Annotated in this window: 88 protein-coding genes and 3 tRNA genes (2 of these 91 only partly in view); 46 read left to right on the top strand and 45 right to left on the bottom strand. The window is 39.6% G+C overall.

The window, feature by feature from the left end; genetic code table 11:
- A protein-coding gene (locus KIH23_RS06105) for a hypothetical protein (RefSeq protein WP_213212040.1) crosses the window boundary here: on the top strand, nt 1-989 show its 3' portion. The gene continues 874 nt to the left of window position 1, outside the view; 989 of the gene's 1,863 nt are visible here — the last part of the coding sequence; its start codon lies beyond the left edge, outside the window; its stop codon occupies nt 987-989.
- Between the two features lie 29 nt (nt 990-1,018).
- Nucleotides 1,019-4,963: a DUF2194 domain-containing protein gene (locus KIH23_RS06100; protein ID WP_213212038.1), complete on the top strand. Its 3,945-nt coding sequence runs from the start codon at nt 1,019-1,021 to the stop codon at nt 4,961-4,963.
- A gap of 49 nt (nt 4,964-5,012) precedes the next feature.
- Here KIH23_RS06100 and KIH23_RS06095 read toward each other — a convergent pair whose 3' ends face one another.
- Complete coding sequence (locus tag KIH23_RS06095; RefSeq protein WP_213212036.1) at nt 5,013-6,656, bottom strand: DUF4832 domain-containing protein; 1,644 nt, start codon at nt 6,654-6,656, stop codon at nt 5,013-5,015.
- A 358-nt stretch (nt 6,657-7,014) separates the two neighbouring features.
- Complete coding sequence (locus tag KIH23_RS06090) at nt 7,015-8,652, bottom strand: DUF4832 domain-containing protein (RefSeq protein WP_213212034.1); 1,638 nt, start codon at nt 8,650-8,652, stop codon at nt 7,015-7,017.
- A 348-nt stretch (nt 8,653-9,000) separates the two neighbouring features.
- On the opposite strand from KIH23_RS06090, the gene KIH23_RS06085 reads away from it, so the two are divergent.
- Nucleotides 9,001-10,911, top strand: a complete 1,911-nt coding sequence (locus KIH23_RS06085; RefSeq protein WP_213212032.1) for a DUF294 nucleotidyltransferase-like domain-containing protein — start codon at nt 9,001-9,003, stop codon at nt 10,909-10,911.
- A gap of 1 nt (nt 10,912) precedes the next feature.
- Nucleotides 10,913-11,506 carry a PolC-type DNA polymerase III gene (locus KIH23_RS06080; RefSeq protein WP_213212030.1) on the top strand — a complete coding sequence of 198 codons (594 nt, stop codon included), beginning with the start codon at nt 10,913-10,915 and terminating at the stop codon, nt 11,504-11,506.
- Between the two features lie 40 nt (nt 11,507-11,546).
- On the opposite strand, the gene acs is transcribed toward KIH23_RS06080, so the two are convergent.
- From acs to KIH23_RS06015, 13 genes are all read right to left on the bottom strand, one after another.
- On the bottom strand, nt 11,547-13,454 hold the full coding sequence (acs, locus tag KIH23_RS06075; protein WP_213212029.1) for an acetate--CoA ligase: 1,908 nt from the start codon (nt 13,452-13,454) through the stop codon (nt 11,547-11,549).
- A 91-nt stretch (nt 13,455-13,545) separates the two neighbouring features.
- Complete coding sequence (locus KIH23_RS06070; protein WP_213212027.1) at nt 13,546-14,217, bottom strand: ABC transporter ATP-binding protein; 672 nt, start codon at nt 14,215-14,217, stop codon at nt 13,546-13,548.
- 1 nt (nt 14,218) lies between these two features.
- The gene (locus KIH23_RS06065; protein ID WP_213212025.1) at nt 14,219-15,442 is read right to left on the bottom strand and encodes an ABC transporter permease; all 1,224 of its coding nucleotides are present in this window, start codon (nt 15,440-15,442) and stop codon (nt 14,219-14,221) included.
- A 2-nt stretch (nt 15,443-15,444) separates the two neighbouring features.
- A complete protein-coding gene (locus KIH23_RS06060) occupies nt 15,445-16,530 on the bottom strand; it encodes an efflux RND transporter periplasmic adaptor subunit (protein ID WP_213212024.1) in 1,086 nt (361 codons plus the stop codon).
- Nucleotides 16,527-17,111, bottom strand: a complete 585-nt coding sequence (locus KIH23_RS06055; protein WP_213212022.1) for a TetR/AcrR family transcriptional regulator — start codon at nt 17,109-17,111, stop codon at nt 16,527-16,529. The genes KIH23_RS06060 and KIH23_RS06055 overlap by 4 nt, the downstream gene beginning before the upstream one ends.
- Nucleotides 17,112-17,183: 72 nt before the next feature.
- Nucleotides 17,184-19,079: an acetate--CoA ligase gene (locus tag KIH23_RS06050; RefSeq protein WP_213212020.1), complete on the bottom strand. Its 1,896-nt coding sequence runs from the start codon at nt 19,077-19,079 to the stop codon at nt 17,184-17,186.
- 7 nt (nt 19,080-19,086) lie between these two features.
- A complete protein-coding gene (locus KIH23_RS06045; protein WP_213212223.1) occupies nt 19,087-19,449 on the bottom strand; it encodes a response regulator transcription factor in 363 nt (120 codons plus the stop codon).
- On the bottom strand, nt 19,449-22,139 hold the full coding sequence (locus KIH23_RS06040) for a sensor histidine kinase (RefSeq protein WP_213212019.1): 2,691 nt from the start codon (nt 22,137-22,139) through the stop codon (nt 19,449-19,451). The genes KIH23_RS06045 and KIH23_RS06040 overlap by 1 nt, the downstream gene beginning before the upstream one ends.
- Nucleotides 22,132-22,326: a hypothetical protein gene (locus KIH23_RS06035; RefSeq protein ID WP_213212017.1), complete on the bottom strand. Its 195-nt coding sequence runs from the start codon at nt 22,324-22,326 to the stop codon at nt 22,132-22,134. Before KIH23_RS06035 ends, KIH23_RS06040 begins: the two co-directional genes overlap by 8 nt.
- Before the next feature lie 50 nt (nt 22,327-22,376).
- Entirely contained in the window at nt 22,377-22,604 is a 228-nt protein-coding gene (locus KIH23_RS06030) for a DUF6814 family protein (protein WP_213212015.1), read from the bottom strand.
- 10 nt (nt 22,605-22,614) lie between these two features.
- A complete protein-coding gene (locus KIH23_RS06025; protein WP_213212013.1) occupies nt 22,615-24,153 on the bottom strand; it encodes an MFS transporter in 1,539 nt (512 codons plus the stop codon).
- A gap of 24 nt (nt 24,154-24,177) precedes the next feature.
- Complete coding sequence (locus KIH23_RS06020) at nt 24,178-25,467, bottom strand: DcaP family trimeric outer membrane transporter (protein ID WP_213212011.1); 1,290 nt, start codon at nt 25,465-25,467, stop codon at nt 24,178-24,180.
- Nucleotides 25,468-25,569: 102 nt separating this feature from the next.
- Complete coding sequence (locus KIH23_RS06015; protein WP_213212008.1) at nt 25,570-25,989, bottom strand: helix-turn-helix domain-containing protein; 420 nt, start codon at nt 25,987-25,989, stop codon at nt 25,570-25,572.
- A 301-nt stretch (nt 25,990-26,290) separates the two neighbouring features.
- On the opposite strand from KIH23_RS06015, the gene KIH23_RS06010 reads away from it, so the two are divergent.
- From KIH23_RS06010 to KIH23_RS05965, 10 genes are all read left to right on the top strand, one after another.
- Complete coding sequence (locus KIH23_RS06010; RefSeq protein ID WP_213212006.1) at nt 26,291-26,896, top strand: flavin reductase family protein; 606 nt, start codon at nt 26,291-26,293, stop codon at nt 26,894-26,896.
- A 41-nt stretch (nt 26,897-26,937) separates the two neighbouring features.
- Nucleotides 26,938-29,238 carry an FAD-dependent monooxygenase gene (locus KIH23_RS06005; protein ID WP_213212005.1) on the top strand — a complete coding sequence of 767 codons (2,301 nt, stop codon included), beginning with the start codon at nt 26,938-26,940 and terminating at the stop codon, nt 29,236-29,238.
- Nucleotides 29,238-30,143, top strand: a complete 906-nt coding sequence (locus tag KIH23_RS06000; protein ID WP_213212003.1) for an alpha/beta fold hydrolase — start codon at nt 29,238-29,240, stop codon at nt 30,141-30,143. The genes KIH23_RS06005 and KIH23_RS06000 overlap by 1 nt, the downstream gene beginning before the upstream one ends.
- Nucleotides 30,140-31,750 (top strand): AMP-binding protein, encoded by a 1,611-nt coding sequence (locus KIH23_RS05995; RefSeq protein ID WP_213212001.1) that lies wholly within the window; start codon nt 30,140-30,142, stop codon nt 31,748-31,750. Before KIH23_RS06000 ends, KIH23_RS05995 begins: the two co-directional genes overlap by 4 nt.
- A gap of 136 nt (nt 31,751-31,886) precedes the next feature.
- Complete coding sequence (locus KIH23_RS05990) at nt 31,887-32,312, top strand: acyl-CoA thioesterase (protein ID WP_213211999.1); 426 nt, start codon at nt 31,887-31,889, stop codon at nt 32,310-32,312.
- A 1-nt stretch (nt 32,313) separates the two neighbouring features.
- Nucleotides 32,314-33,303: a carbon-nitrogen hydrolase family protein gene (locus KIH23_RS05985; RefSeq protein ID WP_213211997.1), complete on the top strand. Its 990-nt coding sequence runs from the start codon at nt 32,314-32,316 to the stop codon at nt 33,301-33,303.
- A 3-nt stretch (nt 33,304-33,306) separates the two neighbouring features.
- Nucleotides 33,307-34,410, top strand: coding sequence for a cupin domain-containing protein (locus KIH23_RS05980; RefSeq protein WP_213211994.1), 1,104 nt, complete (start codon nt 33,307-33,309; stop codon nt 34,408-34,410).
- Between the two features lie 72 nt (nt 34,411-34,482).
- A complete protein-coding gene (locus KIH23_RS05975) occupies nt 34,483-35,391 on the top strand; it encodes a fumarylacetoacetate hydrolase family protein (RefSeq protein WP_213211992.1) in 909 nt (302 codons plus the stop codon).
- A 258-nt stretch (nt 35,392-35,649) separates the two neighbouring features.
- Nucleotides 35,650-36,399, top strand: a complete 750-nt coding sequence (locus KIH23_RS05970; RefSeq protein ID WP_317197024.1) for an Asp/Glu racemase — start codon at nt 35,650-35,652, stop codon at nt 36,397-36,399.
- A 22-nt stretch (nt 36,400-36,421) separates the two neighbouring features.
- Nucleotides 36,422-36,832, top strand: a complete 411-nt coding sequence (locus KIH23_RS05965) for an OsmC family protein (protein WP_213211989.1) — start codon at nt 36,422-36,424, stop codon at nt 36,830-36,832.
- Nucleotides 36,833-36,884: 52 nt separating this feature from the next.
- Here KIH23_RS05965 and KIH23_RS05960 read toward each other — a convergent pair whose 3' ends face one another.
- On the bottom strand, nt 36,885-41,948 hold the full coding sequence (locus KIH23_RS05960; RefSeq protein ID WP_213211987.1) for a T9SS type B sorting domain-containing protein: 5,064 nt from the start codon (nt 41,946-41,948) through the stop codon (nt 36,885-36,887).
- A 147-nt stretch (nt 41,949-42,095) separates the two neighbouring features.
- Complete coding sequence (locus KIH23_RS05955) at nt 42,096-44,075, bottom strand: thiamine pyrophosphate-dependent enzyme (protein ID WP_213211985.1); 1,980 nt, start codon at nt 44,073-44,075, stop codon at nt 42,096-42,098.
- 182 nt (nt 44,076-44,257) lie between these two features.
- On the opposite strand from KIH23_RS05955, the gene KIH23_RS05950 reads away from it, so the two are divergent.
- From KIH23_RS05950 to KIH23_RS05915, 8 genes are all read left to right on the top strand, one after another.
- Nucleotides 44,258-45,208, top strand: coding sequence for an isopenicillin N synthase family dioxygenase (locus tag KIH23_RS05950; protein ID WP_213211983.1), 951 nt, complete (start codon nt 44,258-44,260; stop codon nt 45,206-45,208).
- A gap of 70 nt (nt 45,209-45,278) precedes the next feature.
- The gene (locus KIH23_RS05945) at nt 45,279-45,614 is read left to right on the top strand and encodes a translation initiation factor (protein WP_213211981.1); all 336 of its coding nucleotides are present in this window, start codon (nt 45,279-45,281) and stop codon (nt 45,612-45,614) included.
- 90 nt (nt 45,615-45,704) lie between these two features.
- Nucleotides 45,705-46,574 carry a nucleoside phosphorylase gene (locus tag KIH23_RS05940; protein ID WP_213211979.1) on the top strand — a complete coding sequence of 290 codons (870 nt, stop codon included), beginning with the start codon at nt 45,705-45,707 and terminating at the stop codon, nt 46,572-46,574.
- Between the two features lie 102 nt (nt 46,575-46,676).
- The gene (locus KIH23_RS05935) at nt 46,677-47,228 is read left to right on the top strand and encodes a GNAT family N-acetyltransferase (RefSeq protein WP_213211977.1); all 552 of its coding nucleotides are present in this window, start codon (nt 46,677-46,679) and stop codon (nt 47,226-47,228) included.
- Nucleotides 47,229-47,236: 8 nt separating this feature from the next.
- Complete coding sequence (locus tag KIH23_RS05930) at nt 47,237-48,088, top strand: substrate-binding domain-containing protein (protein ID WP_213211976.1); 852 nt, start codon at nt 47,237-47,239, stop codon at nt 48,086-48,088.
- 17 nt (nt 48,089-48,105) lie between these two features.
- A complete protein-coding gene (locus KIH23_RS05925; RefSeq protein ID WP_213211974.1) occupies nt 48,106-49,035 on the top strand; it encodes a transglutaminase in 930 nt (309 codons plus the stop codon).
- 50 nt (nt 49,036-49,085) lie between these two features.
- Nucleotides 49,086-49,649, top strand: coding sequence for a DUF3575 domain-containing protein (locus tag KIH23_RS05920; RefSeq protein ID WP_213211972.1), 564 nt, complete (start codon nt 49,086-49,088; stop codon nt 49,647-49,649).
- A gap of 9 nt (nt 49,650-49,658) precedes the next feature.
- Nucleotides 49,659-50,252, top strand: a complete 594-nt coding sequence (locus KIH23_RS05915) for a hypothetical protein (RefSeq protein WP_213211971.1) — start codon at nt 49,659-49,661, stop codon at nt 50,250-50,252.
- Nucleotides 50,253-50,256: 4 nt separating this feature from the next.
- Here KIH23_RS05915 and ung read toward each other — a convergent pair whose 3' ends face one another.
- Nucleotides 50,257-50,928, bottom strand: a complete 672-nt coding sequence (gene ung / locus KIH23_RS05910; protein ID WP_213211969.1) for a uracil-DNA glycosylase — start codon at nt 50,926-50,928, stop codon at nt 50,257-50,259.
- A gap of 101 nt (nt 50,929-51,029) precedes the next feature.
- Here ung and KIH23_RS05905 point away from each other — a divergent pair, with 101 nt between their 5' ends.
- Nucleotides 51,030-53,201: an endonuclease MutS2 gene (locus KIH23_RS05905; RefSeq protein ID WP_213211968.1), complete on the top strand. Its 2,172-nt coding sequence runs from the start codon at nt 51,030-51,032 to the stop codon at nt 53,199-53,201.
- A 2-nt stretch (nt 53,202-53,203) separates the two neighbouring features.
- Nucleotides 53,204-53,617, top strand: coding sequence for a thiol-disulfide oxidoreductase DCC family protein (locus tag KIH23_RS05900; RefSeq protein WP_213211966.1), 414 nt, complete (start codon nt 53,204-53,206; stop codon nt 53,615-53,617).
- A gap of 44 nt (nt 53,618-53,661) precedes the next feature.
- On the opposite strand, the gene KIH23_RS05895 is transcribed toward KIH23_RS05900, so the two are convergent.
- From KIH23_RS05895 to aroC, 3 genes are all read right to left on the bottom strand, one after another.
- Nucleotides 53,662-54,675, bottom strand: coding sequence for a T9SS type A sorting domain-containing protein (locus tag KIH23_RS05895; RefSeq protein ID WP_213211965.1), 1,014 nt, complete (start codon nt 54,673-54,675; stop codon nt 53,662-53,664).
- A 62-nt stretch (nt 54,676-54,737) separates the two neighbouring features.
- Complete coding sequence (locus tag KIH23_RS05890) at nt 54,738-55,994, bottom strand: dicarboxylate/amino acid:cation symporter (protein WP_213212219.1); 1,257 nt, start codon at nt 55,992-55,994, stop codon at nt 54,738-54,740.
- Nucleotides 55,995-56,004: 10 nt separating this feature from the next.
- Complete coding sequence (gene aroC, locus KIH23_RS05885) at nt 56,005-57,069, bottom strand: chorismate synthase (protein ID WP_213211964.1); 1,065 nt, start codon at nt 57,067-57,069, stop codon at nt 56,005-56,007.
- Nucleotides 57,070-57,241: 172 nt separating this feature from the next.
- Between aroC and KIH23_RS05880 the strand changes: the two genes are divergently transcribed.
- Entirely contained in the window at nt 57,242-57,724 is a 483-nt protein-coding gene (locus KIH23_RS05880; protein WP_213211962.1) for a hypothetical protein, read from the top strand.
- A gap of 45 nt (nt 57,725-57,769) precedes the next feature.
- On the opposite strand, the gene KIH23_RS05875 is transcribed toward KIH23_RS05880, so the two are convergent.
- From KIH23_RS05875 to KIH23_RS05835, 9 genes are all read right to left on the bottom strand, one after another.
- The gene (locus tag KIH23_RS05875) at nt 57,770-58,201 is read right to left on the bottom strand and encodes a protease complex subunit PrcB family protein (RefSeq protein ID WP_213211960.1); all 432 of its coding nucleotides are present in this window, start codon (nt 58,199-58,201) and stop codon (nt 57,770-57,772) included.
- Between the two features lie 10 nt (nt 58,202-58,211).
- Complete coding sequence (bshA, locus tag KIH23_RS05870) at nt 58,212-59,345, bottom strand: N-acetyl-alpha-D-glucosaminyl L-malate synthase BshA (protein ID WP_213211958.1); 1,134 nt, start codon at nt 59,343-59,345, stop codon at nt 58,212-58,214.
- Nucleotides 59,346-59,417: 72 nt separating this feature from the next.
- Nucleotides 59,418-62,399, bottom strand: coding sequence for a glycoside hydrolase family 3 N-terminal domain-containing protein (locus KIH23_RS05865; RefSeq protein ID WP_213211956.1), 2,982 nt, complete (start codon nt 62,397-62,399; stop codon nt 59,418-59,420).
- Nucleotides 62,400-62,409: 10 nt separating this feature from the next.
- Nucleotides 62,410-62,892 carry an ABC transporter ATPase gene (locus KIH23_RS05860; RefSeq protein WP_213211954.1) on the bottom strand — a complete coding sequence of 161 codons (483 nt, stop codon included), beginning with the start codon at nt 62,890-62,892 and terminating at the stop codon, nt 62,410-62,412.
- A 10-nt stretch (nt 62,893-62,902) separates the two neighbouring features.
- A complete protein-coding gene (locus tag KIH23_RS05855) occupies nt 62,903-63,691 on the bottom strand; it encodes a (Fe-S)-binding protein (RefSeq protein ID WP_213211952.1) in 789 nt (262 codons plus the stop codon).
- Nucleotides 63,692-63,767: 76 nt separating this feature from the next.
- The gene (locus KIH23_RS05850; protein ID WP_213211950.1) at nt 63,768-64,214 is read right to left on the bottom strand and encodes a phosphoheptose isomerase; all 447 of its coding nucleotides are present in this window, start codon (nt 64,212-64,214) and stop codon (nt 63,768-63,770) included.
- Between the two features lie 88 nt (nt 64,215-64,302).
- Nucleotides 64,303-65,637 (bottom strand): (Fe-S)-binding protein, encoded by a 1,335-nt coding sequence (locus KIH23_RS05845; protein WP_213211948.1) that lies wholly within the window; start codon nt 65,635-65,637, stop codon nt 64,303-64,305.
- A 5-nt stretch (nt 65,638-65,642) separates the two neighbouring features.
- Entirely contained in the window at nt 65,643-66,602 is a 960-nt protein-coding gene (locus KIH23_RS05840) for an MlaD family protein (RefSeq protein ID WP_213211946.1), read from the bottom strand.
- A 46-nt stretch (nt 66,603-66,648) separates the two neighbouring features.
- The gene (locus KIH23_RS05835) at nt 66,649-67,818 is read right to left on the bottom strand and encodes an N-acetylmuramoyl-L-alanine amidase (RefSeq protein ID WP_213211944.1); all 1,170 of its coding nucleotides are present in this window, start codon (nt 67,816-67,818) and stop codon (nt 66,649-66,651) included.
- A gap of 137 nt (nt 67,819-67,955) precedes the next feature.
- Between KIH23_RS05835 and KIH23_RS05830 the strand changes: the two genes are divergently transcribed.
- Both KIH23_RS05830 and KIH23_RS05825 read left to right on the top strand, forming a co-directional pair.
- Complete coding sequence (locus KIH23_RS05830; RefSeq protein ID WP_249684807.1) at nt 67,956-70,625, top strand: putative LPS assembly protein LptD; 2,670 nt, start codon at nt 67,956-67,958, stop codon at nt 70,623-70,625.
- A gap of 14 nt (nt 70,626-70,639) precedes the next feature.
- Nucleotides 70,640-71,023 carry a RidA family protein gene (locus tag KIH23_RS05825; RefSeq protein WP_213211940.1) on the top strand — a complete coding sequence of 128 codons (384 nt, stop codon included), beginning with the start codon at nt 70,640-70,642 and terminating at the stop codon, nt 71,021-71,023.
- 919 nt (nt 71,024-71,942) lie between these two features.
- On the opposite strand, the gene KIH23_RS05820 is transcribed toward KIH23_RS05825, so the two are convergent.
- The 5 genes from KIH23_RS05820 to KIH23_RS05800 all read right to left on the bottom strand — a co-directional run bounded on the left by KIH23_RS05820 (nt 71,943) and on the right by KIH23_RS05800 (nt 80,328).
- Nucleotides 71,943-72,314 carry a methylglyoxal synthase gene (locus KIH23_RS05820; protein WP_213211938.1) on the bottom strand — a complete coding sequence of 124 codons (372 nt, stop codon included), beginning with the start codon at nt 72,312-72,314 and terminating at the stop codon, nt 71,943-71,945.
- A 157-nt stretch (nt 72,315-72,471) separates the two neighbouring features.
- Nucleotides 72,472-73,323 carry a BadF/BadG/BcrA/BcrD ATPase family protein gene (locus KIH23_RS05815; RefSeq protein WP_213211935.1) on the bottom strand — a complete coding sequence of 284 codons (852 nt, stop codon included), beginning with the start codon at nt 73,321-73,323 and terminating at the stop codon, nt 72,472-72,474.
- A 351-nt stretch (nt 73,324-73,674) separates the two neighbouring features.
- Entirely contained in the window at nt 73,675-74,685 is a 1,011-nt protein-coding gene (gene gap / locus KIH23_RS05810; protein ID WP_213211933.1) for a type I glyceraldehyde-3-phosphate dehydrogenase, read from the bottom strand.
- Nucleotides 74,686-74,731: 46 nt separating this feature from the next.
- Nucleotides 74,732-75,718 (bottom strand): 6-phosphofructokinase, encoded by a 987-nt coding sequence (gene pfkA / locus KIH23_RS05805; RefSeq protein ID WP_213211932.1) that lies wholly within the window; start codon nt 75,716-75,718, stop codon nt 74,732-74,734.
- Between the two features lie 158 nt (nt 75,719-75,876).
- Complete coding sequence (locus tag KIH23_RS05800; protein WP_249684804.1) at nt 75,877-80,328, bottom strand: translocation/assembly module TamB domain-containing protein; 4,452 nt, start codon at nt 80,326-80,328, stop codon at nt 75,877-75,879.
- A 159-nt stretch (nt 80,329-80,487) separates the two neighbouring features.
- On the opposite strand from KIH23_RS05800, the gene tsaD reads away from it, so the two are divergent.
- The 7 genes from tsaD to KIH23_RS05765 are packed head-to-tail and all read left to right on the top strand — an operon-like array spanning nt 80,488 to nt 87,541.
- On the top strand, nt 80,488-81,510 hold the full coding sequence (tsaD, locus tag KIH23_RS05795; RefSeq protein WP_213211924.1) for a tRNA (adenosine(37)-N6)-threonylcarbamoyltransferase complex transferase subunit TsaD: 1,023 nt from the start codon (nt 80,488-80,490) through the stop codon (nt 81,508-81,510).
- A 1-nt stretch (nt 81,511) separates the two neighbouring features.
- A complete protein-coding gene (locus tag KIH23_RS05790; protein WP_213211922.1) occupies nt 81,512-82,225 on the top strand; it encodes a 16S rRNA (uracil(1498)-N(3))-methyltransferase in 714 nt (237 codons plus the stop codon).
- A gap of 4 nt (nt 82,226-82,229) precedes the next feature.
- Complete coding sequence (locus KIH23_RS05785) at nt 82,230-83,999, top strand: T9SS type A sorting domain-containing protein (RefSeq protein ID WP_213211920.1); 1,770 nt, start codon at nt 82,230-82,232, stop codon at nt 83,997-83,999.
- Between the two features lie 4 nt (nt 84,000-84,003).
- Nucleotides 84,004-84,642 (top strand): DUF4159 domain-containing protein, encoded by a 639-nt coding sequence (locus KIH23_RS05780; protein WP_213211919.1) that lies wholly within the window; start codon nt 84,004-84,006, stop codon nt 84,640-84,642.
- 45 nt (nt 84,643-84,687) lie between these two features.
- The gene (locus KIH23_RS05775) at nt 84,688-85,779 is read left to right on the top strand and encodes an AI-2E family transporter (RefSeq protein ID WP_213211917.1); all 1,092 of its coding nucleotides are present in this window, start codon (nt 84,688-84,690) and stop codon (nt 85,777-85,779) included.
- A 2-nt stretch (nt 85,780-85,781) separates the two neighbouring features.
- Entirely contained in the window at nt 85,782-86,957 is a 1,176-nt protein-coding gene (locus tag KIH23_RS05770; RefSeq protein WP_213211915.1) for a class I SAM-dependent methyltransferase, read from the top strand.
- A gap of 8 nt (nt 86,958-86,965) precedes the next feature.
- The gene (locus tag KIH23_RS05765; protein ID WP_213211913.1) at nt 86,966-87,541 is read left to right on the top strand and encodes a hypothetical protein; all 576 of its coding nucleotides are present in this window, start codon (nt 86,966-86,968) and stop codon (nt 87,539-87,541) included.
- Here KIH23_RS05765 and KIH23_RS05760 read toward each other — a convergent pair.
- Nucleotides 87,538-88,272 (bottom strand): M15 family metallopeptidase, encoded by a 735-nt coding sequence (locus KIH23_RS05760; RefSeq protein WP_213211906.1) that lies wholly within the window; start codon nt 88,270-88,272, stop codon nt 87,538-87,540. The two genes, KIH23_RS05765 and KIH23_RS05760, sit on opposite strands and share 4 nt — an antisense overlap.
- A gap of 224 nt (nt 88,273-88,496) precedes the next feature.
- Between KIH23_RS05760 and KIH23_RS05755 the strand changes: the two genes are divergently transcribed.
- Nucleotides 88,497-90,893, top strand: coding sequence for a DUF4397 domain-containing protein (locus KIH23_RS05755; RefSeq protein ID WP_213211897.1), 2,397 nt, complete (start codon nt 88,497-88,499; stop codon nt 90,891-90,893).
- 93 nt (nt 90,894-90,986) lie between these two features.
- Here KIH23_RS05755 and KIH23_RS05750 read toward each other — a convergent pair.
- The 3 genes from KIH23_RS05750 to KIH23_RS05740 all read right to left on the bottom strand — a co-directional run bounded on the left by KIH23_RS05750 (nt 90,987) and on the right by KIH23_RS05740 (nt 91,400).
- A tRNA-Arg gene (locus tag KIH23_RS05750) sits at nt 90,987-91,060 on the bottom strand.
- Nucleotides 91,061-91,234: 174 nt separating this feature from the next.
- Nucleotides 91,235-91,309: transfer RNA gene (locus KIH23_RS05745), tRNA-Pro, on the bottom strand.
- A 4-nt stretch (nt 91,310-91,313) separates the two neighbouring features.
- Nucleotides 91,314-91,400: transfer RNA gene (locus tag KIH23_RS05740), tRNA-Ser, on the bottom strand.
- A gap of 266 nt (nt 91,401-91,666) precedes the next feature.
- Here KIH23_RS05740 and KIH23_RS05735 point away from each other — a divergent pair.
- Together KIH23_RS05735 and KIH23_RS05730 are read left to right on the top strand one after the other, a co-directional pair.
- Nucleotides 91,667-92,845: an acetyl-CoA C-acyltransferase gene (locus KIH23_RS05735; protein WP_213211896.1), complete on the top strand. Its 1,179-nt coding sequence runs from the start codon at nt 91,667-91,669 to the stop codon at nt 92,843-92,845.
- 194 nt (nt 92,846-93,039) lie between these two features.
- Nucleotides 93,040-93,801 (top strand): C40 family peptidase, encoded by a 762-nt coding sequence (locus tag KIH23_RS05730; protein WP_213211895.1) that lies wholly within the window; start codon nt 93,040-93,042, stop codon nt 93,799-93,801.
- 53 nt (nt 93,802-93,854) lie between these two features.
- On the opposite strand, the gene KIH23_RS05725 is transcribed toward KIH23_RS05730, so the two are convergent.
- Nucleotides 93,855-95,138 (bottom strand): tetratricopeptide repeat protein, encoded by a 1,284-nt coding sequence (locus tag KIH23_RS05725; RefSeq protein ID WP_213211893.1) that lies wholly within the window; start codon nt 95,136-95,138, stop codon nt 93,855-93,857.
- A gap of 18 nt (nt 95,139-95,156) precedes the next feature.
- Entirely contained in the window at nt 95,157-97,706 is a 2,550-nt protein-coding gene (gene gyrA, locus KIH23_RS05720) for a DNA gyrase subunit A (RefSeq protein WP_213211891.1), read from the bottom strand.
- 260 nt (nt 97,707-97,966) lie between these two features.
- Between gyrA and KIH23_RS05715 the strand changes: the two genes are divergently transcribed.
- The 3 genes from KIH23_RS05715 to KIH23_RS05705 all read left to right on the top strand — a co-directional run bounded on the left by KIH23_RS05715 (nt 97,967) and on the right by KIH23_RS05705 (nt 101,981).
- Complete coding sequence (locus tag KIH23_RS05715) at nt 97,967-100,510, top strand: ATP-dependent Clp protease ATP-binding subunit (RefSeq protein WP_213211889.1); 2,544 nt, start codon at nt 97,967-97,969, stop codon at nt 100,508-100,510.
- A gap of 125 nt (nt 100,511-100,635) precedes the next feature.
- Entirely contained in the window at nt 100,636-101,451 is an 816-nt protein-coding gene (locus KIH23_RS05710) for a class I SAM-dependent methyltransferase (protein WP_213211888.1), read from the top strand.
- Nucleotides 101,451-101,981, top strand: coding sequence for a DUF421 domain-containing protein (locus KIH23_RS05705; protein WP_249684803.1), 531 nt, complete (start codon nt 101,451-101,453; stop codon nt 101,979-101,981). The genes KIH23_RS05710 and KIH23_RS05705 overlap by 1 nt, the downstream gene beginning before the upstream one ends.
- 103 nt (nt 101,982-102,084) lie before the next feature.
- Here KIH23_RS05705 and hutH read toward each other — a convergent pair whose 3' ends face one another.
- Entirely contained in the window at nt 102,085-103,593 is a 1,509-nt protein-coding gene (gene hutH, locus KIH23_RS05700) for a histidine ammonia-lyase (RefSeq protein WP_213211886.1), read from the bottom strand.
- A gap of 416 nt (nt 103,594-104,009) precedes the next feature.
- On the opposite strand from hutH, the gene thrA reads away from it, so the two are divergent.
- The 3 genes from thrA to thrC all read left to right on the top strand — a co-directional run bounded on the left by thrA (nt 104,010) and on the right by thrC (nt 108,794).
- Entirely contained in the window at nt 104,010-106,460 is a 2,451-nt protein-coding gene (thrA, locus tag KIH23_RS05695) for a bifunctional aspartate kinase/homoserine dehydrogenase I (RefSeq protein WP_213211884.1), read from the top strand.
- Nucleotides 106,461-106,581: 121 nt separating this feature from the next.
- Nucleotides 106,582-107,499: a homoserine kinase gene (locus KIH23_RS05690; protein WP_213211882.1), complete on the top strand. Its 918-nt coding sequence runs from the start codon at nt 106,582-106,584 to the stop codon at nt 107,497-107,499.
- A complete protein-coding gene (gene thrC, locus KIH23_RS05685) occupies nt 107,496-108,794 on the top strand; it encodes a threonine synthase (RefSeq protein WP_213211880.1) in 1,299 nt (432 codons plus the stop codon). The genes KIH23_RS05690 and thrC overlap by 4 nt, the downstream gene beginning before the upstream one ends.
- Here thrC and KIH23_RS05680 read toward each other — a convergent pair.
- Nucleotides 108,786-109,637, bottom strand: coding sequence for an NAD(P)H-hydrate dehydratase (locus KIH23_RS05680; RefSeq protein WP_213211878.1), 852 nt, complete (start codon nt 109,635-109,637; stop codon nt 108,786-108,788). The two genes, thrC and KIH23_RS05680, sit on opposite strands and share 9 nt — an antisense overlap.
- A gap of 227 nt (nt 109,638-109,864) precedes the next feature.
- On the opposite strand from KIH23_RS05680, the gene gcvT reads away from it, so the two are divergent.
- Nucleotides 109,865-110,947 (top strand): glycine cleavage system aminomethyltransferase GcvT, encoded by a 1,083-nt coding sequence (gcvT, locus tag KIH23_RS05675; protein ID WP_213211876.1) that lies wholly within the window; start codon nt 109,865-109,867, stop codon nt 110,945-110,947.
- An 80-nt stretch (nt 110,948-111,027) separates the two neighbouring features.
- Entirely contained in the window at nt 111,028-111,744 is a 717-nt protein-coding gene (locus KIH23_RS05670) for a YebC/PmpR family DNA-binding transcriptional regulator (protein WP_213211874.1), read from the top strand.
- Between the two features lie 67 nt (nt 111,745-111,811).
- Here KIH23_RS05670 and KIH23_RS05665 read toward each other — a convergent pair whose 3' ends face one another.
- Nucleotides 111,812-112,852 carry a PLP-dependent cysteine synthase family protein gene (locus tag KIH23_RS05665; RefSeq protein ID WP_213211872.1) on the bottom strand — a complete coding sequence of 347 codons (1,041 nt, stop codon included), beginning with the start codon at nt 112,850-112,852 and terminating at the stop codon, nt 111,812-111,814.
- A 73-nt stretch (nt 112,853-112,925) separates the two neighbouring features.
- Nucleotides 112,926-115,061: a S9 family peptidase gene (locus KIH23_RS05660; protein WP_410505123.1), complete on the bottom strand. Its 2,136-nt coding sequence runs from the start codon at nt 115,059-115,061 to the stop codon at nt 112,926-112,928.
- A 68-nt stretch (nt 115,062-115,129) separates the two neighbouring features.
- Here KIH23_RS05660 and KIH23_RS05655 point away from each other — a divergent pair, with 68 nt between their 5' ends.
- Nucleotides 115,130-115,343: the 5' portion of a YbaB/EbfC family nucleoid-associated protein gene (locus KIH23_RS05655; RefSeq protein WP_213211870.1), read on the top strand. The gene runs 110 nt beyond the window's last position; only the first 214 of its 324 coding nucleotides appear in the window; it begins with the start codon at nt 115,130-115,132; the stop codon falls past the right edge of the window.

The raw sequence follows: 115,343 nt of genomic DNA, 5'->3' as shown, positions 1-115,343 counted from the left end.
TCAAAAGTAAGCGCCACAATTTGATAGCTATCGGAGCCTATATTATGGCATTGCTTTCACTCGGTGCGGTGTATCAATATGCCTGTTATTATCAGCGAATTGAATTAGTTGATTATTTGCAAACAAATTTACTCTCGGTAAGTTCATATACCTATGTGCCTCAGCTTATTGTTCCATATAGTGAGATCATCAGAATAGCACAATGGAGTACAGTTTTCGGATTAGTTTTAGTTCTATTACTGGTTTTGATTAAGAAAGACAATTGGCGTGCAACTCTGGCTTTTTATGCCTATTTCAACTTCTTGATTGCCTTAACTTTTGTTAAGAGTGAATGGTTGGATATTGATATGCTCAACAATTCGCTTTCGGTTTTTATCCCGATTATTATTGGTTTAAACCTTGCCGTTTTGATGCGCATATTTAATCTGATTTTTGAACGATTCGAAAAATACAGCCCGTTGACCGTTGCGGTAATTTATGGATTGATGTTGTATGCAGCAGTGTTTTATCAGCAAAAAGGAATCAATGCGTTAACCGTGTCTGACCAAACTCCGAAACAAATTCTGAATGCTTACGATAAAATTTCTCAGACTTTTTTCAATCATTCATATTGTGTTGTTAATGACCCTTCGGCACAGGTAATCAGTAACAATTCGCATTTCTTTATGAACTATGATTTTTTTGTCAAAGATTATCCGAGCATAGATTCCATCAATACAAAAAACAAAAAAGATCCCATGTTTTTGGTCAGAAACCCTGAATATTCATTAGCCAAAAGCGTATTGGTTTTTGTACTCAGTGCGGATTGTATTGATGAAAAAAATGTCTTTGCCGAAAATAAACAATACCAAAACTTATTGATAAACAATATCAAATTGCTTCGCCGACGCGGAAGAACTGTGAATTTATTTTACAAAAGCAGAATCTTAAAAGTATATGAGATTGTCAATGAACCGAGACAAAGTAAAATTTCAGATTTAATTTTTTAAGCATGAAGTTAGTATGTAAACCTATATTAATGCGATACCTTTTATTGGTCTTTCTTGCACTGAGTTTTCTTGGCTGTGAAGGAATAGAAGATTGGTCTGAATTGCAAAAGATTGATTTATTCAACAACAAAGACGGACAAGAAAAAGGAAGCGGATTTAAACGCTACACAAAGCCAAGTTTGAGTGCCAGACCGGTGATACAGTCAATTTATGATCCGACAATGAAGTATAGTGTTTTATATAATTCTGAAGTTCGTAAAGCTTGTGATTATACCAAAATGCCTTTTTACTGTATACCTGTTGACAGCTGGAATGCCAGTCCTAAAATTGCTGCGACTACTCGTGTTATCATGTTATACAATACCAAAAAACTAAGCGATGCATCTATTCCGAAGTTACTTGATTTTGTGAGTGCCGGAGGTACATTATTTATACCTTTTGCTGATGAAGATCGGCGCATGGCTTATCTTCTGGGATTCAAGCCTGAAGCAGAATATGCAACAGATACCAAAGCGACCGGTTTTTATTTCAACAGCCCTATGTTGCCCGGTATGAAAGACAGAACCTATGCCAATAAGATGAAGTTGTTTGGTTTTGCAGCGCAGAATTTTTCAAGTAAAATAAAAGTTTTGGCCACTGCCATGAACAATCCAAAATATCCGGCAATAATAGAAAACTCTATTGGTGCCGGACGCGTTTTGTTTTTAAATACATCAGGTGATTTTGGTAAAATTGATCGCGGATTTTTGTTTGCAGGAGTATTGCGTGGGCTAGAGGGAATTCCGTATCCGATAGCCAATACAGCAACCATTTTCTTAGACGATTTTCCGGCACCGCAATACGATATCAAAGCCGAACCGGTTAAATCAGAAATGGATATGACAACAGCAGATTTTGTTTCTAAAATTTGGTGGCCTGATATGCGTGATTTAGGTAAAGAATACAAAATTCCTTACGCTGCGATGCTTACGTTTGACTACCGCAACAAAATTGTTCCTCCATTCACGCTTGATCAATGGAATTCCCGAAAAATAAAAACCAAAGAAAAATCAGAACCGTTGCCGGATTGGTTGGTTAATGATGTTAAAAAGAATGGGCATGAACTTGCTTTTCACGGTTATAACCACGTATCGCTCACCAAACATTTATGGAGAAATACCAAGTTTATTCCTACTGCCATGAATACGGTTAAGAAAAAATGGGAGCTTAGTGATTACGGGAAATTACCGGCAACCTATGTTCCGCCTTCAAATGAGATTGATGCCATGGGCGTTAAGACGCTCAAAGACGCCATGCCCTCTATAAAATATATGTGCAGCTTGTTTTTAGGACAAAAAGATGAAGGCGGAGACAGAGAGTTTGATTACGATCCATACGACAAACGCATGTTTGATTATCCGCGTATTTCAAGTGGGTTTTATTTTAGCGATACTGAGCGATATGCCATACATTCGATGTATTTATTTACCGGAATTTGGACCCATTTTGTACATCCGGACGATATTTATCAAATTCCTGCAACGGCTGATAAAAGGGCCGGTGGTTACAGTTTGCGCAACGGGTTAAATTTGGGATGGAGAAAGTCAAAAAACTCTGACAAAGCTATGTTTCCAGAGTTTAAAGTTTTTATGAAACAAATGACTAGTTTTTATCCGCAAATGCGCTTTGTAAATGGCGAAGTTGGTGGCGACATTGTTATGAATTGGCGCGCATCAAGATTTAGTCATGAAATCGAAAAAGGTTTTTACACGGTAAAACAAATCGGAGCTGGGAATCAAGACAAGGAATATTGGTTCATTTTTGTGAGCAACGAAAATGCTGATAAAATTGAAGGAAGTCTCAGAAGTCAATCGGTTTTGTACGGTAAAACACCGCTCATGGATGGTTGGTTGATTTCGGTTTATTCAAATAAATCTAAATTGACTTTACCGGATTTGTTGTATCGAAAACCAAAGGAAAGAACCAAAATAGCGGCTATCATGAATGCTATACGCGCTGATTTTGCACAGTATAAACTTGATGTCAAAAACTTTGCGTCAGGGTCATTTTATGCTGAATTGGCCGAGAAAAAACACAAGGATGAAATGGCAGCATTAAAAAACAAAATGTTGACCACGCCAGAAATTGATCCGATTGTTTGGAACAAGTATATGACTTATCTATCTTGGGATGATAAAGCTTTGGATATCTGGAAAATGTATGAAGAGCATGTGGCTAAATATCCATCCAAAAACAACGTAATGTATTCAAAAGAGTTAGATAAACAACTCGGATACAAAACCGATGTTGATAAAGAACGTTGGATGAGTGAGCAAATGAAAGTGTCACCTGAAGATAAATCTTTAATCAAAAATTATATCGTTAATTTTGATAGCGAAGAATATAATTTAAAAATAAAAGAAGCGCGCAAATCATTGTATAAGCTTGAGCCAACTCCACAGAACTACAAAGATTACATTAAACATTTATTGCAATTCAATCCGGACGAGGCATATAATGAACTAAAAGATAAAAAAGCCTTAGCAGAATGGAGTGATATAGCAACTCAGATTACTTGGTTATTTGCCGATAACGGTAACTATGAGAAAGCTATTGAATGGTCAGACTACAGCAATGAAATTGATTTTGTTCAAAAGATGAACTGGTATATTGAATCAGGTAAATCAAAAGAAATTGAGCCCTTGTATAAAGAATACATTGCTAAGCATCCTGAAGATGAAATTGCTTCTATTTTAATGGCTAATATTTATCATGAACAAGGCCGATTCAAAGATTCGTGGGTGTTGGCTAATTCATTGCATGACAGTTTTGAAAAAGAAGAACTTAGAAAGGTGCTCAATCGCGATGTTTTGTTTGAAAAAGCCAACTTGCAACAAGATTTGATTGCTCATCATGCAGCTCTGTTTTATCCTGATGTGCTCAAGAAATTAACCAAAGAAATAAGATTGGCTCATGGTAACTTCATCGATTTTAAAACATCGCTTGAAACCAATCAAAAAAATCCTCAAATTCAGAAAAATCTATTCAGTTATAATTTTTACAACCAGAAAAATCAAATTCACAGTGTAGGTATAACTTATTCTAAATACTACAAACTTGATTTTACTGATCGTGTCTACGAAGATAATTTTGATAATTATTTAGTTGGTATGGAGTATAAATTTACCACCGCACAGCGTGAATCTAAGCCGCAGTACTGGGCAAGAGGACGATTTGAGATTGATAAATTTGCCAGAGCATATCCGCAAGGAAGCATTGGTTTTAATCAAGCAAAAGACAAGCAATATCGTTCTGCTGAATTGAGTGCTTTACCGGTTGAAACTGCCGGTGGATTAAACCAAAAGATGTATCAAATTCATTTGATTGCCTATCAAGATATGTATATACTCAAACACTTTAATGTATCGTTTGCCTTTGAAGGACATTATTACACGGATGGCTTGTTGAGCAGAGATACCATTGGCCCGGTGATTAATCCTGAGCGTCATTTTATTCAAAGTGCAATGAGTAAATCTCTGCGGCAAATCAGAACACCTTTGCCTGATGGCAGTACAAGAGTTGATGAGTATGATCAATCTTATAATTTAGCTTTAACTACTCGTGTTTTGTGGGATAATGGCGAACCGAAAAAATCAAAACTTTTACCTTTCTTAGAGTCACAAGTTTCTTATGGCTCTCGTGATATGTCGTTGGGATATCCGTATTGGATGGTAAAAAACAGACTTTATGGTGGAGGAGGTCTTGGTTGGGAATACAAAACTGATACATTCCAGTCAAGAATTGAAGGTGGTTATTTCTTTGACAGTTTTGCTTCACATTTTGCTAGATTCAGCTCATCGGCATCATATCAGTTATTTGATTATACCGCATTGACTTTAGGTTTTGAAATATTTGAACAATCAAAATTTTACTCAAACAATATTCAATTCGGAATTAAGCACAACTTTAAGCCTAAATACAAAAAGGTTCGATAATAAAAAAGGGATTGTCTGATGATAATCCCTTTTTTTGGTTGGTGTAGGTTTAATGTCTGATAATGATTTTTCTGGTATCGTGATAATTCCCTAGGGCAAGGTCAATAAAATACATACCATCACTCAGATTTGCGGTGCTAAACTTTTGTATACCGGTTTGTGCCGAAAAAGATTCAAGATTTATTTTTTGACCTAATGCATTATAAAAGGTAATCTGATAATCTTCAAGCTGATCCATTTCAACAGTTAAAAACTCCGAAGCCGGATTTGGATATAGGGTAACATTTAATTTTGAAAAATCAGCGTTTGCTAATACAGCAGGACTAATATTAAGAGTAAAATTTAAATTATTAAAACCTGTTGTTGATTCCCACATGTTGTTATTGGCAAATCGAATAGCATATTCAGATCGTGAGGCCAGAGTAGGAGCACTATCGGGTAAACTCAAATACAACTTATAAGTGCCAGCGATAATATTTGAGGGTAAAGTTAGATTTTCAGAAATTGAAATCTCGTTTGGCCCCAACCACAGTCTAGGATCAGAACTTAATCGAATAGAGTAGGTAGTGTTGGTGGTTGTATTTTTTAAAATAAGATAAGCTTTTCGTTCATTAAAAGGTGCAGCATACCCCAGATTTTTTAGTTTTAGTGTAATAGGTAAAGAATTCCCAAGGTTAACTGCTTGTGGAAAAATACCTGAAATTAATTGAAATCTATAACCCAGATTTTTTTCGATCTCACTATAGCAATTTTGTGCAATAAACTCATCGATAACATCAGTATTGTAATCAGCATTTAAAAATGACCAGTGAAATTTTTTCATTTCGGAAATAGCTGTAGTACAATCTGTGCGCGGTGAGTTGAGTAAACAAGTTTCTCCACCCATTGGAGTGTATCTGGTATCTAATTCAAGATAAGGATATTCAACAGCTACATCATCATATGTACCATAATCAGTATCAGTAGCCAAGAAGCAATCGTTGTGGTGTCCGAGTCGAGCCAAAACTGAGCCCGCCAGCATGTGGTAATTAGCTACAGGATTTGTTGAATAGGCAGTCATTTTAAAAGCTGGATATCGCAGCTGAACAGCTCTGTTTGTTGGAATAGCATTGAGCAATGATGTGATAATGTCTTTGCGGTGCTGAATATTTGTTGAGGTTAAATCAGTGTGATTGTAGCCATAGCCTCCAAATTCGGCTTGACTGGTTGCGTACCATTCGCCCCAAGCGCCAATAAATCCGGCTTGAACGAGAGCAATAATATCTGAGTTGTTTTGTAGTAATGGCGCGAGTTGTCCGATATGAGTTTGAATCATTTGTTTGGTAGCATCACGTGGCTCTATACTATCATCATTTGAGTAAACAAATCTTATAATGCATTTTAAACCAGCATTTCTGATTTTATTAAAATCATTTTGAACATTGGTTAAGTAGCTCTCAGATATAGGCGAGTATAAAAAATCACGTAATCTGAACTCTCTGTGAATTAAAGTTATGTTGTTTGAAGTTCTAAAGCTTGTAATAAAACTTTGATCTAACGGATTGTATGCGCCGGTGTGTGCAGACGAATATCTGTAAAAACCTCTTTCAGGATTAGGAAAAACCGCATCGGATGCAATGTAATTTACAGTTGCATTTTGAGCGCTCATTGTCATGCAAAACAATAAGCCCAGAAAACTAAGTTTATTTTTCATAATGTTTGCAGGTTTAATTAAACCATTGTTTGGGTAAATGATTTAAATGATCGATGCAAACATAAAATAAGTTTAAATACAAAAAACATCGATGAAATCATATTGATGTCATATTTCATCGATGAATTGCTTAAATACTATGTTTTTGTAAGAATTATTCCTTTTAAATTAGTGTTTTTAACATAAAACACACATTTTTAGACAGCAAAAAAGTTTTTAACATTCTGCTTTTGAGCTGTTTATAACTTCAGCAAGGACTGTTTTTACATTGACAAAACAAGTTGTCTGAGTTTGTAGAGTAGTAGTAGTGTTAGCATAATTAGGATAAGTTTATGGTTAAAAATAGATTAGGGTAAGGTTAATGTTTGACGATGATTTTTCGAGTATCTCGATTTCCGTCCTTTATAAATTCAATAAAATACAACCCGTTGTCAATGTTGCTTACATCTATTGAAACAATGTTTGAATCTATTGACTTAGCTGTTTTGATTGATTGCCCAAGTGAATTATATAGATTTATCTCATAATCTTGGATGCCTTCAAAGTCAATGTTGATGATATTTTGTGCTGGAACCGGATAAATGCTCATATCAATTCTTTCATGCGTCGAAACTGATAAGGCATTGGTAATGTTAAGGGTATAATTTAGGTTATTGTATCCGGTGGTGTTTTCCCAAGTGTTTTCATTAGCTAAACGAATGGCATATTCTGGTCTTGTTGATAATGCGGTGTCTGCATCAGGTATACTTAAGTATAATTTATAACTTCCGTTGGTAATATTGGCCGGAAGATTAAGATTTTCAGAAATAGTTATTTGATTTGGACCAAGCCATTTTCTAGGATCGGTAGCCATAGGTATTGAATAGATTTGATTTGTAGTTTGATTTTTGAGGATCAAGTAAACTGTTCTTTGATTGTATGGAGTTGCATAACCTTGATTGGTTATTTTTAAAGTTACCGGAACAGTACTCCCAATAGTTGCCGATTGAGGAAAAGTTGCACTGTTAAGCTCAAATCTATAGCCAAGTTTTTTTTGAATATCAGCAAAGCAGTTGTTGGTTGTAAAACCATCAATCACTCCAGGAAAATAATCAATATTTAAGAATGACCAGTGAAATTTAGCCATCTCGTACATGGCTGTTGAGCAATCGGATCTTGGTGAGTTGAGTTTACACGTTTCACCACCCATAGGAACGAATTTAGTGTCTTGTTCTAAATAAGGATATTGTTGACTTACATTTTCATAAGTTCCGTAATCAGTAGCACTCGCTAAAAAGCAATCGTTGTGATGACCAATTCTAGCTAAATTGGTTTGTGAGAAAGCCTGGCTATCATTTAATGCTGATTGTGAATATGAACCTTGCTTGAATGAAGGGTATCTTACCTGAACCATTCTATTAGCAGGAAGTGCTGTCAGAATTGCATTCAAGATATCTTTTCTGTGGTTGTTATTTCCGGTAGTCAAATCAGTTTGATTATAACCCCAGCCGCCAAATTCCGGCTGACTAGTGTAATACCATTCGCCCCAAACGCCAATAAATCCGGCCTGCATAACGCTGATGACATCTGCATTGGCTTGAAGGATTGGTCGTAATTGTTGAATGTGTGCTAAAATTTGTGCTTTTGAGGCATCTTTTTGCGGAGCATCTTCATCAGAAGTATATGCAAATCGAATAACACACTTCAGACCTGCATTTCTAATTTTATTAAAATCACTTTGAACGTTAGCCAAAAAAGCATCAGATATCGGAGCATTTAAGAATTCCTCCATATAGAAATATCTGAATATTAAAGTAATGTTATTGTTTAAGCGATAATTGGTTAAAGTTGTTTGGTTCAGACTGTTATACGAACCTGAATGGGTTGCTGTATATCTGTAGAAACCTCTTTCTGGGTTTGAAAAAACAGCTGTCGACGGCGTGTAACTTACCGTATTTGTTTGCGCACTTCCAAAAATCCATAGAAGCAATACCAATAGAGATGTAAACTTCTTCATAAGTTAGTAGGTTAAGATTTATATAGCTTTTTGAGGCATCTTGAATGTTGGGGTTCATCAGATGCGTTACAAATATATCGACGAAAAGCAATTATTATCGATTAACGGTTAAAAATTAACTATTTTATCGATGAAATGCAGTAATATCATGAAAATGTAAGATATAACACACGTTTTAGTTGTTGTTTTCGAATAATCTATTTAAATTATAATTTATATTATGTAAAATAAAAAAACAAAGAACAAAACCTTTCAACAATCTGGAAAAGATATTCACATTCTATCAGGTCATACACTCTTAACCTCTTGAGGTTTATTATTTTTGTTGATGTTTTAACCATTATATGAATGAATGCTATTATTGACCGAATTGCAAGTTTTCTAAAGAATTATCCGCCATTTAATTATTTGTCGGCTGACGAACTAAAAATTGTTGCATCTAGTATTCATGTGATTAATTTAGAAAAAGACAAAACTCTTTTTAAAATTGATGATGTTTTACATGATAGTTTTTACACGGTAGCTTCGGGTATCATTAATTTATCAGTTATTGCTGATGCTGAAGAAACTTTTCTTAATAAATGTGTTTCTGGCGATGTATTTGGCTTGCGTCCTTTTTTTGCAAAAAACAATTACATGATGACAGCAAAAGCTCGTGAAGAATGTGTAATTTTTGCTATCCCCATAGCCGTTTTTAGACCATTTGTTGCCCAAAACGCCGATGTTTTAAACTTCTTGCTCGAGAGTTTTGCAACCAATTCTAATAATCCCTGCGATCAAAATAAAGGCAAGTTGTTATCTGATAATGTTATATTTCAAGGTCAACAGCCTGAAATACAGTATTTTCAATCTTTTTCATACAATAAGACACCACTTAAAACATCAGCCACAGCTTTTATCAAAGATGTAGCTCAACTCATGACCGATAATTTGGTCAATAGTGTTATCGTTTCTGAAAAAAATATCCCTATCGGAATCGTTACTGATACTGATATGCGTTCAAAAGTAGCCACGGGTAGATTTTCTTTTAGTGCTACTATTGATAAAATTATGTCATCGCCTGTATTAACAGTTCCTGAAAATGTGTCTTTGGCTGAAGCTCAATTGCTCATGCTACAAGGCAATGTTACGCATCTTTGTGTCACTCAAGACGGAACTGATAAATCTGAAATTAAAGGTGTTATAGCCGAGCACGATCTTATTGTAGCTCAAGCAAGTAATCCAGGTGTTTTAATTAAAGAGATAAAAAGATCTCAAGATGCAAAAGATCTCAAAAGGGTGCGCGCAAAACTCACCGAAATGATCCAAACTTCTTTGAATAAGAACATTCCACTAGCACACATCAACAACATAACCGGTGAAATTAATTTAGCTATTATTAAACGGTCAGTTGAATTATCAATTCTTGAAATCGGTTCCTCTCCTGCCCGTTTTGCTCTGTTGTCTATTGGCAGTCAAGGACGAAAAGAGCAATTACTGTTAACAGATCAAGATCATATTATTGTTTTTGAAGATGTTGCACCAGACAAATATCGAGATGTAAAAGATTACTTTTTGAAATTGTCAAAAAAAGTAGTCAGTATTCTTGAAAAAGTGGGTTATAGTCCTTGTCCGAATGGTCATATTTCAAGTAATATTTTATGGTGTAAATCATTGACAGATTGGATCAAGCAGTATGAAAATTGGATGAATACACCAGGCGAAATCAGCAATGAAATCAGCAGTATTTTTTTTGATTATGAGATTGCTTACGGAGAGCCTAAAATTGAAGAAGCCATTACCGAAGTCATTTTTAACAATGTTCGCAAAAAGAAGCTTTTCTTTGATTATTTAGGGAATGATGCCTTGCGCAAGCCTTCAGCACTCACTTTTTTTAAGAAATTTGCTTTGGAAGAAGATGGCCCGAATAAAGATAAATTTGATATAAAAACCCGCGGTTTGATGCCTCTAATTGATGGTGCGCGTTTATTTACGATGAGTTTACACATCAAAGGAATCAATAATACCTATTTAAGATTCAAGCAATTAGCGATGATTGATTCTAAAAACGCTGAAATATTTCTAAATTGTGCTGAAGCCTTTCAAGCTTTGTCCAAGATTAGAGTTACTGAAGGGATGAAGAATGATGATTCAGGACAGTATATAAATATTGAACAATTATCGAAAAACGATCGCGAAGTGCTTAAGAATGCCCTTTTACCAATGCGCGACCTTGAAGAATTAATCAAAGATTCATTTCAACTGACTCAATTCTCATAATATGTTTGATTGGATTAAGAATATCAACAAAGAATATCCCGAATTCTGGAAGCAATATATTTCAAAATTTGAGAAAAAATCTTCACGATTTGTAGTCATCAGCACAGAAACTTCGGGCTTGAATCCAACCAAAGATGTCATCCTATCTATAGCCGGAATTGGTGTTGAGCACAACAGCATCGTGATTCAAGACCATTTTGAAGTGATTCTACTGCAATATAAATTCTTGCATGACAACGAAATGTCTAATGAATTTATCATTGAAAGCCAACAAACCAAACTGCACGAACCTGAAGCTATGCAAGCATTTATAGAGTATATTGGCAATGCCGTTTTGGTAGGTCATCGCATTCATTTTGATGTTGATATGATCAACGAAGCTCTCTATAAAATGGGGTGTAGTCGCCTCAAAAATGAAGCTTTAGATGTTGAAATCATGCACAGAAAGCTTCATGATATTACCGATAAACCTTTTTCGGTAGACGAATTGTGCAAGCTGTATAAAATTGAAAAGGCCGAGCAATATTCAACCGCTGAAGAAGCTTATTCGTTGGCGTTATTATTCTTAAAACTCAAATCTCGTTTGGGTATCTAAATAAAAAAGCGGATTTTTAAGTCCGCTTTTCTTTTACATTTTAAACTCTACCGTTTTTGATTTCATCCACAATTTCCGGATTCAATAACGTGGTTGTGTCGCCAAAATTACTAAAGTCACCTTCGGCAATTTTTCTCAAAATTCGACGCATGATTTTGCCTGAGCGCGTTTTCGGTAAGCCAGAAACAAACTGAATTTTATCAAGTTTGGCAATTGGTCCAATCTGATCTGAAATAAGCTGATTGATTTCTTTGGCCACATTGTTTTTATCGCGGGTCTCGCCAATTTCTTTCAAGATGATGTATCCGTAAAGGGCATTTCCTTTGATATCATGCGGGAAGCCTACAATCGCGCTTTCAGCCACTGCCGGATGTTCGTTGATGGCATCTTCAATCGGAGCAGTTCCGAGGTTATGTCCTGAAACAATAATCACATCATCTACACGACCGGTTATTCTGTAATACCCTACTTCATCGCGTAAAGCGCCGTCACCGGTAAAATATTTCCCCGGAAAAGTCGAGAAATAAGTTTCTTTATATCGTTGGTGATCGCCCCAAATCGTTCTGGCAATCGATGGCCACGGAAACTTAATGCACAAACTTCCGGTAACTTGGTTGCCTTCAATTTCATTGCGTTTTTCATCCATCAAAACCGGTTGAATACCCGGTAAAGGCAATGAAGCATAGGTTGGTTTGGTGGGTGTTACAAAGGCCAAAGGCGAAATCATGATGCTTCCGGTTTCTGTTTGCCACCAAGTGTCTACGAGTGGGCAACGCTTCCCTCCTACATGGTCATTATACCAGTGCCAAGCTTCTTCATTGATAGGTTCGCCCACAGAGCCAATTACTTTGAGTGAACTCAGCGGATAAGGTTGTACATATTCTAAGCTTTCTTTAGCCAAGGCACGAATAGCAGTTGGAGCCGTATAAAACTGGGTCACACCATGTTTTTCAATCACTTCCCAAAATCTACTAAAATCCGGATACGAAGGAACGCCTTCAAAAATAACCGTGGTGGCTCCGTTTAATAGCGGTCCGTACAGAATATACGAATGCCCGGTAATCCAACCAATATCAGCGGTACACCAGTGAATATCGTTTTCTTCATAGTTAAAAACATTCTTAAACGAATAAGCCGTTTGCACCATATAACCCGCCGTGGTATGCACCATACCTTTAGGTTTTCCGGTAGAGCCTGAAGTGTATAAAATAAAGAGCGGATCTTCGGCATCCATAATCTCAGCAACATTGTTGTCAGAAGCGGCATCAACGAGCGGTTGAAGCCAAATATCGCGACCTTCTTTCATGGTAATGTTGATGTGCGTGCGTTTGGCTACCAAAACTTTTTCAACACTCGGACATTTCTCTATGGCTTCATCCACAATTGATTTGAGCTCGATAGATTTATTTCCGCGATAAGCACCGTCTGAAGTAATAACCATTTTGCATTGGCTGTCATCAATTCTTGAAGCCACAGCCGAGGCCGAAAAACCGGCAAAAACCACCGAGTGAATGGCTCCTATTCTTGCGCAAGCCAAAACTGTAATGGCTAGTTCAGGAATCATGGGCAAATAAATGCACACGCGATCACCTTTTTTGATGCCTTGCTCACGGAGCACATTAGCCATTTTGCAAACGCGTTGATGTAACTCGTTGTAGGTAATATGCTGCGCTTCTTCACTGGGATCATTGGGTTCAAAAATAATGGCTGTTTTGCTGCCGCGTTTTGATAAATGTCGGTCAATACAGTTTTTGACAATATTTACTTTGGCACCCAAAAACCATTTGATGTCGGCTTCGGCCATGTTGAATTCCATGACTTTCTCCCAGGTTTGATACCAAGTAAAGTTTTCTTCGGCTATTTTGCCCCAAAATTTTCTGGGTTCGCGAATAGATTTATTGTAATGTTTGAAGTATTGCTCAAGATTTTTTATGTGGTAATAACTCATGGTTGGTTTATTTTAATTTTTATAGCATAGTAAAAGTAAGCAATCTGAGGTTTGCTTGAACATTTTTATTGCTAAGTTGGTATAGCTGGAGTTAACTGATAATAATACCGTCTTTCATTTCAATAATTCGGTCGCTTTTACGCGCAAAATCATCATCATGAGTAACGGCAATAATGGTTTGGCCGAAGTTTTTGGTGAGTTCTTGAAAAATATCAAACACAATAGATGTGTTCTTACTGTCGAGATTTCCGGTAGGTTCGTCGCCCATAATAATCAGCGGGTCGTTGATCAGCGCCCGAGCAATAGCCACGCGTTGTTGTTGTCCACCCGAGAGTTTGCTGGCCGGTTTGAGCGCTTGATCTTTTAATCCTAAAATATCGAGTTTGTTATAGGCGCGTTGCTCGATTTCTTCTGAAGAATATTTGCCGAGTTTCAAAGCCGGAATCATGACATTCTGCAAACAAGTAAATTCCGGAAGCAAATAATGAAACTGAAAAACAAAGCCTATTTTTTCATTTCTGATTTCAGCCAATTGGTCTTGATTTAAACCAGTAACTATTTGGTTGTCAATAAGCAGTTTGCCTGAATAATCGGTATCCATGGTTGAAAGTATATACAGCAAAGTCGATTTTCCGCTGCCCGATTTTCCGATCATTGACAAAAACTCACCTTTTTTTACTTGAAAAGTAATGTGCTTCAACACCTCAAATTCAGTTGGTTGATAAAAGATTTTGCCAATATTTTGTGTTTCGAGTATGTTCATTTTATTTTCTGAAAATTTCAACCGGATCAACTCCTGCGGCTTTTTTGGCCGGAATATAACCCGCAAAAAAGGTAATGACCAATCCGATGACAATGCCTTGAATAAATTTAAGCGGTTCATAATCAATCGGAAAATAACCAATATCACCGCCCACATAAACGCGTTTGAGTAAAGTCACCAAAATAATCGCCAGCAGCATTCCGCCCAACACACCAATTACACCAATTGAAACCGCTTGCGTCACAAAAATGCTGATCACGTCTATTCCTTTAAAACCCATCGCTTTAAGAATGGCAATATCATTGATTTTTTGCGAAACGGTCATATTCAAAATGTTGTAAATCCCAAAACCGGCTACCAGCAAAATAGTCAATGATACAAACGTGATGATGATTTTCCGCATCTTGTTGGCCGCCATAAGCGTTTCGTTGCTTTGCTTCCAACCTTCGGCTTCATAGCGCGTTAGGTTTTTGATTTTCAATGCAATTTCTTCGGCTTTTTCCGGATCGATGACATTGACATTGATATCGGTGATATAACTGGATCCTTCTTGAAGCAATTGTTGCGCGCTGTTGATGTTGATGTACGATTTGGTTTTGTCGGTATTGGAGTTGTTGGTTTTAAAAATCCCGACAATTTTAAAGGTTTTGTTGACGCCGCGAGAAGACGTTAAATTGAGATTGTCGTTGATGGTTAAATTCATTTTTTGGGCAATTCCGCTGCCAATTACAATGCTGTTCGGATTTGATTTGAGTTGATCAAAATTTCCTTCAACCATAAATGATTTGATGTTGTACATCTGTTGCGCCTGGTCGGGTTTAATGCCTACAGCTAAGCCCGAAATTTGCGATTTTCCGTTGTTGTAAAAAACACTTGAATTTACCTGCGGTGTTACCACAGTTACTTCGGGAATTTCTAAAATCGAAGCAACCACCTGATTCGGATTGATGATGGTATTGTTGATAGGAACAACTTTCGGATTGATAATAATGGATTTTTTTCGGGCATTTTCAATCAGCGGTAAACTGATTTCGTCGTCTTTATAAACGCGAATGTGCGCCGTCGATTTAAAAATAGAGGCACTTGAACTTTTGTCAAATCCGGCCATCAAACTGTTCATGAAAATATAAATAGACATGCCCAAAACCACACCCAAAACCGCCACCGCTGTGAGTTTTTTGTTCGATAAAATATAGGTTTTGGCTATGACCGAATTGATGTTCATGGCTAAGGTTTTAAAGGCAATAAAACGCTTGAAGTGTCTAATCCTGAAAGCACTTCAACATATTCAGTAGAAACAATACCCGTTTTAATTTGAACCGGCTCGTCTTTTCCTTTGAGGTTAACTTTGTTTCCGTAACTCAAATAACTTCTCGGAATGAGCAATGCGTGTTTTTTCTCGGCCACCAAAACATTGGCTTCTAATTGGGTTCCGAACAAAGCTTGCGGTAAAACTTCATTAAAAGTTGCCTTGCAAATAAAGGATTGCGATGCGGTATCAAAAGCGCTCAGGATTTCAGAAATTTTGGCTTGGTAAACCTGATCTTTATGCGTGTTGAGTTTGACATATACCCTTTGCCCGATTTTGATTTTACCAATGCTGTTTTCATCAACATTCAAAACGGCTTCCACCTTTTGAGCATCGCCAATGCTGGCAATCACATCGCCTTTGCGCACATAATCGCCTTTGTTTTTGAATTTTTTAATAACTGTTCCGTTTTCGGCTACCGTAATTTTATTGTAATCTTCAAGAATTTGACTGTTCTTGAGTTGTCCGCGCGTTGTAATGAGTTGTCCGCGCGCTTGTTGTTGTAATTGTGCGTATTGTTTTTTAAGCGATTGCCAACTGGCCAACGAATTCTTAGCCGCCAATTGCGCGTTTTCATAATCTACGCGTGAACCAATGTTGTTTTGCTGTAAACGCTCATAACGTTCGGCTTGCTTTTGATCTTGAAGATATTTGCGTTCTGCCGATTGTATATTTTGTTCTAAAGCCAACAAAGCCGGCGCATTCACTGAAACATTTTCATCGGCAATTTCAGATTGAGCGCGTGCGGTTTGCGAATTGATTTGATTGGTCGGATTGTCAATCACGGCCAATACAGTTCCTTTTTGAACGATATCTCCGGCTTCAAATGACAATTGATTGAGCACGCCGTCGGTTTGGGCCGTCAGATGATAGGTGTCGTCCCATTCTAATTCACCTGAGGCAAACACCAATTCTTGTATATCTTGATATTGCGGATGAATTTCTTCTTTTTTACTGCATGAAACCAAAGCGCATAACAGCAAATAAAAACCTATTTTTTTCATTGTTTCAACAAATTAATATTGACTTGCATCAAAGCGCTTCCCTGCTCTAGCAGATTAAAACCAAACTGAGTCATTTTCCAGCGAAACATCATCAATCTAAAACTACCCAACAAAATATGCAAGATATCCGGCGTGAAAATTTGGGTGGTGATTTCACCGGCTTGTTTGGCTTGATCAATGAGTTGGCTAATCAATTGTGATTTAAACTGAAAAATACTCCAGATGCTTTGCGTGATTTTGGTATTATCTTCTATCAACCCTTCAGACAAAACCGCTACAATAAAATGTGGATTTTGACTAAAGTATGCAAACTGACTTTTGAAAACCTGTTCTAATTTATCACTCGGGCGAGCCGATGAATAAGCAATTTCGTTGAGTCTTTGCTCTATGTTTTGTTTGAGATAATCCAACAAAAAAACGATGATGTCTTCTTTATTCTTGAAATGGCGATACAAAGCGCTTTCTGAAAAACCCATCTCGGCGGCCAGATTTTTGGTGGTGAGGCCTTTGATTCCTTTTTCAATCAATAGCTTTCCGGCAGCTTGAATAATCTCGTATTGACGTTGTGAAGTTTGATCCATTTTTACGTGAGTGAATATTCACTCTGCAAATGTATTTAAAAAAAACCAACAGAAAATCTGCTGGTTAATATTTTATTTTGCTTTTAACAAAACGTAGCTTTCAAAGGCTTCTTGAATCTCGCCAATAATCGCTTCGTCATCAATGGTTGATGGTATTTGAAATTCGGTTTTATCAATGATGCTTCTGAGCAATTTGCGCAAGATTTTACCAGAACGCGTTTTGGGCAATCGCTGTACCACCATCACATTGCGCATTGAGGCCACTGCCCCTATTTGCTGACGAACCAGCTGAACTATTTCTTGTTCTAATTGAAAATGTTCTTTTTGCACACCTGATTTTGTCACCACCAGCGCAAACGGAACCTGACCTTTGAGTTCATCGTTGATACCAATCACGGCGCATTCAGCTACTGATTCGTGTTGGGCCACAATTTCTTCCATTTCGGCAGTTGATAATCGATGCCCGGCCACATTGATCACATCGTCAACCCTGCCGGTGATGTATAAATATCCGTCGGCATCTTTGTATCCGCCATCGCCCGAGAAATAATATCCGGGAAACTTACTCAAATACCCAGATTCAAATCGGTGTTGATCGTTCCATAAACCCATCAAAGTGCCCGGTGGTAGCGGTAATGCAATCACTACATAACCTTCTTCACCGGCCGGAAGTTCTTGCCCATTTTCGCCAAAAATTCGAATATCATAACCGGCCACGGCTTTTCCGGCTGAGCCCGGTTTTACGTCAGCATCTTCAATGCCTTTCATAATGGATATCATGGGCCAGCCCGACTCGGTTTGCCACCAATGATCTACAGCGGTTACCGGAATATGTTGTTGGTACCATTCTAAAGTAGCCACATCACAGCGTTCACCGGCTAAGAATTGGGTACGCAAACAACTCAAATCATATTGTTTGATAAAATCGCCATTGGGATCTTCTTTTTTAATGGCGCGAATAGCGGTGGGTGCTGTAAACATGATACTTACCTGATGCTCAGCAATCAATCGCCAAAAAGTAGAGGCATCGGGTGTTTTAATGGGTTTGCCTTCAAAAATGACGCTGGTGTTTCGGTTGATGAGTGGTCCGTACACGATAAAACTATGACCTACCACCCAGCCCACATCAGAGGCGGCCCAAAATACTTCGCCCGGATGAGCGCCGTAAATATATTTCATAGAATACTGTAAAGCAACGGCATAACCACCGTGGTCACGAACAATTCCTTTAGGTTTTCCGGTGGTTCCCGATGTATACAAAACATACAACGGATGCGTGGCTTCAACCGGAATGCAAACAGCTTCTTCTGAGCCATACACCAAGGCATCATAATCAATGTCGTATTTTTTAAACGGAATTTTAGCGCCGAGTTTTCTGTTGAGAATCACCACATTTTGCGGTTTGTGCTCAGCGAGTTCAATAGCTTCATCAACGAGCGGTTTGTAGGCAATCAATCGGTCAATCTCAATTCCTGACGATGCCGTGATGATAACTTTCGGATGACAATCATCAATGCGAATAGCGAGTTCATGAGGCGCAAATCCACCAAAAACAACCGAATGCGTTACGCCAATGCGTGCGCAAGCCAACATGGCAAAAGCGGCTTGCGGAATCATCGGCATATAAATAACCGCCGTATCGCCTTTTTCAAGTCCGAGTGATAAAAGCCCGCCGGCCAAGCGCGCAACTTCAGACTTAACTTCATTAAAACTGTATTTCTTGACGGTTTGCGTTACCGGAGAATCGTAGATAAAAGCCGTTTGGTCGCCAAATCCGTCTTGTATGTGTTTGTCTAAAGCTAAATAACAAACGTTGATTTGCCCGTCTGAAAACCACTGCGGATATCCGTCTTTATTTTTAGATAATATGTTGGATGGTTGCAAAAACCACTCAACGGACTGCGCTTGTTCAGCCCAGAAGGCTTCAGGGTTTTGTATGCTTTTTTGATAAAATTCTGAATAATTCATGGTTGTGTTATTGTAATAATTCTTGAACCTGTTCAATTAATTTTTTAATAGAAAAAGGTTTGGTCATGTAGGCGTTTGCACCCAATTGTAAGCCTTTTTCGATGTCGCTTTCTTTGTTTTTGGCCGACAAGAAAATCACTTTGCAATGTTTGAGTTGCGGTTGTTTTTTGACATATTCAATCGTCGCGTAACCATCAACATTGGGCATCATAACATCAAGGATGATCATGTCGGGTGTTTGTACTTCGAGGATATCAATGGCTTCTTTTCCGTCTCGGGCAATGAAAACCTCATAACCGCTTTTGCGAAAAGTATATTCTAATGACATGACAATGTTGGGTTCGTCGTCTACAATCAGGATCTTTTTCATCATTGAGTTTGTGTGTTTGTTTGTGGAATAATAACGATAAATAATACGCCGGTTTCAGTATTTTCTGCCCAAATCTTACCGTGGTGCGCTTCAACAATTTGTTTGGTAATGGCTAGGCCCAATCCGCTGCCGATGGGTTTTTTGACATTCTGATTTTGCGCTTGATAAAACTTGTCAAAAATAGCTTCGAGTTCGTCTTCGGCAATGGGTTTTCCGTTGTTGTAGATTTGAATTTTGAGCTGTTCATCAATTTCAGAAACGGTCAATTCAATTTGTCCGCCGCAAAATTTAATGGCATTCGAGATTAAATTATTGATTACTTGAATCAAGCGTTCTTCATCGTAAAAAGCCATTTCCGGGGCTAATTCGGTATTGAGATTGAATTGAATTTGGCTGTTCATCATTAGTTGCTGTAATGGATCAATGGCTTTACCCAGTGTTTGCAACAAGTTGTGTTCTGTCGGATGAATGTGTTGCTTGCCCGTTTCAAATTTTTCTAAATCGAGGATTTTGTCAATCAGGCGATTGAGTCGGTCTGATTCTGAAATAATGTTCTGCAAAAACTGTTTTTTGAGTGGTTCTGGAATCTCGTCATCGTCGTGCAAGATTTCACTCGCGGCTCTGATGGCGGTAATAGGCGTGCGCAATTCATGGGTAACCGTATCGAGAAATTCATCTTTTTGAAGATCTTTTTTGACTAATTGAGCGTTGGCATTTTTGAGTTGTTCAGAAATCTTTTCAAGCTCTTTTGAAGTAGCCACCAGTTGTTTGTTGACCGATATGTTTTCTTGTGATTCTTCAAGGATACGCAACACCTCGGGCAAACTGATTTTGTCTTCTTTGGTTACGCCCTCAATGAGAATTTTGGCCGAAGCCGTTCCGATGTGACCCGTGAGCAAATTCTCGGCAAACTTGATCAATCGCGCATCTGCCATAAGTGCATCGTTGGGAATGTTGTATTTAAGTCTGAAAATTTTGAGTGCGCGCTGGGTTCTATTTTCGCCCAAAAAGCGCAACAACACTTTTTCAATGTCTTTGATGTAGGCAGTTCCTCTCCAGACAAAGGCGTTTTCGTGGTGATTGATATATCGGTCAATATCTACATAAATTTCGGCATAATTGCGCTCGCGATAATTTCCTTTAAAACTCACAGAAACAATTAAATAAGCTAATGTATTTAAAAGTAAACTCCAGAACAATGCATGTGGAACAGGATCAAAAATATCCAAACCAAAAAGCGCAAAAGGCTTGAGCAAGCCATCTTTTGTAATTCCGTTCAAGATAAACGAGCTTCCGGTTTCAATCGAGCTAAAAAAATACGGCAACATCAGCGTGTAAAAGCACACCAACATTCCGATGGCTAATCCGGCCACAGTGCCTTTAAACGAGCCTCGTTTCCAGAAAATAGCCCCAAAAAAAGCCGGTCCAAGTTGGGCTATAATCACAAATGAAATCATACCGACAGAAACCAATGAAAACTTCACCAAGAAATATCGGTAGAACAAATAACCTAAAATAATCAAACAGAAAATGCCTATTTGACGAATGCGCAAAATTTGCTCGTTGTTTTTGGTTTGTGTTGTTTCGTTTAAGGAACCCAAAAATCCGTACGGAATGAGCAAGTTGTTGCTGAGCATGGTGGCCAAGGTGATAGACGATACGACAATCATTGAGATGGCTGCCGAGAATCCGCCCAAAAAGACCAAAACGGTCATGAATTGGTTGTTGAACAATTGCGGAATCAAAAGCGAATACATATCAGAATTGACTGTTTTGTGCTCAAATAGGATATTGCCGCCCCAAGCAATCGGAAATACAAAAACATTGAACAGCAACAAATACAACGGGAAAAACCAAATGGCTGTGCGCACGTGTTTTTCGCGGTGATTCTCAACCACCGACATATGAAATTGTCTGGGCAACAAGAAAATCGCCATGAATGATAAAACGCAGAACATCAGCCAATTCATCGCGCCTTCAAGCCCGTGAACCGTATTCTTTTCGCGAAAGCCCGGAAGAACGGATGCTTTTTGATAAATATCGTCAAAGCCGTCAAACACAAAATAAGTAACGTAAATTCCGAGAATCACAAAAAAGATCAGTTTAATAGCTGATTCTAGAGCAACTGCCGTGACTATTCCGCGGCGTTTTTCAGAAGCATCTACATAGCGCGTTCCGTAAAACGAAGCAAAAACGGCCAAAATGAGCGCCACATAAATAGAAGTATCAAAGATGATGTTGCCGCTGTCTTGGTGGTTGGTAACAATATAAAAGGTTTCAGAAATGGCTTTGATCTGTAAACCGATGTACGGCAAAATGGCAATAAGAACCAACAGTGTAATCATGGCTCCGAGCGCGCGACTGTTGCCATATCTGAGCGAAATAAAATCAGCAATACTTGAAATTTTATTGACTCGTGATATGCGGATGATTTTTTTGAGCAAGACAATCCAAGCCGGAAAAGCAATCACAGGTCCGAGATAAATCGGAATATAATTGAGCCCTGAATTGGCGGCTACACCAATGCTTCCGTAATAGGTCCAAGTGGTGCAATACACCGCTAGGGATAATGAATAAACAAAGGCGTTGCTTGTCCATTTGGAGTTTTCTTTTTTCTCGGCCCATTGCGCTGTAAAAAACAGCAAAGCCAAGTAAAGCAGCAATATGATGATGATGCCCAGATTAGTCATTGTATTTTTGAATGATGATCAGTGATACAATGGCTGAAGCGGCCCACAGTGAAAAAACATAAAACAGAATTTTAGGAATGCCAAAAATCGCCGCTTCTGAATTAAAAATCAGCAGCAGCGGCAAGTTGAAGGCCAGAGCCAAAATAAGGCTCGTGAGCATAAGTTTCTGAAGGTGTCTTTTCTTCATGGTTAAAAAAGATACACACCCTAAAAAGAGTGTGCATCTAAAATATAAAATTAATGTTTAGAATCGTCATATTCGCCCATCAAAGCATAATAACCAAAGGTTCCTAAGCCAGAAACGATGAGCGGAGTTAAGATGAATAATATGATGATGCCAAATACCAAGTCTTCTTGTTTGCCGGTTTCAAATTTGGGTAAACCGAATTTAAAAATACAGAAGTAAGCAGCGGCTACTGCACAGGCAATCCAAATCATGCCTAAGATACGTTTTAACTGATTCATGATGTGTGTATTAAATGTGAGCGTTTTTACTTTTGTTTTTGATGTAAATCATACCGATGACCAAACTAACAGCAGCGATGATGATCGGATACCACAATCCTTCAAGGTAGAACTCCGGATCTCCGGCTTCTTTTGAAGTGGTTACAAAATAAGTTGAGATGGCCGGAAGCAATCCGCCGAAGATTCCGTTTCCAACGTGATAAGGCAACGACATAGACGTGTATCTGATTTTGGTTGGGAACATTTCAACCAAGAAGGCAGCAATCGGTCCGTATACCATGGTTACAAAAATCACTTGAATAAAAACCAGAAAAACAAGAATCCATTTATCGCTGTCAACAATTTTTTTGGTGACTTTGGTTTCGATTTTTTCTTTGCCTTTATCGTCTAGTATTACTTTACCGTTGTCTAAGTGGATGGTTTTGATTTCTTCAACTGTGGTTCCGTCGGTAAATGATTTGTTGGTGGTGTAGATAGAATCGATTTTGGTTCCTTCTAAAGCTTTCATGGATGGAACTGTTTTGGTGTTCTCAACAATTTCAGTTTTGTTGGCCAAATCAGTAGTGGCATACATTTTTTTGTAGATCGGACGATACAATACAATCGCCAGCAACATACCGGCCATCATGATGTATTTGCGCCCGATTTTATCACTTAAACTACCAAAAACCACAAAGAAAGGCGTTCCTAAAATCAGGGCAATCCCGAGTAAAGTATCTACTTGAGTTGCATCAATGCTTTGAACCGTTTTTAAGAAATTCATGGCATAAAACTGACCGGTATACCAAACTACACCCTGCCCCATCGTTGCTCCAAATAAAGCCAACAATACAAATTTAAGGTTGTATCTGTTTCCAAAACTTTCTTTGAGCGGATTTGCACTGATGTTGCCTTCAGATTTAGCTTTGGCAAATACCGGAGATTCGTGCATTCCTTTACGGATGTAATATGAAACAACAACCATTAAAATGGATATCCAAAACGGAACTCTCCAACCCCAATCTTCAAAAGCTTCTTTGGTCATGGCTGATTTGGTCATCAAAATAACCATCAACGAAACGAACAAACCAACGGTAGCGGTAGTTTGAATCCATGAAGTCCAATAGCCACGTTCTCCTTTAGGTGCGTGTTCTGCCACATAAGTAGCTGCTCCACCGTATTCACCACCGAGGGCTAAACCTTGTAAAAGTCTGAGCACCAAAACCAGTAAAGGCGCCATAAAGCCAATGGTTTCATAACTCGGAATACAACCAATGAGAAACGTTGCTCCGCCCATGAGCATTAGCGTAACCATGAAGGTGTATTTACGCCCGATGAGATCGCCCAATCGTCCGAAAAATAAAGCACCAAACGGTCGAACCACGAAACCGGCCGCGAATGTGGCTAAGGTCGATAAGAAAGCTGCAGTTGGGTTGTCAGCCGGGAAGAATTTGGTTGAAATAACCACGGCTAAACTTCCGAAAATGTAAAAGTCATACCATTCGATCATGGTACCCATAGAGGAAGCAGAAATCACTTTCCAAATTCCTTTTGTAGATGTCTTGCTCATAAGATAAATATTGATGGTTTAAAGTTAAAAAGTATAAGCGCACGATACCATAATGCGCACATTGTTTACGTCTTTTGAATGTCCGTTGGCAGTGGCATCGGCTTTTGTGCTCATATCGCCCCAGCTGGCTCCAGTATATTCAATTTCAGGAGTTACTCTGAATTTATTTTGCTTGAAATCAACACGCCCTGATACGCGCATGACGTTGTCAACTACTCTGGTGAATGCTGTATTGGCTCCACGCATGTAGTATTTTACGGTTTCACCGGTGGCTAATCCGTTTTTGTCCGCTCCGTTGATTTGGGTATAACCCACAAACAAGCCCGGTGCGATGCTTTTGCCGTTGCTGGCAATATCCAACCAAAAGGCTGAGGTTTTGATGGCTTCGTATTTTTCTACACCGTTTAAGGTATAACCTGCATAACCACCCAGCATGACTTGACTGTACATGTTTCCGCCAGAAATTCCGTAGGCTTTGATACAAACTTTCTCGTTTGAGTATTTGAGATAGCCCATCAAAATGGTACTGTTGACTTTTTCTGTGGTTTGTTTTCCACCCAAATCAGTGAGTGGTTGAAGTGATTTGTATTCCAAGCCTAAACCGGCCAACCAGTTTTTGTGTTTGTACTGAAATTGTCCGTGAAAGGTAGGAATCGGCGAATTAATCGACGCAGCATTTTGTGATCCTGGCCCAGAGACGTTGAATTCTCTTTCTTTGTATGCGGTCAAGGCCAATGAGAAGTCTTTTCCAAGAGATTGTTTTAAACGAACTTGTGTGGCCCATCCAAACGGATTAAACATAATGCCGGTATTAAAGTTGGCAACACCTGGAAATACTTCAGGAATAAAAGTCGGATACCAAGTTTGTCCCATGGTTAAAGATGTTTTTGACCAATCCATATTGACATAAGCATGACGCAAACGCAGTAAACCGATTGAACTTCCGGTGGTGGCTGATTCTGAATTTCCGAAGAAATCGCCTTCGAGATTTCCGGTGATTTTGGCACCCCAAACATTTGGGCCTTTGGCTTTGATGCCAAATCTAGAAATAATGGCTAAAAAGTTTGAAGCGCTGGCCGCATTGATGTCATTTCCGTCAGCATCTTTAACTTCGTCAAGCGGATAAAGGTTGAGTTCATTTTCGCGAACATTGGCCGATTTGCGGGTGTCGTAAATATAATCTGTTCTGATAAATCCGTACATACTGACGTCCCATTCTTTTTCTCCGTTGGTAGGAGTGGTTGCTGCCGGTGTTGTTTGGGCATTTCCCCAAAAAGAAACACAGGCAAAGGTTAATAGAATTACTTTTTTCATAATTATTTAAAATTGGTTGGTTACTCATTGTTAGGCCAGACCAAATTCTAAATTTTTGTTAACGAGAAAAATTATGATATATATATATGTAAATCATATAGCTTAATCTTTGAAACGCTCCCATTTTATAAGCATAAATTTGTCACCGAGTTCGGTGATGATCATTCCAGCGCCTGATAATAATTCTTTGTTTTTTAAGAATTCTACTAATTCTAAGTGGTTAAAAATCTTATATGTTGGGTGATAATTGCCGTGGGTCGGTTTTTTGATTTTGTACTCTTTGACCCAATTGCTGATGGTGACATGTGAAACGCCTAAAATACGCTCAATTTCGCGGTAACTTAAGCCTTCAAGATAGAGTTGCAAAGCTTTGGTTACATAGTAATCGTCAATCTTTTTTCCGAGTTTGTTGACGGTAAAAAAATAGTTGCACTTTTTGCATAAATACCTCTGACGGCCTTTGATGACACCGCTTTTTACAATTATATCACTTTGGCATTTCGGGCAGCTAGAAACTTCCATATATAAAAAATTTGCATAAATATACTAATTTAGCAATTATATATAAATAAGATTCTAAAAATATTCTGTGTATTTTTTTTTATGAAGTAAAAAAATGCTTGATTTTATAGAATATTCTCATAGATTTTCTAAAATCATAAAATTTATAAAAACGTTTTTGCCTTTTAGACTTGATTCATTGAATATATTTTTAGATGCTGTTCTCAAGTTCGGCTTTTGCTTTTGTGTTGATTATTTTAGAACAAATACACTCTATTTTTAAATTCAGAAATTTGATTATCTTGGTTGAAATTTTTACCTAATGCAATTTGATCCCAATCATTTAGAACAATCTGCCATTTACAAGCTGCTCACGGGCTTGATTATCCCGCGCCCAATTGGTTGGATTTCGAGTGTTGATGCAAACGGTGTTGTCAATTTAGCACCGTTTTCATACTTCAACGCTGTAGGTGATGATCCGCCGCATGTTATGTTTTCAACTTCCAGAAGTAATCATATTATCAAAGACACGCTGCACAATGTGCTTCAAACCAAGCAGTTTGTAGTGAATATGGTGACTGAAGAATTGGCTGAAGCCATGAATCTAACGGCTCATCCCATTTCTGCTGATGAAAGTGAATTTGATTACGCACATCTAACTCCAATTGCCTCAGTTAAAGTAGCTCCTCCAAGAGTTCTTGAAAGCCCGGTGTCTATGGAATGTGAACTCGTACATCATTATACTCTAGAAGGAAGTCAAAACGGCGGTTCTACCATCATCATTGGGCGTATAGTTCAATTTCATATTGCCGAAGAATTGCTCATGGACGGATATAAAATCAATCTCGAACACTATCAACCAGTGGCTCGATTAGCGGGTTCTAATTATGCCAAACTGGGTGAAATTTTTACTATTAAACGAAATTAATAACAGCCTGTTTTTAAACAAACAGGTTTTTTTATAGATATATGAAAATAAAAGTAATTGGCGGCGGCCCGGGCGGATTATACTTTTCGATTTTGCTCAAAAAAGCCATTCCGTCTTGTGAAATTGATGTTTACGAACGCAACAAAGCTGATGATAGTTTTGGTTTTGGCGTTGTGTTTTCAGATGAAACGCTCAGCGAATTTCTCTCGCGTGATGTTCAATCTTATGAACTCATCCGCAGTAAATTTGCCTACTGGGATGATTTAGAGGTAGCTCGTGATGGTGAAGTGGTGCGCATTTCCGGTAATGGATTTTGCGGCTGTTCTCGAAAAACCTTACTTCAGTTATTGCAGCAGCGATGTATTGAAGAAGGCGTTCAATTACATTTTGAACATAATATTGATGATTTGTCACAATTTGCCGATGCAGATTACATCATTGCATGTGATGGTATCAATAGCCCGATTCGCGATGCGCGTCAAGAACAATTCGGAACAAACATTCAACTCAAAAGCAATCGATTTGTTTGGCTCGGCTCTACCCGACCGCTTGATGCTTTTACCTATTTTTTCAGAACTACAGAGCACGGAACTTTCGTTGCGCACACCTATCAATATGAACAAGGCATGAGTACTTGGATTTTTGAGTGTGCTGATCAAACCTGGAAAAATGCGGGTTTTGAAGTAGGCAATGAAGCCGATACCATGGCCAAATTGTCTGAGATTTTTGCCGAAGAATTACAAGGACATTCGCTCATTTCAAACAAATCACACTGGCGACAATTTCCACACGTAACCAATAATCAATGGCATTCCGGCAATATCGTTTTACTCGGCGATGCCAAAGCTACGGCCCACTACTCTATTGGTTCAGGAACCAAACTCGCTATGGAATGTGCCATTGCATTGGCCGATTCTATCATCGAACACAAACAAGACAAAGCGCAGGCTTTTGAAAAATATGAACAACTCCGACGCAGTCGCGTTGAAATGATTCAACACGCAGCCAATGTTTCACTTGATTGGTTTGAACACATGGATCGCCATATGCAACACGATTTTACACCGTTTGCTTTTGGCGTGATGACGCGTTCTAAAAAAGTAACGTTCGAGAACTTGGCCTTGCGCGATGATTCGTTTACTGAAAAAGTCTTGACTGATTTTAATTGCAGCATCGGAAATTTCAAAGTCAAAACTCCGGCTGCTTTTACACCTTTTAGCTTGCGCGATATGCAACTCAAAAACAGAATTGTGATGTCGCCCATGGGGCAATATGCCGCCGAAGACGGTTTGGTGTCCAATTGGCATTTGGTGCATTACGGAGCGCGCGCTACCGGAGGTGTTGGATTGATATTGACCGAGATGACTGCTGTTTCAAAAAAAGGCAGAATCACTTTAGGTTGTGCCGGAATTTGGACTGAAGAACAAATGCTTAAGTGGAAAAAAGTAGTTCGTTATGTACACAAATACAGCAAATCTAAAATCGGAATTCAACTCGGTCATTCCGGCCGAAAAGGTTCTGTTGAGGTTCCGTCCATCGGCGCCAATATTCCGCTTGCCAAACGCGGTTGGGATTTAATCTCAGCTTCGCCGATTGCTTTTACTGCTGATATGCCGATTCCGCGTGAAATGACCATTACCGATATGAACAATGTCATTTCTGAATTTGTCAATGCGACTATTTTTGCTGAAGAGGCCGGTTTTGATATGGTTGAATTACAAGCACATCATGGATTTTTGCTGGCTTCGTTTTTGTCTCCGCTCACCAATGTCCGAACTGATGAATTTGGCGGCTCTATTGAAAATCGACTTAAATTCCCATTGCAAGTTTTCCAAGCCATGCGCGAGGTTTTTCCAGAGAACAAACCCATGTCGGTGCGTATTTCGGCTTCAGATTGGGCTGAAAATGGCGTCACAGAAGTTGAGGTGGTCATCATTGCTGAAGCTTTTAAAAATGCCGGAGCCGACATCATCAACGTATCTACAGGAAATACTGTTTCTTATCAAAAACCACAAGTTGGTCGTATGTGGCAAACACCGTTTTCAGATTTGGTGCGCAATACGGTTCATATTCCAACCATTACCACCGGTTATATTCAAAACATTGATCAAATCAATACCTTATTGCTCAATGCACGTGCTGATTTGGTGGCTTTAGGTCGTCCGTTGTTGCTCGATCCGAATTTTGTTCGCCATGCGCAAGCGTATGAACAATTTAAACCCGATGATATTCCGAATCAATACGTGGCCGGAGTTTCGCATTTGTATCCGCTTCAATCTGCCGAGCGCAATGCCACTGAATCCATGAAAAAAGCTTTAAAACCCGAAAGTCATAAAAAGTAATGCGATTCATTGGTATTATTGGTTTATTGGTTTTTTCATCTATGATAGCTCAAGAAAGTCAACTCATCAAAAGCGGTTCATCGCAATTGCATTACCGCGTTTTCGGAAAAGGAAAACCGCTACTCATCATCAACGGAGGCCCGGGTATGAACAGTGAAGGTTTCGCACATTTGGCTGAAGAATTGTCAAAATTCGGCTATCAAACCATTACCTATGATCAGCGTGGCACCGGAAAATCTACAGTAGCGAAAGTCGATGCCCAAAACATCAATATGCAACTTATGGTTGAGGATATCGAAAATCTTCGTCAACATCTTCAACTCAAAACGTGGTCTATTTTTGGGCATTCTTTTGGCGGAATTTTGATGGCGCATTATGCATCGTTGCATCCCAATCAAATTGACCAACTCATTTTCTCAAATGCCGGCGGGCTGACCATGGAATTTACCAACTATTTGCAAGAGCGCATTCAAAATAATTTAACCCAAACACAGCGCGATAGTTTGGCTTATTATCAAAACAAACAGAACAATGGCGATACTTCAGAGCTTACCCGCAAAGCCCGAGCTAAATATTTGTCTTATGCTTATGTGCATCACTCAGAGCACGCGCCCTTAATTGCACAACGCTTATTACAGTTAAATTTGCCGGTAAATAATTTGGTCATTCAAGATTTGTTTAAAATCAAGTATGACGCCCGAGATAAATTCAAAAAATTCCAACGTCCGGTTCTGGTTTTACAAGGCAAAAACGACATCCTCAAAATTGAAACTGCCCAAGAAATTCAAAAAGCATTTCCGAATGCACAGTTGGTTTTAATAGATCATTGCGCCCACTACGGCTGGCTCGATGCACCCGAAGTTTTTTATCCCACCGTTCAAAAATTCCTAAACGAAAAAATATGAAGCATTACCACGACAATTTTGCTCATGATTATTTACCGCCTGTACACGAGCAAGCCGAATATATTTTTGAAAACCCCGAGTTTATCCAGCCCGAAATGCTCAATTGTGTCTGGCCTTTGCTCGATAAGCACATTGCCAATGGTCACGGTGATGAGGTTTGTTTGCGCAGTTTTTATTCGATTTGGACCTATCGCCAACTCATGGAGAAAGCCAATCAAATAGCACACGTGCTCACAGAAGATTTAGGTTTGCAATCGGGCAATCGCGTTTTGATTCGTTCGGCCAATAACCCGATGATGGTGGCGTGTTGGTTTGGCGTGCTCAAAGCCGGAGGAATAGTCGTTGCCACCATGCCGCTTTTGCGCAGCAAAGAACTTACTACTTTTATCGAATGTGCCGAAATATCACATGCTTTGTGTGATGAATCGTTGCGCGATGAAATGCAATTAGTTGAATCTTCGTTCTTAAAATCAGTATGTTATTTTGACGGTTCAGAACAAAATCCGGCAGAACTTGAAAAATTGATGAGTAGCAAATCAACTGATTGTGAAAATTATCCATCTCGGGCCGACAGCGTTGCTTTGATCGGATTCACCTCCGGAACCACCGGTTTGCCTAAAATGACAGCGCATTACCACCAAGACATTATTAATATTTGCGAAGCTTTCCCGAAATATTCACTGCAACCTACGCCAAATGATATTTTTACCGGAAGCCCACCACTAGGCTTTACTTTTGGTTTGGGCGGATTGGTTTTGTTCCCGATGTATTATGGCGCCTCAAGTTTTTTGATCGAAAAACCCGCACCCGATATTTTACTCGAGGCCATACAAAAATATAAAATCACCGTTTGCTTTACGGCGCCTACAGCTTGGCGTGTGATTACCACCAAAGTCAAAGATTTTGATATTTCAAGCTTGCGCAAATGCGTTTCTGCCGGCGAGACTCTGCCGCTCAAGGTTTGGCAAGATTGGTACGATGCTACCGGACTCAAAATCATAGACGGTATTGGCGCTACTGAAATGCTCCACATTTTTATTTCGTCGCACCACGATAACATGAAACCCGGCGCCACCGGCGTGGCCATTTCGGGCTATCAAGCTAAAATTGTCGATGAAGATTTTAATGAAGTTCCCGCCAATACCCCCGGACGTCTTATGGTGCGCGGTATCACGGGTTGTAAATACCTTAATCGACCCGAAAAACAACAAGAATACGTACAAAACGGCTGGAATTTTACCGGCGATATTTTCCGTCAAGACGAAGAGGGCTATTTCTGGTTTGTGGCGCGTGGCGACGATATGATTATTTCGTCGGGTTACAACATAGCGGCGATTGAAGTTGAAAGCGTGCTGATGACCCATGAAGACGTGGCCGAATGTGCGGTAGTGGGCTTGCCCGATGACGAGCGCGGCATGCTGGTCTGCGCTTATATTGTGCTTCATGAAAAATCTAAAGCATCCAATGATTTGATGGTTTCTATACAACAGTGGTTCAAAGAAGTAGCTGCGCCGTATAAATATCCACGCGTTATTTATTTTGTAGAACATTTACCCAAAACCGAAACCGGAAAAATCCAACGATTTAAACTCAAGCAAACACTTTGAAAAAATCCCATAAATAATCATTAATTTTAGAAGCTTTTTCCCGCTATTCGCTGCAATCTTTTCAGTCATCACCTGCGCTTTGCTCCGGTGTTCCTAAAAAGGATTTTCGCTGCTATCGGGGCTAAAAAATCCCTACATGAATCAACCATTTGTCACCACCGAAAAAGTCCGTTTTCAGCACGTAGATTATGCGGGCATTGTCTTTTACCCAAGATTTCTTGAAATGCTCAATGGCTTGGTTGAAGATTGGTTTGCCGAAGCTTTAGACCGTCCGTTTCATCAAATGCATCAAACCAACGGAATCCCCACGGTTGATTTAAAAATTCAGTTCAAAAATGCCGCGCGTTTAGGCCAAATACTCACCAAAAAACTATGGGTTAAAAACATCGGTTTTGCTTCGCTTTTGTGCGGTTTTGAATTTACCGATGACGAAGGTAAAACCACGCTTTCCGGTGAAATTACCTTGGTGAACGTAGCCTTTAATCAAGACAGAGACGGCATCAAAGCCGAACCTTTCAACGACGAAATCAAATCAAAAATTCAAAAATACCTTATAGAATAATATGCAGTTTCCTCAATTTAAAGCCGCTACGGTACAAACCGCACCCGTTTTTCTCAACGTGCCCAAAACCATTGAAAAAGCCATTGCGTTTATTCGTGAAGCCCATCAAAACGGCGCACAACTCATCGCTTTTCCGGAGGTTTTTGTAGCGGGTTACCCCTACTGGAACTGGGTGATGACGCCGGTACAAGGCAGCAAATGGTATGAGCAGTTATACAAAAACTCAGTGGCCGTAACTGATGCTGAGTTGCAACCTTTGTTTGCCGCTGCGCGCGAATATCAAATGAACATCGTAATCGGCATCAACGAGCGCGGTGATAGTTTTGGCGAAATTTACAACACCAATCTCATCATCAATCATTTAGGAGAACTCATCGGTCGTCACAGAAAACTCGTGCCAACTTGGGCCGAAAAACTCACCTGGACTTCAGGCGACGGATCATCCTTAAAAGTATATCCAACCAATGTGGGCCCACTCGGAACTTTGGCTTGCGGAGAGAACACCAATACTTTGGCGCGTTTTACTTTGCTGAGTCAAGGCGAACTTTTGCACGTGGCCAATTATATTTCACTTCCGGTGGCTCCGCCAGATTACGATATGGCCGAGGCAATTAAGATTCGCGCAGCGGCCCATTCGTTTGAAGGAAAATTGTTTACCCTAGTTTCTTGCTCAACTATTTCAGCTGAAATCAAAGACGCTTTGCGCTCAGATGTTCCGAATATTGATGCTTTGCTCGATCGCAAAAGTTCGGCATTTTCAGGGTTTATTGGTCCCAATGGCGCGGTCATCGGAACTCCGCTCATTGACAATGAAGGGATGGTTTATGCTGATATTGATTTGTCTAAATGCATTCAGCCCAAACAAATGCACGATATTTTGGGGCATTACAACCGCTTTGATATTTTTGATTTGCGCGTAAACGTGGCTCCTACGCGTAAGATTACTTTTGTTGACAACCACGACGATTTTAAAAACAACCACAACGCATAAATCATGGAAGAAAATCAATATTCAGACGATGTATACGGCCGCGCTCGCGTGCAAGATACCCCTGAGCTTGAAGCTTATTATAAAGAACTCGCATCGCTCGGTGCCGGCGCACTTTGGACGGTGGCCAACGATATTGAACCTTGGGAACCCAAATCAAATTCGGTGGCGATGCTTTGGCGTTATCAAGACCTGCGCGATTTAGTCCTGAAATCGAGCGAACTCGTTACGCCTGAACAAGCCGGACGTCGTGTAGTGTATTTGGTCAATGACCAACGCAAAGATGTTTCAGCAGCTGTGGGCTGGTTATATACCGGAATTCAGGTGACGCGCCCGGGTGAATCTACATCGGCACACCGCCACAAAGCCTCTGCCTTACGCTTTATTATGGAAGGCAGCAAAGGTTATACGGTGGTGGACGGAAACAAAATTATGCTCGAAGTCAATGATTTTGTGATTACACCCAACTCAACATGGCACGAACACGGTGTAGAAGCCGATGGTCAAACTTGTATTTGGCAAGACGGTTTAGATATCCCGCTCGTGAATGCCTTAGAGGCCAACGATTATGCGGTTTTTGACGGAAAGCAACCACTCGATTATCCGGTGAATTTTTCGCCTTTGACCTACAGCGGCAACGGACTCATTCCGGCTGATGTAACTTGGGATAAACCGTATTCGCCTTTGTTTAAATTTTCATGGAGTAAAGTTTATCCGGCTTTGCTCGAAGCCCAAAAAGTCAATGAGCCAGATGCTTTTGACGGCATTCATATGCGTTATGCCAATCCGCTTACCGGTGGCCATGTGATGCAAACCATGAGCGCCTCAATGCAATTGTTGCCGGCCGGTTTTAAAGGAAAAGCACACAAACACACCGGTTCATTTGTGTATCAATGCGCCAAAGGAAGCGGTTACTCAATCATCAATGGTCAGCGATTCGACTGGAAAGAGCGCGATATTTTTTGTGTTCCTTCGTGGGCTTGGCATGAACACCACAATGCTTCTGAAACCGAAGATGCTTGTTTGTTTCATTTTAATGATTTGCCGGTAATTGAAGGTTTGGGCTTGTTTCAAAGCCGCGTTTATACAGAGAATAATGGACATCAATAAAGTATAATTTTCAAAACAACCTGCGAGGTTTTCAAAACCTTGTAGGTTTAAAAAAATAAAAAAAGAACAAAAATGAAATTACTCACCTACACCCACAACGACCAAGCGCCGCGATTGGGTTTTTTATGGAATGATTTAGTGATTGATATGGAAGATTTTGGCGATGTTGTCAATTTTCCGTTGCCCGATGATATGCTCGATTTGATTGATATGGGCATTGAAGTGATTGATGAAATCAACGATTTACTGGCCGATACACCTCAGGAATACATTGCCAAAATTGGTCTGCCGCTTTCTGAAGTAACATTGCTCGCTCCGATTCAGCGTCCGCGTAAAAACATTATTGGTATTGGTTTGAATTATACGGAACATGTAGCCGAAAGCGCGAGAACTTTAGACACGACCGGAAAGCTTCCGCAAAAGCCGATTATTTTTTCAAAACCGCCTACCACAGTTACGGCTACAAATACACAAATCATCAAGAATACAAAGCTGACCGCTCAGTTGGATTGGGAAGTGGAATTGGCCGTGATTATTGGCAAAACCGGTAAATATGTTCCGAAAACCGAGGCCATGGATTATGTTTTTGGTTACACGGTGATCAATGATATTTCTGCGCGCGATTGCCGTCGTGAAGGCCAATGGATTGTATCTAAAGGGCAAGACACCTTTGCTCCGATGGGTCCGTATTTGGTAACGAGAGATGAAATTGCTGATCCGCACAATTTGAATTTGAGTTTAAAAGTAAACGGCGTTGAAAAACAAAATGCCAACACGAAATTCATGTTGTTTAATATTACTGATTTGATAGAAGATTTAAGCACAGTGTTTACCATTGAGCCCGGTGATATTATTGCTACCGGAACACCTTCTGGCGTTGGCGCCGGACATAATCCGCAAGAATGGTTATACGACGGAGACGTGGTTGAAGCGACTGTTGAAAAAATTGGAACAATCATTAATACTGTAAAAGAAATTTAGAATTCAAATGTTTCGCGTTAGATTTAGCTTCGCTCAGTTCGGCTAAAGCCTCGGGTGAAATAAAAGGAGCAAGTCCGGTGGACTTGAGGTATATCTTATGATTGCAACCAAATCTATTGTTTCAAGTTAGTACGAGTTGCGAGAGGGATAGCAGCAAGGTGCCGCGCACCGCGAATAGCCCGACGGCGGACCATAACATGAATAAGAAAAACAGGCTTGCAACCGCCGGCTCGCCCCAAAAAAATAAAATAGAATTACATGAAAAAATATAGAATTGGTCAAATTGTACCGTCGTCAAACGTAACGATGGAAACCGAAATTCCTGCTATTTTTAGAGCGCGCGAGACGATTTTGCCCGAGCGATTTACGTTTCACAGCAGCAGAATGCGCATGAAAAAAGTAACCCAAGAAGAGCTTGCGGCCATGGATGCCATGAGTTTGAAATGCGCCACAGAACTCTCGGATGCGCAGGTTGATGTGATGGGTTATGCGTGCTTGGTAGCGATTATGAGTATGGGACGCGGTTATCATTGTGTGTCTGAAGTAAACTTGCACCAAGAAACGATGGCCAACGGCTTCCCTACTCCGATTGTGACGTCGGCCGGTGCGCTGATTAATGGTTTAAAGGTTTTGGGTGCGAAACAGATTTCAATTATTACACCGTATATGCGACCGTTGACCGATAAGGTGGTTGATTATATTGAACACCAAGGTATCAAAGTCAAAGAGAGCATTGCGTTGGAGATTCCGGATAATTTAGAAGTGGCGGCGCAGAATCCGCTTAATTTGCTCCATATTTACAAACAACTTGATTTGACCGATGTGGATGTTTTGGTGGCTTCGGCTTGTGTGCAAATGCCATCGCTCGAAGCTATTGATTTGATGCAGGCAGAATGCGGGATTCCGGTTACATCAGCGGCCGTTTGTACTACGTATGAAATGATGAAAAAACTGGGTATTGAAGCCAAATCAACTATGGGTGGCGAGCTGCTGAGCGGGAAATATTAATCATCCTTAAAACAATCAAACTATGAAACGCAAAGCAACCGCTGTTTGGAATGGCTCAGGAAAAGACGGCAAAGGACATTTAACAACACAAAGTACAGTACTTAATCAAACTCAGTATTCATTTGGTTCTCGATTTGAAAGCGGTGTTGGAACCAACCCTGAAGAACTCATTGGCGCAGCTCATGCAGGCTGTTTCTCGATGAAATTGGCTTTTAATTTGCAAGCGGCCGGATTTACGGCAACTGAGCTCAAAACTGATTGCGAAATTGTTTTTGAAGATGGCAGCATTGTCGCTTCAAACTTAAATTTAACTGCGCAAGTAGACGGAATTGATTCAGCTAAGTTTGAGGAATTGGTCAAAGACGCCGAGGCCAATTGTCCGATTTCAAAATTGTTGAAAACGAAGATTTCGGTGCAATACCAGCTTAATTAATTTTTTGCTTTAACCTATAAAAAAAGCTTCCTGTTTTGGGAAGCTTTTTGTATTATCTCTTGAGTGAAAAATGTGATTTAAAGGTTTTTCTAGCGCCTTTTTCGGTATATTCAACCGTAAACCAATAATCAGTTCCCGGCATTCGTTCACCATTATAAGTTCCGTCCCAACCTTTTCCTTTTGGACTGATTTGTTTGAGTAGTTTGCCATATCTGTCAAAGATTGAAATCAAACATCCATCTTGGTCACTCAAACCATCAATGTTCCAGGTGTCGTTGTAATTGTCATCATTAGGCGTGAAGAATTTAGGGTAATTTACCACCAAAATTTCATCAGATATCGGGCTTGAGCATCCGTTGGCATCAATTACTTTGATAGTATGAATTCCGGGGCTTACATTCTGAAACACATTTTCTTCTTGCAATGGTCCGTAATCCAATTGATATAAATAATTTCCTGCATCTGTAGCCAAAATGGTGACAATTTGGTTTTCTTCAAAATAATTGGTTACAAAACCTTCGATTGAATTTAAAGTGTATTGATTGATGGTTACATTAATAAATTTATTGGTAGCGCATTGACCAGCATCAGGTGTAAACTCATAACTTCCGCTCAAAATATTATCAACTATTGCTGGATTCCAAGTTCCGGTAATTCCGTTGTTAGAAATAGGACTTAACAGCGGTGGTGTTGACCCGACACAAACGCCAAAATCACTAAAATCCGGAACGGTTGGTTCAGTAATAGTTACGGTCAAGGTTTGTGGGTTGGCACACTGCGTTCCATCAGGTGTAAAGACATAATCAAAATCGCCACTCACCGTATTGTCAATAGTTGTTGAAGGTTGCCAAGTTCCTGTAATTCCATTCGGAGAAACGGTACTCAAAGCAGGAGCCGGTGTGTCTTTACAAAACGCCGGGATGGCTGCAAAATCCGGATTTATTTTTCGAATAAGTGTCATACTCAAGGTTTGCGTATAGGCACATAACCCGGGTGTTGGTGTAAATGTATAGCTTTGATCCACAGTATTACTTACTGTAGCCGGTGACCAAGTTCCTGTGATTCCGTTGGGTGAAGTGTTTCCTAAAACCGGAGCAATATCGCCTTCACATATTGGGCTTAATGGTGGAAAATCAGGAGTATCAATGCTTTTGACATCAACAATTAATCTAGTTGGAGCAGTTGTTACAACACATTGACCAGGGTCAGGATTGAATGTGTAAATTGTCTGACCAACTGTTGCTGTGCTAACCGTTGCTGGCGACCAAGTTCCGGTAATGGGTGGTGTATTATTCGAAGATGTTGGTAAAACCGGCGGGGTTGCTCCCAAACACACAGGTTGCACCAAATCAAACAACGGAGTTACAGGAATATCAATGGTTATGGTATGTTGTGCAATCACGGCACATTGACCAGCGGTTGGTGTAAATGTGTAAGTGGTTGTACTCATATTGTTTGGCGCTAAATCCCAAGTTCCTGTAATACCGTTCAGAGATGTAGTTGGAAATGGCGGTATCGTCCCTCCCTGACAAACACTGTTGATGATATTAAAGGTTGGAACTATATTCGGATTTACGGTTAAAGTGCGTGTAGCTGAAACACTGCTACAACCTCCGGTTCCGGTTACTGTATACGTCATAGTAACAAAACCCGCTGATACTGCTCCAATCACTCCGGTATTGGCATCAATGGTTGCTACGGCCGGATTTGAAGATGACCAAGTTCCACCAGTAACACTTGATGTGAAAGTTGTAATTGTTCCCTGGCAAATGGTTTGGTTGCCAGATAAAATTCCCGGACTAGGATTAGCTGACACAATAACATTTCGAGTTGCTGTTCCGTTGGCGCAACCGTTGACTCCTGCTACGGTATAGGTAATGATGGCTGTACCTGCAGTTACTCCGATAACCACTCCAGAAGCGTTGACAGTTGCTACTGCGGTGTTGTTTGATGACCAGGTTCCGCCGGTTACGGTTGACGAAAAATTACTCGAAAGCCCAATACATATGCTTTGCGTTCCACTTAAAGTTCCTGCACTAGGAATTGCCGAAACCGAAACAGTTCTAGTAACAGTTGCATTTGGACAGCCTCCGGTACCGGCAATGGTATATGTAATTGTAGAATTTCCTGCAGAAACACCGGTAATTACTCCTAAATTATTTACAGTTGCAACAGCAGTATTCGAGGATGACCAAGTTCCGCCGGTAACGGTTGGGATAAAAGTAGTTGTATTGCTGACACAGATATTCTGATTTCCGCTTAAAGTTCCTGCGATTGCAGGATTTGTTACAGTTATTGATCTTGAAGCTGTAACAGATGAACAACCACCGGTTCCGGCCACAGTATAATTGATATTAACTGTTCCGCTACTAACGCCTGTTATTAATCCGGTTGTTGAATTGACAGTTGCTATTGCTGCATTGGCTGAAGACCATGTTCCACCGGTAACTGTAGGAACAAAATTTGTTGTTGTGCCCACACAGATGGTTTGGTTACCACTCAAAGAGCCTGCACTTGGTGGGTTGGCTACATTTATTGTTTTGGTATAAGTATTGGCACAAGGTGTAATAGTGTAGTTGGGTGTAAATGTATAAGTTGTATTTACAGTGTTGTTGATGGTGGCAGGGTTCCATGTGCCAACAATTCCATTATCTGAAGTTGTTGGTAAAGCAGGTGGTGGCATTATGTCGCTACATATACTGGATGGAAGTGTAAAGGTTGGGTTTGTTGTTGCCACGCAATTAGAGCAAGTGTTTACTACCGGAAAAGTTACGCAGGGATAGCCTATGGCTGATATAAGTGTTAAGGTACAACTTTGACCGGGCAAAACGCCCGTAACTTCTAAAGAAGATAAAGTTGTACTTCCGGTAACTGCGGGACCTCCATTGATGGTGTATGAATAATTATAAAGATCAGGGCGGTTACCAATATTGTTCCAATCAAACAAAACTGCATTTGGTGTTGTTGTGGCCCCACAAAAGATATTTATCGTTCCGCTTATTGAATTGATTCTTACAACTATTGCAATTCTTGGACTTTCACAGGTTCCAACCGTTTGACTAACATAATATGTTGTTGCACCGTCAACCGCTGTTGATGGAATTGGCGCAGTTGATGAGGCTGTTCCTCCTGTTGCATTGGTTCCGTACCAATTCAAAGTTGCTCCGGCTAAAGCTGTAGCAGTAAGTGGTGTTGCAGTTGATCCATTACAAAAATAAATCGGAGAAGTAACTGTTGGCGGAGGTACTGAACCTGTAGTAATAGTAACCGTTACAGGTTTAATGACTGAGCAGCCGCCTAGTGTGCTTTTGATATAATAGGTTCCTGAAGTAGTAATGTTTTGAGCAGCAGCTAACGTCATGGCATTGGTTCCGGCTGCATTGGTCCAATAGGTAAATGTTGTTCCTGTAGTGCTCCCTGCGCCAATTACTGTGGGCGAAGTAATATCAACCGAACCTGGAGCGCAAACGGCTGGTGGATTAACAATATTAAGTACCAGAGAATTGGTTACTGTTATAGTAATAGTTTTAGATAAATTACAGCTGTTTGTTCTTGAAAAGGTAATATCATCAATTGCAAAATCATTACCGGCAGCAGTTGTAGTTAAATCGTAAAAACATATTCTTGCAGTGTTGTTGGCACCAGAATTCCAATTAATTGAGGGTTGTGTCCAAGTGCAAGTAGTTCCTGAGGTACTGGCATTTGTACCTACCACTACTCCGTTAATTTTTACCTGAATACTAGCATTTGCTGGTGTAGCCAATGCTTGTAGATAATATGTCAGTGTGTAGTTTTGCCCCGGAGTCACGGGAATTGTCTGACACCAAAACGCATCATTGCCTGCATTTGATGTTGAGCCATCAACTACGAGCATCTTACTACCTGCAGAACCGGTGTGTTCTGAACAACTGGCAAATGCACTTTCCCACGTGTTTGAATTAGCTACAACGCCATATGCTTTTTGCACTAGTGCGGTATTGGTTGCATAATAAGTGTAGTCAGATGTAAAGCCCACATTGCCTAAGAAAAAATCTCCGTTATAAATTAAATTTTCAGAACGAACCGAAGTACTTGTTACTGTGTATGTTGTAGTTTGTGTTGGGCTTACAGTTTGTGGCGAACCTGTAGCAGCCATGGTTGGGTCGGCTATATCAGAGCTCCAGTTGTAGGTAGTCATTCCGCCACTAGCAGTAATAGTTGTGCTGCCTCCGGCACAAATAGTAGTTTGGGTAGCCGATAAATTCATATCGGGTGCATTGGGTATAGCAATACCGTTTTGGGTTTGTGTTCCGCCGTTGCTGTCGGTAACGGTAATACTATACGTTCCTGGTGCCAATCCGGTAAATTGTCCGTTGGCGCTTGTTGGAATATTCACCGGACCGCTTAAAGCATAGTTGGTATATGGCGGTGTTCCTCCTATTCCGTAACCAAACAAAGTTGCGTTTGTATTGGTTGGGCAAGTTGGATTGGTAATTGAATAAGTCAAAGATAAAGGAGATGGAGCTGCAGTAAGCGATATATCGTCTAATGCAAAATCATTACCTGCACTTGAAGTTTGTCTGTCAAACAACCAAATCTGAGCAAAACCTGAAGTGGCTACCCATGTGTAAGTTACTTGAGTCCATCCACACAGTGTGACTGGGCAAATACTACTCCCTGTAGTTGGTGAAATATCGACATTATTAATTTTTACTTGAATGTTTGCAGAATTTGCAACAGTGTTGGTGTTTGAAATTGATTGAATCCAATAACTAAAAGTATAGGTCGTTCCGCTAATTACAGGTATGCCGCCTCCACCACCGGTTGAAGTTAAAGCTTCCCATATTTTATCACTATTAGCACCCGAAGTAGCTCCGTCAACAACCATCATTTTATTTCCAGTTGATGAATGATCAGTACAAGCATTACTAAAGTTGCTGTTAATAGTCGAAGGGTCACTAACTATGGCATAATTTCTTGGGCCACTGTTTGAGCTAACTAAAAAGTAATTGGTCTGGAATCCGGTTCCAACACCTCCGCTTTCGAAGTCACCGTTGGTTATTAGATTTTGAGCAAATCCGGACACTGAAGCCAGAAGTATAAACAAAACAAACAGATTTTTAAACTGATGCGTCATTGCAAGCAATATTTTTCAATAAATAAGCCGTAAATATAGCAAATATTGACTAACTGAAAGTTTGTAAACTCAGTAATTTTTGAATTTAAATTAATAAAAAAAGAGCAGCTTTATTAAACTGCTCTTTTGCATAATTATAAGTCTTTCTTAGTATTTAATCAGTTTTAGTAAGGCATCTTCGAATCGTTCTTTGGGTAAGAACTGGTCTTCAAGTGCTTTGGTAAACGGAATCGGACTGTCTAAACTCGCCACACGTTTTACCGGGCCATCTAAATACTCGAAACAATCTTCCATAATCATTGAGCAAATATCGCTGGCAATTCCACCAAAAAGCGTGTCTTCTTGTAAGATGATGGCTTTGTTTGTTTTCTTGACGGATGCGTAAATGGTTTCTTTATCAAGCGGTTGTAGCGTTCTTAAATCAATCAAATCAGCTGAAACATCAGGGTATTTATCTAGCGTTTCCATAGCCCAATGAACTGAGGCGCCAAAAGCAATAACGGTGATGTCTTTTCCTTCGCGCAACACAGCGGCTTGCCCAAACGGAAGTGTGTAATAATCTTTCGGAACATCTTGATAAATGCTGCGATATAACATTTTGTGCTCAAAAAACAACACCGGATTCGGGTCATTGATGGCAGTAGCTAACAAACCTTTGGCATCATACGGAAAAGCAGGATAAACCACTTTTAATCCGGGTGTTTTGGTAAACCAAGCTTCATTGGTTTGTGAGTGAAACGGTCCAGCTTGTGTTCCGCCACCACAAGGCATACGCACTACAACATCAGCTTTTTCTTGCCAACGGTAGTGTACTTTAGCCAAGTAATTAACGATGGGATTAAATCCGGTCGATACAAAATCAGCAAATTGCATTTCAACAATCGCTTTGTAACCATTGATGGATAAGCCCATTCCGGCCGAAACCACTGCGCTTTCGCATATCGGAGTATTGATGATGCGATGCTTGCCGAATTCTTTGACAAACCCATCAGTAATTTTAAAAGCTCCGCCATATTCAGCAATGTCTTGACCCATAATCACCAACTCAGGATGACGTTCTAACGATTGCTTCAATCCTTGTGAAATGGCATCAATCAAACGGATGTTTTCAGTTTCATCATTTGAAGGATTAACTTCTTCAAAATCATAAGGTTTGTATACGTCGTTTAATTCACCTTCATAAGTAGGAACAATCTCTGGTTCAGTGTTGGCCATCAGCCAATGTTCGTCAATTTCTTTCTTGATTTCTTCTCTCCAAGCTTCATCTTGTGATTCAGATATAATGCTTTGTTTGATCAGATATCGCTTATAAGTTTCAATCGGATCTTTCTCAGCCCACAAATCCATGAGTTCTTTCGGTACATATTTAGTGCCGCTCGCCTCTTCGTGTCCGCGCATTCTGAACGTTTTAAATTCAATAAGAACCGGCCTTGGGTTGGTGCGCATGGAGGCAACAATTTCAGTAAGTTCTTCATAAACTTCTAGAATATTGTTTCCGTCAATAATGTGGCTTTCCATTCCGTAGCCAATACCTTTGTCTGCCAAGTTTTCACAGCGATATTGCTCATTGGTTGGTGTAGATAATCCGTAACCATTGTTTTCAATCACAAAAATTACAGGTAAATCCCAAACAGAGGCAATGTTTAATGCTTCGTGAAAATCACCTTCGCTGGTGGCACCTTCGCCGGTAAAAACAGCCGTTACTTTTCCGTTCTTTTTGAGTTTATTGGCCAAGGCAATTCCGTCAGCTACTCCAAGCTGCGGGCCTAGGTGCGAAATCATACCAATAATCTTGTATTCTTGGGTTCCGAAGTGAAAACTTCTGTCGCGACCTTTGGTAAATCCGTTGGCTTTTCCTTGCCATTGCGAGAATAAGCGATGTAAAGGAATATTTCGTCCGGTAAAAACGCCTAAGTTTCGGTGCATGGGTAATATGTATTCGTCTGGTTCTAGAACAGCAGTGATTCCTACTGAAATAGCTTCTTGCCCGATTCCCGAAAACCATTTAGAAACTTTTCCCTGACGAATCAGGATGAGCATTTTTTCTTCAATAAGACGAGGTTTAAGCAATCTCTTATAGAGGTCTATAAGCTGTTCGTCTGTGAGTTGTCTTCTTTCGAAATTCATTATAAAAGATTGGGTGAATTTTATATATGGGACCAAAAGTATAAAAAAATAACAGCTTCACCTTGAAATGCTGCGTTTTTTTGAATTGTTAATAACTTTTAAAATTTCGTTTTAATTTTATTATTTACATTTGTGTTGACAAGGGTTTACAAACTTTTAGTTATTAACAAAAAAATTTTAGTATGCAAAACATTCCAAGTGTGGACTTGCGTGATTTCCTATCGGGTGACCCGGTACGTAAACAAAAATTTGTAAATGAAATCGGAAAAGCATACGAAGATATTGGCTTCGTAGCATTAAAAGGTCATTTTCTCGATGACCAACTTGTAGACGAACTTTATAGTGAAGTTAGAAACTTTTTCAATCTTCCGTTAGAGGTTAAATCAAAATATGAAATACCCGGAATCGGTGGCCAACGCGGTTATGTTTCTTTTGGTAAAGAACACGCCAAAGGTCGTTCAGCCGGAGATTTAAAAGAATTCTGGCATTTTGGACAATACGTGTCTGAAGGTTCAAAATACGCCGGTGAATATCCGGACAATGTTACGGTTAACGAGTTGCCAAAATTCAATGAAGTGGGTCGCGAGGCTTATCAAATGCTCGAAAAAACGGGTGTTTATGTGCTCAGAGCTTTGGCTTTGTTTTTAGGATTAGACGAGTTTTATTTTGATAATTATATTAAAGACGGAAACAGTATTCTAAGACCTATCCACTACCCGCCTATTACTGATGAACCCAAAGATGGAGCTGTTCGCGCAGCTGCCCACGGCGACATCAATTTGATTACTTTATTGATGGGTGCACAAGGAAAAGGCCTTCAAGTACAAAACCACGACGGACAATGGATTGATGCTATGGCTCAGCCAGATGAATTGGTCATCAACGTCGGTGATATGTTGTCAAGACATACCAACAACAGACTCAAATCAACCATTCACCAAGTAGTGAATCCACCAAGAGAATTGTGGGGAACATCGCGTTTCTCGATTCCGTTTTTCATGCATCCGGTAAGTGATATGAAACTCAACTGTCTTGAGAATTGTATCGATGCTAACAATCCAAAATTATACGACGATATTACCGCAGGAGAATTCCTCGATGAAAGACTCGTAGAATTAGGCTTGAAAAAATAACCCTTTATTTCCTAATAACCCAAATTCCAAATTCCGCTCACCCGGGATTTGGAATTTATTTTTATTGAAAATGGATTTACAAGACCAACTCAAAAAGCTTTTCCCCGATCACGAGCCGCAACATCACACAGAGCCTAAAATCACTGAAGTTGATGACACGCTATGGGTTCAAAAAGACCCGATGATTTGCAAATATGAAAAGCGCAACGGAAAACCCACCACCATCATTGAAGGTTACACCGGTCATGCCGATGATTTCAAAAAACTCGCCAAGCTGCTCAAAACAAAACTCGGCGTGGGCGGAACTATTAAAGACGACGCCATTATCCTGCAAGGCGACTACCGCGACAAAATCATGAAAATCTTACAAGAAATTGGATTTAAAGTCAAACGTGTTGGCGGATAAATACCAAAATAAGCCGTAAATTAGCCGCCTTAAAATTTAAACAAACGCAGCAGCAAAGAATTTCAGTTGCTCAGCAATTCAAAAAAAGAAATGATACAATCTTCAGAACTCATACTCAATCCAGACGGAAGCGTCTACCATTTGAACCTCAAACCAGAACACATTGCGCACGACATTATTTTTGTCGGCGATCAAAACCGCGTTGAAAAAATCACTCAGTTTTTTGACAACATTGAATTTTCAACCCAAAAACGCGAATTCAAAACCCAAACCGGAACCTACAAAGGCAAACGCATGACCGTGATGTCAACCGGAATTGGCCCTGATAATATTGACATCGTCATGAACGAACTCGACGCCTTGGTCAATATCGATTTACAAACGCGTCAACCCAAAGAGCAATTAACGGCTTTAAACATTATCCGCATCGGAACTTCAGGTTCTTTGCAAGCTGATATTCCTGTGGATGGTTTTGTGATGTCAAAATACGGACTCGGACTCGACAATATGTTGCGTTCCTATTTAATTGACACCATTTCAGATCAAGCCATTGAAGATGCTTTCATCGCACATACCCAATGGGACAATAAAAAAGGCCGTCCTTATGTAATAGCTTGTAGTGAAAAACTCGAGAAAATCATTGAAAGCGATCAAATGCACAAAGGTATTACAGCCACCGCTGGAGGTTTTTATGGTCCACAAGGTCGAGTGCTCAGATTAGACATTCAAGACCAACAACTCAATGGCAAAATGGACAATTTTCAAACCCAAAATCAGCGCATCACCAACCTTGAAATGGAGACCGCTGCTATTTATGGATTGGGTAAATTGCTCGGACATAACTGTCTGTCTTTGAATGCTATTATCGCCAATCGTGCCAACGGAACTTTTAGCCAAGATCCGTACAAAGCTGTTGATCAACTCATCGCTTACACACTTGATAAATTAGCACAACAATAATATTTTTTTGAAGCCAATCCTGCTGTCCGCTTTTATCTTGGTCGGCGAACCCCGCCCGCCCAAGGATAACCGCTTCCATCAGGGCTAGTTAGATTCGTGTATATGAAGCCAACTTTGTTTACCCTTGAAACCGAGCGTTTGCTTTTGCGTCCGTTAGAAATGTCTGATGCCGAGGCCATGTTTGCTATGGATCACAATCCGAATGTGCATACCTATCTCTGGAAAAAACCTACCCAAACCATCGATGAAACCATCAAAATTATTGAGTACATCCACGAGCAATACAAACGCAATCAAATCGGACGTTATGCTACGATTCTTAAAGAAACCGGAACCTTCATTGGTTGGACAGGCATCAAATACATCGATGATCACGTCGAGAACGGCAACACCAATTTCTATGATTACGGTTATCGTTTGGCCGAAGAATATTGGGGCCAAGGTTATGCTACCGAAGCCACAAAAGCTTGGCTAGATCACGGTTTTAACCAAATGAACATTCAAAACATGAACGCCTATACGCACCACGAAAATGGCGCGTCCAATCATATATTGCGCAAAGCCGGTTTTGAGTTCATGCATGAATATACCGCCGATGATGGCATACGCTGGAACTGGTGGCAGTTTTTACAATCAAATTATCAAGCGCAATAATCAACCCTATGCAAACCATTAAAGTAGTTGGCGTTCCCGAGCATTTTAATTATCCGTGGCAACAAGCACTTGATAAAGATTTGTTTACAGCTTCCGGAATTGATTTGCAATGGACTGATGTTCCTGAAGGCACCGGAAAAATGTGTCAAATGTTGCGCGAAGGCTCAGCAGATGTTGCCATTATTCTCACCGAAGGCATTGTGCGTGATATTTTAGCCGGCAACCCGTCACGCATTGTACAAGAATATGTAGCTTCACCACTGCTTTGGGGAATTCATGTGGGAGCAGCTTCGAGATTTAAACAACTTTCAGATTTAAACGGTGCTAAAGTTGCCATTTCACGCATGGGCTCAGGCTCACACTTGATGGCTTGTGTACATGCAGAGCAGCAAGGTTGGGAAGCGCAAAATTTGTCGTTTGAAATGGTACATACCATTGACGGCGCGGTTGAAGCTCTGACCAAAGGCACCGCCGATTATTTTATGTGGGAGCATTTTATGACCAAACCACTGGTTGATCAAGGTGTTTTTAGACGATTGGCCGACTGTCCTACTCCGTGGCCTTGTTTTGTCATAGCGGTACGCGAAGAAATCTTACATCATAATCAACCACTGATTGCACAAATGCTTGAAATCATCAACGAGCAAACCCAAAGCTTCAAATTGCAATCAGGTATTGATGTGCTTTTGGCTGAAAAGTACCACCAACAAGTCGATGACATTCGTGTATGGTTATCAAGTACCGAATGGTCTCAAAAAGCTTTAAACCCTGAAGTGTTAAACCAAGTGCAAAATCAATTATGGGCACTTGGGCTTATCGATAAAAAAGGTACTTTTGCAGACATAACCGCCTCTGTGTAGTTGGCCGTTAGGTCATTATGATAAAAAGTACAGTTCAGTCAATACAAAAACTCAAGCAAAAGCTTCAAATCAGAAAGCCTTGGGATAATGTGATTATTTTTGCACTCAATGTACTGATTGCCATTCCGGTATTTATCATACTTCATCAGAATTTAGTTGACCCCAACTGGTATTTTCAACTCGATAGAGTTCTGCTGTTTATTGCGATTTTGATGGTTATCCAACTCATCTTGCGCTTGATGCGTACCGTCATTATTATTTGTATCGGCTTGTATTTAATCGCACTTATTTTCGGAAGCTTCTCTGGTAAATACGGCTTTAAAAGCGTCATTGAAGATTATCAATACATGATTTATTCCATGAGCGATAGTCCAAATCCGCAAGATGTCATCATCTCTAAACTGCTGCCTTTTCCGAATAAAGCCAAAATCATCAATGCCGTTGAATTCGAGAATCCGCGGGTTCGCGATTTTGCGCTTATGGCTACGACTAAAGATTTTAAAAACATTCGCGGATTTTCTAATTACCGAACCACCATTCAATGTTTTGCCGTTTTTAAAGAAATCAACGCGCGTTGGAACTATGTGAGCGATCCCAAAGGCAAAGATTATATTGCCAAAGCATCAGAATCGTTGCGTTATTTTTCTGGTGACTGCGATGATCATTCAATTCTGATGGCTGCTTGTGTCAAATCAATCGGTGGAACTCCGCGGCTTATTCACACCGGTGGGCATATTTATCCGGAAATGCTTATCGGCAACAAAAATGATTTAGAAACCGTCAATTTCTTGATTAAAAAAGTTCTTTTTCAAGAAGAAAGTAAAGGCAATCGCATTCATTACCATATTGATGAACGCGGACAAATTTGGCTCAATCTTGATTACACGGCAACTTATCCCGGCGGACCATTTATGTCTGAAGAAATTCTCGGCGCGCTCACACTTTAAGTAAATTGTATACAATCGTTTTGTATATTCGCTCATCAATCTAATTTTTTATGAAGAAATATATCTTCTTTTTCTTATTGGCTGCTCCATCGCTTTTGGCTCAGGCTGATTTAGAAAAAAAACACAATGAATTTCGTGTAGAATTAGTGACAGCTATTGTATCGTCAAAAGCTAACTTAACTTACGAACGTTTTTTAAGTAGGCGTTTCTCAACAGGTTTGACTTTGAGTTATGCCAACAGCAAAAAAGTAAACGACGATTTTGATGAAGGCAACCGAAACACGATTCCAAAATATGAAGTTGTTCCGTTCGCACGTTATAATTTATCAAACGGTCAGCGCAGTTTTTATTTTGCCGAAGTTTTTCTATCGGCCAATGGCGGTGATTTTCGCGAAACGGTTCTTAAAACCGATGCTTTAGGAAACGATTATTATGTCATTGAAAAAAGCAAATATTCTGATGTTGCGGCCGGTGCCGGTGTTGGTTACAAATATTATATAAAAGATAAAGTCGGGATTGAATTCTTGGTCGGATTTGGTTCAAATATGTTTAACAAAGACAAAAGCCCGGATATCATTTCTCGAGTTGGTCTTAGTTTTGGGTATCGTTTTTAATTATTGTTTATGAAAAAGACTCTACAATATTTTTTCTTTACGGCTTTGGGCACAGTGCTTATGGCAGCAGATTGTTCAAATAAAGACAGCGAATTCTACAACGATGTCTTTGTGAGTTCTCCTGAACTGGTAACGGTATACATGGATGACACTTTGCCGACAGATCAAAACATTACGGTTGAGGCCGATATTGATAGATTGCTTAGCGTTCCCGGTCACAGTCGTCCTTTAGATATATTCAAAACTACCGGTGGCGCCGGCAAACTTGAATTTTCATATGAAATTGAAAAACTCACAGATGGTGAATGGGTTGCAGTTTCTATTCAAGAATCTCAAATAACAGTTCATCGCGGTCAAGCTTATGGCGGAGATTTTATCTTGGGTAAATGCGTTTATAATTCTGTAAGCGACCAATATGAATTCAAAGCTAGTTTATCCGGATTTTCTGCCGGAAGTTATCGATTGAGTTTTGGTTACAACAGTTTGTCAACCACAGATGTAGAGTTTCGCTCAGAAAGTATTGGCAATAACTTATTCTTAAATTTGAATTCGCGCTATTCAGAGCTTGATGGCGGTGGTTATTATCCGTTTACGATTGAGTAAATGATTACCAGTCAATCTTTTTTTTACCTACAGAAGTCAAGAATTCATTGGCTTGACTAAAATGTTTGTTACCAAACCAATGTCCTTTGTTGGCGCTGAGAGGTGACGGATGCCCTGATTCTAAAACTAAGTGTTTGGTTCGGTCAATACCCGAACCTTTTTTCTTGGCAAAACCACCCCAAAGCATAAAAACCAGCTGCTCTTTCTGGGCTGACAATTCTTCAATTACCGCATCGGTAAATGTTTCCCAACCTTTGTTTTGATGGCTTCCTGCCTGCCCTTGCCTTACGGTTAATGTAGCATTGAGCAGCAAAACTCCTTGGTCAGCCCAACGTTCTAAGTTGCCCGAAATAGGAATTGGTTTTTGTAAATCAGTTTGAATTTCTTTGAAGATATTGACCAATGATGGCGGAAACGGAATTCCATCATAAACAGAAAAACACAAACCATTGGCTTGTCCGAGTCCGTGATACGGATCTTGACCGATGATAACAACTTGTGTTTTGTCAAAGGCACAATGGTCAAACGCCGAAAAAATTTGAGGCCCGGGCGGAAAACATTTGAATTCATTTGAACTATATTCAGCTTTTACAAATGAAATTAATTTACCAAAATACGGCTTTTCAAATTCATTGCTTAAAACTGATTTCCAACTCGGTTCAATTCTAATTTCCATACCTAAAAATTTGCTCAAATATAACAATTCAAGTTATTGTCAGCGCATCAAATAACATTGATTTTCGTTAAGTTTGCACTACAAGAATCCAATCCTGATTGATGATTTCAGTTACCGATAAAACCCTGCAAGATTTACAATTTTCGACTGTTCTAGAAGCAGTAGCCGAGAAATGTGTAACCGATTTAGGCAAAGAAAAAGCCCTAACCATTAAGCCATTTCCAGATCGAGAGCAGCTTATGAATGCTTTGTTGCAAACTTCTGAATATGTATCGTCATTTCAGAACAACAATGCTATTCCGAACCACGGTTTTGAAAACATAGCGCATGAACTCAAGTTTTTGGCTATTGAGGGCAGTTTTTTAGAAGTGAATGGATTTCGAAAAATCCGCGCCATTTCTGAAACGAGCAATACACTTATTCAGTTTTTAAAAAAGTTTGAAGAATATTACCCGAAGCTTCAAGAGCGATCATCATCGGTTGAATTAACCAAAGCCATTATTCTGGCTATTGATGCCGTTTTAGATAAATATGGTGAAGTCAAAGACAGCGCATCACCTGATTTAACTGATATCCGCCGTCGAATCAATACGGTTCGTGGTAAAGTCAATCAGAGTTTTGGCCAAGCGCTTACCCATTATAATTCGCTGGGCTATTTGGATGAAATTAGAGAAAGTTTTGTGCAAAATCGTCGTGTTTTAGCGGTTCTGGCTATGTATCGCCGCAAAGTTAAAGGTTCGGCTGTAGGCACATCAAAAACCGGAAGTATTGTTTTTATTGAGCCCGAGGCTACTTTTCAATACTCGCGTGAGTTGAGCAACTTAGAATTTGAAGAGCAAGAAGAAATTGTACGCATTCTCAAATTACTCACTCAGCAAATTCGTTTTTATGAACCTTTAATTTCGGCTTATCAAGAATTGCTGTCAGATGTTGATGTGATTGCGGCCAAAGCGCGTTATGGTTTTAAAATGAACGCCATATTGCCCAAAATTACCCAAGAGAGAAGATTGTATTTGCGCGATGCTTATCATCCTATTTTGCTTTTAACCAATAATCTGAAAAAAGAAGTTACACATCCGCAGACTTTTGAGTTGCTTCAAGAGCGTAGAATTGTGGTGATTTCAGGACCGAATGCCGGCGGAAAAACCATTTCATTAAAAACGGTTGGTTTGTTGCAATTGATGCTTCAATCGGGCATGCTGATTCCGGTGCACGAGCGCAGTGAAACCTTTTTGTTTGACCGAATTTTAACGGATATTGGCGATAATCAATCTATTGAAAATCATTTAAGTACTTATAGCTACCGTTTAAAAAACATGAATTACTTTTTAAAGAAATGTAATAACAAAACCATGTTTTTGATTGATGAATTTGGCACCGGTTCCGATCCGGAATTAGGCGGTGCTTTGGCCGAAGTTTTTTTAGAAGAATTCTATCATCGCGAAGCTTTTGGCATCATTACCACGCACTATTCTAACTTAAAAATACTAGCTAACGAATTGCCTCACGCAACCAACGCCAATATGCTTTTTGATGAAAAATCACTTGAACCGATTTACAAATTGGTTTTGGGCCAAGCCGGAAGCTCATTTACTTTTGAAGTTGCCCAGAAAAACGGTATTCCTTATGGTTTGATTAATCGTGCCAAAAAACGTGTAGAAGTTGGTAAAGTAAGATTTGACAAAACCATTGCCAATTTGCAAAAAGAGCGTTCCAAGCTAGAGAAAACCTCACAAACACTCAAAGAAGAAGAAATCAGAGCGCGTGAAGAAAGCAAGAAAATGGAGGCTATCAATCAGAAAATCAAACAAAAACTCGAAAGCTATCAAGAATTGTATGACAGCAACCAGCGTTTGATTTACATCGGACAAAAAATAGACGATATATCAAGCAAATACTTCAGCAATAAAGACAAAAAAGAACTCATTGGTGAGTTTTTAAAAATGGTTGAAATTGAGAATTCTAAACGAAAGAAAGCTTCTGCCAAAGAAGTCAAGGCACAAGAAGTCAAACAAAAAGAAATAGTTAAAGAAGTTCAAGTTCAGGTAGAGAAAATTCGCAAAGAGAAAAAAGAAAAGAAACGTATAGCCGCTATTGTTCCTGAAAAACCTAAGCGCGAACTTAAAGTGGGTGATCGCGCCCGTATGCAAGACGGTCAAGCCATCGGGACGATTGAAAAAATTGAAAAAAACAAAGCTATAGTTAATTATGGTCTGTTTACGTCAACGGTGCGTTTAGAAGTTTTAGAATATGTTGAACCGATTAAAAAATAGATATGGAATTTCCTCAAGGCAAAAAAATAATTCTTTTTGACGGTGTTTGCAACTTGTGCGATTCGCTGGTGCAGTTTGTTATCAAGCACGATGCGCAAGATCAGTTTCGATTCGTGGCTTTGCAATCTGAGATGGGTCAGCAGGTTCTTAATTATATCGGAATTTCTAACAAGAAAATTGACACGGTGGTTTTGTACATTCCCGGAAAAGCATATTACACGAAATCAACCGCTGCTATTCAAATTGCCAAAGGTCTCGGCGGATTTTTTCACTTAGGAACAGTTTTTAGAATACTGCCTACTCCTATCAGAAATTGGGTTTATGATTTAGTTGCGGCCAAACGCTATAAATGGTATGGTAAAAAAGTGGTTTGCATGATTCCAACCGCTGAATTAGCTTCAAAATTTTTGACATAAAAAAAACGCCCGATGGAGGGCGTTTTTTATGTATTTTCATTTTATTAATTTTTAATAATCTTGCGAATCATGGCGCCCTCGGTCGAAATAACCTTAATTAGATAAACACCAGAATTTAAATTTGAGATATCAATATTGGCTTCTGAAGTATTTTTAACTTTGATGTCTTTTATGATTCTTCCGTTGATATCTGAAACTTGAATTTGATTGATTTCAACGTTAGCGCTATTACTCACCATGATGTTATTGTTGGCTGGGATAGGATATATTTTAAAATCATTACTAGTAACTGGCATAAATACATCATTGGCTAAAAGTGTATCGGTTGCTGAAGCAGTAACATTATAGTTGTCAAATAAGGCAACGCTTGAAACTGTGTTTCCAGTACCAGCTGCAACAAGTATATTTAATTCATCCGGAGCTTCACCAGCTGCGGCTCCAGGAATTGTCATGTTTAACCCAGGTGCTTTACAAATAACTACACCAGTTGTTAAATTAAAGCTGAAACCCATTCGAACCCAAGTATTAGCTGCTAATGTCACGGCTCCAGATGTTGGGTTGAAAGAGTAGTTTCCGAGTGTTCCTGCGTTATTGTAATAGGATAAACCTGATATAATTTTGGTGTCTGCAGCAAACATTAACCCGCCTAAAAACTTTGATCTGTCTGCATTGAAAAGCATTACACGATGAGTGTTTTTACTAGTGGTTACTGGGCCTGTAAATAAATCAAACTCTACTTGTAAAATATCGTTTCCTGCATCTCTGAATGTCCATTGGTCAGGTAAGCCGTCATGCCACATAAAGCGTGTGCCGGTGGCAGTTGCTGATCCTGTGATTTGCAGAACGTTTTGATGTGTTGCATCGTTGGCAACAATCATGAAGTCCGTATTAGAACCTCCAGAAACACTAGTGATCCATGCATTTTGTCCCTCAGTAGCGCCAGTAATATCAGTTCCAACGTTTCCGATAGTCATTGAGTTAAAGTCTTCAGAATCTAGCAATTGGGCTTGTGCTAAACCTGATGCCAGGAAAAGACCAGAAAGTAATAGTTTTTTCATATTTATTTTATTGAATGGTTAATCTTTGGCAAATGTATAAACTAAATCTGTTTGATTCTAAATTAATCTTCTTTTTCCCACTTGCCCACTACTGATGTCGCCAAAGCATTTCCGAGCACATTGGTGGCGCTTCTAAACATATCACAAAAATGATCGATGGGCAGAATAAGCGCAATGCCTTCAACGGGAATTTTAAACATGCCGCAGGTAGCAGCAACCACCACCAAACTGGCTCTCGGTACGCCTGCAATTCCTTTACTGGTGAGCATCAAGACTAGAAGCATGGTTAGTTGTGTGCCTGTTTCAAGGTTGATTCCGTAGGCTTGTGCTATGAAAATACTGGCAAAAGTCATGTACATCATGCTTCCGTCCAAGTTAAAAGAATAACCCAGCGGCAGCATAAAGGATACAATTTTGTCTTTGATGCCAAAACGTTCTAATTCTTCGGTGAGTTTCGGGAAAACGGCTTCACTACTGGTGGTTCCAAAGGCAATAATCAATGGGCTTATAATGTGTTTAAGTAAAGTACTCATTTTATTTTTAAGAAACATAAACCCAACAAGCAACAAAATAACCCAAAGCGATGTAATTCCTACCAAGAATGACCCAAAAAACTTGGCATAAGTCAGTGCTAGTTCACCAAAATCTCGTACCGAAAAAACACCGGCAATAGCGCCAAAAACGCCAATCGGAGCAAATTTCATTACGTAATTAACCATTTTTAAAATGATGTGCGAAGTTTTGTCTAAAGCCGAGACAACCGGTTTTGCATAATCGCCAATAGAAGCTGCGGCTAACCCGAAGAAGATTGAGAAAATCACAATCTGCAGGATTTCATTGGTGGCCATGGCTTCAACAATACTTTTAGGAATAATGTGTTCGACAAAATTTTGAGCTGAAAAATTCTGCGTTTTTTCTGTGACTTCGCTTGCAGTAGTCAAATCAACAGAAGGTAAATTAAGTCCAACACCCGGTTGGAGTATGTTTACCCAAAACATCCCGATGAGCAACGAAATAAATGAAGCCGTAAAGAACCAACCGAGCGCCTTCCCTCCGATTCTACCCACAGCTTTGATATCTCCAAGTTTGGCAATCCCAACCACTAAAGTTGTAAAAACAAGTGGCGAAATAATCATTTGTACCAACCGAATAAAAATGGTTGCTAGCATTTTGATGTAACCGCTGAATTCTTTGGCGGCTTCTTCTGTCCAATTGTTGTGAATAAAAATTCCCAAAATAATACCCAACAGCATAGCGAGTAATATTTGGGTTGTGAGATTTGAAAAGATTGATTTTGATTGATTTTCGGGTGAATTCATCATGGTCATATTAAATGCGATTGGTTTTTTGCAGGAGATAAAAATCAGCTAAAACAATAGCTGCCATAGCTTCAACAATAGGAACTGCTCTGGGAACTACACAAGGATCATGTCGGCCTTTGCCTTGAACTTGTTCTATTTTTCCATTGTGATTAAGCATAGGTTGTGTTTGAATTAAAGTGGCAACAGGTTTAAAGGCTACTCTAAAATAAATATCCATACCATTGGATATGCCACCTTGAATACCACCCGACAAATTGCTTTTTGTTGATCCATCTGGGTTTTGTAAATCATTATGCTCACTTCCTTTCATACGAGCACCACAGAATCCGCTGCCATATTCAAAACCTTTGACCGCATTGATTGAAAGCATGGCTTTGCCTAATTGTGCGTGTAGTTTGTCAAAAACAGGTTCGCCCCAGCCCACAGGGACATTTTGTATTACACAGGTAATAGTTCCTCCAATGGTGTCGCCTTGTGCTCGTACTTCGCGAATGAGGGATTCCATTTTTTGCGCGCTTTCTTCGTCCGGACAGCGAACCGAATTGCTTTCGGTTTTTGAAAAATCTAAAGCTTGATAAGGTTTGTCCATAAAAATATCGCCAACAGATGATACAAAAGCGTTGATTTTAACTTCGGGAATAATCTGTTTGGCAATGGCACCGGCCACTACACGAGAAGCAGTTTCTCGAGCAGAACTTCTTCCGCCGCCCCGATAATCGCGCAAACCGTATTTTTGCTCATAAACATAATCTGCATGACTTGGTCTGAATACATCTTGAATATGACTATAATCATCTGATTTTTGATTGGAATTGGCTAGTGTAAAACCAATAGGCGTTCCGGTAGTTTTTCCTTCAAAAATACCTGATAAGAACTGAACCATGTCAGATTCTTTTCGTTGAGAAACAATCGCAGATTGTCCGGGTTTTCTTCGGTTTAAATCATTTTGAATAGCATCAAAGTCAAGTAATAATCCGGCAGGACAACCCTCGATAATGCCGCCAATTGCCTCACCGTGTGATTCTCCAAATGAAGTCAGTTTGAATATTGTTCCAAAGCTATTGCCAGCCATTTTTATATGTTTTAAACAAATGTAGGGTTTTTGCGCTAAGTTCAAAATAAAGTCAATTGCTATCAGAGTCTCTAATTTGGTTTGTACAATAAATTCTACACAATTAAGTTTTAACAATGACAAACTTTTGTGCAAATACGCTTATGTTTGCAACAAATAAATCAAACAGATTATGAAAAAACTTTTTTTTGCATCACTATTGGCAATTGGTTTTGCTGTGAGCGGTCAAGCTCAGAAAATTTCTGAAAATGCTTTGGGTCTTAGAATCGGTGACAATGACGGATTTGGTTCTGAGATTTCATACCAAAGAGCTTTAGGAAAATCTAATCGTCTTGAAGCTGACCTAGGTTGGCGCACCAGAGATCGTGTTAGTGCGATTAAGTTAGCAGGATTGTATCAATGGGTTTGGAACATTGATGGCGGATTTAATTGGTATGCCGGAGCCGGTGGAGGTTTAGGTTCATGGCGCTATAGCCATGACGGTGTTTCTGATAGCGGAAGTTTTTTCTTTGTGGCCGGTGATATTGGTATTGAGTATGATTTTGATGCCCCGGTGATGATTTCGCTAGATTTTCGTCCTGAGTTTGGTGGCGGAGATTACTACAAAGACCACTACGGTTCAGATATAGGATTGAGTGTTCGCTATCAGTTTTAATCAAAAAAATGACTTTATAAAATCCATCAATAACGATGGATTTTTTTATTCTACGACAATTTCTTTTTTTGAGTTAACCTTGACAATTGTGCACGGATAATAATAGACATCTTGTTCGGGAACATTTTGTGTTTTGGGCTCACGATCTTCAACAGTAATGATAATTTTATCAGGCATCTCAACTACTTTTTTAACAGTTATGTTGTAACCTAGTGTTTGCTTTTCGCCCATATTGAGGATCACAAAATTTGATTCGTTCAAATCAGAAGCCGATATTTTGTTTTTGAGTTCTTCGTCATTTTGAAGCATTTTTATTTCGCGCGTTTCTGATAAAATCTCAAAAAAACGAATGCTTGCACCACCGTCTTCACGAACAGACAAAACTTCATACAAAGGTTTTACTGCAGTAGTGTTTTTGCTTGGACCACAACTGTATATTGTAGTAAAAATAAGGACAACTCCGAGAATTCTTTTCATAAAATATAATTTAAGCGTAAGTACGCATTGCACGCTGATATAATTCTTCATACAAAGGAAGTATTTGATGAATATCAAACTTGCGCGCTGTTTCTAGTGCTTGTTTTTTGAATTCTGATAAAGTTTTTATATGACGAATAATTTTTAAAGCATTGTTGGCCATACTATCTACATCGCCTACATTACTCAAATAGCCTGAAACGCCATGTTCATTTACTTCAGGTAATCCACCGGAATTACTTGAAATCACCGGAACTCCCATTGCCATTGCCTCCAAGGCAGCCAAACCAAAACTTTCGGTCTCTGACGGAAGTAAAAACAAATCGGTATAACTCAAAATTCGATCAACTTCATTGCTGTTTCCGAAGAAGATAACCTTGTCTTGAATACCAAGTTCTTCGCACAAAATCTCGGCCTTTTCTTTTTCAGGGCCGTCGCCAACCATCATGAGTTTGGCCGGAATTTCTTGTTGAATTTTATAAAAAATTTTGACAACATCTTGTATTCGTTTTACACGTCTGAAGTTACTGATATGTGTAATAACACGCTCTTCTTTTTGTGCTAGGACCGAACGATAACATGGTGTGTTTTGTTCATTGACTTTTTTGTCAAGTTCAATAAAGTTTGGAATTACCTCTATATTATTGGTGATTTGAAAAAGTTTGAGCGTTTCATCTTTTAAACTTTGTGAAACCGAAGTTACTATGTCAGATTTGTTAATGCTAAAAGTTACGGCCGGTTTGTAAAAAGGATGATTGCCAACCAATGTGATGTCAGTACCGTGAAGTGTTGTAACCATTGGTAAATCAATGTTGTACTCTTTGAGCATTTGTTTAGCCATATAACCTGCATAAGCATGTGGAATGGCATAATGCACATGTAAAAGTTCAATTTTATGAAGTCTAACCATGTCAACCAATTTGCTTGACAAAGCCAATTCATAGGGTTGGTAATGAAATAGCGGATATTCGGGTACATTTACTTCATGGTAATGTACATTTGCGTTGAGTAATGCCAAGCGTACAGGCTGTCGGTACGTAATGAAATGAATTTCGTGCCCGCGGCGTGCGAGTTCAAGACCTAATTCTGTGGCTACAACACCGCTTCCTCCGAAGGTTGGATAGCAAACAATGGCAATTTTCATAGTTTGTTTTTAGTAAAACGAAAGTACTAAAAAGACCTTTAGATTTTTCTGAAGATTCGTTAAATAATCAGGCTATTTCTGAATAGCTTCGTAAATCACTTTCTGTATGTCTTCGCGAATGTTTTCTTTTGAAATTTGGTTTACTGTAGCATCCGGAAAAGTTCTGTTCGACAAGAAGATATAAATCAGTTCAGCATCCGGGTCAGCCCAAGCTATGGTTCCCGTAAATCCTGTATGCCCGAAACTATTCATAGAAGCACAACCACAAGTTGGTCCGCTGGTTCCAGGCAATTGAGGCTTGTCTAATCCAAGGCCGCGACGATTTCCTTCGGCACAAAAATGACACGTATTAAAGATATCAAAAGTGCTGGATGAAAAGTAATCGCGTCCGCCGTAAAAGCCTTTGTTCAGATACATTTGCATCATTTTGGCTAAGTCAATGGCGTTTGAGAACAATCCGGCATGACCGCCCAAACCGCCTTCCATGGCTGCTTCCATATCATGCACATAACCTTGAATGATTTGATGTCTGAAATAATGGTCATCTTCAGTAGGTGGAATGTCACGTTTATTATACTTATTGAGCGGATTATAAGTTGTGGTTGTCATTCCTAAAGGCGCAAAAAAGGCTTCATTAGCAAGTTGATCAATGCTTTTTCCAAACGCTTTTTCAAGATAATCACGCAAAATGATAAACGTAAAATCGCTGTATTTATATTCTTTTTTATCCAGCAACGGACTTTTGACAATTTGCTTCATGATGCTGTCATGGTAGTCATTGCGGATGAACAAACTATCGGCCACTTGCTTCGAAAATTCAGCTGTTTTGACTTTGCTGTAATATTTTGCCAATGGTTTTTGATTGGCATCTAATGTTGCTTTGTAAAACGGAATCCACGCCTGTAAACGCGCATAGTGCGACAACAAATCTTTAAGCGGAATATCTTGTTTGTCTGAGCCTTCAAAAATCGGCAATAAAGATTTTAAAGGCGTTTCTAAGTTGATTTTTTGGGTATCGTATTGTTGCATCACCAGCGGCAATGTGCCTATGATTTTGGTCAGCGATGCAATGTCATAAATCGTGTTGTTGTTGATTTTTGGCGCATCGGTTTCATAAGTCTGCGCACCGAATGATTTGTGATAAACAACTTTCCCTTTTCTAGCAACCAATATTTGCATGCCCGGAGCCATTTTTTTACCGATGGCATAGCGTGTAAAGTTTTCAATTTTGTTGAGCGTTGCTGAATTCATTCCAACATTTTCAGGCATCGCAAACCCAATTCGGTTGAGTTTTTCGGTATTCATGCCCACGCCGGCTTTGTATTGCTCGTTAATGCTTACCGGAAGTTTTCCTTGTGCAGCAATAGCTCCAAATATGAGTTCAGCTGAAACGGTTTGTGCAATTTCATTGTTTTGGTAGGATACAATAACCGCTTCAATATTGGTGAAATCCTGGATAGCACTCAAAGCATAAGGTCGTGTAAAAGCGTCTAAAATAACCGTGTTATCTTTGGCAATTTCACTAAGCCAAAGTAAATCTTTCTCAGACATATTGTGGCTTTTCCAGGCTTTGTCTGATTTGTGAAAACCGACAATTACTTTGGTAAATCCGCGCAATGAATCTTTGAGACATTCTAAATCATCGTCGTTGATTTCGGTAATATCCGTGTATTTTTTTAAGGAATTTACAAAGGAAATATTTTGATCATCACCCAATTTTACGTAGGCAATTTTTTCTTTTTCAAGCGCTCGAATCGGCAAGACACTTTCATGATTTTTAACAACAGTAATCGCATTTTCGTACAAGTCATATTGCAGTGCATCACTGGTAACCGTGTTTAAATCATTGTATAAGTTTTGGGTGTCAACCGCTTGATAATGATTCAGTCCGGTTTTGTATTTATACTTGAGAATCTTCTTGACCGAATAAGCCAAACGCTCTTCTGAAATCAAGCTGTCTTGCATGGCCATACAGATTTTATCCGCGGCTACCGGAACATTTTCGGCACAAAGCAAAATGTCATTTCCGGCCAAAAAGGCTTCTAAATCTATATCGCCGGGCTGACGAAAATTCTTGGCCGCTTTCATATTGAGCGCATCGGTAAATATAAGTCCTTTAAAGCCCAATTCATTTTTAAGAACGTCTGTAATAATGTTGTGCGAAACCGATGAAGGAACATCAGCACGCGGTTCCATACTCGGAACATTCAAGTGCGCCACCATTACTGAGGCCAAACCTTCTTTGAAGAGTTTTTTGTACGGATACATTTCTAGTGAATCCAATCGCGCCCGTGTAAAGTTAATCGTCGGTAAAGCGTTGTGCGAGTCAACTTCGGTATCGCCATGGCCCGGGAAGTGTTTTCCGGTTGAAATAAGCCCTTGACTTTGATATCCTTTCATTAAGGCGAGGGCGCTTTCGGTTACGTTTTCTTTGTTTTCACCAAAAGAACGAAAGCCAATGATTGGGTTTTTCGGGTTGGTATTGATATCCAAAACCGGAGCAAAATTAAAATGGACACCAACGCGTTTGTTCTGTTGGCCCATTTGTTCCCCTACTTTTTCGATGAGTTTTTTGTTTTCAATCGCGCCCAAAGTCATATTGAACGGATAGCGATAAGTAGAATCTAAACGCATGCTCAAGCCCCACTCTGCGTCAATTCCAATCAAAAGAGGAACCTTGGATTCTGCTTGATAACGATTGGTGAGTTTGGCTTGACGCACTGGTCCGCCTTGAAAGAAAATCAAACCGCCCACTTGATTCTCTTTGATGAGTTTATCAATTGATTTGACATGCAGCGAATCTTTGTTTGAATAGGCCGAAACCATGAACAGTTGTCCGATGCGCTCGTCAAATCCCATAGATTGATATACACTGTCGACCCATTTTTTTTCGGCTACAGAATCAAAATCTTCTTGAAGTTCGTTAAAGGCTTTGACGACTGGTTTTTCAACCACTACCGGCGTTGGCGTTACTACTGTTTTTTTGGTAGCACAACCTACACTCAATAAAAACATACTGCCCCAAAGGCCGATTTTTGAAAGCGGTTTATTCATGAATGTTGGTTTAAAAAAAGCGGCTGTGCCAACTCTCGCCAGCGGGAATTTCCCAGTCATAGTTCCATTCTTCAATGGTATTGACTAGATTGTTGAATACGATGGTTTTCTCAGAAACAGCCTTGTCTTTGACCATTTTTTTGAATTCCATCAATGGTTTGTAGGCAATGTGCTCTCCGAGTTTAAAAGTCACATTCATTTTATCGAGTAAATCAACTTGGTATTTTTCTTCAAGTGATTGGATGAATTGCACCGAACGATCAATAGAACAGCCCGTCGCTTGCTGGATTTCTGGGTTGACGGCCAAGATGATGAATCGATTGTATTTCAATACAAATGAAGCCTCAAGTGAGGTTCCGTGCGCTGCCCATGAATCAACAAAATCTTTAACTTCAGCTTCAATGGCTGCCCATTCTTCATCTGAAAACTTGCGGTTAGATTGATAAATCCAAATGCGTGATTCAGGTGGTAAATTTTCAAAAGGAACGTACATGTTTGTCTTTTTATAAATCTTGTGCGTTGGCAATGAGCTCAGCTACATCCAACACTTTTACTTGGCCTTCTTTTTCTTTGGCTTTCACGCCGTCGGTAAGCATGGTGTTGCAAAACGGACAACCCGCAGCAATGAGCTCAGATTGGGTTTCCAGAGCATCTTCGGTGCGTTCAACATTGATATCTTTGTTGCCATTCTCGGGCTCTTTAAACATCTGAGCGCCACCGGCACCACAGCATAAACCGTTGGCGCGCGAGCGTTTCATTTCAACCAATTCGGCATCGAGTTTTTCGATTAATTCGCGCGGAGCTTCATAAACATTATTGGCGCGTCCTAAATAACAAGGATCGTGGAAAGTGATTTTCTTTCCTTTGAATTGGCCGCCTTCAATAGTGAGTCTACCGGCATCAAGTAATTCTTTGAGGAATTCAGTATGGTGAACCACTTGATAATTTCCACCTAATTCAGGGTATTCATTCTTGAGCGTATTAAAACAATGCGGACAAGCCGTTACGATTTTTTTGGCTTCGTAAGCATTGAGCACTTCAATGTTCATGAGCGCTTGCATTTGAAACAAAAATTCGTTTCCGGCGCGTTTGGCCGGATCACCGGTACAGCTTTCTTCGGTTCCCAAAACGGCAAACTCTACTTGCGCGCGATTGAGAATTCGAACAAAAGCTTTGGTGATTTTCTTAGCTCTGTCGTCAAAACTTCCGGCACAACCCACCCAAAATAAAACTTCGGGTTGTTTTCCTTGCGCCAGCATTTCAGCCATGGTCGGCACGTTTAATTGCTCCATATCTTTAAATGTTGAATTATATTTATTACATAGTTGTCAAAGCTCAGGCACTCAGTCACTATGCAGCTCAGGCACTCTATTCGTGTTTTCCGTCGTCAAAAACCTGAATGGTCACTTCTTTTTCAATCAAGTCGGTGAATTTTCCGCGGTAGCGAGTGGCTTTTACCAAGTGATTGTCAATCCAGTGATAATTTCCGCCGCGCGGTTTTCCGAACAAAATTCCGTGGTATTTAAAACCGTGCTTTTTAAGCCAGATTTCAGTGTATTCACGGTGTGCTTCGGTTCTTGAGGTGAAGAAGAAAATAACATGTCCTTCGTCAAACCATTTGTTTAATGTGATCAATGCATCCGGATAAACCTCGGCTGTGAGCATTCTTTCTGGCTCTTCGTTGGGAATGTCGTCGCAGATGGTTCCGTCAATGTCAATGAGATAATTTTTAATGCCTTCTGGCAAAATCGGACTCAGATGTTGTCCGTTTTCGGTTACACTTTGCAGGTTCTTGTCAATGTCTTCCGCTTTCATTTGTTTCCTTTTTTAATGGTTTTTCAAGTTCATTTGACAAATCCTCAAGCCTCACAAATATGAGCATTCATCTTTATTGTGTATGTAATTATGATTCGTTTTTCCAGTTTAATCGGTCTTGTTGGTTGTATTGCCATGGCGCGCCGTTGTTCTCGATGTTGGTCATCATCGCATTGAGTGACATTGGAGCCGCGCTTTGTTCCATAACCAAATAACGACGCATGTCCATGATGATCGATAACGGGCTGATGTTCACCGGACATTCTTCAACACAAGCATTGCATGATGTACAAGCCCAAAGTTCTTCTGGGGTAATATAATCATTGAGCAAACTCTTGTTATCCGGAACAAAAACGCCTTGGTTGGCATCGATATTTTTACCCACTTCGGTCAAACGGTCGCGCGTGTCCATCATGATTTTACGCGGTGATAGTTTTTTACCGGTTTGGTTGGCCGGACACGATGAAGTACAGCGTCCGCATTCAGTACAAGTGTATGCGTTGAGCAATTGTACCCAATTCAAATCCATCACATCGCTGGCACCAAATTTTGCCGGAGCTTCGGCAGCATCAGCCGGTGGAGCCGCAAACGGATCGGCATTCGGATCCATCATGAGCTTAACTTCTTTAGTAACTGACTCAAGGTTGTCAATTTTTCCTTTGGCATTCAAATCAGCATAAAAAGTATTCGGAAACGCCAACAAAATGTGTAAATGCTTTGAATAATACAGATAGTTTAAGAAAACTAAAATACCTATAATATGAATCCACCAAAAGGTTCTTTCAAGCATGGCCACGGCTGCATGGTTCATTCCGTCAAAAATCGGAGCCAAAAATTGCGACACCGGAAATGCGCCTGCTTGATGATAATGTCCAAATCCGCCCGGAACGTTTTGTAAGTGAAAATCGGCAGCGTTCATAAGCAAGAACAATGACATGAGTACAATTTCAAAATACAAAATGTAATTAGCATCGCTAGCCGGCCATCCTTTCAAATCTGAACTGATGAATCGTTTGAGTTTGATGACATTTCTGCGGATGAGAAAAACGATTACGGCAAACAAAACCAAAACGGCTAGAATTTCAAATGAACCAATGAGCACATCGTATAATCCGCCCATAAATGAGAAAACGCGGTGGGTTCCAAGCAATCCATCAATGACAATTTCAAGAACTTCAATGTTGATGATGACAAAACCTACATACACCAAAATATGCAAGAAACCGGCCACGGGTCTTTTGACCATTTTAGATTGACCCAAAGCCACGCGGATCATATTGTTCCAGCGTTCATTTTTGCGGTCGGTTCGGTCAATGTCTTGTCCGAGGTTGATGTTTCTGATGAGTTTTTTGACATTCATGACAAAGTAACCAACACCGGCTACCAATATCAAGGCAAAAAATAGGTTTCCTAAAATGCTCATATCAGTTATTTATTAGGTTCGTTTTCTTTGGGCGCTACATAAGGTTTGTTCTTTTTGCCGAACAGTGAAACATTGATGTAACGCGTTGGGTTGAGTCGTAAATCTTGCAGCAACAATTCAAGTTCTTTGGTGCTTTTGGATAGGTTGTTATACAGAGCTTCGTCTTTGACCAGTTTTCCGGCGGTGCCTTTTCCTTGGTTGATTTCAGAAAGCATATCGTCGACTTTTTTCATGGTCAATTGTAAATTTTTAACCGTCTGACCTAAATTGGCTCGTTGCAGTGAATCAGATATTTTGGCAAAATTGCCCGATGTTTTTTTGAAGTCGGCGGCAATTCCGTTGAAGTTGGCTTTGTTTTGATCAACCATCTGATTGACGCTTTGCGAGGTTTTGTGAAACTCGGCAATGGTTTGGCTCAACTCAGAAAGTGATTTTTTCAAATCGGCTTGACCTTTCTCATCTAAAACGTTGTTGATGCCGGTGAGCATTTGATCAACTTGGGTAAGAATTTTATCAAGTTTCGCCTGAAGCGGAGCAACCTTCTCACCCACTACGTCGGTTAATCCTGGTTTAAGTCCTCCGGTTAAAAAACTACCTGAGGTAGCCATGGTTTTATCGGTTAAATTGGGCTCAATCATGATTTGTTTTCCGGCAATCAAGCCCGGCTCATACATCAAAGCTCTAGAGGATTTTGAAATCGGAAAATCTGATTTTACTTGTAATTCAACCACCAGCTTTTCGGGATGCTCATCAGAAAAATGAATGCCATTGACTTTACCAATCACCAATCCGTTTAAAGTAACCGGAGCACTTTTGCCCAATCCTTCAACAGAATCATATTCAACAAAAAAAGTTTGGTACGATTCGAATAAGTCTTTTCCTTTTAAAAAGCTGTAACCCCAAATGAATAAGGATATCGATGCAATAACCAATATGGCCGTTTTGATTTCGCGAGTAAGTTTCAAAGTATGATTTTTTTGGCAAATTTATGATAATTAATTCAATCGGGTTTTATTTTAAAGCTTCTTGAACGCTGATTTTCTGTCCGTCTTTAAAAGCAATTAAATAGGCAGAAGTGTAGCCTTTTTTCTTGGCTTCGTCCAAATTGCGCTTGGCTGTTTCATAATCTGAAGTTTCGCCATAAGTATATTTGTATAGATTTCCGCCATCGGTGGTCATTTGTACATTTTTTAAACCTTTGAAATTTGATGGCGCTGTTTCTATTTTTTTGTTGGCCGCAGCAATTTGTACTTTAAAAATGATACCTGCTTTTTCAGAAGGTTTAGGCTCTGATGGCTTCTCAGCTTTCGGTTCTTCTTTGGTTGGAACGTTTGTCGTTTCTTTATTGGTTACTGGTGTTGGCTCTTGCTCCATTTTTTTAGAAGGTCGATCAATCACATCACCTGAATTGGCTCCGAAATATTCTTTTTTATAGCTAACAATGGCGCGCGCAATAGCTTCAGCAACTTCTTGCTGACCTTCTTCGGAATCTAAAAAATCGCCTTCAGATGGATTAGAGATAAAACCGGTTTCAATGAGCACACGCGGCATGTAAGCTTTGTGTAAAACCATAAAAGGGGCTTGCTTAACTCCGCGAGTTTTACGGCTGATTTGTCCGAATTCGTCTTGAATTTTACTGGCCAATGAAATACTGTTGTCTAGATATTCTTCTTGCATCAGTGTGATACCAATCATTGAACTCGGATTGTTTGGATCAAAACCTTCGTATTTTTGTTTGTAGTCTTTCTCTAGCGTAATTACGGCATTTTCACTTTTTGCCACTGCTAAGTTAGAAGCATTTTTGTTGAGACCCATCACATAGGTTTCGCTTCCGCAAGCTGCCGGATTTTTATTGGCATTACAATGAATTGAAACAAAAATATTGGCGTCGGCTCGGTTGGCAATGCTTGAACGTTCAACGAGCTCGATAAACACATCGGTTTTACGGGTGTAATTAACAATAATATTGGGGTTTGACTCTAGTATTTTTCCTAGTTTGAGTACAACAGCTAGTGTAATATTTTTTTCAATGTGCCCGTTGTAAATAGCACCGTAATCGTGAGCGCCATGCCCGGCATCAAGGGTGACTTTGAATTTATTATTGGATTGACCTAAGGCCGAAATACAGAAAAAGGAAACAAGTAATAAGGTTAATAATTTGATTTTATGTAGCTTACGCATGATTAAAAAGGTCGTTAATTTTTATAAAAAGGCCCGGGTTTTAAATGCTATAAATAGTTATTTTTGCCCGAGCATGATTCGCTAAGTTTGGTTTGCCAAAAATAAGCCTAATTTTGACAAAAATAGTATTAAAACCTTTGCATACAAACATATTTCATATCGTTTTATCAGCATTTTTCCTAACAATCGGAATTGCTAAAACCAATGCTCAGGAATTAAATAATCGTTCTCTAAAAGCGCCCATTACAAAATCAGCTGACACTACGAAGATTAACCTCAAGGATATTGCTAAAATCGGCGATACCGTTAAAACCGACAGTGTCAAACCCAAGAAACCTATTCTTGAAAGCAAAATCAAGTATAAAGCTCAGAAATACGCCAAAATCGATCAGAAACGCAAACTAATAACGCTGTATGATAAGGCGGAATTGTATTATGACGATATAGAGTTAAAATCAGGAATCATCGTTTTCAATTATGACAAAAATGAAGTGTATGCCGGACGTATTAAAGATTCTACCGGATCATATACACAGTTCCCGATTTTTAAACAAGGCAGTAATGTAGTTGAGCCCGATTCGATTCGTTTTAACTACAAAACAAAAAAAGCATTAGTTTGGAATTCAAGAACTGAGCAAGGTGAGTTTAAAGTAAAAGCTGAAATATCCAAACGCGTCAATGATTCGGTTTACTTTTTAAAAGGTGCCCGATTTACTACCGCAACTGATATTGAAAATCCAGAATATTATTTCAGAACAAGCCGACTTAAATTTGTTCCGGGCAAAAAAGTCGTAACCGGACTGACCAATATGGTCATTGCTGATGTTCCTACTCCGTTGGCTTTACCATTTGCCTTTTTTCCGATGACCGAAGAAAGTCAGTCCGGATTAATTATTCCTACTTTTAATGATACCAATACCCGTGGTTATTCATTGCAAAACGGGGGATATTATTTGGCGCTCAGTAAATACTACGATTTGGCTATTTTGGGTGATTATTATACCAACGGAAGTTATGCGTTGCGTTTTGAATCTAGTTATGCCCAGCGATACAAATTTAGAGGTAACTTTAATTTCAGATTTGAAAATTTAATTTCAAGCGAACGCGGATTTCCGGATTATTCAAAAACCAATATTTACAATATTCAATGGTCACATTCGCAAGACGGAAAAGCCAACCCAAACGGACGATTTTCAGCATCAGTTAATTTTGGAAGTAGTCAGTATTTCAGGCAATCAGCTAGTCAACTCAACATTGGTTCTAGTTTGAACAACAACTTGAGTTCGTCTATTTCATATTCAAGAACTTTTAATTCGGTTCCTCAAGTTAATATGTCTATAGCGGCTACTCATTCGCAAAACACCAATAACGAATCTATCAACATGACTTTGCCGACCATGCAAGTCAACGTTGATCGAATTTTTCCATTTGCTCCTGAAGGCGACGGTTTAAAAAAAGGATTGATTAAAAACATCAATTTGCAATATACCTTAAGAGGCCAAAACAGTATAGCTACTACCGACTCGCTTTTCTTCAAACCGCAAATGTTTAAAGATGCCAAAGTTGGTTTTCAGCACTCAATTCCGTTGAGTACCAATTTTAAGTTGTTCAAATATTTTAGCGCAACTACTTCAGTTAATTACAATGAAGTTTGGTACCTTAAAACCATTCGCAAGAGTTTTGATGCACAAACCAATTCGCAAGTTGTTACTGATGTCAACAAGTTTGATGCATTTAGAACTTATTCATTCAGTTCAAGCTTAGGAACTACGATTTACGGTACGTTTAAATTTGGTGATAACAAGAAAGTTCAAGCCATACGTCATGTGATGCGACCTTCGGTATCTTATAGTTATACGCCTAGTTTTAAACAATACTATGATACTTATGCTTCTGATGGAAGCGGAAGAATGTCCGAGTACACCCGATTTGAGCAAGGAATATTTGGAGCTCCGGGCAAGAATATTTCAAATAATGTTGGTTTTAGTTTGAGCAATAATTTTGAAGCCAAAGTTCGAGACCGCGATACCACTAAGGTAGAACCCAAGAAAATCATTTTGCTCAACAATTTAAATTTTTCAACGGCCTACGATATTACTGCAGATTCCCTGAGATGGGCACCCTTGCGCGTGAGTGGCGGAACCAATTTGTTTAATCAAAAAATGAATGTCAACTTTGGCATGACGCTCAATCCTTATGCGCTCGATAATTCCGGACGTACCATTGACAAATTCAACATAGACAACGGAGGAAGTCTCTTTAGAATGACCAGCGCCAATATGACTTTGAACTATTCGCTTTCAAGCCAAGACGGACAACAAGCCAACAAAAAAGATAAAAACGAGCAAGGGGTTCGCAACGGAGGTCGTGATGATGATTTGTTCGGAACCAACACCGATTTCAGCGATAGGCGACAAACCCAATTTGGTAAAAATGATGAAGAAGATAATTTTAAAGGTTTTTACAAATATGATTTACCATGGGACATCAACTTTGCTTATCAGCTAACGTATACCAATATCAAACGTGAAAAGCAAATTTCAGGAAACTCAATTATGGTTTCGCTCAACGCCACACCGGCTCCAAAATGGAAAGTCGGCGTTTCGTCGGGTTATGATTTTGTGCAACAAGGTGTTACATTTACACAGTTCAGATTTGAGCGTGATTTATTAAGTTGGCGCATGGATTTTAGCTGGACACCTTTCGGAACCAATACTTTTTGGAGTTTCTTTATCGGAATCAAATCAAGCGTACTGAGTGACATCAAATGGGATAAACGTTCCATTCCTGATCGTGTACTGCGCTAATCAAATAATAAATTATGCAAAAGAAAATCATTTTTACTGAAAATGCTCCTGCCCCTATTGGCCCATATAACCAAGCCGTTTTGATCGGAAATACACTGTATACTTCCGGTCAAATTGCGTTGCATCCACAAACCGGTGAACTTATTCTAGACGATATCGAAACCGAAACGCGTCAAGTCATGGAAAACATGAAAGCAGTTTTGGCCGCCGCTGATATGACTTTTGAAAACGTGGTTAAAACTTCTATTTTCATCATGAACATGGGCGATTTTGCCCGAATCAACAGCGTTTACGGAAGCTATTTTGACGAAAAAACCGCCCCGGCGCGTGAAACCGTTCAAGTGGCTTGCTTGCCCAAGAACGTAAACGTTGAAATCTCCATGGTGGCTATTAAATAGAAACTGAGTTGCTGAGTGCCTGAGTTGCTGAGAAATTTTTGTTAGATTTTGGGCGTGCCACCGGCTCCGCTGCGCTGCACCGCTGTCAGGCTGTTCACTTGTAGTCCTCGCCTGGCGTTTTGCAAAAAATATTTCTGTATAAAATTAGCTTTATCGCTTCATTTAAATTTTTGGCTGCGGGCTACCGCTACCATCCTTCACGCAGATGAGCGATTAGTGATTGAAGATTAACGATTAACGATTGAAGATTAGTGATTTTTGAAGTTTTTGGCTCAAACAAAAAATCATTCATTTTCAAATTGTCTTTTTTGTCTAAAAGCGCAGCGGTCTACAGGCGTGCCTTGTCCTAAAGCGAAGCGATCGTAACAGTTTACAAAGTTTAAAAAGTGTAAAAGGTTTAAGAAGTTTAGCTGAAACATTCAGTCATACGAATGATTTCATTTTCAAATTATCTTTTTGTCTCACAGCGAAGCGGCCTTTTAAAGTTTAAAAAGTGTAAAAGGTTTAAGAGGTTTAGTCGAGACATTTAGTCATACGAATGATTTCATTTTCAAATTTCCAAATTACCTCATTTTCAAATTCTCTTTTTGTCTTACAGCGCAGCGGTCTTTTTAAGTTTAAAAAGTGTAAAAGGTTTAAGAAGTTCAGTTGATTCATTCTGCTATATGAATCATTCCATTTTCAAATTTCCAAATTGCCTCATTTCCAAATTATCTTTTTGTCTCACAGCGCAGCGGTCTTTTTAAGTTTAAAAAGTGTAAAAGGTTAAGAAGTTTAGTTGATTCATTCTGCTAAACGAATGATTTCATTTTCAAATTTCCAAATTGCCTCATTTTCAAATTCTCTTTTTGTCTTACAGCGCAGCGGTCTGTAGCGCAGCCGTGTCTAACAGCGAAGCGGTCTATAGGCGCAGCCGTGTCTATATCTCATCCATCCCCAACAAAAGCAGTTGCGCCGTGGCTTCATTAGTGGCCAGCGGAACATTGTGTACATCGCAAATTCTAATAAGCATGTTGATGTCGGGCTCGTGCGGATGGCTTGAGTTCGGATCTTTAAAAAACAACACCATTTGGGTTTTTCCTTCGGCTACGCGCGCCGCAATTTGCGCATCGCCGCCTTGCGGGCCAGAAAGCATTTTTTTGACTTTGATGCCTACGGCTTCTACTTTACCGCCGGTGGTTCCGGTGGCAATGAGTTTGATGTTGGCTTTTTCGAGAATATGTTTGTTTTTATTGACAAACTGAACCATATCGGCTTTTTTTCCATCGTGTGCTATAATGGCAATTTCCATAAAATGTAAGTTTTTGTATTTGAATTGACTACTTAGTTTACCTAACTGCCACCGGCAGTCCTCCTCTTAATATCAAACGTGGGCTATAATGGCAATTTCCATAAATTTTGTTTTGGGTAAAAATAAAAAAACCACGCTGTTTACGTGGCTTTTGGTTTTATTTATTCAAGATGTGATACGCAATCAATCCGTCAATCGGTCTGCGCAATACGTTGCCGATTTTGATTTTGTGTTTAGATAGGACTGCTTCTAGTTCATCTTTTAAGTAAAAAGCAATAGAGCCCACAAAATGCACTGGAAGTTCGTGGCATTGGTCAAATTGCTTGATGTAATTCTCCACAAAATCTTCCATTTCGGCCATGATGTATTGTTGGCAAAACGGATGGTCTTTGTGCTTGATGATGAATTTGGCAAACGTGGCCAAATACGCATTCGGGTTGGGCTCTTTGTATAAATTGTGCTTTACGTTGTCGGGCTCAATGTTGTATTCTTGCTCAAATTCTTTAGCAAGTTCAGCGGGCATTTTATTAAAGTAATAACCGCGCAACAAATGGCGACCAAAGCGGTTTCCGGAACAATCATCCATAGCAATATAGCCCAATGATTGCACTTTTTGATGCAATACTTTCCCGTCAAAATAGCTGCAGTTAGAGCCGGTTCCTAAAATACAAACAATGGCTTGCTCGTCTTTGGGCGTGGTGGCATATACCGCGGCATACGTGTCTTCATGTACCGTTACGGCCGCGTGGCTAAAATAGGCTTGAAAAACTTCGGTCAAGAAATTTTTCATGCGGTCGGTTCCGCAGCCCGCGCCGTAAAAAAACAAATGGCTGGCTTTGTCTTTGTTGTGCGAGATGTCAAAACGGTCGTCTAAGCGTTCGATGATTTCTTCGCGGGTGAGCACTTCAGGGTTGAGCCCGAGGCTTTGCGTGGTAAAAAGCACTTTTCCGGTGTCGTCAATGGCAATCCAATCTGCTTTGGTGGAGCCGCTGTCTACGAGTAATTTCATTTTTCTTGAGAAGCTGAGTTACTGAGTTTCTGAGTGCCTGAGCGACCGAGTTACTGAGTAAGTTGGTTAATTATTGGTTAAGTTTAGAAAGTTTAAGAAGTTTAAAATGTTTAAGAAGTTTAGTTGAAATATTCAGTTCAACACGATGCTTCTAGTTCAAAAATCGTTAATCTTCAATCGTTAATCGTTTGTTTTCGGTAAAGCTTCTGCCCTAGCCCTGATGGCAGTGATAGCTTTTGCAGCCCGGGTTGGGCTGTAAAACTAAAACGAACAGCAGGATAAAGCTTCTAAAAAATCAACGAACTAAATATAGAAAAGTCCCGCAAAAAAACATGCGAGACTTTACTTTTTTTATTTCAAACCGGCAATATGTACCGATAAATCAATGAGTTTGCTTGAATAGCCGTATTCGTTGTCGTACCAAGAAACCAATTTGAAGAAGGTTGAATTCAATCCGATTCCGGCTTTGGCATCAACGATTGACGTTCTTGAATCGCCCACGAAATCTTGTGAAACTACATCATCTTCGGTAAAACCTAGAATGCCTTTCATTTCGTTTTCAGAAGCATTTTTCAAAACGGCCATGATTTCGTCATAGGTAGTTTCTTTGGCTAATTTTACGGTTAAGTCAACTACAGAGACATCTACAGTAGGCACGCGGAACGACATTCCGGTGAGTTTTCCGTTGAGTGAAGGAATAACTTTTCCGACCGCTTTGGCCGCTCCGGTGGATGATGGAATGATGTTGACACTCGCTGCACGTCCGCCGCGCCAGTCTTTTCTTGAGGGTCCGTCGGCGGTCATTTGTGTAGAAGTGGTGGCGTGCACAGTGGTCATTAAACCTTCAACAATGCCGAAGTGGTCATTGATGACTTTGGCCAGTGGTGCCAAACAGTTGGTGGTGCAAGATGCGTTTGAAACTACGGTGTCAGTAGCTTTGGCCTGGGTGTGGTTTACGCCCATTACGAACATTGGCGCATCGGCTGAAGGTGCTGAAATCACTACTTTTTTAGCTCCGCCAGCAATGTGCGCTTGAGCGGTTTCTAAAGTGGTGAAAAACCCGGTACACTCGGCTACTACATCTACATCAACGTCTTTGTCGTCCCATTGAATGAGTTTGGGGTCGCGCTCGGCAGTCACGCGGATGTATTTGTCGTTGACGTATAACTTTCCGTCTTTGACTTCAACTTTTCCGTTGAAACGTCCGTGTACTGAATCATATTTTAAAAGATATGCCAAGTGATCTACATCGAGTAAATCATTGATGGCTACTACTTCTACATTATCTCTGTTAAAGGTTTCTCTGAAGACAATTCTTCCGATTCTTCCGAAACCGTTGATTCCTAATTTTACTTTTGACATTTTTTCTAGTTTTATTTTTCTTTCTTTCTTTCTTTCTTTCTTTCTTCTAAGTCGACATAATGTCTGAAACGCGCAACAATTCGCGATCAATTTCTGTATGTCCTTTGATGGCTTGCTCAAGCGGAGTCAGATTGACTTTATCGTTCATGAGCCCAACCATATAATTTGATTTTCCGTCTAGGAGTGATTCAACGGCTTTCACGCCCAATCGACTGGCCAAGACCCGATCAAAACACGAAGGTGCACCGCCGCGTTGCATGTGGCCTAGAACTGATACGCGCACGTCGTATTCCGGCATGTTTTCATCAACGTAATCTTTGAGTTCAAATACGTTTTTCCCGATTTTATCACCTTCGGCAATCACTACGATACTCGATGATTTTCCGGAAGCTTTACTTTTTTTGAGTGAATCCAGCAAACGATCCAGTCCTAAATCTTCTTCAGGAATAAGGATTTCTTCGGCTCCTGCTCCAATTCCGGCATTTAGTGCAATATGACCGGCATCGCGGCCCATCACTTCAACAAAAAACAATCGGTTGTGTGAGCTGGCCGTATCACGGATTTTGTCAATCACTTCTACCACTGTATTGAGCGCGGTGTCAAAACCTAAAGTGTGGCTGGTTCCGAAAATATCGTTGTCAATCGTGCCCGGAATGCCCATCACCGGAAAGCCATACTCGTTGTTGAACACTTCGGCACCGGTAAAACTTCCGTCACCGCCAATCACTACTAAAGCATCTACGCCGGCAGCGACCAAATGATCGTAGGCTTTTTTTCGGCCTTCAGCGGTCATGAATTCTTTTGAACGGGCAGATTTAAGGATGGTTCCGCCTTTGTTGACGATGTTGTTGACGCTGCGTGGCCCCATTTCTTTGAAATCGCCTTCAATCATGCCTTGGTAACCGCGGTAGATTCCGATGCATTCTACACCATGATAAGCGCAAGTTCTCACAACGGAACGAATAGCTGCATTCATACCCGGCGAATCTCCACCAGATGTTAATACACCAATTTTTTTAATGTTTTTGCTCATGATTTTGTCATTAGTCATGTAAAATTAACAATCCCAATCAATCAAAAATGAGCTTTGTGTATTTCTTTAGAATTATTGGTAAATTTCAAACGATTTCGTTGATAAGTTTTTATTTTGTGGTAAAAAAATCGTTCGGTTTTGAGCAGATTGATAATTAATTAATCATCAGTAGGAACCGCTTCTTGGTTGGTTTTTTCAGGTTCGGCTTTTTTCTCTTTTTTATCTTTAAAGTGAATATAATCAGGAACAACCTCAGAATCGTGTACTTCTTTTGAGCTGTTTTTGATGATTTCAAGTTTTTGGTTTTTGAAGATTTTGTACAATAATTGACGGAAAGTTGTAAAGTCTACCTGATAAGTCAAACCCAAACCTTGGGTGTAGCCAATTCCTTGACCGATATAATTGATGTCATTTTCTTTGTTAAACATGCGCAGGTTGAGTGTTCCGTCTTCATTAACTCTGTATTGCACTTCAACATCGCCGACGACAGTTGACTCGTTGACACCGCCTACCGGAACTCCAAATTTTCCGTTGATGCTGATGCGGTCACTAATTTTAGTGCTCACTGTCAGACCCACGCGCCCATCGGTTTCGCGCCCGGGGTTTTTATCAGCCGACACAAGCATTACATCAACATTAATTTTATCATCACTTTGATTGAGAATGGTTCCGAATAAATCTCCTACTTTTTCATAAATGTTGTTGGTCAATGAAGTTTGGCTCAAACCATCAACACTTAAGAAACTTCCGGTTGAAAGCAAGATGAGTGCTTGTTTTTGACGTACATCTTTGTCGTCGAGTTTGGTTTGAATTTCAGATTTAAGTACTGAGCTTACCGTCGGGAAGTTGATGGTAAAGTCAGGGCTTGGGTTGCTTAAGTTTCCTTTGATGCCAATCACGACTTCAACATCGACCTTTTTGTTAAACGAAGGATTTTCAACCAAAACCGCCGGATTAGCCGAGGTTTTATATACAGCTTCTAAATTAAGGTTGGCTTTCATAGGGTCACCCTCCCAAGTAACTGAACCGCCTTTTTTGATTTTGAATTGTTTGTTGATGATTCCGCCGTACTTAAAATTGTAGGTTCCTTCATAGGCTTGAAAATCGCCCCACATATTGAATTTGCCGAGTGTATTGATTTTGAATAACAACGATCCAAAACCTTTGCCTTTCATACCGTGACCTGAATTTCGATCAAGGATAATTTCAACTTCGGCATCTGGTGTTATGTCAAAATCAAATTCGAGTTCAACACCATCGTATTTTTTTTCTTTCTTTTCGCTATTACTTTGCGTATTGAATTTTTCTTTTTTGGTAACAAAGTGAATATAGTTGTTGTCGCTGACACTTTCGGCATCATTAATCGGAATTTTAATTTGGGTTCCTTTTTCAGATTTTCCGGACACATTGATAAAAAGCTTATTGATTGGGCCGGTAATGGTTGCTTCTCCGTCCATAAATGCGGTACCGAAATACGCGGCATCTTCGCTGTCTTTGGTGTCTAAAGCCAAAATTCGTCTGGAACTTAAATTTAAATCAAGATTCCAATCTGAAAAATTCGTGTGACCGATGCTGCCAAAAAGCTGCCCTTTGGTTTTGTATTTGGTATCGGTTACATCGGTATCGCGAATGATGAATTTCTTTTCGGTTACATCCACAATGGTTCCGTCTTCAACTTGATAATCAACATTTAAATAAGGAACTTTTAGTCCAGCTCCGTTAACAAAAAGTCGTCCATTGATGTCTAAATCATCAAAAGTTCCCGCTATGTTGGCACGGCCTGAGGCTTTTCCGCGCACGTCAGTGATGACATCTTTAGCAATATTACCCAAAACGGCTAAGTCAAATTGTTCGAAATTCAAATCAAGGTTGAGTTTTGTTTTTTGGTTAATGATATCCAGATATCCATCAGCGGTAAACGATTTGAGGTTTTCATTTTCAATAGATGAATTTAAATAGAATTTCTGGAGTGAATTATCGCCCGTAACATTGAGTTTCAGGGTTCCCAGCGCAATATCGTTGAGTTTAAGCGCATCAATTTTGACCGATGAAGTTGGTTGATAAACAGAATTAACTTGTTTGACATGAACCGTTCCGTTGAGATTTCCGGCCATTTTAAATTCATCAATGACAGGCAATAACCGATCGAGTTGCACTTCCTTAAAGATTAAATTCAAATCTTTGTTTTGATTTCCGTTGAGTGTTCCATTGAGGCGCACTTGCTGGTTGTCATGGCTTAGTGCTATATCGTCAATGTTGAAATTTTTGAATTTTTTGTCAAAAACGATTTTGTTGTTGGCCTCATCTTGTTGGTTGAGATACCACATAAAATCATTGTATTTCAATTCAGATTTTTGAATCCCCACCACATTATTTCTTTGGGCATCAATAGTATGATATAAATTTAGGCTGTAGGCGTCATCGCCCTTCTCACCACCTCTGAACTCTGAACGTAGGTAAAGCGTGTCTTTGGTTGTTACGTTGATTAAGCTAAAATCCCGAATTTTATACTTTTTGGTTTTGATTGTATCCAGTGAAACATAGGTATTAAACAATGGATTTTTGTTGTCGATATCAATGCGTATGTTGTCAAGTGTGTTTTCGTAAGCAATAATCTGCGGCGAAATAAAGTTAAATTTAAAATCATCTGTGTCTGAGTCAATGCTTCCGCGAATGTGTGTGTTTTTGCCAATTTCAATGCCCGGATAAAACACCTCAACTATTTTGTTGTAGATGGCAAAATCAAACTTGAGGTACTGCCCTTTTTTAACCTCGTTTCGGCTGTAGTTGGCGTATAAGCTTCCGGCTGAATTTTCGAGCATTTTGCGCAATGAAGCAATTTCAAATTTACCAACTACTTTTCCGTCAATGATGTCTGGCGATTTGAGTGAAATTGTTCGGGTATTATTTGCATCAAACTCGGAGTGTAGTGTAAAATCTTCAAAATAATATCGGTCTTTATTGTTTTGATAAGCCGTTTGCGAAAAATGAATGTCGCCTTTTAAATCATCAAGTGAATTGCCCAAAACATTAACTTTAATTCCGCCTTTGAATACTGCTATTGAATCATTTTTGACAAAATTGAGTTTTTTGAGATTTGCATAATCAATTTGAGTTTCAAAGTTGTATGCAATTTCTTTACGCCCAAGATTGGCCGAGCCGTTAAAATCTAAAAACAAATTTGGATCATTGATGTAAACTTGGCCCTTAAAAACCGGATTTTTGAAGTTACCGTCAACAATCACTTTACTGTAATTATAGCCATTGTATTGCAATCGATAAATGTCGCCAGAAAAAGTTGTATTGAGGTACTTCTGAATAAAGCCTTGTCCGTCAACATCAATGTTTAGGCTGACTTTTCCGAGGTCTTTTTTGCCTAAAAAACTCCCGATATCAAAGGTCTCTAATATGATATTTCCTTTGTATTTGGCATTGTCAATGTTGTCAATATCATACATTTGTAAGCTTGATTCAACGTTGCCCAAAGCTGTGGTCATATAAAAATCAGCTATCAATTTTTGTACAGTTACATCTACTTGTCCGTGCATGTTGAACAAACCTATTTTTTTAAGCGATGTTGGTAATTTTGAACCTAAAACATTCGGAAGTAACTTAACCAAATGCTGGTAATCCGACATCACTTTTCTGAAGGTTCCTTTCATTTCAAAAGGTTGATGTGCTTTACCAAAAAGATTTTTAAAATTGACATCACCGGCAATGTGCGTGCATTTGCTGTCGGTAAGATTGAGTTTGTGCGCTGTTAAGTTGTTGAGCGTACCGGTTACGTGAGATTTAAGGGTAAAGTTCTGCCCTTTGCCAATTTCTTTGTAAAAATACCAAACATCGCTGGTTGACAATGATGCTTGATCCACCAAGATGTTGAAGTTAACTTTGTTGTTAAAATCACTAAAATCCTCGCGTTTGTAGTTGAGTGCTACATTGCCTTTAAAGAGTGAATGTGCTGTAATCAAATCAACATTGCGCATCAAAATCTGTTTTTTGGTGTACGAAAACTTTGATTGCAGATTGCGAACATATAAACCGCGATGGTCTAAAAATGACATGCGGTCAATATCAGTTGTAACGTTAGGTCCGTGAATTTCAAAGTTTTCTAAAACGGCATTGAGTTTTGAAAAATCAGCGTCTTTTGGAATTTCTCGGTTGTAATCGGTTAGCCTAAAATGACTTTTGTTTACTGTAATTTCATGAGCGGTAAATAGAAATTTTCCCGATGAAGGTTTCCCGTCATCAAAAGCGGCAATAAAAGCATCCAGATTGGTGTCTTTTTCACCTTTGTAGGTTTTCATATCGAGCAACAAACCATCAACATTAATATTGCCAAAAAGTAAATCGCCGTCAATCAATCTTTTAATATCCAGAATATTAGTGTTGATGCGTTTAGCATAAATGAGCGTGTCTTTTTTGTGATCGCGCACCAAAACTTGTTTGAGTTTAACAACCCCAAATGATGTTACAGAAACTTGCCCAACCCGAATGTCGGTTTTGTAGGTTTCGTTAAGCCACTGCGTAAGCCTCTGCCCGATGCGGGTTTGAACCGATGGTAAAGTCAAAGCGATTCCCAATGCCAACAACAGCAAAAGCAGGAACAACAGGGTGCGAAAGATTATTTTCTTGGCTCTTTTGATAACAACGAGAATTTAATCAACCAAAGTTTTCATTGATAAAAAAACGCTAATTTTGGCATCGCTGTAAAAATAAAATATTTTACTGGATACAGCCCAAAATTACTCTGAAATTTAAAGCTATTTATGCAATCAAAAAGCGTGTACATTCTAGCGATTGAAAGTTCTTGCGACGATACTTCGGCGGCGGTTCTTTCAAACGATAAAGTTTTATCAAATGTTGTGGCTAATCAACTTGTTCACGAGCAATACGGCGGTGTGGTTCCCGAGTTGGCTTCACGCGCGCACCAACAAAATATAGTTCCGGTGGTGGATGCAGCCATCAAAAGAGCTGGGATTAGTCGTGAAGACCTCTCGGCAATTGGTTTTACCCAAGGCCCCGGATTGATGGGTTCACTGCTCGTGGGTGGTTCATTTGCCAAGTCATTGGCCTTGGCGCTCAACATTCCGCTGGTATCGGTGCATCATATGCAAGCGCATATTTTGGCACATTTTATTGATGAAGAAGGTTTTGATAAGCCTGAATTTCCGTTTTTGGCTTTGACCATTTCGGGCGGACATACGCAAATTGTTCGGGTGGATGATTTTTTTAAAATGGAAATCATTGGCGAAACCACTGATGATGCGGTGGGCGAAGCTTTTGATAAATCGGCCAAGATTCTGGGGTTACCTTATCCAGGTGGTCCGCTGGTTGATAAATTGGCACAAGAAGGAAATCCAAAAGCTTTTACGTTTAATAAGCCTAAAATTCCGGGATTGGATTTTAGTTTTTCGGGCTTGAAAACATCTATTTTGTATTTCATCCAGAAACAAGTGGCTGAAAACCCTGATTTTATTGAGCTGAATAAAGCTGATTTGTGTGCGTCAATCCAACAAACCATTATTGATATTATTATGGACAAACTTAAGTTGGCCGTTGCCGAAACCGGAATCAAACAAGTGGCCATTGGCGGCGGAGTTTCAGCCAATTCAGGCATTAGAAAAACACTCAAAGAAGCCGAAGGTTTGTACGGATGGAAAACGTTTGTTCCGAAATTTGAATATACAACCGACAATGCTGCCATGATTGGTATTACGGCTTATCAGAAATTTTTAACCGGAAACTTTGAAGACGCTTCGGTGGTTTCAAAAGCGAGATTTTCTTTTTAAGATGCAGTTGTTTTATAATCCGGCCATCGGTCAAGATCAAGAAGGTTTTTCTTTTGACAAAGAAGAAAGCCGGCATATAGTTAAAGTGCTCAGAAAAAAAGAAGGTGACAAACTATATGTAACCAATGGTTTAGGTGAATTATTTGAAACTGAAATTACATTGGCAACTGATCATAAATGTCAAGTAAAAATCATCCGCGTTGAGCATGTTCAGCCCAAAAAATATCAGTTGCATTTGGCCGTTGCGCCTACCAAAATGAATGATCGTTACGAATGGTTTTTAGAAAAAGCGACTGAAATTGGCATTGATCAAATTACCCCGATTTTTTGTGACCATTCTGAGCGTAAAAATTTCAATCATGAGCGTATGGAGAAGATTATCATTTCAGCGCTCAAACAATCTAATCAATATTCTTTACCTCGACTCAATCAAGCCATCACTTTTAAAGAATTTATTCAGCAAAAAAAAGAAGGTTTGAATTTGATTGCGCATTGTGAAGAAACACAACGAAAATCACTCAAAGAAATCTTGCAACCCAACACCGATGTTACTTTGCTCATTGGCCCTGAGGGTGACTTTTCATCGCAAGAAATTGAAATGGCCTTGAAAGCCGACTATATTCCGGTAACTTTGGGTCAAACCCGACTGCGCACAGAAACGGCTGCATTAGTAGGTTGTCACAGCGTGGTTTTTTGCAACGAACAAACAAACTAAACTTATGAAAAAGAAATTTTTATTAACCATTACTACATTTTGTGTTGCATTGATACAGGCGCAAAACGCTCCACTGGTTCTGGTAAATATCCAAGATGCTCAGATGGTTTGCAACCCCGGTGATTGCACGGTTTTGAATGTTGAAAATCAATTCATACCTAGAAATACCGATACTTATACGGTTGAAAGTATTGACTACAATCCGATATTTCCGTTTTCTGGTGGGGTTACTATTCCTCCTAATGGCGATGACTATTGGTCTCCGGTGTTTGATTTACCATTTGGATTCTGCTTTTACGGCAATACATATAATTCAGTTTTGGTTGGAACCAACGGCGTGATTACTTTTGATTTAGCCCATAACAATCCAATGGATTTTTGTGAATATTCATTTAATCAGACAATTCCGAATGTAGATTTTCCGATTAAAAATGCCATTTATGGGGTATATCAAGATACCGACATCAGGACTCCGCCTATTACAAATCCGAGCTTTCAAAACATCAATTATTATGTAGTTGATACCGGAGTATATGCTGCACCCAATCGAGCTTTTATAGTTAATTTTAATCAGTTACCTCAATATGATTGTGGCGTCAATGTTGGCTTTCAGACTTCGCAAATTGTCATCCATGAAGGAACCAATATTGTAGAAGTTTTTGTCAAAAACAGAACTTCTTGTACTTCTTGGAACAATGGCTCAGGCTTGATTGGTTTACAGAATCAAAGCGGTACTTCGGCAATTGCGCCTACGGATAGAAACACCGGAACCTGGAGCGCTATAGATGAAGCTTGGCGTTTTACACCCAACGGGGCTTCTTTGCCCATAACCTACCAATGGTATGTTGATGGTTTTGTGGTTCCTGGCGCTACTTCAGAAAGTTTTGTGGTTTGTCCAACAAGTAATCAAACGATGTACAGTATTCAAGCTACTTTTGAAAATTGCGGAAATTCATTCGTTTTAAATGATCAAAATGACTATGATTTGTTATCAGTTTATCCGCTAGCAAACCCGGTTGATATTTCAATTTGCTCAAATGATACCGGTTTTTATACGATTGATATTGATCAGGCTGCGTATGTTTTGAATGGTGCTAACCCCGCAGATTATGATTTTAAATATTATGAAAATCTAATCGATGCTGAATTAGGAACCAACAATTTTATAACTTCAGTGAACAATTTTAGTTTTACCCAAAACCAAACAATTTATTTGGTGGTTGAAGATTTAATGAGCTCGGGCTGTCGTTGGATTAAGCCATTTGCGCTCAACATCAATCCGGCTGTTGCGCCGCCTACCGGAGCTGCAAATCAAGGTTTCAATCCGGGGCAAACGTTGAATGATTTAGTGGTTGAAGGAGAAAATATTCAATGGTATGACGCGGCAATAGGCGGAAATTTACTACCGGGCAACACTTTGCTTCAAAATAATTTTACCTATTACGCATCACAAACGGTGAATAATTGTGAAAGTCGTATGTCAAATCCGGTGCGTTTGGCTGTTCATGTTTATGATGTAACAATGTCTAACAATAACTTTTTTAAAGGAAATTTTAAAGTTTACCCCAACCCAACACATCAGTTTTTAACTATCACGAATAGTTGTCAAATGGATCAAGTTATCGTGCGTAATTCGCTTGGGCAAAAAGTTTTAGAAGTTTATCCAAATCAAAAAGAATACACTCTAAATATGACTCAGTTGTTATCTGGAATTTATATGTTGGATGTTAAAAGTGAAAAACAATCTCAAACACTAAAAGTGGTTAAGAATTAAAGCAATGAAAAAGTTTTTTTGGATTTTGTTGTTTTCTGGTTTTGTGATGCAGTCACAAGAAATTGCCTTGCTCAAATACAGCGGTGGCGGTGATTGGTATGCCAACCCAACGGCACTCAGCAACTTGATTAAGTTTTGCAATCAGAACATCAACACGCGAATCAAACCCAAAGCTGCGGTTGTAGAACCTTCTAGTCCGGAGTTGTTTTCTTATCCGTTTGTACACATGACCGGACATGGGAATGTGGCTTTTAGCAACAACGATGCTACGAATCTTCGCGCTTATTTAACCTCTGGAGGTTTTTTGCATATTGATGATAATTACGGCATGGATCAATACATCCGTAAAGAGCTTAAAAAATTATTTCCTGAAAGTATTTTGGTTGAGATTCCGGCGAGTCACCCTATTTTTCAGAAGCCGTATTCTTTTCCGAGCGGAATTCCAAAAATTCATGAACACGACGGGAAACGACCTCAAGCATTTGGCATTTTCCTCGACGGAAGACTTGCGGTTTTGTATACCTATGAAACTGATTTAAGTGATGGTTGGGAAGATCCGGATGTACACAACGACCCTGTTGAAGTGCGTACCAAAGCGCTCAAAATGGGTGCTAACATCATCAATTATATTTTCAATAATTAATCTGAATCGGTTAAAATTGTATCTTTCGGCCTAAATCAAAACCTTATGGTCAATTCAAAAATCATCGCCGGTGGAATTTTGCGAGCCGTTGCCGCGCTTATTGGCATTGGGTTTCTTCTCTATTTTTTATACGCTATACAAACCGTTTTGCTGTATTTGGTGATTGCGCTTATTTTATCATTGATTGGCAGGCCTATTCAACGTTTTTTTAAAACCAAACTCAAGTTCAAACAAACATCGTCAAGCGCGATGGTTATTGTGTTTTATTTGTTGCTTATAGTTGGTTTTCTTTCAATGTTTGTTCCGCTGATCGCCAGTCAAGGTGAAAATTTATCACTGCTCAATACAGCAACCATCGAAAAAAACACCTTAGAATTGATTGAGCAATTGTCAGTTTGGCTTGAAAGCCACCATATTGATGCTCAAGCCATTTTTAAAAATCAGAAAATAGCCTCTAAGTTTGATTTTGATTTTATTCCCGATTTGCTCAATGCATTGGTTGGAGCCATTAGTGGTTTTGGTGTTGGATTAGTTTCGGTTTTATTCATTACTTTTTTCTTTCTCAACGATAGACAATCACTCATTACGGGCGCTAAATTACTTATTCCCGATAGCCACGAAGAACAAATTCTCAATTCGATTGAAAAAATCAATGAGTTACTTTCACGTTATTTTATCGGGCTTTTGATTCAATTGTTTATTGTATTTGTTTTGTATTTGATCGTTTTGTTGATTTTCGGGGTTGACAATGCCTTGGTGATTGCCTTTTTATGCGGATTATTGAATATAGTGCCGTACATCGGGCCGCTCATTGCCTCAGTAATGGCTGCTGTGTTAACCATGCTCGGCAATTTAGGCCAAGATTTTCAAACCGAAATTTTACCAACAACATTGTATGTGATGATTGGTTTTGCCGTGGTTCAGATGATTGACAACAATGTGTCGCAACCGCTTATTTTCTCTAAAAGCGTGAGTTCACACCCGCTGGAGATTTTCTTGGTGATTCTTTCAGCAGGTTTTTTGTTTGGCATTGCCGGTATGATCATTGCCGTTCCGCTGTATACTATTCTCAAAGTGATTGGCAAAGAATTTTTTCCGGATAATTCATTTATTCAGTTTCTCACCAAAAATATTTAGTCTTGTCAGCGATTGATTTTCCGGCAAAATTGCGCCATTTTGTGATTGAAAACACTTCGGCTGATGTTGTTCAACTCGCTTTGCAAAAAAATCCATTTCCGGAATTTTCATGGACGGAGATTTTAGAGCAAATTTCGGGTCGAAAAAAGGCACAAGAAAAATTGCCGACTTGGTTTAGTTGTGATAGAATCGTTTATCCTTCAAAAATTTCAGTTGAACAAACTTCTTCTGAAGCCACCGCTGAATATAAATCGTCGCTTATTTCAGGAAATACACTGATTGATTTAACCGGTGGTTTTGGTGTGGATACCTATTATTTTGCACAAAAATTCAAGCAAGTAGTTCATTGTGAATTTAATGCGTCACTTTCAGAAATTGTCTCTTACAATTACGAGCAATTAAAGGTTCAAAATATTGAATGTGTGAACGGTGACGGACTTGAAATTCTTCAGAAAAAAAACCAGAAGTTCGATTGGATTTATTTGGATCCGGCGCGCCGAAATGACCGTAAAGGCAAGGTTTTTATGCTAGAAGATTGTACGCCCAATGTTGCAGAACTTTTACCAAATTATTTTGAGTTTTCAAACAACATACTCATTAAGACTGCTCCTATTTTAGATATTCATGCCGGATTGAAGGCTTTGTCCTTCGTCAAGAAAATCCACATTGTTGCACTTGAGAATGAAGTCAAAGAAATTCTCTGGCAGATTGAGCAAGGTTTTTTGGGTGAAATTTGTATCAGTTCGGTCAACATTAGCAGGCATAGTGTTCAAGAGTTTTCGTTCATTCTTGCCGAAGAGGCATTTTCAAAGTTTGATTTACCACAAAAGTATTTATACGAACCCAATGCAGCTATTATGAAATCGGGAGGTTTTACTCAAATTGTTCAGCAATATGGTTTGTCAAAATTGCAGTTGCATTCGCATTTGTATACTTCTGAAAAATTAATAGATTTTCCGGGGCGTTCATTTAAAATACTTGAGGTTCTACCGTATCAAAAAGCCGAAATAAAGCAACATTTACAAGCCAAAATGGCCAACGTTACGGTACGTAATTTTCCGGAAACGGTAGAGGATATTCGCAAAAAGTGGAAAATCAAAAGCGGCGGAGATTTGTACTGTTTTTTTACTACTGATATGAATAACCGCAAAATAGTTTTACTTTGCAGCAAAATTTAAAAATCGGTATGAAAAAGTTATTTTTCGGAGCTGTTTTAATGTTTTCGTTAATTGCTATAGCCCAACGCCCGTGTGAGTTTACTACTGATGTAAAAGATTCCCTTGGAAGTTATAAATCAACCAAAGAATACTTGGTTTACGAAAAGAATTTTGGAGGTAATTCAAGCTATATTTTTTATTCAATAGTTGTTTCAGACGGAACCCCTATGTTACAGATACAATTATTAGAAAAAAGTCAAGGATTTATTAAAGCCAAGTGTTTTGATAAAAACTCAAAGATTTATTTGCAGCTCAACAACAATAAAATTGTAACCCTTTTGCACACCAATGATGAAAGTTGTGGCACAATGGTGCGCGATGAAAAAGGTGTAAACAACCGTGTTTTATCGGGCTATTTTATGTTTAGGAAAGAAGATTATGAAGATTTAAAAAAATCAGAATTGTCTTTTATCCGAATCAAGTTTGGTGCTGAAGCAACTGACTACATGATGCGCAAAGCTTTTAAATCAGAATTAGACGGTCAATTATATGAGCCAGAGCGTTATTTTTTGAATTATTTTGATTGTTTAGAAGCAAAACCTTAATCGCAAATCCATTGAAAATTTGAAATGGCTTCGCGCCGTGCATTTTTTAAATTGTAATGCCACCATTCACTTTCAAAAATTCTAAAACCGCATCTGATCATCGTATTGCGCAACATCCGTCGATTTTCTAAAATTTGCTCCGGGAGCTGGTCATAGTCTTGCGCAGCCTCAGGTCCAAAATGGTCAAAGTCGGTTCCCATATCAATTTCATTGCCTTCTAAATCAGCTAAAGAAATATCAACTGCTCCGCCGCGATTGTGAATAGAGCCTTTTTTTGGATCGGCTACATAACTCGGATTAGGAACTATTTGCCACATTTTTTTTTGAATATCCAACGGTCTATAGCAATCGTATAAAACAATCTTGTAGCCTTTTTTGAAGAACTTTTCTTGTGCTTTAAGCAAGGCTTTTACGGTTTTATAGCGCAAATAACAAGCTTCACAATCATAAACTTTTGTTTTGAGAAAGTTATCAGAACTTGCATATTTCATCTTATAAATAAAATCTCGACTGTAATCGTATAAATTCACAAAAGTAGAATCGTCAACTACTGCGGCATTTATGCTGGCGTTTTGAACCACATGAATAATTTCAGGCGCTTTATTGGTTGTATTTATTACAATTGCATCTTTTGATTCTGGTAAGGCAAGCGATTGGGTTGAGCGCCCGCTTTTATATGAGCCGCAAGCTGTCAAAAAAAATACAAGATTGATTGCTAAAAGAAATCTCATGATTCAAAAATACATGTGTAAAAGTATAGATTAACTTGCTTTAAAATTAAATTTAAGCCAACAATATTCAGATTACTTCGAAAATGCTAATTATTACTCAAAATATTGGGTTTGATTTTCGGTTCACGATATCCACGAAAGTTAAAAAAATACAAAAAAATATTTTGTTTAATTTTTTGAATGAAAGTTTAAACTATGTTTGTTACAACAAATAAACAAATCCTATGAAACAAATCTCACATTTCTTTAAATTGGTTGCGTTACTTCTTTATGTAAGTACCGCGCTAGCACAAAGTGCACGGGTTCAATTAATCCACAATTGTGCCGATGCTGCAGCACAAACAGTTGATGTGTATATCAACGGAGACAAAATCTATGATGATTTTGCATTCAGAACCGCAACTGCATTTGCAGATGTACCCTCTAACATTCTAATTGCTGTTGACATTGCTCCGGGCAACAGCAGTTCTGTAGCTGAAAGTATTTACAATACTGTAGTTACTTTTGATGCCAACCAAACCTACGTAATTGTAGCCAATGGATTGATTAATTCATCGGCATATTCACCTTTCAGGCCTTTTGAATTATCCGTTTACAATCAGGGTCGAGAGTCATCTTCAATGGCTGGAAATACGGACATTTTGGTTTGCCATGGCGGTACCGATGCACCTACGGTAGATATTGTTCACACTACATTTCTTCCCATCAACACCGTTGTTGACAATATTTCTTATCCCTTTTTTAGTAATGGTTATGTAGAATTACCCACCGGAAATTATACCATTGATGTGACCAACCAAACTGGTGGAACGGTCATTTCATCTTATGACGTAAAACTTCTTGATTTGGGTTTACAAGATCAAGCAATTACAGTGGTGGCCAGTGGATTTTTAAATCCAACGTACAACAACAATGGGCCTTCTTTTGGATTGTGGGTTGCGCTTCCGAGTGGAGGCAATTTAATTCCTTTGCCACAATCTCCTTATGCTCGTGTTCAAATTATCCACAATTCTGCCGATGCGGCTGCTTCATTGGTAGATGTGTATATAGATGGCGATTTAGCATTAGATGATTTTGCTTTTCGAACGGCAACTCCTTGGTTGGATTTGCGCGCCGGACAACCAGTTTCTATTGATATTGCCCCGAGTAACAGTATATCATCAGCCGAAAGCATCTACAATCTTACCACAAGTTTGAATATTGGTTCTGAATATGTTATTGTTGCCGATGGTATCGTAAGTCCAACTGGCTATACTCCGAATCAACCTTTTCAGTTGTCGGTTTATGATCAAGGTCGAGAGGTAGCCTATGACGGCAATAATACAGATATTTTGATTCATCATGGTTCAACGGATGCTCCTACGGTCGATATAGTAGAAACGAGTGTTCCGGCTGGCACTATTGTTAATGATTTGTCATATGGTGATTTTACCAATAATTACCTTGAATTGCCTACCGCTGATTATTTGATTGATGTTCGCGATGCTTCAGGAACCAATACGGTCGCTACTTTCCAGGCACCTTTGTCTAGTCTAGCACTTGACGGAAAAGCTTTAGTAGTTGTTGCCAGCGGATTTTTGAACCCTACAGCCAACAGCAATGGACCTGAATTTGGTCTTTGGGTAGCCACGCATTCTGGAGGTAATTTAATTCCGTTGCCAATTGTTCCACCAGCTCCTACTGCTCGTGTGCAAATCATCCACAACTCGGCCGATGCTGCCGCAGAGTTTGTTGATGTGTACATCAATGGCGATTTAGCTTTGAACAACTTCAAGTTCAGAACTGCCACTCCATTTATTGATGCGCCCGCAGGAGTTCCGGTACAAATTGATATTGCTCCGGCGACAAGTTCATCTGTTTCGGAAAGTATTTTTAATACTACGGTAACACTCACTGCCAATGAAAAATATGTGGTGGTGGCCAGCGGAATTGTGAGTCCATCAGGATATACACCGAGCCAATCCTTTGGATTATCAGTATTCACACCTGCTAGAGAAATAGCTTCAAATGCCAACAACACCGATGTATTGTTGTATCATGGTGCTACCGATGCGCCAACGGTTGATGTGGTTGAAACCAGTGTTCCGGCGGGTACTGTAGTGGATGATTTATCGTACGGTGATTTTACAGCGAATTTTTTAGAATTACCCACAGCAGATTACACATTAGATGTTCGCGATGCCAGCGGAACTGTAGTGGTTGCTACTTATGCTGCTCCATTGCAAACTCTGGGTTTACAAGGTCAGTCACTCACAGTAGTAGCCAGTGGATTTTTGAATCCGGACAACAACAGCAACGGAGCTGCATTTGGTCTTTGGGTAGCCTTGCCAAGCGGTGGAGATTTGATTCCTTTGCCATTGGTGACTTTGTCTAACGACGATTTTTCAGCCTCACAAGTTGTGTTATATCCGAATCCGGCTGCTGACAACATCAATCTAAAAATTCCTTTTGGATATGAAACTATCTCAGGAAAAATTACAGACATGAGCGGAAGAGTTGTGAAAAACATAACCAATGCGCAAAACACAATTGATGTAAGTAATTTGTCTGACGGAATGTATGTTGTTGATTTGGAAATTGACAACTATAGTTTACAGAAAAAAATTGTGATTAAGAAATAAAGCTTTTGCTTAGAAAATTAAAGGGCTGAAACTACTTAGGTTTGAGCCCTTTTTATTTGATACAAAAAAAGCCTCAAAACAGAGGCTTTCATGTGATCCAGTCAGGATTCGAACCTGAGACCTACTGCTTAGAAGGCAGTTGCTCTATCCAGCTGAGCTACTGGACCTTAATTTTAATTGTCGGGGTGGCAGGATTATTTCATGATACTGAAATATTGATTTTACCAAACCCATTCCTTTTAAGTCTTTGACTTAATATTTTTGTCATTTTTAAATAATCAAATAAATTTGTTATTTCAAAACTCCAAAACATTTTGCAGAGCAAAAAAGGAATTACTTTGTCGGGGTGGCAGGATTCGAACCTGCGACCTCCTGGTCCCAAACCAGGCGCGATGACCGGGCTACGCTACACCCCGAGTGCGGAGAGTAAGGGATTCGAACCCTTGGTACAGTTTCCCATACGCATGTTTAGCAAACATGTCCTTTCGGCCTCTCAGGCAACTCTCCTGTTAAAACTATTAAGAACGTAATCTTGTGTTTTAAGCGGTTGCAAATGTAATGTTCAATTCTAAATTTTACAAATAAAAATCAACGTTTTTTTTCAAGTTAATGCAAAATCATTAACAATCAAACTTATAGAGCAAACAATAGCTTATCTGCTTTTGTCAAAACATCATTTTTAGCTGCAACAATGGGTAAATATTGTCAAAAATCTAATTAAGGATTGTCCTAAATTAACTAAATTCGCAACCAAATAATAAAACGCAACATTTATGAACAAAAAAGTAGTAATCGTTTCAGCTGCCAGAACTCCGATTGGAAGTTTTATGGGCGCACTATCATCTATGACAGCTCCGCAATTGGGCGCTGTGGCTATCAAAGGAGCTTTAGACAAAATCAGTCTTGACCCAAATTTGGTTGATGAAGTGATTATGGGTAATGTGATTCAAGCCGGAGTTGGACAAGCACCTGCTCGTCAAGCCGCTTTGTTTGCCGGATTGCCTAATTCTGTGATTGCTACTACTGTGAATAAAGTTTGTGCTTCAGGAATGAAAGCTGTCATGCAAGGTGCGCAGGCTATTATGGCCGGTGATGCAGAAGTTATTGTGGCCGGTGGCATGGAAAGCATGAGTATGATTCCACATTACGTGCACATGCGCAACGGAGTTAAGTTTGGTCCTGCCCAACTGATTGACGGTATGCAAAAAGACGGTTTGCAAGATGCTTATGACCACAATGCCATGGGTGTTAGTGCTGATTTGTGTGCGTCAGAATATAAAATTACGCGAGAATCTCAAGATGCGTTTGCGATTCAATCCTATGAGCGTTCTGCGCGCGCTTGGGAAGCCGGAAAATTCAACAATGAAGTTGTTCCGGTGGCGGTGCCGCAAAGACGTGGCGAACCGGTGATGGTAACCCGTGATGAAGAATTTACCAACGTAAAACTCGATAAAATTCCAACTTTGAGTGCTGTTTTTACCAAAGAAGGAACCGTAACCGCCGCTAATGCTTCAACCATTAATGACGGAGCCGGTGCAGTGGTATTGATGAGCGAAGAAAAAGCTCAAGCTTTAGGTTTAAAACCACTCGCTTACATTCGCAGTTATGCCGATGCGGCTCAAGAACCTAAATGGTTTACGACTGCTCCGGCTAAAGCTTTACCGAAAGCCTTAGACAAAGCCGGATTATCTGTGAGTGATGTAGATTTCTTTGAGTTCAATGAGGCTTTTTCTGTAGTTGGTTTGGCCAATGCACAAATTTTAGGCTTAGACAATGATAAAGTAAATGTGAACGGTGGGGCGGTTTCGTTGGGGCATCCGCTGGGATGTTCAGGCGTGAGAATTATTGTAACGCTTATTAATGTTTTAGAACAAAACAACGCCAGAATTGGAGCGGCTGCTATTTGTAATGGCGGCGGTGGAGCTTCGGCGATTGTGATTGAACGCGCATAATAAATAGAGTTTTTTTTGAATTGGTTGATTGCTTCAAGTGTACTGCCCTAGCCCTGATTGCAACGGCATCCTTTTGTGCCAGCGTTTAATTTATCAAATTATCTTAAAGTTGGTTGGCGCAAAAGATATAGTGGAAAGCAGGTACCAGCTTCTAACCATTCAAAATTTATCATTTAACATTCAACATAAATCGAATGTACGGAATCTGTAATTTAGCCATTATTCCTTTGCGGGCAGAAGCCAGCGACAAAAGCGAGATTGTATCGCAGGTGTTGTTTGGCGAGCATTTTAAGGTGCTCGAACGTCAAAAACAATGGGCCAGAATTGCGTTGCAGTACGACGGTTATGAAGGTTGGGTTGATTCAAAACAATTTCAGGAAATTTCGGAACAACAATACCAGCAACTGAGCAATGATGCGGTTGTGCTGAATTCTGATTTGGTGGAATATATTACCTCGCCGAACCATTTGTTGATGCCGATTCCGCTCGGAGCTTCGTTGTCATTTTTAAACCATGCAGATATCAATACGGCTGGATTTAGCTTTGAAGGTTTGCGCATCAGCGGTTTGAAATCAAAAGCCAATTTAATCAATACGGCATTTATGTATTTGAATGCACCGTATTTGTGGGGCGGAAAAACACCGTTTGGGATTGATTGTTCTGGTTTTACCCAAATGGTGTATAAACTCAACGGTTATTTTTTGCAACGCGATGCGTCACAACAAGCCACCCAAGGCGATGCACTGAGTTTTATTGAAGAAAGTGAGCCCGGTGATTTGGCTTTTTTTGACAATGAAGAAGGCAATATTATTCATGTAGGCATCATCATGGATGACAATTATATCATTCATGCCAGCGGTAAAGTTCGGATTGACCGATTGGATCATTTGGGTATTTTTAATGCCGAAACCAATCGACATACACACAAATTGAGAGTGATTAAGAAAATTATATAAATCAAAAAGCCTGTCCGAGTAAGACAGGCTTTTTTGATGAATTGCTTTTGAAATTATTTTCCGAGTTTAGCTTTTAGTGCTTTTTTCTTGTCCATCATTTCAAGCGCGCCATAAACATTTAAAAGTGTATTGGCCACATCTTCATTTTTTGGATCAAGTTCATAAGCCTTTTCTAAATAAGGCAAAGTTGAGCTAAACATTTCGTTTCGTTGCTTTTTAAGTACTTCGTAACGTTTATTGTCTTTATCTGAGTTGCCCAATTTGTTCATTTCATCAACAAATTTTTTATCGCCATCGAGTTTTAAAATTGCCAAGTTCAAATAAGCATTGGTATACTTGGGGTCAATTTCAATGGCTTTTTTATAGTAACCTTCGGCTTCAACGGCATCTGTTTTAGATGAAATAACCCCAATGTTATAGGCTAAGTCAGCATCGTTAGGATTTTTAGCAAGAAGTTCACCAGCCAATCTTTTGTAGGTTGCTAAATCTTTGAGTTCTAAATAAAGATTAGCTTCGGCTAACATAATTGATGTATCGTCAGGATTTGCTGTTTTGGCTTCGGTTAGTGCTTTTTTGGCTTCATCCGTTTTTCCTTGCTGTACCAAAATGAGCGCTGTATTCTTGTAAATTTCACCTTTTTTAGATGGAACTTTTTCATCTCTTGGCTCACTATACAACTTTAAGCGAACTTTGGTATCACGGTCAGTTTTTGCAGCTGCAGTATTTCCAAAAAATTCTTCTTGATCGTTAACAGCATTTTTAGCGTAGTAATTAGTTCCTTCGCCAGAATAGTTGAGTTTCTTGAGTTCGCTGTAGTATTCCAAAGCTCTGTCAAATTGCTCACCGTTGGTAGCATAACTTGCAGCATAGTACAATTTTTCCATATCTGACTTGTCTGCTTGATAAGCCGCGTATAATAAATCGGCAGCTACAGAGTAGTTTTTGGCTTTACCGGCTTCAATAGCTGCATTAACCAAATCGTTTTTGGCTTCGGCTAGTGAAGTTTGTGCTTGCTCGGTGAATTTAGATTTCCCTGCTGCTTTTTCAATACTCAAGACTTGCTGATAAGCCGCCGCCGCCGCCGATAAATTTTTGGAAACTTCAGTTTTCTTGGTTGCCAATGCTTTGTGTGCATTGCCCTTCACAAAATAATATTGAGCTTTTTCGGCTTCAGAAGCATTAGAAATTAATGATTCGGCTTGACCTAGTGATGCAAGCGCCTCAGTTGGGTTTTCATTTTTGAGCGCTTTTTCAGCAGCTTTAATTTGATCTTTTTGAGCAAAACTTCCCAAAGAAATCATCAAAGCAGACGCAACTATGAAATGTTTATTTTTCATGGTGATAGAATTAATTAATTATTCTTGAGTTTCGTTGATTTCGTCTGAAGTTAAATCAGTTTCAGAGATTTCTCTGTCTAAATCTTGACCTTCAGCTTCTTCATCTTCTTTCATAACTTTGGTTACCGCCGCAATAGAATCATTACCTTTAATATTAATGAGTCTGACACCTTGGGTAGCGCGACCCATAACCCTGAGGCTCGATACTTCCATTCGGATGGTCAATCCTGATTTATTGATGATCATCAAATCATCTTCATCGGTTACATCGCTAATTGAAATGAGCTGTCCGGTTTTTTCGGTAATATTTAAAGTTTTGACACCTTTTCCTCCACGGTTGGTAATACGGTAAACATCTTCTCCGTCATCATCCACAAGCTTGGTGCGTTTTCCATAACCGTTTTCAGTTACAACCAGTAATTGCGTTTCATTGACTTCTTTTTCGTCAATAGCTACCATGCCGATGACTTCGTCTTTTTCGCTGGCCAAAGTAATACCGCGAACTCCTGAAGCTGTTCTACCCATCGGACGCGTTTTACTCTCTTCAAAGCGAACCAACTTACCCGATTTTACAGCAATCAAAACTTGGCTGTTTCCGGTGGTGAGTTTTGCTCCGATGAGTTCGTCGTCTTCGCGAATGGTAATCGCGTTGATACCGTTTTGACGTGGACGTGAATATTGTTCCAACGGTGTTTTTTTGACCTGACCTTGTTTGGTGGCCATAATCACAAAATGGTTGTTGATGTATTCTTCGTCTTTTAAGTCTTTGGTGCAAATAAAAGCTTTGACTTTATCGTCGTTCTCAATGTTGATGAGATTTTGAATCGCACGGCCTTTGCTGGCTTTTGAACCTTCCGGAATTTCGTATACACGCATCCAGAAACATTTTCCTTTTTGGGTAAAGAACAACAAATACTGGTGATTCGTGGCTACAAATAAATGTTCTAAGAAATCCTGATCACGCGTTGCGGCGCTCTTCTGCCCTACACCACCGCGGTTCTGGGTTTTGTATTCTGAAAGCGATGTACGTTTGATGTAACCCGCGTGCGAGATGGTAATTACCACATTTTCATCGGCAATTAAATCTTCAATGCTCACATCGCCACCAGAATATTCAATAGTTGAACGTCTTTCGTCGCCGTATTTTTCTTTTACTTCAATCAATTCTTTTTTGATGAGCTCCATACGAAGTTCTTTGCTCGCCAATAAATCTTTCAATTCTTGGATGAGTTTCATGATGTCTTCATACTCAGCACGTAATTTGTCTTGCTCTAGTCCGGTGAGTTGACGCAAACGCATTTCAACAATAGCACGCGATTGAATATCGGTCAAGCTAAAACGCTCCATCAATTTCTCACGGGCTTCATCGGTATTTTTAGAGCCGCGAATAAGAGCAATTACTTCGTCAATGTTGTCAGAAGCAATGATCAAACCTTCTAAAATATGTGCGCGTTCTTCGGCTTTTCGCAATTCAAATTGAGCGCGACGAACTACTACATCGTGTCGGTGATCTACAAAGTGCAGAATCAAATCTTTTAGATTCAACATTTGCGGACGACCATTCACGAGCGCAATATTGTTCACACTAAACGATGATTGAAGTTGGGTATATTTAAATAAGGTATTGAGTACGACATTCGGCACGGCATCGCGCTTGAGGATGTATACAATGCGCATTCCGTTTCTATCCGATTCGTCACGGATGTTTGAAATGCCTTCGATCTTTTTCTCGTTGACCAAATCAGCCGTTTTTCGAATCATTTCGGCTTTGTTGACTTGATAAGGAATTTCAGTCACAACAATTGATTCGCGACCTTCAACTTCTTCAAAGTTTACTTTGGCGCGCATGACAATTCGTCCGCGTCCGGTTTTGAAAGCTTCGCGAACACCTTCATAGCCATAAATTACACCGCCTGTAGGAAAATCAGGAGCTTTGATATAATTGATGAGTTCGTCAACTTCAATATCGTTGTTGTCAATATAGGCCAAGGTTCCGTCAACCACTTCTGAAAGGTTGTGCGGCGCCATATTGGTTGCCATACCCACGGCAATACCCGAAGCTCCATTGATGAGCAAATTCGGAATGCGTGTAGGCATTACTTTTGGCTCATATAAGGTATCGTCAAAGTTGAGTTGAAAATCAACCGTTTCTTTGTCGATATCTGCCATGATGTCTTCAGATAATTTTTTGAGTCGCGCCTCGGTATAACGCATCGCTGCTGGACTGTCGCCGTCAATAGATCCGAAGTTACCTTGTCCGTCAACCATCAAATAACGTAAGCTCCATTCTTGAGCCATACGCACCATAGCGTCGTAAACTGAGGTATCTCCGTGTGGGTGATATTTACCTAAAACTTCTCCGACAATTCTTGCGGATTTTTTGTGTGGGCGGTTAGAAAATACACCGAGGTCATACATTCCGTATAAAACGCGGCGGTGTACAGGTTTGAGTCCGTCTCGAACATCAGGAAGCGCACGCGATACAATAACCGACATCGAATAATCGATGTAAGCTGATTTCATTTCGTCTTCGATGTTAATCGGGATTAACTTTTCTCCGTCTGACATATACTAATTGGTTTAAATTTATTCTGTTTTTAAAATCCCGCTAATATAACCTTTCTCGAAAATTTATTCGTTATAAAACCTTCTTAAATTTCGTCTATTTATTAACAAAATCGGGCTGTTTTTCGGTTGATAAGTTCGTATCTGCGCCCTATTTTTTTTTGAATATTTTTTGTCAATTAGCTGACAATACTTCTGACAGGAACAGTTTTTGACTAAAGGCCGCAGAATTATTAAATTTACAAGACCAAACCTTACTATTTATGGATGATAATTTTTCGCCAAGAGTTAAAGATGTTATTACCTACAGCAAAGAAGAAGCCTTGCGTTTAGGCCACGACTTTATTGGTACTGAGCATCTGATGCTGGGAATTTTAAGAGACGGAAACGGAAAGGCTATAACCATACTCAATAATTTAGCAGTTGACTTAGATCATTTGCGCAGAAAGGTTGAAATTCTGAGTCCAGCCAATCCTAATGCTGTGGCTGTTAATGAAAAGAAAAACCTTCATTTAACGCGTCAGGCAGAACGCGCATTGAAAACCACTTTTTTAGAAGCTAAAGTTTTTCAGAGTTCGTCTATCAGTACAGCGCATTTGTTGTTATGTATTTTGCGCAATGAGAACGATCCGACAACCAAATTGCTCAATAAATTAAAAATTGATTACGATTCAGCCAAAGAACAATATTTAAATATGACACCAAACGAAGATAATTTTATAGACAATCTGCCAAAAAACGAATCTTATAACGATGATCCGGGACAAGATGACAGTTTTAAAGAAAGCAGTTTTAATAATCCGGCCAACAAATCAAACAAAAAATCTAAAACTCCTGTACTAGATAATTTTGGTCGTGATTTGACTGAAATGGCCGAAGAAGGAAAATTAGATCCGGTGGTGGGTCGCGAAAAAGAAATTGAGCGCGTATCGCAGATTTTGAGCCGTCGCAAAAAGAACAATCCGTTGTTGATCGGAGAACCAGGTGTTGGTAAATCAGCTATTGCCGAAGGTTTAGCGTTGAGAATTACCCAGAAAAAAGTATCGCGCATTTTGTTTAACAAGCGCGTGGTTACCCTAGATTTGGCGAGCCTTGTAGCGGGAACCAAATACCGCGGTCAGTTTGAAGAGCGCATGAAAGCCGTGATGAACGAGCTCGAGAAAAACGACGATATTATTTTGTTTATTGATGAAATTCACACCATTGTTGGTGCGGGCGGCGCAACTGGTTCACTCGATGCTTCGAATATGTTCAAACCGGCTTTAGCGCGTGGCGAAATTCAATGTATTGGCGCTACTACGCTTGACGAATATCGTCAGTATATTGAGAAAGACGGTGCACTTGAAAGACGTTTTCAGAAAATCATTGTCGAGCCGACTTCTGTTGATGAAACCATCATGATTCTCAACAACGTCAAAAATAAATATGAAGATCACCACAATGTAATTTACACACCTGAAGCAGTTGAAGCATGTGTGAAACTCACCAACCGCTATATGTCAGAGCGATTCTTGCCGGACAAAGCAATTGATGCTTTAGACGAAGCTGGTTCACGCGTGCACATCACTAATATTGAGGTTCCGAAACAAATTCTTGAATTAGAGCGTCAGTTAGAAGAAGTGCGCGAAACCAAAAATACAGTCGTTAAAAAACAGAAATACGAAGAAGCAGCTAAGTTGCGCGATGATGAGAAACGCATCGAAAAAGACCTTGCTATTGCCCAAGAACAATGGGAAGAAGAATCTAAAAACAACCGCATCGTAGTTACCGAAGAAAATGTTGCCGATGTGGTTTCAATGATGACCGGAATACCCGTTAATCGCATTGCACAAACCGAAAGCAATAAGCTAGCTAATCTTCCTGAATTAATTGAAAATAAAGTAATTGGGCAAAAAGATGCTGTTTTAAAAATTGCACGTTCCATTCAACGTAATCGCGCCGGATTGAAAGATCCAAACAAACCGATTGGCTCATTTATTTTCTTAGGACAAACCGGGGTTGGTAAAACACAATTGGCCAAAGTTTTAGCTCGTGAATTGTTTGATTCAGAAGATGCTTTGGTGCGTATTGACATGAGCGAATACATGGAGAAATTCTCAATCTCACGCTTGGTAGGTGCGCCTCCGGGATATGTAGGTTATGAAGAAGGCGGTCAACTCACCGAAAAAGTGCGTCGCAAACCTTATTGTGTGGTTCTTTTAGATGAAATCGAAAAAGCGCATCCAGATGTGTTCAATATGTTGTTGCAAGTTTTAGACGACGGTTACTTGACTGATAGTTTGGGCCGCAAAATTGATTTCAAAAACACCATTATTATCATGACTTCGAATGTTGGTGCTCGTCAACTTAAAGATTTTGGGCAAGGTGTTGGTTTTGGAACCGCTGCAAAAACAGCTCAAGCTGATGAAAATTCTAAAAGCGTTATTGAAAATGCGCTCAAGAAAACTTTTGCTCCTGAATTCTTAAATAGAATTGATGATGTAATCGTCTTCAACGCGCTTGAAAAAGCCGATATTGATTTGATTATAGAAATTGAACTTAAAAAGTTGTATGCTCGTGTAGCTGATTTGGGTTACAATTTAAAACTCTCAGATCCGGCGAAGGCATTCATTGCCGAGAAAGGTTTTGACAAACAATTCGGAGCTAGACCGCTCAAACGAGCCATCCAAAAATATGTTGAAGATGTTTTAGCTGAAGAAATTATTACTTCAAAAATTGCCGCTGGTGATGAAATATTCTTAGATATTGAAGATGGTGCGCAAGAGTTAAACATTAAAATCAATAAAGCCGAAAAACCGGCCAAATAATTTTTATTTATTCCGTTCAAAGCCACGAGTTGTTTCTGATGAAATTCGTGGCTTTGTTTTTTATACAAGGTGCGAATTACCTTAATTAATCTCATTATATTTGTGCCTTACAAGTCAAAATCTTTATGAAAACTACCGAAGATATCCTCGAAATCAACAAGAGACAAAAAGAATTTTACAATACAGACGGCCGTGCCAAAACCAATTTTGCAACCACACTGTGGTCAAACTTGCGCAACGGATTACTCAGTGATTTCAGAAAGAAATTTGACATCAAAGACCGCGTGTACAATGAACACAAAGTTTGGATGGGTGATTTGTCAGATAAAAAAATACTTGATTTAGGGTGCTTACGCGGAAATGCATTGTCATTATACATGGCCGAAAATGCCAAAGAATACATCGGAATTGACTTGAGCGATGTAGCCATTGCCAGTTTGCAAAAAAGAATTGAAGAACGCAATTGCCCGAATGCCAAAGCCATCGCTATAGACTTTTTCTCACCTGATTTTAAAGATACTGATTTTGATATTGTATATGCTTATGGGGTTTTGCATCATTTTGAAAATTTTGATTTACTGATTGATCGCATCAAAGAAAAACTCAAACCGGGTGGCATCATCGTTTCATACGACCCGCTTGAAACCAGCCTTCCGATTAAATTGCTTCGGGCTGCATATCGTCCGTTTCAAAGTGATAAAGATTGGGAATGGCCGTTTACCAAAACTGTACTTAAAAAACTCGACACCCATTTTAAAATTGAAGAAATACGAGGTGTTTTAGGGCAAAGTAAATATGGAATCGCACTCAATATGTTGCCCATCAGCAATGCCTACAAAACCAGAAAAATTGCTGCTATGGTTGAAAAGGATTGGAACATCAAGCGTATTGAGGATATCTACCCTTGTATGCACACCACGATGCTTTTACGCAGAAATTAATGAATTTTAGCACAACATATCCGTTTATAGATATTGTTGTTCGCAGCTTAGCGGTCTATTTTTTTATGATTATTGCGCTGCGTATTTTTGGTAAAAAAGAGCTCTCACAACTCAATATAGCCGACATTATTTTGGTATTACTGATAAGTAATGCGGTACAAAATGCAATGGTGGGCAGTGATACTTCGCTTGCCGGTGGACTTATGGCGGCAGGTTCGCTGTTTTTGATCAACATGATTTTTAAGCGTGTGATGGCCAAATCTACTTGGATTAAAAACTGGGTTCAAGACAAACCTGAGATTCTGATTCACAACGGAAAAGTGGAATACAAAACGCTTGCTCAACTCGGCATTAGCTCAGAAGAATTAGACGAAGCCATGCGCGAACACGGCGTTGAGCATCACAAAGATGTGAAGTTGGCCATGTTTGAAATTGATGGAAACATTAGTATTATTTCGGGTAATGAATCGCTCAGACAAACGCGTCACAAGCGAAAAATCCACAAAACACTCGGCAATATCGGGAGTTAACTTTCGGAACTAATGCCCTAGCCCGGATGGCAGCGGAAATCCTTTTGTGCCGTGGTTCGGGACAAAAGATTGTAGTGTACAGCCGGATCAGCTTCTAAAAAAATTACTCGAATATACTTTCGTCGAGCATAAAGCTATTCAAAAAGGCAATTGAGTTCTCGATGTCGTAATGCAAAATGCGGTCTTCTTTGACCAGCGGAACTTCAGCGCGATAAGATTTCAAAAACGTTTCTATAAATTCACTGGATTGTAGCGGTCTTCGGTATTCAATAGCCTGAGAGGCATTCATGAGTTCAATAGCCAAAATGCGCTCAAGATTTTCGACAATTTTCAAACATTTGGTGGCCGAATTCGCGCCCATGCTTACGTGATCTTCTTGCCCATTGCTCGAAACTATGCTGTCAATGCTGGCCGGTGTTGCCAATTGTTTGTTTTGACTGACGATGCTCGCTGCGGTATATTGCGGAATCATAAAGCCAGAATTTAAGCCCGGATTATCCACCAAAAAAGCAGGCAATCCGCGAAGGCCAGAAATTAGTTGGTAGGTTCTGCGCTCAGAAATACTGCCCAATTCAGCCAAAGCAATGCCTAAGAAATCTAGTGCCAATGCCAAAGGTTGGCCGTGAAAATTTCCGCCAGAAACAATCACATCGCTTTCAATAAAAATATTCGGATTATCAGTTACTGAATTGATTTCGGTTTTGATGACTTTTTTAGCGTAATCAATAGAATCTTTAGAAGCGCCGTGCACTTGCGGAATACATCTAAACGAATACGGATCTTGAACGTGTTTTTTGGGTTGTGCTACAATCTGACTATCCTCTAAAAACTCAAGCATGCGCTGAGCCGTGATGATTTGTCCTTTGTGCGGACGAATCAAATGAATCAGCTCATTGAACGGTTCTTTTCGTCCGTCAAATCCTTCGAGAGAAATGGCTCCGATTAAATCAGAAAACCACGAGAGTTTCATGGCTTTAATCAAAACATATACGCCATAAGAACTCATAAATTGGGTTCCGTTGAGCAAAGCCAAACCTTCTTTAGATTGCAAAGTAATAGGCTCCCACCCCATTTTGTTCAATACTTTTGCTGCCGGTTGACGAAATCCGTCATAATACACTTCGCCTTCAGCAATCAAGGGCAAACACAAATGAGCCAACGGAGACAAATCGCCCGAAGCGCCCAATGAACCTTGTGTATAAACAATTGGTAAAACATCGCAGTTGTAAAAATCAATCAAACGCTCAACAGTTTTGAGTTGAACGCCCGAATATCCGTAGCTCAGCGATTGAATTTTGAGCAACAACATGATTTTGACAATCTCATGCGGAACTTCATCACCCGTACCGCAAGCATGTGATTTCATCAAGTTTTCTTGCAATTTGGTCAAATTTTCTGTTGAAATCTTCACATTGTATAAGGAACCAAAACCTGTGTTGATACCATAAACCGGATCATCATTGGCGGCCATTTTTTGGTCAAGGTATTCGCGGCATTTATCAATGTTGAGCTGTGCTTCTTCTGAAAGGGCGAGCTTTGTTTGGTTGCTGATGATTTGCTGGATGAGTTCTATTGAGAGTACATCTGAAGTGATGTAGTGCGTGTTTTCCATGAAATTGAAGCTTATTAAAGCATCAAAATTCAGTAAACGCGTGTTAAAAAGCAAGGTTTGTTGATAAGATTCAACAATTATTTAATGAATCGTTATTTTTAATGCTTGAAACTTTCAATTCAGTCAATCTGTTAAAATGACAAAGCATTCAAAATAAATATTTCGCAAAAATGAATTTTATCTTTTAATCTTAACTAAATTCTTATACATTTGAAATTCTTAACTCATCAACCATGATGTATTCTAGCAGATATACGACTTTGTCTTTAACCGCATTTTTGACGGTTACTACTGCTACATCAACCACTACCACCCCTTTGGGGTAATCGTTTCTACATATAAGCTTTAGTTGTTTTTTCTGGTGAGAAAAGATACACCACTATGAATTGTTTACAAATCAATAAATACAAAACCTCATGAATGTTCTCAAATTTGGCGGCACTTCAGTAGCCAATGCAAAAAATATATCCTTAGTCTTAAAAATTGTGGGCGATTATGCTCAAAAAGATAAATTGGCCGTCGTGGTTTCGGCTTTTAGCGGTGTCACCGATATGCTCGTGAGCGCCGGAGCAAAAGCATCAGCCAAAGATAAAGCCTATAAAGAAATCATCAACACCATTGAGCAAAAGCACAAAGAAGCCATTGATGAACTGATTCCGCTTTCGGAACAAGCTGATTTAATTGATGTGATTAATGCCGATATCAATCAACTCAAAACCTTGCTCGACGGCTGTTATTTGCTCGGAGAATTATCCAATCGAACTTCAGATGCTATTTTGAGTTTTGGCGAATTACTTTCTTCGCGCATTATTGCTAAAGCCTATCAGCAAAAGGATGCCAAAGCTGGATATAAAGACAGCCGCGAAGTCATTAAAACCAACAATCATTTCGGAAAAGCTGTGGTTGATTTTAACCAAACCAACCAACTCATTGCTGATTTTTTCAAATCATCATTAAACTCTGTGACGATATTTCCGGGTTTTATTGCTTCATCCAATGACGGCCACACAACTACACTGGGCCGTGGCGGTTCTGATTATACCGCAGCTATTCTAGCCGGCGCGTTGCATTCTAGCCAACTAGAAATTTGGACTGATGTGAATGGTATGTTTACGGCCAATCCGAAGATTGTTCCTCAGGCGCAACCTATTGAAGTGATATCGTATCAAGAAGCAATGGAATTGTCGCATTTTGGAGCAAAGGTTTTGTATCCGCCGACGATTCAGCCGGTACTCAAAAAGAATATTCCTATTCTGATTAAAAATACCTTCGAACCTGAAGCCGCCGGAACGCTTATTACCTCCAATGTTTCTGCCAAAGACAATCCGATCAAAGGAATCTCGCACATTGATAAAATATCATTGCTTACTTTGGAAGGTTCGGGTATGATTGGTGTGGCTGGCTCGTCAAAACGTTTGTTTGAAGTGCTTTCAAATGAATCCATCAATGTTATTTTTATCACTCAAGCATCGTCAGAACATTCTATTTGTATTGGTATTCTCAATGCCGATGCGGACAAAGCTGAATCTGTAGTTAACAAAGCTTTTGAAATTGAAATTACCCAGAATAAAATTGATCCGTGTATTGTAGAAAAGGATTTGTGCATCGTAGCGCTCGTGGGCGAAAACATGAAAAACCACCAAGGGATCAGCGGAAAAATGTTTAGTACTTTAGGTAAAAACAATGTCAATATTCGCGCGATTGCACAAGGTGCGTCTGAACGAAATATTTCAGTAGTCATCAATGAACGCGATGTTAAAAAAGCATTGAATACTTTGCATGAGCGCTTTTTTGAAGACAACACCAAACAGCTCAATCTATTTGTCATGGGCGTGGGTAATGTAGGTGAGAAATTTATTGATCAAATTCATCAACAAACCCAATTTCTCAGAGAAAACCTCAAACTCAATGTGCGCGTGGTAGCGCTTTCAAATTCCAGAAAAATGCTTTTTGCAGAAGAGGGAATCGCGCTCAACGACTGGAAAAATAAATTGGACAGCCACGGACAACCCGCCAACAGAGAACAGTTTATTGAGCAAACACAATCGCTCAACTTGCGCAACAGTATTTTTGTTGACAATACAGCTAATGAAGATGTGGCCGAAGTGTATGACCGATTCTTGAGCAAAAGCATCGCCGTGGTTACTTGTAATAAAATTGCTTGTTCTTCGGCTTATGAAAACTACAGCCATCTCAAACAATTGTCGCGTAAATACAATGCGCCTTTCTTGTTTGAAACCAATGTCGGAGCCGGTTTGCCTATTATTGACACGCTCAAACATTTGATTGCATCGGGTGATAAAGTGCATAAAATTCAAGCCGTTTTATCGGGTAGTTTGAACTTTATTTTCAATAATTTCAGCCCGACTTATTCTTTTCATGATGTAGTAAAAGAAGCAGGCGTTCAAGGTTTTACAGAACCTGATCCGAAAATTGATTTAAGTGGCGTAGATGTGGCGCGAAAGATTTTGATCCTTATTCGCGAAAGCGGTTATCAAATGGAAATGGAAGGCATTGTCAACAATTCATTCCTGCCCAAAGAATGTATGGATACCACCAACAACGATGATTTCTTTAAATCGCTCATCAAGCATGCGGCTCACTTTGACCAACTTTTGGCCGATGCCGTTGCGCAAGATTGTCGCCTGAAGTTTGTAGCACAGTTTGAAAACGGGAAAGCACAAGTTGGTTTGCAAATGATTCCGAAAGATCATCCGTTCTATAATCTTGAAGGCAAAGACAATATCGTATTGTTTTATACCGACAGATATGTAGACCAACCTTTACTGATTAAAGGTGCCGGTGCCGGAGCAGCGGTTACAGCTTCGGGAATTTTTGCCGATGTCATCAGAATCGGAAATGTTTAAAAGACACTGAGCTGCTCAGAAAGTAAGCAGTTGAGTATTTGTAAAATATGTAATTTATTTTCCTCGTTTACCTGAACTCTGTCTCAGAATCTCAGTTACTCAGGCACTCAGAATCTTAAAAATGGAAATAAAACTCTTTTGTCCGGCTACTATTGCTAATCTTTCATGCGGATTTGACGTCATGGGCGCTTGTCTGGATCATGTTGGCGATGAAATGATTATTCGCAAATCAGCGCAAAAAGGTATTCGGATTACTAAAATTGAAGGAGCAGATTTACCGCTTGAAACCGAAAAAAATGTTGCCGGCGTGGCAGGTTTGGCTTTGTTAGAACAGCTCGATGTTGATTTTGGTTTTGAAATTGAAATCTACAAAAAAATCAAAGCCGGCAGCGGTATCGGCAGCAGTTCAGCAAGCGCAGCCGGTGCTGTATTTGGTATCAATGAATTGGCAGGAAGACCTTTTACCCGAAATCAATTAGTTGCTTTTGCCATGCAAGGCGAAGTTTTGGCCAGTGGTAGCGCCCATGCAGATAATGTAGCTCCTGCCCTTTGCGGCGGATTTACCATTGTACGCGGTTATGATCCGTTGGATGTTATTGAAATTCATAGCCCTGATGAATTGTATGCTACCGTAATTCACCCGCAAATTGAACTCAAAACCTCTGAAATGCGTGCGGTGCTCAAACCCGAAGTGGCGCTCAAAAGTGCCATCACACAATGGGGCAATGTGGCCGGATTGGTGGCCGGATTGTATCAATCTGATTACGATTTGATCGGTCGCTCGTTGCAAGATGTAATTGTTGAACCTTTGCGCGGGCCATTTATTCCTAAATTTAGCGAGTTAAAAGCAGCTGCCATACAAAGCGGTGCTTTAGGCTCAGGCATTTCTGGCTCCGGACCATCAGTGTTTGCGCTGAGTCGTGGAAAACAAATAGCGCAAAAAGTAGCCGAAGCTATGACAGAAACTTTCAGAACCACCCAAATTCCATTTGAAATTCACGTATCAAAAATTAGCGCCGAAGGCGTTCGCATTCTATGAAATACTACAGTTTAAACCAACAAGCACCTGAAGTTTCTTTTGAAGAAGCGGTCATTCAAGGATTAGCACCCGATAAAGGACTTTATTTTCCGAAAGAAATCAAACCTTTACCGGCGGCTTTTTTTGAAAATATTGACCATCTGAGTAATGAAACCATTGCATATGAAGCCATCAAACAATTTGTAGGCGATGAAATTCCGGAAGGCGAACTCAAAAAAATCATTGCTGAAACTTTGTGTTTTGATTTTCCGACGGTTAAGGTTGAAGAGAATATCTATTCGCTTGAATTATATCATGGGCCAACGATGGCTTTTAAAGATGTAGGCGCACGCTTTATGTCGCGGTGTTTGGCCTATTTTAATCAAAATAAACCCCATCAGAAAAATACCGTTTTAGTGGCTACTTCAGGCGATACCGGAGGTGCTGTTGCCAGCGGATTTCTCGGAGTTCCCGGTGTAGATGTGGTGATTCTGTATCCGTCCGGAAAAGTGAGTGATATACAAGAAAGACAGCTTACAACGCTTGGGCAAAATGTGCGCGCTTTGGAAGTAGACGGTGTTTTTGACGATTGTCAAGACATGGTCAAAAAAGCATTTTTAGATGAGTCATTGGCACACCTGAATTTAACTTCGGCCAACTCAATCAACATTGCTCGATGGTTGCCACAAATGTTTTACTTTATTTTTGCGTACAAGCAATTGCGCAAGACTCAAAAACCGCTGGTAGTTTCTTGCCCGAGTGGCAATTTTGGGAATATTTGCGCAGGAATTATGGCGAAAAGATTGGGCTTACCGATTTTGCATTTTGTAGCTGCAACCAATATTAACGATACAGTTCCGGAGTTTTTAAAAACCGGAAAATACGAACCCAAACCTTCAAAGGCTACGCTATCTAATGCAATGGATGTTGGGAATCCGAGCAATTTTATCAGAATCCGAGCGCTTTATCATGATGATTTAGAGCAATTCAAAAAAGATTTTACCTCATTTTCATACACTGATGCACAAACGGTTGACGCGATGAAACAAGTTTATGATCAAACCGGTTACATTGCCGAACCACACGGAGCTGTTGGTTATTTGGGCCTCAAAGAAGAACTCAAAGGTTACAAAAACGCAGTGGGTGTATTTTTAGAAACCGCGCATCCGATTAAGTTTTTAGATACTGTTGAAAAAGAGCTCAACATTACATTGCCTATTCCAGAGCAGATTCAAACGGTAATGGGTAAAGAAAAAATAAAAAAGCCAATCAAAACTTATGATGAGCTCAAGGATTTTTTAAATGCCTTATCCTAAAGACAAAGTCAAAAATGCTTTGCCCAAATAATTCAGAATATCTGAGGCGATAAAAGCCTGTGTACCCATTTCAGGAACTGCTATATCAGCGGCTTTTCCGTGTAGATAAACCCCAAGAATAGCCGCCTCTAGCGGAGCATAAGATTGTGCCAATAAACCGGTGATGATTCCGGTGAGTACATCGCCACTGCCAGCGGTGGCCAGAGCAACATTTCCGGTGGTATTGAGGTGGATATTGGGCCCGAAAACAACTCGGCTGGGGGCACCTTTAACCACAACAACCAATTGATGTTTTTGTGATAAATCAATGGTTTTTTGAAGCATTTCATCATCATTTTTCCAAGAGCCAATCAGTCTTTCAAGTTCTTTAGGATGCGGTGTTAAAATACTTTGCGCCGGAATAAATGAAAGCCAATCAGGATTTTGTGCTAAAATATTGAGCGCATCGGCATCAATCACTATAGGCTGGGTTTGCTGTTGGAGCCAATGATGAAAAGCTTTTTGTGTTTGGGGCTCCTGCCCTATGCCCGGACCGATTCCGATGGCTGACGGCTGAATAGGGTATTGAATATGTGTGATGTGTTTTTGATGAACATCGGTTTGCACCATGACTTCAGGAACATAAGTTTGCAGGATAGAATAACCGCATTCGGGCAAAAATGCGGTAACCAAACCACAACCGCTTTTGAGCGCTGCTTTGGAGGCCAAACACACCGCACCGATTTTTCCGTAGCTACCACCAATGATGAGTGCGTGACCCAAGGTTCCTTTATGCGCATTGGCTGAAGGTACGCGATATATTTGAGCGATGCTTGAAGCTGAAATAGAAACCGGAAGATTCATAAAAGTAATTTGACTTAAAAGTACAAAATTATCTCGTGTTAAAGCTGTTTTCTGCGCCCTGAAATGCCCTAGCCCGGATGGCAGCGGCAGCTTTTGTGCGCTTTTTTATAGCGCGCAAAACTACAGCGCACAGCCGGAAAAAGCTACTGAAAATCTACCGCAAAAGAGTTCAAAAAATCGATAAAATTTAAATACATTAGCGGCACAAATTTTTAAAGCTTTTTATCATGAAAGATACTGCGCTCAAGCACATTCACGAACAACTCGGCGCTAAGATTTTGCCGTTTGCTGGGTTTAATATGCCTATTCTCTATCAAGGGGTTAATGTTGAACACGAAACCGTTCGCAATGGCGTGGGAGTTTTTGATGTGTCGCATATGGGTGAGTTTTTGCTCAGTGGCCCGGGCGCTTTGCCTTTGATTCAGAAAGTAACATCAAATGATGCTTCGACGCTGACCATTGGTCGTGCACAATATTCGTGTTTGCCCAATAATGACGGCGGTATTGTGGATGATTTGATTGTGTACCGAATGGCTGAAGAAGAATATTTGCTCGTGGTAAACGCCTCGAATATTGATAAAGATTGGGCTTGGATTTCAGCGCACAACGATACCGGAGCGGTGATGCAAAACCTTTCAGATGACTATGCCTTGCTCGCGATTCAAGGTCCGAAAGCGGTTGAAGCAATGCAATCATTGACTTCGGTTGATTTGGCTTCGATTGCATACTACCATTTTGTGGTGGGTCATTTTGCCGGTTTTGACGATGTGATTATTTCGGCTACAGGATATACCGGTTCGGGTGGTTTTGAAATTTATTGTAAAAACAATCAAGTTGAAGCGATTTGGAACCGCGTTTTTGAAGCCGGAAAAGATTTCGGAATTCAGCCGATTGGTTTGGCAGCACGTGATACTTTGCGTTTAGAAATGGGCTTTTGTTTATACGGAAACGATATTGACGATACTACTTCGCCCATGGAAGCCGGTTTGGGTTGGATTACCAAATTCGCCAAAGATTTTGTCAATTCCGAAGCTTTGAAAGCACAAAAAGAGAATGGCGTAAGCCGCAAATTGGTGGCGTTTGAAATGCTCGAGCGCGCTGTTCCGCGTCAGGATTATGAAATTGTAGATGCTGCCGGTCATGTGATTGGAAAAGTCACCTCAGGAACCATGTCGCCAAGCATGAACAAAGGAATCGGTTTAGGCTATGTAACCACCGCGCACAGTGCTTTGGAGAGCAATATCTATATAAGAATCCGCAAGAACGATGTGCCGGCCCAAGTGGTCAAGCTTCCGTTTTATAAGAAATAAATAACAGATAAAAAATAAGACAAAGATTTTTTAAAAATAAGTGCAATTACTAAGTTTGCACGCAAATAAAATAATCAGAAATGGGAAGAGCGTTTGAATTCCGAAAAGGAAGAAAAATGAAGCGTTGGGCCGCGATGGCCAAGGCTTTTACCAGAATTGGGAAAGATATTGTCATGGCTGTTAAAGATGGTGGCCCGAGTCCGGAAGCCAACTCTAGATTGCGCGCCGTGATTCAAAATGCCAAGGCAGCCAATATGCCTAAAGAAAATATTGAGCGTGCGATTAAAAAGGCTACCGAAAAAGACACGGCTAATTATAAGGAAGTTTTGTTTGAAGGATACGCACCGCACGGAATTGCTATTCTCATTGAAACCGCAACTGATAACAACAACAGAACGGTGGCCAACATTCGCAGTTACTTTAATAAATGCAACGGAACGCTCGGAACACAAGGTTCGGTAGAATTTATGTTTGACCACACCTGTAATTTCAGAATTGCTAAGGCTGGTTTAGATCCTGAAGAATTAGAACTTGAATTCATTGATTTTGGTGCTGAAGAAGTTTTTGATGATGAAGATGGAATTTTGATTTATGCTCCGTTTGAAAGTTTTGGCGCTATTCAAAAAGAATTAGAGAATCGTAAGATTGAAATTTTATCATCTGGTTTTGAACGAATTCCGCAAGTGACCAAAGCATTAACCCCTGAGCAAGTGGCAGATGTTGAAAAATTACTCGAGAAGATTGAAGAAGATGACGATGTTCAGAACGTTTATCACACGATGGAAGAAAGCGAATAGTAGAAACAATCTATAAAACAAAAAGCCTCAGTATATACTGAGGCTTTTTTTATTATTCACTCTTGATTTATTTAATGATTTCAACTTTTTGAGCATTTTCTGCATTGATGCTGTCAAAGAAACCTTGGTCGCTCATCCAATCATCGCTAAAAACTTTGCTCATATATCGTGAGCCGTGATCAGGGAAAATAGCAATTACGCAACTGTTCTGATCAAACTCGCCTTCTTCGGCATATTGACGAATGGCTTGCATGACCGCGCCAGATGTATATCCTACAAACAAACCTTCGGTCTTGGCAATTTCACGGGTTAAATGAGCACTGTCTTCGTCAGAAACTTTGGTGAATTTATCGATAATATCAAAATCAGTAGCTGTAGGAATCAAGTTTTTGCCCAAACCTTCAATGCGATACGGATAAATTTCATCGGTATCAAACTCTTTGGTTTCGTGGTATTTTTTAAGAACAGAGCCAAAAGCGTCAACCCCTAAAATTCTGATGTTCGGATTTTTTTCTTTTAAGAATTTAGCCGTTCCTGAGATGGTTCCGCCGGTTCCGCTACAAGCCACTAAGTGTGTGATTTTGCCAGCGGTTTGGTTCCATATTTCAGGGCCGGTGGTTTTGTAATGCGCATCAATATTGAGTTGATTAAAATATTGATTGATGTAAACAGAACCTTTGATTTCTTCATGCAAACGTTTGGCTACATTGTAATATGAACGTTCGTCATCGGCAGAAACATGCGCCGGACAAACATATACTTTAGCGCCCAAACTGCGCAACATGTCAATTTTATCTTTCGAAGATTTTGAGCTCACGGCCAAGATACAGTTGTAACCTTTGATGATGCTTACCATAGCCAAACTAAAGCCTGTGTTTCCTGATGTGGTTTCAATAATTGTATCCCCCGGATTCAAGATGCCACGTCTTTCAGCTTCTTCAATAATGTACAAAGCTATTCTATCTTTTGTCGAGTGTCCCGGATTGAAGGCTTCTACTTTGGCGTAAAAGTTACCCGTGAGATTTGCGGTAACTTTATTGAGCTTGATAAGCGGTGTGTTTCCTATCAGTTCAAGTACACTATTGTAGGCTTTTATTTCTTCTTTCATAAAAAAATAGTTAGTCAAGGTGTGCCATGCAGCGCGACCACAAAACCCTGCAAAGCTAAAAAAAATATTCGAATTACCTTTGAATTTTTTCTAAATCTAATAAAAAAGCAAACTCTTTGGCCAGCTCCTTCAATGCTTCAAACCTTCCGGAAGCTCCACCGTGTCCGGCATCCATATTGGTGTCTAAAAACAATTGCTTTTGGTTGGTTTTCATCACGCGCAATTTAGCGACCCATTTGGCTGGTTCCCAGTATTGAACTTGCGAATCGTGCAATCCGGTTGATACATACATGTTCGGATAATCTTGCGCTTGTACATTATCATAGGGTGAATACGAACGCATATAATCGTAATACTCTTTTTCGTTCGGATTACCCCATTCGTCATATTCTCCGGTGGTGAGCGGAATAGAATCATCCAACATGGTGGTCATCACATCTACAAACGGAACTTGTGCAATGATGCCATTGTATAATTCTGGAGCCATATTGGCCACGGCGCCCATGAGTAATCCGCCGGCTGATCCGCCCTCGGCATACAAATGTTCAGCCGATGTCCATTTTTGGGCAATCAAATATTTTGAGCAATCAATAAAATCAGTAAATGTATTTTTCTTTTTGAGCAATTTTCCATCTTCATACCACTGACGTCCTAAATCTTCGCCTCCGCGGATGTGTGCGATTACATACACAAAACCGCGGTCAAGCAGCGACAAACGCGTAGTTGAAAAATAAGGATCCATTGACATTCCGTAGGAACCGTAAGCATATTGCAAAACCGGATTTTTACCATCTTTCTGGATGCCTTTTCGATATACTACTGACATCGGAATCATCGTTCCATCAGCAGCTTTGGCCCAAAGTCTCTCTTCGGTATAATTGTTTTTATCAAACTTTCCGCCCAAAACCTGTTGCTCTTTTTTGATTTCTTTGGTTTTGGTTTTCATGTTAAAATCGATGATTGATGAAGGCGTAGCCATCGATTGATATCCGTAGCGCAAAACATCGGTATCAAAATCAACATTGGTTGTGGTGTAAGCCGTGTAGGTTTCAATATCAAAAGGCAAATAATATGCTTCTGCCCCGCTCCACGGCATAATTTTAATTTTGTTGAGTCCGTTGCTGCGCTCAGAAATCACCAAATAATCTTTAAAAATATCAATGCCTTCAATCAGAACATCTTCACGGTGCGGAATCAAATCTTTCCAGTTTTCTTTAGAGGTTGCCGTTTCAGGCGTTTTCATCAATTTAAAATTGGTGGCATCATCAGCATTGGTAACGATGTAAAAACTGTCATTATAATGAGAGATGCTGTATTCTAATCCGCGGATGCGTGGCTGAAAAATAACAAAATCAGCCTCGGGATGATCGGCCGAAATGAATCGATATTCATCAGTGAGCGTGCTCGAAATGTTGATGGTGATGTATTTTTTTGATTTGCCTTTTGAAACCGATACATTAAAAGTATCATCGGCCTCAAAATAAACAAGCTTGTCTTGCGAAGAATCAGTTCCTAAAATATGTTTGTAAACCTTGTCAGAGCGCAGTGTTTTTTCGTCTTGACGCGTATAAAAAAAGGTTTTGTTGTCGTTGGCCCAAGCCACGTTTCCGGTGCATTTTTCAATTTTATCTGATAGTAATTCTCCGGTTTGTAAATCTTTTAATTGTGTGGTATAAATGCGTCTGCCCACAACATCCACAGAAAAAATCGCCAATCGATTGTCATTGCTGATGCTGATGCCGCCAAGTTGAAAAAACTTGTGTCCTTTAGCCATTTCATTGCCGTTGAACATGATTTCCTCGGGCGCATCAAGACTGGCTTTTTTGCGCGCATAAATCGGATAATCTTGCCCTTTTTCAAAACGCGTGATGTAATAATAGCCGTTGTATAAATACGGAACCGACTCATCGTCTTCTTTGATGCGGCTTTTCATTTCATTGAATAAATCTTTCTGAAATTGTGCCGTATGCGCCGTGGCCGCTTGGTAATACTCGTTTTCTTTGTTTAAGTAATCAATTACGTCAGGGTTTTCTCGATCGTTGAGCCAGAAATAATTATCGATTCGTATATCAGAAAATTTTTCCAGTTTATGTGGTTTTACAGTCGCTACGGGCGGTTGCATATTTTTTGTCATCTTCGCTTTTTTAGGTTGTGCATAAGCAGCGGCAAAAATAAGCGAAAGCAAGAATATATAGGGTTGTTTTTTCATGAGCTTTTAATAATTCTTTAGGGCAAAGTACTAATTTTACGGCTTTATAACCTGTAAATTTTATCAACATGTTTTCAGATATGATGGGAATGATGGGCAAACTCAAAGAAACCCAACAAAAAATTGAAGAAACCAAAAAAAGATTAGACACCGTTTTGGTAGATGAACAAAGTGCTGATGGATTGTTAAAAACAACTTTGACGGCCAATAGAAAAATTAAATCAATTGCTATTGATGATGCTTTGCTTGCTGACAAAGAACAACTAGAAGATTATTTGATTT

Source organism: Flavobacterium sp. CYK-55 (assembly GCF_018413465.1).
Lineage (GTDB): Bacteria > Bacteroidota > Bacteroidia > Flavobacteriales > Flavobacteriaceae > Flavobacterium.
This window is presented reverse-complemented; position numbering and strand designations above follow the sequence as displayed.

What these genes read in the sequence shown, in the direction of transcription:
- KIH23_RS06100 (WP_213212038.1), top strand. Translation starts at nt 1,019, where the DNA reads ATGCGATACCTTTTATTGGTCTTTCTTGCACTGAGTTTTCTTGGCTGT.
- KIH23_RS06095 (WP_213212036.1), bottom strand. Translation starts at nt 6,656, where the DNA reads ATGAAAAATAAACTTAGTTTTCTGGGCTTATTGTTTTGCATGACAATG.
- KIH23_RS06090 (WP_213212034.1), bottom strand. Translation starts at nt 8,652, where the DNA reads ATGAAGAAGTTTACATCTCTATTGGTATTGCTTCTATGGATTTTTGGA.
- KIH23_RS06085 (WP_213212032.1), top strand. Translation starts at nt 9,001, where the DNA reads ATGAATGCTATTATTGACCGAATTGCAAGTTTTCTAAAGAATTATCCG.
- KIH23_RS06080 (WP_213212030.1), top strand. Translation starts at nt 10,913, where the DNA reads ATGTTTGATTGGATTAAGAATATCAACAAAGAATATCCCGAATTCTGG.
- acs (WP_213212029.1), bottom strand. Translation starts at nt 13,454, where the DNA reads ATGAGTTATTACCACATAAAAAATCTTGAGCAATACTTCAAACATTAC.
- KIH23_RS06070 (WP_213212027.1), bottom strand. Translation starts at nt 14,217, where the DNA reads ATGAACATACTCGAAACACAAAATATTGGCAAAATCTTTTATCAACCA.
- KIH23_RS06065 (WP_213212025.1), bottom strand. Translation starts at nt 15,442, where the DNA reads ATGAACATCAATTCGGTCATAGCCAAAACCTATATTTTATCGAACAAA.
- KIH23_RS06060 (WP_213212024.1), bottom strand. Translation starts at nt 16,530, where the DNA reads ATGAAAAAAATAGGTTTTTATTTGCTGTTATGCGCTTTGGTTTCATGC.
- KIH23_RS06055 (WP_213212022.1), bottom strand. Translation starts at nt 17,111, where the DNA reads ATGGATCAAACTTCACAACGTCAATACGAGATTATTCAAGCTGCCGGA.
- KIH23_RS06050 (WP_213212020.1), bottom strand. Translation starts at nt 19,079, where the DNA reads ATGAATTATTCAGAATTTTATCAAAAAAGCATACAAAACCCTGAAGCC.
- KIH23_RS06045 (WP_213212223.1), bottom strand. Translation starts at nt 19,449, where the DNA reads ATGAAAAAGATCCTGATTGTAGACGACGAACCCAACATTGTCATGTCA.
- KIH23_RS06040 (WP_213212019.1), bottom strand. Translation starts at nt 22,139, where the DNA reads ATGACTAATCTGGGCATCATCATCATATTGCTGCTTTACTTGGCTTTG.
- KIH23_RS06035 (WP_213212017.1), bottom strand. Translation starts at nt 22,326, where the DNA reads ATGAAGAAAAGACACCTTCAGAAACTTATGCTCACGAGCCTTATTTTG.
- KIH23_RS06030 (WP_213212015.1), bottom strand. Translation starts at nt 22,604, where the DNA reads ATGAATCAGTTAAAACGTATCTTAGGCATGATTTGGATTGCCTGTGCA.
- KIH23_RS06025 (WP_213212013.1), bottom strand. Translation starts at nt 24,153, where the DNA reads ATGAGCAAGACATCTACAAAAGGAATTTGGAAAGTGATTTCTGCTTCC.
- KIH23_RS06020 (WP_213212011.1), bottom strand. Translation starts at nt 25,467, where the DNA reads ATGAAAAAAGTAATTCTATTAACCTTTGCCTGTGTTTCTTTTTGGGGA.
- KIH23_RS06015 (WP_213212008.1), bottom strand. Translation starts at nt 25,989, where the DNA reads ATGGAAGTTTCTAGCTGCCCGAAATGCCAAAGTGATATAATTGTAAAA.
- KIH23_RS06010 (WP_213212006.1), top strand. Translation starts at nt 26,291, where the DNA reads ATGCAATTTGATCCCAATCATTTAGAACAATCTGCCATTTACAAGCTG.
- KIH23_RS06005 (WP_213212005.1), top strand. Translation starts at nt 26,938, where the DNA reads ATGAAAATAAAAGTAATTGGCGGCGGCCCGGGCGGATTATACTTTTCG.
- KIH23_RS06000 (WP_213212003.1), top strand. Translation starts at nt 29,238, where the DNA reads ATGCGATTCATTGGTATTATTGGTTTATTGGTTTTTTCATCTATGATA.
- KIH23_RS05995 (WP_213212001.1), top strand. Translation starts at nt 30,140, where the DNA reads ATGAAGCATTACCACGACAATTTTGCTCATGATTATTTACCGCCTGTA.
- KIH23_RS05990 (WP_213211999.1), top strand. Translation starts at nt 31,887, where the DNA reads ATGAATCAACCATTTGTCACCACCGAAAAAGTCCGTTTTCAGCACGTA.
- KIH23_RS05985 (WP_213211997.1), top strand. Translation starts at nt 32,314, where the DNA reads ATGCAGTTTCCTCAATTTAAAGCCGCTACGGTACAAACCGCACCCGTT.
- KIH23_RS05980 (WP_213211994.1), top strand. Translation starts at nt 33,307, where the DNA reads ATGGAAGAAAATCAATATTCAGACGATGTATACGGCCGCGCTCGCGTG.
- KIH23_RS05975 (WP_213211992.1), top strand. Translation starts at nt 34,483, where the DNA reads ATGAAATTACTCACCTACACCCACAACGACCAAGCGCCGCGATTGGGT.
- KIH23_RS05970 (WP_317197024.1), top strand. Translation starts at nt 35,650, where the DNA reads ATGAAAAAATATAGAATTGGTCAAATTGTACCGTCGTCAAACGTAACG.
- KIH23_RS05965 (WP_213211989.1), top strand. Translation starts at nt 36,422, where the DNA reads ATGAAACGCAAAGCAACCGCTGTTTGGAATGGCTCAGGAAAAGACGGC.
- KIH23_RS05960 (WP_213211987.1), bottom strand. Translation starts at nt 41,948, where the DNA reads ATGACGCATCAGTTTAAAAATCTGTTTGTTTTGTTTATACTTCTGGCT.
- KIH23_RS05955 (WP_213211985.1), bottom strand. Translation starts at nt 44,075, where the DNA reads ATGAATTTCGAAAGAAGACAACTCACAGACGAACAGCTTATAGACCTC.
- KIH23_RS05950 (WP_213211983.1), top strand. Translation starts at nt 44,258, where the DNA reads ATGCAAAACATTCCAAGTGTGGACTTGCGTGATTTCCTATCGGGTGAC.
- KIH23_RS05945 (WP_213211981.1), top strand. Translation starts at nt 45,279, where the DNA reads ATGGATTTACAAGACCAACTCAAAAAGCTTTTCCCCGATCACGAGCCG.
- KIH23_RS05940 (WP_213211979.1), top strand. Translation starts at nt 45,705, where the DNA reads ATGATACAATCTTCAGAACTCATACTCAATCCAGACGGAAGCGTCTAC.
- KIH23_RS05935 (WP_213211977.1), top strand. Translation starts at nt 46,677, where the DNA reads ATGAAGCCAACTTTGTTTACCCTTGAAACCGAGCGTTTGCTTTTGCGT.
- KIH23_RS05930 (WP_213211976.1), top strand. Translation starts at nt 47,237, where the DNA reads ATGCAAACCATTAAAGTAGTTGGCGTTCCCGAGCATTTTAATTATCCG.
- KIH23_RS05925 (WP_213211974.1), top strand. Translation starts at nt 48,106, where the DNA reads ATGATAAAAAGTACAGTTCAGTCAATACAAAAACTCAAGCAAAAGCTT.
- KIH23_RS05920 (WP_213211972.1), top strand. Translation starts at nt 49,086, where the DNA reads ATGAAGAAATATATCTTCTTTTTCTTATTGGCTGCTCCATCGCTTTTG.
- KIH23_RS05915 (WP_213211971.1), top strand. Translation starts at nt 49,659, where the DNA reads ATGAAAAAGACTCTACAATATTTTTTCTTTACGGCTTTGGGCACAGTG.
- ung (WP_213211969.1), bottom strand. Translation starts at nt 50,928, where the DNA reads ATGGAAATTAGAATTGAACCGAGTTGGAAATCAGTTTTAAGCAATGAA.
- KIH23_RS05905 (WP_213211968.1), top strand. Translation starts at nt 51,030, where the DNA reads ATGATTTCAGTTACCGATAAAACCCTGCAAGATTTACAATTTTCGACT.
- KIH23_RS05900 (WP_213211966.1), top strand. Translation starts at nt 53,204, where the DNA reads ATGGAATTTCCTCAAGGCAAAAAAATAATTCTTTTTGACGGTGTTTGC.
- KIH23_RS05895 (WP_213211965.1), bottom strand. Translation starts at nt 54,675, where the DNA reads ATGAAAAAACTATTACTTTCTGGTCTTTTCCTGGCATCAGGTTTAGCA.
- KIH23_RS05890 (WP_213212219.1), bottom strand. Translation starts at nt 55,994, where the DNA reads ATGAATTCACCCGAAAATCAATCAAAATCAATCTTTTCAAATCTCACA.
- aroC (WP_213211964.1), bottom strand. Translation starts at nt 57,069, where the DNA reads ATGGCTGGCAATAGCTTTGGAACAATATTCAAACTGACTTCATTTGGA.
- KIH23_RS05880 (WP_213211962.1), top strand. Translation starts at nt 57,242, where the DNA reads ATGAAAAAACTTTTTTTTGCATCACTATTGGCAATTGGTTTTGCTGTG.
- KIH23_RS05875 (WP_213211960.1), bottom strand. Translation starts at nt 58,201, where the DNA reads ATGAAAAGAATTCTCGGAGTTGTCCTTATTTTTACTACAATATACAGT.
- bshA (WP_213211958.1), bottom strand. Translation starts at nt 59,345, where the DNA reads ATGAAAATTGCCATTGTTTGCTATCCAACCTTCGGAGGAAGCGGTGTT.
- KIH23_RS05865 (WP_213211956.1), bottom strand. Translation starts at nt 62,399, where the DNA reads ATGAATAAACCGCTTTCAAAAATCGGCCTTTGGGGCAGTATGTTTTTA.
- KIH23_RS05860 (WP_213211954.1), bottom strand. Translation starts at nt 62,892, where the DNA reads ATGTACGTTCCTTTTGAAAATTTACCACCTGAATCACGCATTTGGATT.
- KIH23_RS05855 (WP_213211952.1), bottom strand. Translation starts at nt 63,691, where the DNA reads ATGGAGCAATTAAACGTGCCGACCATGGCTGAAATGCTGGCGCAAGGA.
- KIH23_RS05850 (WP_213211950.1), bottom strand. Translation starts at nt 64,214, where the DNA reads ATGAAAGCGGAAGACATTGACAAGAACCTGCAAAGTGTAACCGAAAAC.
- KIH23_RS05845 (WP_213211948.1), bottom strand. Translation starts at nt 65,637, where the DNA reads ATGAGCATTTTAGGAAACCTATTTTTTGCCTTGATATTGGTAGCCGGT.
- KIH23_RS05835 (WP_213211944.1), bottom strand. Translation starts at nt 67,818, where the DNA reads ATGCGTAAGCTACATAAAATCAAATTATTAACCTTATTACTTGTTTCC.
- KIH23_RS05825 (WP_213211940.1), top strand. Translation starts at nt 70,640, where the DNA reads ATGCAAAAGAAAATCATTTTTACTGAAAATGCTCCTGCCCCTATTGGC.
- KIH23_RS05820 (WP_213211938.1), bottom strand. Translation starts at nt 72,314, where the DNA reads ATGGAAATTGCCATTATAGCACACGATGGAAAAAAAGCCGATATGGTT.
- KIH23_RS05815 (WP_213211935.1), bottom strand. Translation starts at nt 73,323, where the DNA reads ATGAAATTACTCGTAGACAGCGGCTCCACCAAAGCAGATTGGATTGCC.
- gap (WP_213211933.1), bottom strand. Translation starts at nt 74,685, where the DNA reads ATGTCAAAAGTAAAATTAGGAATCAACGGTTTCGGAAGAATCGGAAGA.
- pfkA (WP_213211932.1), bottom strand. Translation starts at nt 75,718, where the DNA reads ATGAGCAAAAACATTAAAAAAATTGGTGTATTAACATCTGGTGGAGAT.
- tsaD (WP_213211924.1), top strand. Translation starts at nt 80,488, where the DNA reads ATGCAATCAAAAAGCGTGTACATTCTAGCGATTGAAAGTTCTTGCGAC.
- KIH23_RS05790 (WP_213211922.1), top strand. Translation starts at nt 81,512, where the DNA reads ATGCAGTTGTTTTATAATCCGGCCATCGGTCAAGATCAAGAAGGTTTT.
- KIH23_RS05785 (WP_213211920.1), top strand. Translation starts at nt 82,230, where the DNA reads ATGAAAAAGAAATTTTTATTAACCATTACTACATTTTGTGTTGCATTG.
- KIH23_RS05780 (WP_213211919.1), top strand. Translation starts at nt 84,004, where the DNA reads ATGAAAAAGTTTTTTTGGATTTTGTTGTTTTCTGGTTTTGTGATGCAG.
- KIH23_RS05775 (WP_213211917.1), top strand. Translation starts at nt 84,688, where the DNA reads ATGGTCAATTCAAAAATCATCGCCGGTGGAATTTTGCGAGCCGTTGCC.
- KIH23_RS05765 (WP_213211913.1), top strand. Translation starts at nt 86,966, where the DNA reads ATGAAAAAGTTATTTTTCGGAGCTGTTTTAATGTTTTCGTTAATTGCT.
- KIH23_RS05760 (WP_213211906.1), bottom strand. Translation starts at nt 88,272, where the DNA reads ATGAGATTTCTTTTAGCAATCAATCTTGTATTTTTTTTGACAGCTTGC.
- KIH23_RS05755 (WP_213211897.1), top strand. Translation starts at nt 88,497, where the DNA reads ATGAAACAAATCTCACATTTCTTTAAATTGGTTGCGTTACTTCTTTAT.
- KIH23_RS05735 (WP_213211896.1), top strand. Translation starts at nt 91,667, where the DNA reads ATGAACAAAAAAGTAGTAATCGTTTCAGCTGCCAGAACTCCGATTGGA.
- KIH23_RS05730 (WP_213211895.1), top strand. Translation starts at nt 93,040, where the DNA reads ATGTACGGAATCTGTAATTTAGCCATTATTCCTTTGCGGGCAGAAGCC.
- KIH23_RS05725 (WP_213211893.1), bottom strand. Translation starts at nt 95,138, where the DNA reads ATGAAAAATAAACATTTCATAGTTGCGTCTGCTTTGATGATTTCTTTG.
- gyrA (WP_213211891.1), bottom strand. Translation starts at nt 97,706, where the DNA reads ATGTCAGACGGAGAAAAGTTAATCCCGATTAACATCGAAGACGAAATG.
- KIH23_RS05715 (WP_213211889.1), top strand. Translation starts at nt 97,967, where the DNA reads ATGGATGATAATTTTTCGCCAAGAGTTAAAGATGTTATTACCTACAGC.
- KIH23_RS05710 (WP_213211888.1), top strand. Translation starts at nt 100,636, where the DNA reads ATGAAAACTACCGAAGATATCCTCGAAATCAACAAGAGACAAAAAGAA.
- KIH23_RS05705 (WP_249684803.1), top strand. Translation starts at nt 101,451, where the DNA reads ATGAATTTTAGCACAACATATCCGTTTATAGATATTGTTGTTCGCAGC.
- hutH (WP_213211886.1), bottom strand. Translation starts at nt 103,593, where the DNA reads ATGGAAAACACGCACTACATCACTTCAGATGTACTCTCAATAGAACTC.
- thrA (WP_213211884.1), top strand. Translation starts at nt 104,010, where the DNA reads ATGAATGTTCTCAAATTTGGCGGCACTTCAGTAGCCAATGCAAAAAAT.
- KIH23_RS05690 (WP_213211882.1), top strand. Translation starts at nt 106,582, where the DNA reads ATGGAAATAAAACTCTTTTGTCCGGCTACTATTGCTAATCTTTCATGC.
- thrC (WP_213211880.1), top strand. Translation starts at nt 107,496, where the DNA reads ATGAAATACTACAGTTTAAACCAACAAGCACCTGAAGTTTCTTTTGAA.
- KIH23_RS05680 (WP_213211878.1), bottom strand. Translation starts at nt 109,637, where the DNA reads ATGAATCTTCCGGTTTCTATTTCAGCTTCAAGCATCGCTCAAATATAT.
- gcvT (WP_213211876.1), top strand. Translation starts at nt 109,865, where the DNA reads ATGAAAGATACTGCGCTCAAGCACATTCACGAACAACTCGGCGCTAAG.
- KIH23_RS05670 (WP_213211874.1), top strand. Translation starts at nt 111,028, where the DNA reads ATGGGAAGAGCGTTTGAATTCCGAAAAGGAAGAAAAATGAAGCGTTGG.
- KIH23_RS05665 (WP_213211872.1), bottom strand. Translation starts at nt 112,852, where the DNA reads ATGAAAGAAGAAATAAAAGCCTACAATAGTGTACTTGAACTGATAGGA.
- KIH23_RS05660 (WP_410505123.1), bottom strand. Translation starts at nt 115,061, where the DNA reads ATGAAAAAACAACCCTATATATTCTTGCTTTCGCTTATTTTTGCCGCT.